This window comes from Azospira sp. APE16, assembly GCF_047901315.1.
GTDB lineage: Bacteria > Pseudomonadota > Gammaproteobacteria > Burkholderiales > Rhodocyclaceae > Azospira > Azospira oryzae.
On record NZ_CP179682.1, the window covers coordinates 716916 to 829147 of the forward strand.

At 62.3% G+C, this 112232-nt stretch carries 107 protein-coding genes, 2 tRNA genes and 1 pseudogene (2 of these 110 cut by a window edge); 84 read left to right on the forward strand and 26 right to left on the reverse strand.

Translation table 11 applies throughout. The annotated features are described in order from the left end of the window. The 10 genes from murD to ACLSSQ_RS03670 all read left to right on the forward strand — a co-directional run. Nucleotides 1-124, forward strand: the 3' end of a protein-coding gene (murD, locus tag ACLSSQ_RS03625) for a UDP-N-acetylmuramoyl-L-alanine--D-glutamate ligase (RefSeq protein WP_416243817.1). It extends 1247 nt beyond the left edge of the window; 124 of the gene's 1371 nt are visible here — the last part of the coding sequence; the start codon falls outside the window, past its left edge; it ends in the stop codon at nt 122-124. Further along, nucleotides 121-1287 (forward strand): putative lipid II flippase FtsW, encoded by a 1167-nt coding sequence (gene ftsW, locus ACLSSQ_RS03630; protein ID WP_130459175.1) that lies wholly within the window; start codon nt 121-123, stop codon nt 1285-1287. The genes murD and ftsW overlap by 4 nt, the downstream gene beginning before the upstream one ends. Continuing rightward, entirely contained in the window at nt 1284-2351 is a 1068-nt protein-coding gene (murG, locus tag ACLSSQ_RS03635) for an undecaprenyldiphospho-muramoylpentapeptide beta-N-acetylglucosaminyltransferase (RefSeq protein WP_416243818.1), read from the forward strand. Before ftsW ends, murG begins: the two co-directional genes overlap by 4 nt. Continuing rightward, nucleotides 2348-3751 (forward strand): UDP-N-acetylmuramate--L-alanine ligase, encoded by a 1404-nt coding sequence (gene murC, locus ACLSSQ_RS03640; RefSeq protein WP_287874918.1) that lies wholly within the window; start codon nt 2348-2350, stop codon nt 3749-3751. Before murG ends, murC begins: the two co-directional genes overlap by 4 nt. A 19-nt stretch (nt 3752-3770) precedes the next feature. Beyond that, on the forward strand, nt 3771-4691 hold the full coding sequence (locus ACLSSQ_RS03645) for a D-alanine--D-alanine ligase (RefSeq protein ID WP_416243819.1): 921 nt from the start codon (nt 3771-3773) through the stop codon (nt 4689-4691). Between the two features lie 15 nt (nt 4692-4706). Then, nucleotides 4707-5441 (forward strand): cell division protein FtsQ/DivIB, encoded by a 735-nt coding sequence (locus ACLSSQ_RS03650; RefSeq protein ID WP_014235356.1) that lies wholly within the window; start codon nt 4707-4709, stop codon nt 5439-5441. Between the two features lie 33 nt (nt 5442-5474). Beyond that, on the forward strand, nt 5475-6707 hold the full coding sequence (gene ftsA, locus ACLSSQ_RS03655) for a cell division protein FtsA (RefSeq protein WP_414635387.1): 1233 nt from the start codon (nt 5475-5477) through the stop codon (nt 6705-6707). A gap of 66 nt (nt 6708-6773) precedes the next feature. Next, on the forward strand, nt 6774-7925 hold the full coding sequence (gene ftsZ / locus ACLSSQ_RS03660; RefSeq protein WP_014235354.1) for a cell division protein FtsZ: 1152 nt from the start codon (nt 6774-6776) through the stop codon (nt 7923-7925). A gap of 224 nt (nt 7926-8149) precedes the next feature. Then, nucleotides 8150-9073, forward strand: a complete 924-nt coding sequence (gene lpxC / locus ACLSSQ_RS03665; RefSeq protein ID WP_014235353.1) for a UDP-3-O-acyl-N-acetylglucosamine deacetylase — start codon at nt 8150-8152, stop codon at nt 9071-9073. 19 nt (nt 9074-9092) lie between these two features. Continuing rightward, nucleotides 9093-9281, forward strand: a complete 189-nt coding sequence (locus ACLSSQ_RS03670; RefSeq protein ID WP_014235352.1) for a hypothetical protein — start codon at nt 9093-9095, stop codon at nt 9279-9281. On the opposite strand, the gene ACLSSQ_RS03675 is transcribed toward ACLSSQ_RS03670, so the two are convergent. Continuing rightward, entirely contained in the window at nt 9268-9708 is a 441-nt protein-coding gene (locus ACLSSQ_RS03675; RefSeq protein ID WP_416243820.1) for a DciA family protein, read from the reverse strand. The genes ACLSSQ_RS03670 and ACLSSQ_RS03675 overlap by 14 nt on opposite strands. A 23-nt stretch (nt 9709-9731) precedes the next feature. Here ACLSSQ_RS03675 and ACLSSQ_RS03680 point away from each other — a divergent pair, with 23 nt between their 5' ends. The 3 genes from ACLSSQ_RS03680 to argJ all read left to right on the forward strand — a co-directional run bounded on the left by ACLSSQ_RS03680 (nt 9732) and on the right by argJ (nt 14835). After that, nucleotides 9732-10676, forward strand: coding sequence for a M23 family metallopeptidase (locus tag ACLSSQ_RS03680; RefSeq protein WP_416243821.1), 945 nt, complete (start codon nt 9732-9734; stop codon nt 10674-10676). Between the two features lie 122 nt (nt 10677-10798). Then, entirely contained in the window at nt 10799-13516 is a 2718-nt protein-coding gene (gene secA / locus ACLSSQ_RS03685) for a preprotein translocase subunit SecA (RefSeq protein ID WP_416243822.1), read from the forward strand. A gap of 77 nt (nt 13517-13593) precedes the next feature. Beyond that, on the forward strand, nt 13594-14835 hold the full coding sequence (gene argJ / locus ACLSSQ_RS03690) for a bifunctional glutamate N-acetyltransferase/amino-acid acetyltransferase ArgJ (RefSeq protein ID WP_416243823.1): 1242 nt from the start codon (nt 13594-13596) through the stop codon (nt 14833-14835). A gap of 142 nt (nt 14836-14977) precedes the next feature. Here argJ and ACLSSQ_RS03695 read toward each other — a convergent pair whose 3' ends face one another. Further along, on the reverse strand, nt 14978-15121 hold the full coding sequence (locus tag ACLSSQ_RS03695) for a hypothetical protein (protein ID WP_165397474.1): 144 nt from the start codon (nt 15119-15121) through the stop codon (nt 14978-14980). A 280-nt stretch (nt 15122-15401) separates the two neighbouring features. Between ACLSSQ_RS03695 and ACLSSQ_RS03700 the strand changes: the two genes are divergently transcribed. Continuing rightward, nucleotides 15402-16307: a LysR substrate-binding domain-containing protein gene (locus ACLSSQ_RS03700; RefSeq protein WP_014235346.1), complete on the forward strand. Its 906-nt coding sequence runs from the start codon at nt 15402-15404 to the stop codon at nt 16305-16307. 9 nt (nt 16308-16316) lie between these two features. Here ACLSSQ_RS03700 and ACLSSQ_RS03705 read toward each other — a convergent pair whose 3' ends face one another. Both ACLSSQ_RS03705 and apaG read right to left on the reverse strand, forming a co-directional pair. Then, nucleotides 16317-16910, reverse strand: a complete 594-nt coding sequence (locus ACLSSQ_RS03705) for a class I SAM-dependent methyltransferase (RefSeq protein WP_416243824.1) — start codon at nt 16908-16910, stop codon at nt 16317-16319. 7 nt (nt 16911-16917) lie between these two features. Continuing rightward, nucleotides 16918-17301 (reverse strand): Co2+/Mg2+ efflux protein ApaG, encoded by a 384-nt coding sequence (gene apaG / locus ACLSSQ_RS03710; RefSeq protein WP_014235344.1) that lies wholly within the window; start codon nt 17299-17301, stop codon nt 16918-16920. A gap of 126 nt (nt 17302-17427) precedes the next feature. On the opposite strand from apaG, the gene rpe reads away from it, so the two are divergent. From rpe to ACLSSQ_RS03745, 7 genes are all read left to right on the forward strand, one after another. Further along, a complete protein-coding gene (gene rpe / locus ACLSSQ_RS03715) occupies nt 17428-18117 on the forward strand; it encodes a ribulose-phosphate 3-epimerase (RefSeq protein ID WP_416243825.1) in 690 nt (229 codons plus the stop codon). A 141-nt stretch (nt 18118-18258) separates the two neighbouring features. Then, nucleotides 18259-18921 carry a phosphoglycolate phosphatase gene (locus ACLSSQ_RS03720; RefSeq protein ID WP_416243826.1) on the forward strand — a complete coding sequence of 221 codons (663 nt, stop codon included), beginning with the start codon at nt 18259-18261 and terminating at the stop codon, nt 18919-18921. Nucleotides 18922-19126: 205 nt separating this feature from the next. Next, nucleotides 19127-20602, forward strand: a complete 1476-nt coding sequence (gene trpE / locus ACLSSQ_RS03725) for an anthranilate synthase component I (RefSeq protein WP_152089807.1) — start codon at nt 19127-19129, stop codon at nt 20600-20602. Nucleotides 20603-20612: 10 nt separating this feature from the next. Continuing rightward, on the forward strand, nt 20613-21185 hold the full coding sequence (locus ACLSSQ_RS03730; protein WP_152089806.1) for an aminodeoxychorismate/anthranilate synthase component II: 573 nt from the start codon (nt 20613-20615) through the stop codon (nt 21183-21185). Further along, complete coding sequence (gene trpD / locus ACLSSQ_RS03735) at nt 21182-22204, forward strand: anthranilate phosphoribosyltransferase (RefSeq protein WP_416243827.1); 1023 nt, start codon at nt 21182-21184, stop codon at nt 22202-22204. The genes ACLSSQ_RS03730 and trpD overlap by 4 nt, the downstream gene beginning before the upstream one ends. After that, on the forward strand, nt 22201-23004 hold the full coding sequence (gene trpC, locus ACLSSQ_RS03740) for an indole-3-glycerol phosphate synthase TrpC (RefSeq protein WP_416243828.1): 804 nt from the start codon (nt 22201-22203) through the stop codon (nt 23002-23004). Before trpD ends, trpC begins: the two co-directional genes overlap by 4 nt. A gap of 222 nt (nt 23005-23226) precedes the next feature. Next, a complete protein-coding gene (locus ACLSSQ_RS03745) occupies nt 23227-24312 on the forward strand; it encodes a porin (RefSeq protein WP_416243829.1) in 1086 nt (361 codons plus the stop codon). A 147-nt stretch (nt 24313-24459) separates the two neighbouring features. On the opposite strand, the gene proB is transcribed toward ACLSSQ_RS03745, so the two are convergent. The 4 genes from proB to rplU form a co-directional block, all read right to left on the reverse strand. Further along, nucleotides 24460-25593: a glutamate 5-kinase gene (gene proB, locus ACLSSQ_RS03750; protein ID WP_014235288.1), complete on the reverse strand. Its 1134-nt coding sequence runs from the start codon at nt 25591-25593 to the stop codon at nt 24460-24462. Further along, nucleotides 25590-26681 carry an Obg family GTPase CgtA gene (gene cgtA / locus ACLSSQ_RS03755; protein WP_130459157.1) on the reverse strand — a complete coding sequence of 364 codons (1092 nt, stop codon included), beginning with the start codon at nt 26679-26681 and terminating at the stop codon, nt 25590-25592. The genes proB and cgtA overlap by 4 nt, the downstream gene beginning before the upstream one ends. A 63-nt stretch (nt 26682-26744) precedes the next feature. Next, nucleotides 26745-27005, reverse strand: coding sequence for a 50S ribosomal protein L27 (rpmA, locus tag ACLSSQ_RS03760; protein WP_014235286.1), 261 nt, complete (start codon nt 27003-27005; stop codon nt 26745-26747). 18 nt (nt 27006-27023) lie between these two features. Then, nucleotides 27024-27335 carry a 50S ribosomal protein L21 gene (gene rplU, locus ACLSSQ_RS03765; RefSeq protein ID WP_014235285.1) on the reverse strand — a complete coding sequence of 104 codons (312 nt, stop codon included), beginning with the start codon at nt 27333-27335 and terminating at the stop codon, nt 27024-27026. Nucleotides 27336-27607: 272 nt separating this feature from the next. On the opposite strand from rplU, the gene ispB reads away from it, so the two are divergent. From ispB to ACLSSQ_RS03785, 4 genes are all read left to right on the forward strand, one after another. Further along, nucleotides 27608-28537 (forward strand): octaprenyl diphosphate synthase, encoded by a 930-nt coding sequence (gene ispB / locus ACLSSQ_RS03770; protein WP_416244278.1) that lies wholly within the window; start codon nt 27608-27610, stop codon nt 28535-28537. A 28-nt stretch (nt 28538-28565) separates the two neighbouring features. After that, nucleotides 28566-28642 (forward strand) — tRNA-Pro (locus ACLSSQ_RS03775). A gap of 579 nt (nt 28643-29221) precedes the next feature. Next, on the forward strand, nt 29222-29620 hold the full coding sequence (locus ACLSSQ_RS03780) for a hypothetical protein (protein ID WP_157870562.1): 399 nt from the start codon (nt 29222-29224) through the stop codon (nt 29618-29620). Beyond that, the gene (locus ACLSSQ_RS03785) at nt 29617-30390 is read left to right on the forward strand and encodes a hypothetical protein (RefSeq protein ID WP_014235283.1); all 774 of its coding nucleotides are present in this window, start codon (nt 29617-29619) and stop codon (nt 30388-30390) included. Before ACLSSQ_RS03780 ends, ACLSSQ_RS03785 begins: the two co-directional genes overlap by 4 nt. A gap of 402 nt (nt 30391-30792) precedes the next feature. Here ACLSSQ_RS03785 and ACLSSQ_RS03790 read toward each other — a convergent pair whose 3' ends face one another. The 5 genes from ACLSSQ_RS03790 to ACLSSQ_RS03810 form a co-directional block, all read right to left on the reverse strand. Then, nucleotides 30793-30984, reverse strand: a complete 192-nt coding sequence (locus tag ACLSSQ_RS03790) for a DUF1223 domain-containing protein (RefSeq protein ID WP_083833894.1) — start codon at nt 30982-30984, stop codon at nt 30793-30795. Nucleotides 30985-31027: 43 nt separating this feature from the next. Next, entirely contained in the window at nt 31028-31177 is a 150-nt protein-coding gene (locus tag ACLSSQ_RS03795) for a hypothetical protein (RefSeq protein WP_416243830.1), read from the reverse strand. 54 nt (nt 31178-31231) lie between these two features. Further along, a complete protein-coding gene (locus ACLSSQ_RS03800; protein WP_014235282.1) occupies nt 31232-31471 on the reverse strand; it encodes a pentapeptide MXKDX repeat protein in 240 nt (79 codons plus the stop codon). Between the two features lie 64 nt (nt 31472-31535). Beyond that, nucleotides 31536-32324, reverse strand: coding sequence for a molybdopterin-dependent oxidoreductase (locus ACLSSQ_RS03805; protein WP_014235281.1), 789 nt, complete (start codon nt 32322-32324; stop codon nt 31536-31538). Between the two features lie 10 nt (nt 32325-32334). After that, nucleotides 32335-32931, reverse strand: coding sequence for a cytochrome b/b6 domain-containing protein (locus ACLSSQ_RS03810; protein ID WP_014235280.1), 597 nt, complete (start codon nt 32929-32931; stop codon nt 32335-32337). 171 nt (nt 32932-33102) lie between these two features. Between ACLSSQ_RS03810 and ACLSSQ_RS03815 the strand changes: the two genes are divergently transcribed. The 4 genes from ACLSSQ_RS03815 to ACLSSQ_RS03830 all read left to right on the forward strand — a co-directional run bounded on the left by ACLSSQ_RS03815 (nt 33103) and on the right by ACLSSQ_RS03830 (nt 36876). After that, nucleotides 33103-33675 (forward strand): sigma-70 family RNA polymerase sigma factor, encoded by a 573-nt coding sequence (locus ACLSSQ_RS03815; RefSeq protein WP_014235279.1) that lies wholly within the window; start codon nt 33103-33105, stop codon nt 33673-33675. Next, nucleotides 33672-34313, forward strand: coding sequence for a DUF1109 domain-containing protein (locus ACLSSQ_RS03820; protein ID WP_014235278.1), 642 nt, complete (start codon nt 33672-33674; stop codon nt 34311-34313). The genes ACLSSQ_RS03815 and ACLSSQ_RS03820 overlap by 4 nt, the downstream gene beginning before the upstream one ends. Nucleotides 34314-34510: 197 nt before the next feature. After that, on the forward strand, nt 34511-34759 hold the full coding sequence (locus ACLSSQ_RS03825; protein ID WP_416244279.1) for a cupin domain-containing protein: 249 nt from the start codon (nt 34511-34513) through the stop codon (nt 34757-34759). Between the two features lie 80 nt (nt 34760-34839). After that, a complete protein-coding gene (locus tag ACLSSQ_RS03830) occupies nt 34840-36876 on the forward strand; it encodes a PAS domain S-box protein (RefSeq protein WP_416243831.1) in 2037 nt (678 codons plus the stop codon). Nucleotides 36877-36985: 109 nt separating this feature from the next. Here the strand turns inward: ACLSSQ_RS03830 and ACLSSQ_RS03835 are convergent, their stop codons facing one another. Continuing rightward, entirely contained in the window at nt 36986-38857 is a 1872-nt protein-coding gene (locus ACLSSQ_RS03835; protein ID WP_416243832.1) for an ATP-binding protein, read from the reverse strand. A 140-nt stretch (nt 38858-38997) separates the two neighbouring features. Between ACLSSQ_RS03835 and ACLSSQ_RS03840 the strand changes: the two genes are divergently transcribed. The 10 genes and pseudogenes from ACLSSQ_RS03840 to moaA all read left to right on the forward strand — a co-directional run bounded on the left by ACLSSQ_RS03840 (nt 38998) and on the right by moaA (nt 50750). Then, the gene (locus tag ACLSSQ_RS03840; RefSeq protein ID WP_416243833.1) at nt 38998-40404 is read left to right on the forward strand and encodes a sigma-54-dependent transcriptional regulator; all 1407 of its coding nucleotides are present in this window, start codon (nt 38998-39000) and stop codon (nt 40402-40404) included. 1029 nt (nt 40405-41433) lie between these two features. Beyond that, on the forward strand, nt 41434-44208 hold the full coding sequence (locus ACLSSQ_RS03845) for a molybdopterin-dependent oxidoreductase (RefSeq protein ID WP_416244280.1): 2775 nt from the start codon (nt 41434-41436) through the stop codon (nt 44206-44208). 35 nt (nt 44209-44243) lie between these two features. Further along, nucleotides 44244-45245 (forward strand): 4Fe-4S dicluster domain-containing protein, encoded by a 1002-nt coding sequence (locus tag ACLSSQ_RS03850; protein WP_014235272.1) that lies wholly within the window; start codon nt 44244-44246, stop codon nt 45243-45245. A gap of 66 nt (nt 45246-45311) precedes the next feature. Next, nucleotides 45312-46022, forward strand: a complete 711-nt coding sequence (locus ACLSSQ_RS03855; protein WP_014235271.1) for a cytochrome c family protein — start codon at nt 45312-45314, stop codon at nt 46020-46022. Between the two features lie 62 nt (nt 46023-46084). Then, the gene (locus tag ACLSSQ_RS03860; RefSeq protein WP_014235270.1) at nt 46085-46759 is read left to right on the forward strand and encodes a molecular chaperone TorD family protein; all 675 of its coding nucleotides are present in this window, start codon (nt 46085-46087) and stop codon (nt 46757-46759) included. Between the two features lie 83 nt (nt 46760-46842). Further along, nucleotides 46843-47691, forward strand: coding sequence for a chlorite dismutase family protein (locus ACLSSQ_RS03865; RefSeq protein ID WP_014235269.1), 849 nt, complete (start codon nt 46843-46845; stop codon nt 47689-47691). 179 nt (nt 47692-47870) lie between these two features. Continuing rightward, entirely contained in the window at nt 47871-48446 is a 576-nt protein-coding gene (locus tag ACLSSQ_RS03870; RefSeq protein WP_014235268.1) for a NapC/NirT family cytochrome c, read from the forward strand. A 54-nt stretch (nt 48447-48500) separates the two neighbouring features. Continuing rightward, the gene (locus ACLSSQ_RS03875; protein WP_014235267.1) at nt 48501-49361 is read left to right on the forward strand and encodes an ethylbenzene dehydrogenase-related protein; all 861 of its coding nucleotides are present in this window, start codon (nt 48501-48503) and stop codon (nt 49359-49361) included. Nucleotides 49362-49421: 60 nt separating this feature from the next. After that, nucleotides 49422-49565, forward strand: a pseudogene (gene tatA / locus ACLSSQ_RS03880) (twin-arginine translocase TatA/TatE family subunit); the annotation flags it as partial. A gap of 213 nt (nt 49566-49778) precedes the next feature. Beyond that, nucleotides 49779-50750 carry a GTP 3',8-cyclase MoaA gene (gene moaA, locus ACLSSQ_RS03885; RefSeq protein ID WP_014235266.1) on the forward strand — a complete coding sequence of 324 codons (972 nt, stop codon included), beginning with the start codon at nt 49779-49781 and terminating at the stop codon, nt 50748-50750. A gap of 571 nt (nt 50751-51321) precedes the next feature. On the opposite strand, the gene ACLSSQ_RS03890 is transcribed toward moaA, so the two are convergent. Then, on the reverse strand, nt 51322-52176 hold the full coding sequence (locus tag ACLSSQ_RS03890) for a hypothetical protein (RefSeq protein ID WP_014235265.1): 855 nt from the start codon (nt 52174-52176) through the stop codon (nt 51322-51324). Nucleotides 52177-52978: 802 nt separating this feature from the next. On the opposite strand from ACLSSQ_RS03890, the gene ACLSSQ_RS03895 reads away from it, so the two are divergent. Beyond that, nucleotides 52979-53311 (forward strand): hypothetical protein, encoded by a 333-nt coding sequence (locus ACLSSQ_RS03895; protein ID WP_014235264.1) that lies wholly within the window; start codon nt 52979-52981, stop codon nt 53309-53311. 471 nt (nt 53312-53782) lie between these two features. On the opposite strand, the gene ACLSSQ_RS03900 is transcribed toward ACLSSQ_RS03895, so the two are convergent. Continuing rightward, nucleotides 53783-54859, reverse strand: coding sequence for an integrase (locus ACLSSQ_RS03900; protein WP_014235263.1), 1077 nt, complete (start codon nt 54857-54859; stop codon nt 53783-53785). Nucleotides 54860-55149: 290 nt separating this feature from the next. Between ACLSSQ_RS03900 and ACLSSQ_RS03905 the strand changes: the two genes are divergently transcribed. The 5 genes from ACLSSQ_RS03905 to ACLSSQ_RS03925 all read left to right on the forward strand — a co-directional run bounded on the left by ACLSSQ_RS03905 (nt 55150) and on the right by ACLSSQ_RS03925 (nt 60465). After that, complete coding sequence (locus ACLSSQ_RS03905) at nt 55150-55374, forward strand: PP0621 family protein (protein WP_130459156.1); 225 nt, start codon at nt 55150-55152, stop codon at nt 55372-55374. 9 nt (nt 55375-55383) lie between these two features. After that, nucleotides 55384-56997, forward strand: coding sequence for a two-component system sensor histidine kinase NtrB (locus tag ACLSSQ_RS03910; protein ID WP_416243834.1), 1614 nt, complete (start codon nt 55384-55386; stop codon nt 56995-56997). Then, entirely contained in the window at nt 56978-58351 is a 1374-nt protein-coding gene (locus tag ACLSSQ_RS03915; protein ID WP_416243835.1) for a sigma-54-dependent transcriptional regulator, read from the forward strand. The genes ACLSSQ_RS03910 and ACLSSQ_RS03915 overlap by 20 nt, the downstream gene beginning before the upstream one ends. Further along, on the forward strand, nt 58351-58923 hold the full coding sequence (gene ampD / locus ACLSSQ_RS03920; RefSeq protein ID WP_014235259.1) for a 1,6-anhydro-N-acetylmuramyl-L-alanine amidase AmpD: 573 nt from the start codon (nt 58351-58353) through the stop codon (nt 58921-58923). The genes ACLSSQ_RS03915 and ampD overlap by 1 nt, the downstream gene beginning before the upstream one ends. Before the next feature lie 471 nt (nt 58924-59394). Further along, on the forward strand, nt 59395-60465 hold the full coding sequence (locus tag ACLSSQ_RS03925; protein WP_416243836.1) for a hypothetical protein: 1071 nt from the start codon (nt 59395-59397) through the stop codon (nt 60463-60465). Nucleotides 60466-60610: 145 nt separating this feature from the next. Here the strand turns inward: ACLSSQ_RS03925 and ACLSSQ_RS03930 are convergent, their stop codons facing one another. Both ACLSSQ_RS03930 and ACLSSQ_RS03935 read right to left on the reverse strand, forming a co-directional pair. After that, nucleotides 60611-61768 carry a pyridoxal phosphate-dependent aminotransferase gene (locus tag ACLSSQ_RS03930; protein WP_416243837.1) on the reverse strand — a complete coding sequence of 386 codons (1158 nt, stop codon included), beginning with the start codon at nt 61766-61768 and terminating at the stop codon, nt 60611-60613. Nucleotides 61769-61869: 101 nt separating this feature from the next. After that, nucleotides 61870-63729 carry a phosphoenolpyruvate carboxykinase (GTP) gene (locus ACLSSQ_RS03935; RefSeq protein WP_014235256.1) on the reverse strand — a complete coding sequence of 620 codons (1860 nt, stop codon included), beginning with the start codon at nt 63727-63729 and terminating at the stop codon, nt 61870-61872. Nucleotides 63730-64174: 445 nt separating this feature from the next. Here ACLSSQ_RS03935 and ACLSSQ_RS03940 point away from each other — a divergent pair, with 445 nt between their 5' ends. From ACLSSQ_RS03940 to pbpG, 3 genes are all read left to right on the forward strand, one after another. After that, on the forward strand, nt 64175-66451 hold the full coding sequence (locus ACLSSQ_RS03940; protein ID WP_014235255.1) for an NADP-dependent malic enzyme: 2277 nt from the start codon (nt 64175-64177) through the stop codon (nt 66449-66451). Nucleotides 66452-66628: 177 nt separating this feature from the next. Beyond that, on the forward strand, nt 66629-67810 hold the full coding sequence (locus ACLSSQ_RS03945; protein WP_416243838.1) for a patatin-like phospholipase family protein: 1182 nt from the start codon (nt 66629-66631) through the stop codon (nt 67808-67810). Between the two features lie 116 nt (nt 67811-67926). Beyond that, complete coding sequence (gene pbpG, locus ACLSSQ_RS03950) at nt 67927-68946, forward strand: D-alanyl-D-alanine endopeptidase (RefSeq protein ID WP_014235253.1); 1020 nt, start codon at nt 67927-67929, stop codon at nt 68944-68946. An 82-nt stretch (nt 68947-69028) separates the two neighbouring features. Here pbpG and ACLSSQ_RS03955 read toward each other — a convergent pair whose 3' ends face one another. After that, nucleotides 69029-69862, reverse strand: a complete 834-nt coding sequence (locus ACLSSQ_RS03955) for an IclR family transcriptional regulator (RefSeq protein ID WP_014235252.1) — start codon at nt 69860-69862, stop codon at nt 69029-69031. Nucleotides 69863-70022: 160 nt separating this feature from the next. Here ACLSSQ_RS03955 and ACLSSQ_RS03960 point away from each other — a divergent pair, with 160 nt between their 5' ends. The 10 genes from ACLSSQ_RS03960 to ACLSSQ_RS04005 all read left to right on the forward strand — a co-directional run bounded on the left by ACLSSQ_RS03960 (nt 70023) and on the right by ACLSSQ_RS04005 (nt 79949). Then, nucleotides 70023-71462, forward strand: coding sequence for a LutB/LldF family L-lactate oxidation iron-sulfur protein (locus ACLSSQ_RS03960; protein ID WP_416243839.1), 1440 nt, complete (start codon nt 70023-70025; stop codon nt 71460-71462). A gap of 108 nt (nt 71463-71570) precedes the next feature. Further along, nucleotides 71571-72308: an aldehyde dehydrogenase family protein gene (locus ACLSSQ_RS03965; protein ID WP_416243840.1), complete on the forward strand. Its 738-nt coding sequence runs from the start codon at nt 71571-71573 to the stop codon at nt 72306-72308. A gap of 4 nt (nt 72309-72312) precedes the next feature. Continuing rightward, nucleotides 72313-73281, forward strand: coding sequence for a D-2-hydroxyacid dehydrogenase (locus ACLSSQ_RS03970; RefSeq protein ID WP_014235249.1), 969 nt, complete (start codon nt 72313-72315; stop codon nt 73279-73281). A gap of 9 nt (nt 73282-73290) precedes the next feature. Beyond that, nucleotides 73291-73947 (forward strand): LutC/YkgG family protein, encoded by a 657-nt coding sequence (locus ACLSSQ_RS03975; RefSeq protein WP_130459148.1) that lies wholly within the window; start codon nt 73291-73293, stop codon nt 73945-73947. Nucleotides 73948-73951: 4 nt separating this feature from the next. Continuing rightward, on the forward strand, nt 73952-74422 hold the full coding sequence (dtd, locus tag ACLSSQ_RS03980; protein WP_152089789.1) for a D-aminoacyl-tRNA deacylase: 471 nt from the start codon (nt 73952-73954) through the stop codon (nt 74420-74422). Between the two features lie 106 nt (nt 74423-74528). Next, nucleotides 74529-75794: a glutamyl-tRNA reductase gene (hemA, locus tag ACLSSQ_RS03985; RefSeq protein WP_043798505.1), complete on the forward strand. Its 1266-nt coding sequence runs from the start codon at nt 74529-74531 to the stop codon at nt 75792-75794. A gap of 61 nt (nt 75795-75855) precedes the next feature. Beyond that, nucleotides 75856-76953, forward strand: a complete 1098-nt coding sequence (prfA, locus tag ACLSSQ_RS03990; RefSeq protein ID WP_130459146.1) for a peptide chain release factor 1 — start codon at nt 75856-75858, stop codon at nt 76951-76953. Between the two features lies 1 nt (nt 76954). Then, nucleotides 76955-77800, forward strand: coding sequence for a peptide chain release factor N(5)-glutamine methyltransferase (gene prmC / locus ACLSSQ_RS03995; protein WP_416243841.1), 846 nt, complete (start codon nt 76955-76957; stop codon nt 77798-77800). A gap of 31 nt (nt 77801-77831) precedes the next feature. Next, nucleotides 77832-78152, forward strand: a complete 321-nt coding sequence (gene grxD / locus ACLSSQ_RS04000) for a Grx4 family monothiol glutaredoxin (RefSeq protein WP_014235243.1) — start codon at nt 77832-77834, stop codon at nt 78150-78152. Between the two features lie 153 nt (nt 78153-78305). Beyond that, nucleotides 78306-79949 (forward strand): methyl-accepting chemotaxis protein, encoded by a 1644-nt coding sequence (locus tag ACLSSQ_RS04005; RefSeq protein ID WP_130459144.1) that lies wholly within the window; start codon nt 78306-78308, stop codon nt 79947-79949. A 42-nt stretch (nt 79950-79991) separates the two neighbouring features. On the opposite strand, the gene ACLSSQ_RS04010 is transcribed toward ACLSSQ_RS04005, so the two are convergent. Beyond that, nucleotides 79992-80351, reverse strand: a complete 360-nt coding sequence (locus ACLSSQ_RS04010; RefSeq protein WP_014235241.1) for a carboxymuconolactone decarboxylase family protein — start codon at nt 80349-80351, stop codon at nt 79992-79994. 116 nt (nt 80352-80467) lie between these two features. Between ACLSSQ_RS04010 and ACLSSQ_RS04015 the strand changes: the two genes are divergently transcribed. The 3 genes from ACLSSQ_RS04015 to ACLSSQ_RS04025 all read left to right on the forward strand — a co-directional run bounded on the left by ACLSSQ_RS04015 (nt 80468) and on the right by ACLSSQ_RS04025 (nt 82882). Next, a complete protein-coding gene (locus ACLSSQ_RS04015) occupies nt 80468-80962 on the forward strand; it encodes a hypothetical protein (RefSeq protein ID WP_205231164.1) in 495 nt (164 codons plus the stop codon). A gap of 203 nt (nt 80963-81165) precedes the next feature. Further along, the gene (locus tag ACLSSQ_RS04020; protein WP_416243842.1) at nt 81166-82605 is read left to right on the forward strand and encodes an ammonium transporter; all 1440 of its coding nucleotides are present in this window, start codon (nt 81166-81168) and stop codon (nt 82603-82605) included. A gap of 13 nt (nt 82606-82618) precedes the next feature. Beyond that, nucleotides 82619-82882 (forward strand): hypothetical protein, encoded by a 264-nt coding sequence (locus ACLSSQ_RS04025; protein ID WP_014235238.1) that lies wholly within the window; start codon nt 82619-82621, stop codon nt 82880-82882. Between the two features lie 21 nt (nt 82883-82903). On the opposite strand, the gene ACLSSQ_RS04030 is transcribed toward ACLSSQ_RS04025, so the two are convergent. Further along, nucleotides 82904-84214, reverse strand: a complete 1311-nt coding sequence (locus tag ACLSSQ_RS04030) for a protein kinase domain-containing protein (RefSeq protein WP_416243843.1) — start codon at nt 84212-84214, stop codon at nt 82904-82906. Nucleotides 84215-84341: 127 nt separating this feature from the next. After that, nucleotides 84342-85727, reverse strand: a complete 1386-nt coding sequence (gene argH / locus ACLSSQ_RS04035) for an argininosuccinate lyase (protein WP_416243844.1) — start codon at nt 85725-85727, stop codon at nt 84342-84344. Nucleotides 85728-85846: 119 nt separating this feature from the next. Between argH and ACLSSQ_RS04040 the strand changes: the two genes are divergently transcribed. From ACLSSQ_RS04040 to ACLSSQ_RS04065, 6 genes are all read left to right on the forward strand, one after another. Continuing rightward, nucleotides 85847-86866 (forward strand): sensor histidine kinase, encoded by a 1020-nt coding sequence (locus ACLSSQ_RS04040; protein WP_416243845.1) that lies wholly within the window; start codon nt 85847-85849, stop codon nt 86864-86866. Next, nucleotides 86863-87648: a LytR/AlgR family response regulator transcription factor gene (locus tag ACLSSQ_RS04045; protein WP_416243847.1), complete on the forward strand. Its 786-nt coding sequence runs from the start codon at nt 86863-86865 to the stop codon at nt 87646-87648. Before ACLSSQ_RS04040 ends, ACLSSQ_RS04045 begins: the two co-directional genes overlap by 4 nt. Before the next feature lie 41 nt (nt 87649-87689). Then, nucleotides 87690-88118, forward strand: a complete 429-nt coding sequence (locus ACLSSQ_RS04050; RefSeq protein ID WP_416243848.1) for a hypothetical protein — start codon at nt 87690-87692, stop codon at nt 88116-88118. Between the two features lie 31 nt (nt 88119-88149). Beyond that, nucleotides 88150-88479, forward strand: a complete 330-nt coding sequence (locus tag ACLSSQ_RS04055) for a hypothetical protein (protein ID WP_416243849.1) — start codon at nt 88150-88152, stop codon at nt 88477-88479. A 424-nt stretch (nt 88480-88903) separates the two neighbouring features. Further along, nucleotides 88904-89680: a ferritin-like domain-containing protein gene (locus tag ACLSSQ_RS04060; protein ID WP_416243850.1), complete on the forward strand. Its 777-nt coding sequence runs from the start codon at nt 88904-88906 to the stop codon at nt 89678-89680. A gap of 252 nt (nt 89681-89932) precedes the next feature. Further along, complete coding sequence (locus tag ACLSSQ_RS04065) at nt 89933-91360, forward strand: aldehyde dehydrogenase family protein (RefSeq protein WP_416243851.1); 1428 nt, start codon at nt 89933-89935, stop codon at nt 91358-91360. 66 nt (nt 91361-91426) lie between these two features. Here the strand turns inward: ACLSSQ_RS04065 and ACLSSQ_RS04070 are convergent, their stop codons facing one another. Further along, nucleotides 91427-91921 (reverse strand): HPP family protein, encoded by a 495-nt coding sequence (locus ACLSSQ_RS04070; RefSeq protein WP_014235229.1) that lies wholly within the window; start codon nt 91919-91921, stop codon nt 91427-91429. 109 nt (nt 91922-92030) lie between these two features. Here ACLSSQ_RS04070 and ACLSSQ_RS04075 point away from each other — a divergent pair, with 109 nt between their 5' ends. Together ACLSSQ_RS04075 and ACLSSQ_RS04080 are read left to right on the forward strand one after the other, a co-directional pair. Next, the gene (locus tag ACLSSQ_RS04075; RefSeq protein ID WP_416243852.1) at nt 92031-92621 is read left to right on the forward strand and encodes a TetR/AcrR family transcriptional regulator; all 591 of its coding nucleotides are present in this window, start codon (nt 92031-92033) and stop codon (nt 92619-92621) included. Nucleotides 92622-92980: 359 nt separating this feature from the next. Continuing rightward, nucleotides 92981-93430 carry a GreA/GreB family elongation factor gene (locus ACLSSQ_RS04080; protein ID WP_130459133.1) on the forward strand — a complete coding sequence of 150 codons (450 nt, stop codon included), beginning with the start codon at nt 92981-92983 and terminating at the stop codon, nt 93428-93430. 45 nt (nt 93431-93475) lie between these two features. On the opposite strand, the gene ACLSSQ_RS04085 is transcribed toward ACLSSQ_RS04080, so the two are convergent. Beyond that, nucleotides 93476-94942: an exonuclease domain-containing protein gene (locus ACLSSQ_RS04085; RefSeq protein ID WP_416243853.1), complete on the reverse strand. Its 1467-nt coding sequence runs from the start codon at nt 94940-94942 to the stop codon at nt 93476-93478. A gap of 166 nt (nt 94943-95108) precedes the next feature. On the opposite strand from ACLSSQ_RS04085, the gene ACLSSQ_RS04090 reads away from it, so the two are divergent. Genes ACLSSQ_RS04090 through ACLSSQ_RS04100 form a run of 3 tightly spaced genes read left to right on the forward strand, consistent with a single transcriptional unit; the run spans nt 95109 to nt 96556 of the window. Beyond that, nucleotides 95109-95702, forward strand: a complete 594-nt coding sequence (locus tag ACLSSQ_RS04090; RefSeq protein ID WP_014235225.1) for a phosphoheptose isomerase — start codon at nt 95109-95111, stop codon at nt 95700-95702. After that, complete coding sequence (locus ACLSSQ_RS04095) at nt 95699-96358, forward strand: BON domain-containing protein (protein WP_152089775.1); 660 nt, start codon at nt 95699-95701, stop codon at nt 96356-96358. Before ACLSSQ_RS04090 ends, ACLSSQ_RS04095 begins: the two co-directional genes overlap by 4 nt. Before the next feature lie 3 nt (nt 96359-96361). Next, nucleotides 96362-96556, forward strand: a complete 195-nt coding sequence (locus ACLSSQ_RS04100; RefSeq protein WP_014235223.1) for a YqaE/Pmp3 family membrane protein — start codon at nt 96362-96364, stop codon at nt 96554-96556. Between the two features lie 89 nt (nt 96557-96645). On the opposite strand, the gene ACLSSQ_RS04105 is transcribed toward ACLSSQ_RS04100, so the two are convergent. Beyond that, nucleotides 96646-97086, reverse strand: coding sequence for a DUF411 domain-containing protein (locus tag ACLSSQ_RS04105; protein ID WP_416243854.1), 441 nt, complete (start codon nt 97084-97086; stop codon nt 96646-96648). A 119-nt stretch (nt 97087-97205) separates the two neighbouring features. Continuing rightward, nucleotides 97206-99023 (reverse strand): methyl-accepting chemotaxis protein, encoded by a 1818-nt coding sequence (locus ACLSSQ_RS04110; protein WP_130459130.1) that lies wholly within the window; start codon nt 99021-99023, stop codon nt 97206-97208. A 267-nt stretch (nt 99024-99290) separates the two neighbouring features. Between ACLSSQ_RS04110 and ACLSSQ_RS04115 the strand changes: the two genes are divergently transcribed. The 12 genes from ACLSSQ_RS04115 to pseC all read left to right on the forward strand — a co-directional run. Continuing rightward, complete coding sequence (locus ACLSSQ_RS04115; protein ID WP_152089773.1) at nt 99291-101156, forward strand: thiamine pyrophosphate-dependent enzyme; 1866 nt, start codon at nt 99291-99293, stop codon at nt 101154-101156. A gap of 9 nt (nt 101157-101165) precedes the next feature. Then, nucleotides 101166-101783 carry an indolepyruvate oxidoreductase subunit beta gene (locus ACLSSQ_RS04120; protein ID WP_014235219.1) on the forward strand — a complete coding sequence of 206 codons (618 nt, stop codon included), beginning with the start codon at nt 101166-101168 and terminating at the stop codon, nt 101781-101783. Nucleotides 101784-101905: 122 nt separating this feature from the next. Next, entirely contained in the window at nt 101906-102760 is an 855-nt protein-coding gene (folD, locus tag ACLSSQ_RS04125) for a bifunctional methylenetetrahydrofolate dehydrogenase/methenyltetrahydrofolate cyclohydrolase FolD (protein ID WP_152089772.1), read from the forward strand. Further along, complete coding sequence (gene purE / locus ACLSSQ_RS04130; RefSeq protein WP_014235217.1) at nt 102757-103257, forward strand: 5-(carboxyamino)imidazole ribonucleotide mutase; 501 nt, start codon at nt 102757-102759, stop codon at nt 103255-103257. The genes folD and purE overlap by 4 nt, the downstream gene beginning before the upstream one ends. Before the next feature lie 23 nt (nt 103258-103280). After that, nucleotides 103281-104435, forward strand: coding sequence for a 5-(carboxyamino)imidazole ribonucleotide synthase (locus ACLSSQ_RS04135; RefSeq protein WP_416243855.1), 1155 nt, complete (start codon nt 103281-103283; stop codon nt 104433-104435). 19 nt (nt 104436-104454) lie between these two features. Continuing rightward, nucleotides 104455-105465: an L-threonylcarbamoyladenylate synthase gene (locus ACLSSQ_RS04140; RefSeq protein WP_416243856.1), complete on the forward strand. Its 1011-nt coding sequence runs from the start codon at nt 104455-104457 to the stop codon at nt 105463-105465. Between the two features lie 132 nt (nt 105466-105597). Then, nucleotides 105598-107232: a methyl-accepting chemotaxis protein gene (locus tag ACLSSQ_RS04145; protein ID WP_416243857.1), complete on the forward strand. Its 1635-nt coding sequence runs from the start codon at nt 105598-105600 to the stop codon at nt 107230-107232. Nucleotides 107233-107287: 55 nt separating this feature from the next. Continuing rightward, nucleotides 107288-107363, forward strand: a tRNA-Ala gene (locus tag ACLSSQ_RS04150). 195 nt (nt 107364-107558) lie between these two features. Further along, nucleotides 107559-108566: an NAD-dependent epimerase gene (locus tag ACLSSQ_RS04155; protein ID WP_416244281.1), complete on the forward strand. Its 1008-nt coding sequence runs from the start codon at nt 107559-107561 to the stop codon at nt 108564-108566. Nucleotides 108567-108581: 15 nt separating this feature from the next. Then, entirely contained in the window at nt 108582-109862 is a 1281-nt protein-coding gene (locus tag ACLSSQ_RS04160; RefSeq protein ID WP_416243858.1) for a nucleotide sugar dehydrogenase, read from the forward strand. Nucleotides 109863-109904: 42 nt separating this feature from the next. Further along, a complete protein-coding gene (locus tag ACLSSQ_RS04165; RefSeq protein WP_416243859.1) occupies nt 109905-111704 on the forward strand; it encodes an ABC transporter ATP-binding protein in 1800 nt (599 codons plus the stop codon). Nucleotides 111705-111787: 83 nt separating this feature from the next. Further along, nucleotides 111788-112232: the start of a UDP-4-amino-4,6-dideoxy-N-acetyl-beta-L-altrosamine transaminase gene (gene pseC / locus ACLSSQ_RS04170; protein WP_416243860.1), read on the forward strand. It continues 719 nt past the right edge of the window; 445 of the gene's 1164 nt are visible here — the first part of the coding sequence; the start codon lies at nt 111788-111790; its stop codon lies off the right edge, out of view.

The window sequence follows — 112232 nt, forward strand, 5'->3', positions numbered from 1 at the left end:
GGCCAAGGCCGGCGACGCGGTGCTGCTGTCCCCGGCCTGCGCTAGCCTGGACATGTACAAGAACTACGCCCACCGTGCCCAGGCCTTCATCGACGCGGTGCAACAGCTGGAGGGCCGGGCATGAGCATGGTCCAGGCCCTCAATCAACCGCGCCAGGAGCCCACGGAAGTGGACATGCTCCTGCTCTGGTCCGTCCTCGGCCTGCTGGCCCTGGGGCTGGTGATGGTCTATTCCTCCTCCATCGCCACCGCCGAGGGCAGCAAGGCCTTCGGCTACCAGCCGGCCTACTTCCTCATCCGCCACGGCGTCTTTCTCTGCGTCGCCATGGTGGCCGCTGCCGTGGCCTTCCAGGTGCCGGTCAAGGTGTGGCAGGAACTGGCGCCCTGGCTGTTCCTGGCCGGTGCCGTGCTGCTGGCCGTGGTGCTGATTCCGGGCATCGGCCGGGACGTGAACGGCGCCCGCCGCTGGCTGCCCCTGGGCTTTGCCAACCTGCAGCCGTCCGAGCTGATGAAGCTGTTCGCCGTGCTCTACGCCGCCGACTACACGGTGCGCAAGATGCCCCACATGCACGACCTGAAGAAGGCCTTCCTGCCCATGGCTGGGGCCATGGTGGTGATCGGCGGCCTGCTGCTGAAGGAGCCGGACTTCGGTGCCTTCGTCGTCATCATCAGCATCGCCATCGGCATCCTCTTCCTCGGCGGCATGCGGGCCCGGCTCTTCGCCGTGCTGTTCGTGGTGCTGCTGGCCGCCTTCGCCATCCTCATCATCGTCTCCCCCTACCGGCGCGACCGTCTCTTCGGTTTCATGGACCCCTGGTCCGACGCCTTCGGCAAGGGCTACCAGCTGTCCCACGCCCTGATTGCCTTCGGCCGCGGCGAGCTGTTCGGCGTCGGTCTCGGCGGCAGCGTGGAAAAGCTGTTCTATTTGCCCGAAGCCCATACCGACTTCCTCCTCGCTGTGATCGCCGAGGAGCTGGGCTTTGTCGGCGTCCTGGTGGTGGTGGGCCTGTTCGCCCTGCTGGTGCAGCGGGCCTTCGCCATCGGCCGCCAGGCGGTGGCCCTGGAGCGCCTCTACCCGGCCCTGGTGGCCATGGGCATCGGCATCTGGATGGGGGTGCAGTCCTTCATCAACATGGGAGTGAACATGGGCCTGCTGCCCACCAAGGGCCTGACCCTGCCCCTGATGAGCTTCGGCGGCTCCGGCGTGGTGGCCAACTGCGTGGCCCTGGCCATCCTGCTGCGGGTGGACTGGGAGAATCGACAACTGATGCGGGGAGGCAAGGTATGAGCCAGAAGACCCTGCTGGTCATGGCTGGCGGCACCGGCGGCCACATCTTCCCCGCCCTGGCGGTGGCCGACTACATGCACGAGGCCGGTTGGAACGTGGTGTGGATGGGCAATCCGGCGGGCATGGAAGCCCGGCTGGTGCCCCGGCGCGGCTTCCCCCTGGTGCCGGTGAAGTTCGGCGCCCTGCGCGGCAAGGGCCTGCTGCGCAAGCTGCTGCTGCCCCTCAATCTGCTGCGGGGCTTCTGGCAGGCCTTCCGCGCCATCCGCGTGGTCAAGCCCGACGTGGTGCTGGGCATGGGCGGATACATCACCTTCCCCGGCGGCATGATGGCCGCCCTGCTGGGCAAGCCCCTGGTGGTGCATGAACAGAATTCCGTCGCCGGCCTGGCCAATAAGGTCCTGGCCGGCGTCGCCGACCGGGTGGTCACCGGCTTCCCCGACGTGATGAAGAACGGGGAGTGGGTGGGCAACCCGGTGCGTCCGGAAATCGCCGCCCTGGGCGATCCCCTGAAGCGCTACGAAGGCCGGGAAGGCAACCTGCACCTGCTGGTGGTGGGCGGCAGCTTGGGCGCCCAGGCCCTCAACGACACGGTACCCAAGGCCCTGGCCCTGTTCGACGAGGCCGAGCGGCCCCAGGTGGTGCACCAGGCCGGCGAGAAGATGATCGACGCCCTCAAGGCCGGCTACGACGCCGCCGGCGTCGCCGCCCACTGCGTGCCTTTCATCGACGACATGGCCGGCGCCTACGAATGGGCCGACCTGGTGATCTGCCGCGCCGGCGCCCTCACCGTGGCCGAGCTGGCCGCCGCCGGCGTGCCGGCCATCCTGGTGCCCTATCCCCATGCGGTGGACGACCACCAGACCGGCAATGCCGAATTCCTGACCCAGGTGGGCGGAGCCATCCTCCTGCCCCAGAACGAACTGACGCCGGAGCGCCTGGCGCTTCTCAAGGAAATGCCCCGCAGCCAGCTGGCCCAGATGGGCGAGAAGGCGCGGGAGCTGGCCAAGCCCAATGCCACGGCCATGGTGGCCAAGGCATGCATGGAAGCTGCGAGCAAAGAATGAAACACAAGATCAAACATCTGCATTTCGTCGGTATCGGCGGCTCGGGCATGAGCGGCATCGCCGAGGTCATGCTCAATCTGGGCTACCAGGTGTCCGGCTCCGACCTGGGCGAGAACGCCGCCACGGCCCGCCTCACCGCCCAGGGCGCCAAGGTCATCAAGGGCCACGATGCGGCCAATATCGCCGGTGCCGACGCCGTGGTGGTCTCCACCGCCGTCAAGGCCGACAACCCGGAAGTGGTGGCGGCCCGGGAGGCCCACATCCCGGTGGTGCCCCGGGCCCAGATGCTGGCCGAGCTGATGCGCCTGAAGCAGGGCATCGCCGTCGCCGGCACCCACGGCAAGACCACCACCACCAGCCTGGTGGCCTCCATCCTGGCGGAAGGCGGTCTGGACCCCACCTTCGTCATCGGCGGTCGTCTCAATGCGGCCGGCGCCAATGCCCGCCTGGGCTCCGGCGATTTCCTGGTGGCCGAGGCTGACGAGTCCGACGCCTCCTTCCTGCTGCTGTCGCCGGTGATTTCCATCGTCACCAACATCGACGCCGACCACATGGAAACCTACGGCCACGACTTCGGCCGGCTCAAGGGCGCCTTCGTCGATTTCCTCAACCGCCTGCCCTTCTACGGCGTGGCGGTGCTGTGCGTGGATGACCCCAATGTGCGGGAGATCCTGCCCCAGGTGCCCAAGCAGGTGATCCGCTACGGCCTGGACCCGGCTACCTGCAACGTCTACGCCGAGAACATCGTCGAGGCCGGCGGCCAGATGAAGTTCGACGCGGTGCGGGTCAATGGCAGCACCACCCGCCTGTCCATCACCCTCAACCTGCCGGGCCGCCACTACGTGCTCAACGCCCTGGCCGCCATTGCCGTGGCCACCGAGGTGGGCGTGGCTGACGAAGCCATCGTCACCGCCCTGGCCGAATTCAAGGGCGTCGGCCGGCGCTTCCAGCGTTACGGTGAAGTGGCCTGCCCGACCGGCGGCAGCTTCACCCTGGTGGACGACTACGGCCACCATCCGGTGGAAATGGCCGCCACCCTGGCCGCCGCTCGCGGCGCCTTCCCCGGGCGCCGCCTGGTGCTGGCCTTCCAGCCCCACCGCTACAGCCGCACCCGGGACTGCTTCGAAGATTTCGTGAAAGTGCTGTCCACCGTGGATACCCTGCTCCTGGCCGACGTCTATGCGGCCGGCGAGCAACCCATCGTCGCCGCCGACGGCCGGGCCCTGGCCCGGGCCCTGCGGGTGGGCGGCAAGGTGGAGCCGGTGTTCGTGGAGGACATCGCCGCCATGCAGCAGACCATTCTGGATTGCGTCCGGGACGGTGATGTGGTGCTGACCATGGGTGCCGGTTCCATCGGCGGCATCCCGGCCAAATTAGCCGCCCAGCCGGCGGCCAAGTAAGTGAGTGTGTGAGAGAGCAATGAACAAGGATTTCGGCAAAGTGGCGGTTCTCTTCGGCGGCAAGTCTGCCGAGCGGGCCGTTTCCCTCAACAGCGGCTCCCGCGTGCTGGCGGCCCTGCAGCACCAGGGCGTGGACGCCCACGCCTTCGATCCGGCGGAACGTTCCCTGGACGAGCTGAAGGGCTTCGACCGGGCCTTCATCGCCCTGCACGGCCGCTTCGGCGAAGACGGCACCATCCAGGGCGCCCTGGAGCTGATGGGCATCCCCTATACCGGCAGCGGCGTTCTGGCCTCCGCCCTGGGCATGGACAAGTGGCGCACCAAGCTGATGTGGCAGGCCGTGGGCCTGCCGGTGCCGGCCTATGCCCTGGTGAACGAACACAGCGATTTCGCCGAGGTGGAAGAGGAGCTGGGCCTGCCCCTGTTCGTCAAGCCGGCCTGCGAGGGCTCCTCCATCGGCATCTCCAAGGTCAAGGCCGAGGGCGGCCTGCAGGCCGCCTACGCCGCCGCCGCCGAGCACGACAAATTGGTGCTGGTGGAGCAGGGCATTACCGGCGGCGAATACACCGTGGCCATCATCGGCCAGGGCGACGACATGCGGGCCCTGCCCATCATCAAGATCGAGCCGGCCAACGAGTTCTACGACTACGAAGCCAAGTACCTGCGGGACGACACCCGCTACCTGTGCCCCTGCGGCCTTCCCGCCGAGAAGGAGGCCGAGATCCAGGCCGGCGCCCTGAAGGCTTTCCGGGCCATCGGCGGCCGCGGCTGGGGCCGGGTGGACTTCCTCATGGACGAGGCCGGCAACCACTACTACCTGGAGGTGAATACCTCCCCCGGCATGACCGACCACTCCCTGGTGCCCATGGCGGCTCGGGTGGCGGGCATGGATTACGAACAGCTGGTGCTGAGGGTCCTGGCCCTCGCCACCCTGGGCTAAGGACAGCGAGGCGACATGTGGCACAAGCCCCAGCTCATGACGGCCGTAGCCGACCTGCTGCTTGCAGCGGGCGCGGCGGCTTTGCTCGTGGCGCTGGGCCTGGGCGCCGCCCGCCTGCCCCTGTTCCCCCTCAAGGAAGTGGTGTTCGCCCAGGAACTGCGCGAAGTGCAGCGGGGCGAAGTGGAGCGGGCCCTGTCCGGTCTGGTGCGGGGCAATTTCTTCAGCGTCAATCTGGATGCCCTGCGTACCGCCCTGGAAAAGCTGCCCTGGGTGCGCAAGGCGGAGGTGCGCAGGGCCTGGCCTTCCCGCCTGGAAGTGCGGGTCGAGGAGCATCGTCCGGCGGCGCGCTGGGGCGAGGGCAGCGGCCAGCTGGTGAATACCTACGGCGAAGTGTTCGCCGCCAGCCTGCCCCAGTCCCGGGGGGAAGGGCTGCCCCAGCTGAACGGCCCCATCGGCACGGCTCCGGACGTGCTGCGCCGTTTCGACGAGTTTTCCCGGCAGTTGCAGCCCACCGGGCGGCAGCCGCTGCAGCTGGTGCTGTCGCCCCGGCTGGCCTGGCAGCTGAAGCTGGACGACGGCATGGTGCTGGAGCTGGGGCGGGAGCAGCCCAAGGCGCCGGTGGGCCAGCGACTGTCACGTTTCATCGAGATTTATCACACGGTGCTGGCGGAGCGCACGCCCCGGCCCCAGGTGGTGGATTTGCGGTACCCCAACGGTTTCGCCCTGCGACTGGCGGCCGCGGGGAAATGAGTGCAATGCAAAAAGTAGCGAAGGCAAAGGAACATCATGAGCAGGGATAGCAAGGAACTGGTCGTCGGCCTGGACATCGGCACCTCGAAGATCGTGGCGCTGGTGGCGGAGATCACCCCGGAGGGGCGTCTCAACGTCATCGGCATGGGCAGCCAGGATTCCAAGGGGCTGAAAAAAGGCGTCGTGGTCAACATCGAGGAGACCGTCAGTGCCATTTCCCGGGTGATCCAGGAGGTGGAGCTGATGGCCGACTGCAAGGTGGCCAACGTCTATACGGGCATCGCCGGCAGCCACATCAAGAGCTTCAACTCCAACGGCATGGTGGCCATCAAGGACAAGGAAGTGAACACCATGGACCTGGACCGGGTGATCGAGACCGCCCGCGCCATGCCCATCCCGGCCGACCAGGAGATCCTGCACATCCTGACCCAGGAATTCATCATCGACGACCAGGACGGCATCCGCGAGCCCATCGGCATGAGCGGCTTCCGCCTCGAAGTGAAGGTGCACATCGTCACCGGCGCCGTCTCCGCCGCCCAGAACATCGTCAAGTGCGTGCGCCGCTGCGGCCTGGAGGTGAACGACCTGGTGCTGCAGCCCCTGGCCTCCAGCTTCGCTGTGCTCTCCGAGGACGAGAAGGATCTGGGCGTGTGCCTGGTGGATATCGGCGGCGGCACCACCGACATCGCCGTGTGGACTCAGGGCGCCATCCGCCACACCTCGGTCATCCCCATCGCCGGCGACCAGGTCACCAACGACATCGCCATGGCCCTGCGCACCCCCACCCGGGAGGCGGAGGACATCAAGCGCAAGTACGGCTGCGCCCTGTCCCAGCTGGCCGACCCGGAAGAGGTGCTGGAGGTGGCCGGGGTGGACGACCGCCCCAGCCGCAAGCTCTCCCGCCGCGCCCTGGCCGACGTGATCCAGCCCCGGGTGGAGGAGCTGTTCGAACTGATTCAGGCCGAGCTGCGCCGTTCCGGCTTCGACGAGGTGCTGTCTTCCGGCATCGTCCTCACCGGCGGCGCTTCGGTGATGCCCGGCATGATCGAGCTGGGCGAAGAGATATTCCACATGCCGGTGCGCCTGGGCGTGCCCAAGTACGCCGGCGCCCTCGCGGATGTGGTGCAGAGCCCGCGCTTCTCCACTGCCTTCGGCCTGCTGATCGAGGCCCAGACCCAGCGCAAGCGGGGTCTGAAGGTGCAGGAGACGCGCAGCGTCAAGCAGGTGTTTTCCAGCATGAAGTCCTGGTTCGAGAAGAATTTCTAAAAAGTTTCTATGCAAGCTGTTTTGTTCAACGCAAGTTTGAATGTGGTTAATTGAAGGAGGCGATCCATGTTTGAAATTATTGATAAAGAAGAATCGAGCGGAACCGTGATCAAGGTGGTTGGCGTCGGCGGTGCCGGCGGCAATGCCGTGGATCACATGATCCGTGAAGGGGTGAACGGCGTGCAGTTCGTCGCCGCCAACACCGATGCCCAGGCCCTGAGCCGCAACATGGCAGCCGACAAGATGCAGCTCGGTGCCTCCGGCCTCGGTGCCGGCGCCAAGCCGGAAGCCGGCCGCGCCGCTGCCCTTGAAGAGCGGGAGCGCATCGCCGAGCAGCTGAAGGGCGCCAACATGGTCTTCATCACCGCCGGCATGGGCGGCGGCACCGGTACCGGCGCCGCTCCCATCGTGGCGGAAGTGGCCAAGGAAATGGGCATCCTCACCGTGGCCGTGGTGACCAAGCCCTTCGGCTTCGAAGGCAAGCGCCTGAAGGCCGCCGAGGCCGGCATCGCCGAGCTGCAGAAGCACGTCGATTCCCTGGTGGTGATCCTCAACGACAAGCTGATGGAAGTCCTGGGCGACGATGTCTCCATGGAAGAGGCTTTCAAGGCTGCCGACAACGTCCTGCGCAATGCCGTGGGCGGTATCGCCGAAATCATCAATCTCCCCGGTCTGGTGAACGTGGACTTTGAAGACGTGCGCACCGTCATGGGCGAAATGGGCATGGCCATGATGGGCTCCGCCTACGCTTCCGGCGTGGATCGGGCCCGCATCGCTGCCGAACAGGCCGTGGCTTCTCCCCTGCTGGAAGGCATCAACCTGTCCGGTGCCCGCGGTGTGCTGGTGAACATTACCGCCTCCCGCAGCCTGAAGATGAAGGAAGTGAACGAGGTGATGAAGACCATCAAGGAATTCGCCGCCGAGGACGCCCACATCATCTTCGGCGCCGTGTTCGACGAAGCCATGGGCGAGCAGTTGCGCGTCACCGTGGTCGCCACCGGCCTGGGCAAGGCGGAAGCCCGCCGCCAGTCCTTCGAGGTGATCAACACCGCCGTGCGTACCGGTACCGACGACGCTCCCATGGCCATCGACTACGGCCAGCTGGACGCCGTGCCTGCCGTCATCCGCAAGGGCCGCAACGCCACCGTCGAAGCCCTGGCCAACAGCGGCGTCGATCGTTACGACATCCCGGCCTTCCTGCGCAAGCAGGCGGACTAAGGGTCGGGGGCGACCGGCCGGGCGTCTTTGCCTGCCCGTCTGACGGGCAAGCGGACGGCGCTGCCTCCCGCCGGGGTGACCGGCGTCTGGCGGTCGCCCAGACCTGCGGTAACGTGTTGTAACAAAACGCCTCCTTAAGGGGGAGTCCGCCTTCGTGCTAGAATGCGGGCTCCCCCCTTATTCCGTCTTCGCTTTGATTTTGAAGCGGAAAAACGATTGCCGACATGTTGAAACAACGTACCCTCAAATCCCTGATCCGCGCCTCCGGCGTCGGTCTGCACAGTGGCGTCAAGGTCACCATGGCCCTGCGTCCTGCCGCGCCCGATACCGGCATCGTCTTCCGTCGCGTGGATCTGCCCCAGCCCGTGGAAATCCATGCCGACGCCCTGCTGGTGGGTGATACGCGCATGTGTTCCTGCCTGGAGGTGGATGGGGTCAAGGTGGGGACGGTGGAACACCTGATGTCGGCCTTCGCCGGCCTGGGCATCGACAATGCCTACGTGGACCTGGATGCGGCCGAAGTGCCGATCCTCGACGGTTCCGCCGCGCCTTTCGTCTTTCTCATCCAGTCGGCCGGCATCGAAGAGCAGCCGGCAGCCAAGAAATTCATCCGCGTCACGCGCCCCATCGAGGTGCGGGATGGCGACAAGTGGGCCCGCTTCGAGCCTTACGACGGCTACAAGCTGACCTTCTCCATCATTTTCAACCATCCGGCCATCGACAAGTCGGCCCAGTCCGTCAGCGTCGACTTCGCCGAGCAGTCCTACACCCGGGAAGTAGCCCGGGCCCGTACCTTCGGCTTCATGCAGGATGTGGAGATGCTGCGGGAAAACGGCCTGGCCCTGGGGGGCGGCCTGGAGAACGCCATCGTTCTCGACGAATACCGGGTGCTCAACAGCGACGGCCTGCGTTATGGCGACGAGTTCGTCAAACACAAGGTGCTGGATGCGGTGGGCGACCTCTACCTGCTGGGCCATCCCCTGCTGGCAGCTTTCACCGCCCACAAGTCGGGTCATGCCCTGAACAACATGCTGGCCCGCCAGCTGCTGCAGGAGCGCGAGTCCTGGGAGTGGGCCACCTTCGAAGACCAGTCCCAGGCTCCGGCAGGCGTCGCCCGCTGGCTGGAGCTGCCGGTCCAGGCGGCCTGAGCCGGCGCGGGAGGCCGCCTTGTTCCTCCTGCGCATCCTGGCCGTCCTCACGGTCATCGCCGTGGCTGCGGGCGTGGTGGCCTATGTGTTCACCCGCCAGGCCAGATACCTGAATTTCTCCTGGCGGGTCTTCCGCTATTCCCTGATGTTGGCCCTGCTGATATTCGCGCTCCTGGTGCTGGAGCGGGTGGCCGTCATTCCGCTTTGATCGCCGCCCGGGCCAGGAGTCCTTCCAGGCCGCGTTTCAGGGGGGAGTCATCCGGCAGCTGGGCTGCCAGCTGTTTGAGCTCATTGCCGGTGCTTGCCGACAGGGGTTTGAGGGTGGAAGAGGGGAGCGCCACGGCGGGGGGGCGTGCTTGCACTTTGATGGTCACGCCGTTACACTCAAAGCCCCTTTTCAAGAATTCGCCGGCCAAACTTTGCGCCATCTGACGCAATTTGGCAGCGACCGCGCCGTTATCGGCGTGGATAACGACATTCCCCAACTTGATATTCGCGACACTGCTCGAGCGCGCCAGCGGGCCCGGAGCAAAGCTGTCGTAGGCGCGCTGGGCGCGCATCAAGAGTCGGGCATGGGCCAGGACCGAGGCCGCTCCGTCCGCTCTGCCAAGATAATTTTCAACTGGTTCGTGCATGGATCACTTCGAGGAGAAGCATCGTGCATATTATTCTGGTGTCTGACCGCCTGGCAACCACCAAGACCGTCAGCCTGACCCCCAAGGTGATCCTTTCCCTCGGGGCTGGCTTCATGGTGCTGGTGTTGCTGGCCGCCATGGCCTTTTCCTGGCTCACCGTACACTTCCGCCTGCCCCTGGTACAGGATCTGGTACTGGCAGCACAGCGCCAGGAAAACCAGAAAACCCAGGAGTTCATGCGGGAAAATCTGAATGTCATGGCCGGCCGCCTGGGCGAGATGCAGGCCCAGCTACTGCACCTGGATTCCATGGGCGAGCGCCTTTCCGTGCTGGCAGGCATGAAACCGGCAGACAAGGGGCAGTTGTTGCCGGTGGCCAAGGGCGGCGGTCAGGGCGGTCCCCTGTTGCCCACTTCCCTTCGCGACACCTCCATCAAGTCCTCGGACGAACTGCTTCAGGAACTGGACCGCATGGCTGCGCTGGTGGATCAGCGCGTCGATTTCATGCGTGTTCTGGAAAACCAGCTGATGGACCAGCGCATCAAGAAGGTGCTGCTGCCGACCACCTTGCCGATCCAGGGCGCCGGCATCGGCTCCGGGTTTGGGGTGCGTTCCGATCCCATCGCCGGGGTCAATGCCATGCACGAAGGCGTGGATTTCTCCGCCGAAGTCGGTACGCCCGTGGTTTCCGCCGCCGGCGGCGTGGTGGTGGAGGGCAGCATGCATCCCCAGTACGGCAACCTGATCGAGATCGACCACGGCAACGGCTTTTCCACCCGCTACGCCCATCTGTCCAAGATCAACGTGCGGGTCGGCCAACTGGTCAAGCGTGGACAGCTGATTGCCGCCACCGGCAATACCGGGCGTTCCACCGGTCCCCATCTGCATTTCGAGGTGCGCTTCCAGGGCGTGGCCCAGAATCCGGCCCGCTTCCTGCAGCAGGGTTCCCAGCTGGCGTCCCGTCACTAGTTGCATCCCCGGCGGGACGAGTCCTTCGTCCCGTTTCCTTTGATTTTCCCCAAATTGGCGGCCTTCCTTAGCGTGGTAGAATCGCCCCTTTCCCGCTAACGGACGCCTAAGCGTCTCTCACGATGATCCCCGGACTCCTCAAGAAAATCTTCGGCAGCCGCAATGATCGGCTGATCAAGCAATATTCCCAGATCGTCCAGAAAATCAACGGGTTCGAGGCCGCCATCAGCGCCTTGTCCGACGATGCCCTGCGCGGCAAGACCGACGAGTTCCGCCAGCGCTACGCCCAGGGGGAAACCCTGGACGACCTGCTGCCGGAAGCTTTCGCCGTGGTGCGGGAGGCCGGCAAGCGTGTCCTGGGCATGCGGCACTTCGACGTGCAGATGATTGGCGGCATGGTGCTGCACTACGGCAAGATCGCCGAAATGCGCACCGGCGAAGGCAAGACCCTGGTGGCCACCCTGCCGTCCTATCTCAATGCCATTTCCGGCAAGGGCGTGCACGTCATTACCGTAAACGACTACCTGGCCCAGCGCGACGCCGAGTGGATGGGCCGGCTGCACCGTTTTCTGGGGCTGTCCGTCGGGGTCAATCTGTCCCAGATGCCCCACGAGCAGAAGCTGGCTGCCTACGCTGCCGACATCACCTACGGCACCAACAATGAATTCGGCTTCGACTACCTGCGCGACAACATGGTCTATGCGGCCGGTGAGCGGGTGCAGCGGGGTCTCAATTTTGCCATCGTGGACGAGGTGGACTCCATCCTCATCGACGAGGCCCGTACTCCCCTGATCATCTCCGGCCAGGCCGAGGACCACACCGAGCTGTACCAGCGCATGAACCAGGTGGTGCCCCTGCTGACCCGGGCCGCCGACGAAAACTCCGAAGGCGACTACTGGGTGGACGAAAAAGGCCACCAGGTGCACATGTCCGAGCAGGGCCACGAACATGCCGAGGAAATCCTCGCCCGCGTCGGCCTGCTGGAAGAGGGGCGCAGCCTCTACGAAGCCGCCAACATCATCCTGGTGCACCACCTCAATGCCGCCCTGCGGGCCCACAACCTGTTCCACAAGGATCAGCAGTACGTGGTGCAGAACGGCGAGATCATCATCGTGGACGAGTTCACCGGCCGCCTGATGCCCGGCCGCCGCTGGTCCGAAGGTCTGCACCAGTCGGTGGAAGCCAAGGAAGGCGTGCGCATCCAGAACGAAAACCAGACCCTGGCGTCGATCACTTTCCAGAACTACTTCCGCATGTACGGCAAGCTGGCCGGCATGACCGGTACGGCCGATACCGAAGCCTACGAGTTCATGGAAATCTACGGTCTGGAAACCGTGGTGATCCCGACCCACCGCCCGGCCCAGCGCAAGGACCACAACGACCAGGTGTTCCGCACCGCCGCCGAGAAGTTCGCGGCCATGAAGGCGGACATCCTGGACTGCCACCAGCGGGGTCAGCCCGTGCTGGTGGGCACCACCTCCATCGAGAATTCCGAGCTGCTGTCCCGCCTGCTGGACCAGGAAAAGCTACCGCACCAGGTGCTCAACGCCAAGCAGCACGGCAAGGAGGCCGAGATCGTGGCCCAGGCCGGCCGTCCCGGCATGATCACCATCGCCACCAACATGGCCGGTCGCGGTACGGACATCGTCCTCGGCGGCAGCATCGAGAAGCAGATTGATGCCGTTCGCCTCGACGAGTCCCTGGATGATGCCGCCAAGGAAGCCAGGATCGCCGCCCTCAAGGCCGAATGGCAGCCGGTGCACGACCAGGTGCTGGCCGCCGGCGGCCTGCACATCATCGGTTCCGAACGCCACGAGTCCCGCCGCATCGACAACCAGCTGCGGGGCCGGGCCGGTCGTCAGGGCGATCCGGGTTCCTCCCGCTTCTACCTGTCCCTGGACGACCCGCTGCTGCGCATCTTCGCCGGTGACCGCCTCAAGGCCATCATGGAGCGCCTGAAGATGCCCGAGGGCGAGGCCATCGAGCATCCTCTGGTGACCCGCTCCCTGGAATCCGCCCAGCGCAAGGTGGAGGCCCGCAACTTCGACATGCGCAAGCAGTTGCTGGAATACGACGACGTAGCCAACGACCAGCGCAAGGTGATTTACGCCCAGCGCAACGACCTGCTGGAAGTGGACGACATTTCCGAAACCATCCAGGCCATGCGCCAGGGGGTGGTGGCCGATCTGTTCCACCTCTATGTGCCGCCGGACAGCGTCGAGGAGCAATGGGACCTGCCAGGGCTGGAAAAGGCTTTGGAAGCCGAGTTCCTGCTCACCCTGCCGGTGGCCGAATGGGTGCAGGCCGACACCACTCTCTCCGTCGAGGACCTGCTGCACCGGGTGATCGCCGCCGCCGACCAGGCCTATGCCGACAAGGTGGCCCTGGTTTCCGATCCTTCCGTCTTCCGCAAGTTCGAGCGGGACGTCATGCTGCAGAGCCTGGACAGCCACTGGCGCGAGCACCTGGCCGCCCTCGACCATCTGCGTCAGGGCATCCACCTGCGCGGCTACGCCCAGAAGAACCCCAAGCAGGAATACAAGCGGGAGGCCTTTGAACTGTTCGAAGGCCTGCTCAACAGTATCCGCAACGAGGTTTCCAAGCTGCTCCTCACCGTCCAGGTCCGTTCGCCCGAGGACGTGAGCGAAGTGGAACAGCCCGGGGTGGAAAACGTGCAATACCACCATGCCGACTACGACGAGGTGCTGGGTACCGCGGACGGCGAGGGCGAGGAAGCCGGCCAGCAGCCGGCCCAGGCCGGTCCCAAGGTGGGGCGCAACGATCCTTGCCCCTGCGGCAGCGGCAAGAAGTACAAGCACTGCCACGGCAAGCTCAACTGAAATAAAAACTGAACTGACGCAGAGGGGGCGACCTGCTACCCTCTGCGTTTTCTTTTATTCCCTGCGGTGAGAGATTCATGCCCGTCAATTACGCCACGCCTGCCCCCGAAGCCCTGTTCCCTGTTGCCGGTGTCCGCCTCGGCACTGCCGAAGCCGGTATCCGCAAGGCCAATCGGCGCGACCTGACCGTGATCGCCCTGGACCCCGGTTCCACCGTGGCCGGCGTGTTCACCCAGAACCGCTTCTGTGCAGCCCCGGTGCAGGTGTGCCGCAAGCATCTGGCCGGCGAGTCGGAAATCCGGGCCCTGGTGATCAACACCGGCATCGCCAATGCGGGTACCGGCGAGACCGGCCTGCAGGCGGCCATGCAGACCTGCGCCACCCTGGCCGGCCTGCTCGGGCTGGATGAGGATCGCCAGATCCTGCCGTTCTCCACCGGCGTCATTCTCGAGCCCCTGCCCGTCGATCGTCTGCAGGCCGGCTTGCCCGCCGCCATCGCCGACCTCAAGGCCGACAACTGGCATGCGGCAGCCCACGGCATCATGACCACGGACACCGTGGCCAAGGCCGCCTCCCGCAAGGTCGAGATCGGCGGCAAGAGCGTCACCATCACCGGCATCTCCAAGGGTGCCGGCATGATCAAGCCCAACATGGCCACCATGCTGGGCTTCCTCGCCACCGATGCGGGCATTCCCCAGCATCTGCTGGAGCAGGTGGCCAAGGAGGCGGCGGACCAGTCCTTCAACTGCATCACCGTGGATGGCGACACTTCCACCAACGATTCCTTCATCGTCATGGCCACCGGCCAGAGCGGCCTGCGCATCAAGGATGGCGCCGATCCCGCCTGGGCGCCCCTGAAGGCGGCCATCGTCGCCGTTTCCATCGAACTGGCCCAGGCCATCGTGCGCGATGGCGAAGGTGCCACCAAGTTCATCACCGTGGCGGTGGAAGGCGGCAAGGACCTGGAAGAGTGCCGCAAGGTGGGCTATGCCATCGGCCATTCGCCCCTGGTGAAAACCGCCTTCTTCGCCTCCGACCCCAACCTGGGCCGCATCCTGGCAGCCATCGGCTATGCCGGCATCGCCGACCTGGACGTGGGCCAGATCCGCGTCTGGCTGGCCAGCGGCAGCGATGCCGTGCTGGTGGCGGAAAAGGGCGGCCGGGCTGCCGCCTACAAGGAAGAGGACGGTTCCCGCATCATGAAGAATGCCGAGATCACCGTGCGGGTGGATCTGGCCCGGGGCACCGCCCAGGGCTGCATCTACTCCTGCGATTTCTCCTACGACTACGTCAAGATCAACGCCGATTACCGCAGCTGAACGCCAGCTGTAGCTGCGTCGAAGAAACCCGCCCTTCACGGCGGGTTTTTTTATGGGCCTGCGGAGGCTTCGGCAGTCAGCGACAGGCAACAAAAAACCCGCCGGGGCGGGTCGTTGGGGCGGGGCCGAGGGCTGGCCTGGGTCAGTGCATTTCCTCCAGCAGCCGTTCGCATTGCAGGGGCTGGGAGAGGCGCTCCATGAGCTGGGTGATGGTCATGCTGCTTTCCCGCTCGCCGCGCAGGATGCTCTCGATCAATTGTTCCAGTCGTTCCAGGTTGTCTGCCATGGCCTTGGTCTGTCGCCGTTGTCCTTATGTTTCTTTAACGGCCGCCGGGGCGCGGACTTGAGTCGTGCTGTCTGTGGTGGGCCGTCGTGCACCGGATGCCGGGCCTCTTTGCGTTAGGTCAACCAAAGCCCAGACGAGCCCGGTCCGGCATCCTTGGCTAGGTATAATGCGGCGACAAATCAATGGGTTATATAGGGTTTGTCTATTGCCGCCATAGCGGTTGCCTATAGTCCGGAACATACCGGGCAAGACCAACGTGCTGAGTTCTGGGAGGACAGCCATGACATTGACCGAATTGCGTTACATCGTCGCCCTGGCGCAGGAGGGCCGCTTTTCCCGGGCGGCGGAACGCTGCTCCGTGAGCCAGCCGACCTTGAGCGTTGCCATCCAGCGCCTGGAGGAAGACCTGGGCGTGATCCTGTTCGAGCGGGGCAAGGGCCAGGTGACCCTGACCGATGTGGGCGAGCAGGTGGTGGCCCAGGCGGCCCGGGCCCTGGAAGAGGCCGACCGGGTGCGCCAGATCGCCCACCGGGGACGCAACCAGCTGGAGGGCGGACTGAAGCTGGGCGTGATCCATACCATCGGCCCCTACCTCCTGCCCGAACTGATCGTCTCCCTGCGCCAGATTGCCCCGGACATGCCCCTGGCCATCGAGGAAAACATGACCGCCACCCTGGCCGACATGCTGCGCCACGGGGAAGTGGATGCGGCCATCCTGGCCCTGCCCTTCGAGCTGCCCGGCGTGGTGACGCGGCCCCTTTACGACGAGCCGTTCAAGGTGGTGGTGCCCCAGGGCCATCCCTGGCAGGACAAGCAGGAAATCGCCTCGGACGAGGTGGATGCGGAGGAGGTGCTGTTGCTCAAGGCCGGCAACTGCTTCCGCGACCAGGTGATGGACGCCTGTCCCCAGATCAGCGGTTCCGACACGGAAGTGCGGCAGGGCCATTCCATCGAGACCATCCGCTGCATGGTGGCCTCCGGCTTCGGCCTCTCCGTACTGCCGGCCGGTGCCCTCTGCAAGCCTTATTCCACGGACCTCATCAGTGTGGTGCCCTTCAAGGCCCCGGCCCCGTCGCGGCGGGTGGCCCTGGCCTGGCGGGTCGGCTTCACCCGGCCCAAGGCGGTGGAAGCCCTGTGTCAGGCCGTCAGCCTGATCGACAATCCCAGCTACCTGCACGTGCGCTAGGAGCGGCCGTCAGCGGCGGCGGAGGCGGATCAGGCGGAACCAGCCGGCCGCCAGGGCCGGCCTGTCGGACTCCAGCTGCAGGGCCGCCTCGCTTTCATGCACGGTCTCGAAAACCACGTCCAGATGGGTCGCCAGCCGGCTGACCAGGGGCGACAGCAGCCGGCGCAGGGGCGCCCGCTGCCCGGGTTGCAGGAACTTGTCGAAAATCAGGGCCGTGCCGCCGGGGCGCAGCACCCGGGCGGTTTCCTGCAGGCAGAGGCGGGGCTCCGGCACCACCGCCAGGATCAGGTGCAGCACCACGGCGTCAAAGGACGCGTCGGCAAAGGGCAGGCGGCGGGCGTCGCCGCGCACCGGCGCGAAGTCCAGACCGCCGCTGCGGCGGCAGGCCCGGGCCAGCATGGCCGGGGTCAGGTCCAGCCCGGTGTAGCGGTGCTGGCGGGGCAGGTGGGGAATATCCAGGCCGGTGCCGATGCCCAGCAGCAGCACGTCCGACGGGGGCTGGGGCAGGGCGCCCAGGCTTTGGCGACGGGCTCCCCGGGTTGCCGCCGCCAGGGCTGCATCGTAGAACGGGGCGATCAGGGCATAGCTGTGTTGCAGGCCCACCGGCGTCTCAGTGCAGTACCCGGGGAACGGCCAGGGCGAACTCGGCAATGTCCGCTTCGAACTGGGTGCCGTCCTCCGCCACCATCTGGTAGCTGCCGCGCATGGTGCCGACGGGCGTGCTGAGGGAGGCGCCGCTGGTGTACTCGAAGCTCTCGCCGGGCTGCAGCAGGGGCTGGTGCCCCACCACGCCGAGGCCCCGCACCTCCTGGACCTCCTCGTTGGCGTCGGTGATGAGCCAGTGGCGGGAGATCAGCTGGGCGGCCACGGTGCCGATGTTGCGGATGGTGATGGTGTAGGCGAACACGTAGCGCTCCGCGTCCGGGTCCGACTGCTCGGCCAGGTACTGGGGCACGGTGGTCACGGCGATTTCGTATTTTTTGCTTTCGGCCATGGTCTCGGGTCTGTGGGGTGGAAAGTCTCATTGCACATCACTGTGTGCACTCTGACAAGCCGGCCTCGGCGTGGGTTCACGATAAAATCACCTTTCTGTCACACCAACCCCCACAAGGCCGCCGCCATGCATCTCATCGCTCCCAGTATCCTTTCCGCCGATTTCGCCAAGCTGGGGGAGGAGGTCCGCTCGGTCATCGCCTCCGGGGCCGACTGGATCCACTTCGACGTCATGGACAACCATTACGTCCCCAACCTGACCATCGGCCCCCTGGTTTGCGAAGCCATCCGCCCCCACACCACGGCGCCCATCGACGTGCATCTGATGGTCAAGCCGGTGGACCGCATCATTCCCGATTTCGCCAAGGCCGGCGCCAACATCATCACCTTCCACCCGGAAGCCTCCGAGCACGTGGACCGCAGCCTGGGCCTGATCCGGGACAGCGGCTGCCAGGCCGGCCTGGTCTTCAACCCGGCCACGCCCCTGCACTACATGGACCACGTCATGGACAAGCTGGACGTGGTGCTGCTGATGAGCGTGAACCCGGGCTTCGGCGGCCAGAAGTTCATTCCCGAGACCCTCAACAAGCTGCGCCAAGCCCGGGCCAGGATCGATGCCTACACAGCCCGTAGCGGCCGCCAGATCCGCCTGGAAATCGACGGCGGCGTGAAGGTGGACAACATCGCCGAGATCGCCCGGGCCGGGGCCGATACCTTCGTCGCCGGCTCCGCCGTCTATGGCGCCGGTCAGGACAGCGATCCCAACCGCTACGACTCGGTCATCGCCGCCCTGCGCCAGCAGCTCGCCAGCGCCTAGGCTGAAAGCCAATAGGGACGCCAGTCTCCGGCATGGCATGCCTGGAGTTGCCGTCCCTGTTGCTTCTCCGGGGAAGTGACTATCAGACAACCTCACCCGCCCCATCCGTCTCCTTGCCGCCGCCTTGACCCGGAATTCGCCATGCCCCTTCGTTCCGCCACCTTCGACCTGGACGGCACCCTGGTCGACTCCATCCCCGACCTGGCGGCCGCCTGCCACGCCATGCTGGCCGAACTGGGCCAGCCGCCCCGCATGGATGACGACATCCATCGTTTCGTCGGCAAGGGCATGGCGGTGCTGGTAGAGCGCTGCCTGACCTGGGAAGCCGCCCCCGAAGCGTCCCTGCTGGAAGCCGGCATCGCGGCTTTCCGCCGGCACTACGCCGACATCAACGGCCGGGCCAGCACCGTCTATCCCGGCGTGGTGGACGGCCTGGAGGCCTTTCGCGCCCTCGGCCTGTCCCTGGGGGTGGTGACCAACAAACCGGCCGCCTTTACCGGGCCGCTGCTGGAGCGCATGGGCCTGGCCGCTTATTTCGAGGTGGTCATCTCCGGCGACACCCTGGCCTTCAAGAAGCCCCGGCCCGAGCCCCTGCTCCATGCCTGCGCTCTGCTGGCTACCGAGCCGGGCCTCAACCTGCACGTGGGCGATTCCCTCAACGACATCGAGTCGGCCCGGGCTGCCGGCTGTCCGGTGATTTGCGTGCCCTACGGCTACAACGAAGGCCGGCCCGTAGACAGCGCCGATTGCGATGCGCTAGTATCGGACCTCGTCGCAGCGGCCCGTTGGGCGGCCGGCGCTTAAATCGATACCGACTCCGAATCGACACTTCACCGTGACCCGCAAGTTCAATGCTTTCCTGATGGGTAACCGCGCCGCCTGGGGCTGGCGTGGCTGGTGGCGCTCGCCGCGCCATTATTGATATTACCCGTCCGGGCCCGGGCGGCGAGTTGAGACCAAACTCCCGGGCAAGCATTGAAATACAACCTGTCGTACTTGCGAGGTCCCCATGACCGAAACTGAATTCAACGCGCTTGCCGCGCAGGGGTACAACCGTATCCCCGTCACCCTCGAGACCTTTGCCGATCTCGATACTCCCCTTTCCATCTACCTGAAGCTGGCCAACGGCCCCTACACCTACCTGCTGGAATCGGTGCAGGGCGGTGAGCGCTTCGGCCGCTATTCCATCATCGGCCTGGCCAGCCCCACCCGCATCGCCGTCTATGGCCACCAGGTCATGGTGCTCACCGGCCAGCGCATTGCCGAGCGGGAAAACGACACCAATCCCCTGGAGTTCATCGAGAGCTACCAGAAACGCTTCCGCGTCGCCCCCTACGCCGGCCTGCCCCGCTTCTGCGGCGGCCTGGTGGGCTGCTTCGGCTACGACACGGTGCGCTATGTGGAAACCCGCCTGACCAAGAGCGCCAAACACGACGAACTGGGTACGCCGGATATCCTGCTGCTGCTCTCGGAAGAGATCGCCGTGGTGGACAACCTCTCCGGCAAGCTGACCCTGGTGGTCTATGCCGAGCCCGGCTTTCCCGGCGCCTTCCAGAAGGCCCGGGCACGCCTCAAGGAGCTGCTGGCCCAGCTGCGTACCCCGGCGCCCATCCCCGAGGAAAAGCCGGCCACTTCCCAGCCGGCGGTCTCCATCTTCGGCGAGGCGCCCTTCAAGCAGGCCGTGGCCAAGGCCAAGGAGTACATCACCGAAGGCGACATCATGCAGGTGGTGCTGTCCCAGCGCATGACCAAGCCCTTCTCCGCCAGCCCCCTGTCCCTGTACCGGGCCCTGCGCACCCTCAATCCTTCGCCCTACATGTATTACTTCGACTTCGAGGATTTCCATGTGGTGGGCGCTTCCCCCGAAATTCTCACCCGTCTGGAAGGCGATACCGTGACGGTGCGGCCCATCGCCGGCACCCGCAAGCGGGGGGCGACGCCGGAGGAGGATGCGGCCCTGGCCGAGGATCTGCTGGCGGACCAGAAGGAGATCGCCGAGCACGTGCAGCTGCTGGACCTGGGCCGCAACGACGTGGGCCGGGTGGCCCAGACCGGCTCGGTGAAGCTGACCGAGCGCATGACCATCGAGCGTTATTCCCACGTGATGCACATCGTCTCCAATGTGGAAGGCAAGCTCCAGGCCGGTCTCTCGGCCCTGGATGTGCTGAAGGCGGCCTTCCCTGCCGGTACCCTCTCCGGCGCGCCCAAGGTGCGGGCCATGGAAATCATCGATGAACTGGAGCCGGTGAAGCGCGGCATCTATGGCGGTGCCATCGGCTACCTGGGCTTCAACGGCGACATGGACCTGGCCATCGCCATCCGTACCGCCGTGATCAAGGACGGCCAGCTGCACGTGCAGGCCGGCGCCGGCATCGTTGCCGATTCGGACCCGACTTCCGAATGGCAGGAAACCCAGAACAAGGCCCGGGCCGTGCTGCGGGCCGCGGAAATGGCCGAGAACGGCCTCGATACCCGTTTCGAGTGAGGGCGCTGCCATGCTGCTGATGATCGACAACTACGACAGCTTCACCTACAACATCGTCCAGTACTTCGGCGAACTGGGCCAGGATGTGCGCGTCTATCGCAACGACGCCATCACCCTGGGTGAGATCGCCCGTCTCGATCCGGACTATCTGGTGATTTCCCCGGGGCCCTGTGCGCCCCAGCAGGCGGGGGTTTCCCTGGCCGCCATCCGCGAATTCGCCGGCAAGATTCCCCTGCTGGGCGTGTGTCTGGGTCACCAGTCCATCGGCGAGGCCTTCGGTGGGCGCATCGTGCATGCCAAGAAGCTGATGCACGGCAAGACTTCGCCCGTGCATCACAATGATCAGGGCGTTTTCAAGGGCTTGCCCAATCCGGTGACCTGCACACGCTACCACTCCCTGGCCATCGAGCGGGAAAGCCTGCCGGACTGCCTGGAGATCACTGCCTGGACCGACGACGGCGAAATCATGGGGGTGCGGCACAAGACCCTGGCGGTGGAAGGGGTCCAGTTCCACCCCGAGTCCATCCTCACCGAGCACGGCCACGACATGTTGCAGAACTTCCTCAAGGAGCACGCCAAATGAGCCCGCAAGAAGCCTTGACCCGCTGCATCGAGCACCGGGAAATCTTCCACGACGAAATGCTGGAGCTGATGCGCCAGATCATGTCCGGCGAAATGAGCCCGGTGATGATCGCCGCCATCACCACGGCCCTGCGGGTGAAAAAGGAAACCATCGGTGAAATCGCTGCCGCCGCCCAGGTGATGCGCGAGTTCGCCACCAAGGTGCCGGTGCGGGACCCGTCCGCCGTGGTGGACATCGTGGGCACCGGCGGTGACGGCGCCCATACCTTCAATGTCTCCACCTCCTCCATGTTCGTCTGTGCCGCCGCCGGGGCCAAGGTGGCCAAGCACGGCGGCCGTTCCGTCTCCTCCAAGAGCGGCTCGGCGGACGTGCTGGAAGCCCTGGGTGTGAACCTCAACCTGCCGCCGGAGCGCATCGCCGAATGTATCGATACGGTGGGTATCGGCTTCATGTTCGCTCCCAACCATCATGGCGCCATGAAGCATGCGGCCCCGGTGCGACGCGAACTGGGGGTGCGCACCATCTTCAACATCCTCGGGCCCCTGACCAACCCTGCCGGCGCCGAGCGCCAGGTGCTGGGGGTGTTCCATGCGGATCTGGTGGGTATCCTCATCCGGGTGCTGCAGCGCCTGGGTTCCCAGCGGGCCTTCACCGTCTTCGGCGTGGATGGTCTGGATGAGATTTCCAATTCCGGCCGCACCCTGATTGGCGAACTGAAGGATGGACGCATCCATGAGTACGAGATTCATCCGGAGGATTTCAACCTGCCGGTGCACGATCCCCGGGTGATCCGGGTGGGCAATGTGGAAGAGTCCAAGGCCATGGTGCTGGCGGCCCTGGAGGGGCGTCACGGTCCGGCCCGGGATATCGTGGCCCTGAACGCCGGAGCCAGCCTGTATGTGGCCGGCCTGGCCGACTCCATGACCCAGGGGGTGGAAAAGGCGCTGGATGCCATTACCTGCGGCGCCGCCCGGGCCAAGCTGGATGAATTCGTGCGCTTTACCGGGGTTGCCCCATGAGCGACATCCTCAACCAGATTCTCGCCACCAAGCGGGAAGAGGTGGCTGCCGCCCTGCCCGCCATGCCCCTGGCCGCCGTTCGCACCGCTGCCGAAGCCCGGGTCAAGGCCGACCCTGCCCGGGATTTCGTCGGGGCCATCCGCCGCAAGATTGCCGGCGGACAATCGGCGGTGATCGCGGAAATCAAGAAGGCCAGTCCTTCCAAGGGCGTCATCCGGGAGAACTTCGATCCGGCCGCCATTGCAGCAGATTACGAAGCACATGGTGCGGCCTGCCTGTCGGTCCTGACGGACCGGCAGTATTTCCAGGGCGCGCCCGAATACCTGCAGGCAGCCCGCGGCGCTTGCGCTTTGCCGGTGCTGCGCAAGGATTTTCTGGTGGCCCCCTATCAGGTCTATGAAGCCCGGGCCATGGGGGCGGATGCCATCCTGTTGATTGTGGCGGCCCTCAGCCTGCCGCAGATGCGGGAGATGGAAGACCTGGCCATGGAGTTGGGCATGGGGGTGCTGGTCGAGTCCCACGACGGCCAGGAGCTGGAGCGGGCCTTGCAACTGAAGACTCCGCTGATGGGTATCAACAATCGTAACCTGCGTTCCTTTGAGGTCAGTCTACAGACCACCCTCGGCCTCCTGCCGGAGATCGGTGACGGGCGGATCGTGGTGACGGAGAGCGGCATCCTGGGTGCAGCGGACGTGGCTCTCATGCGAGCCAACCAGGTCGAAGCCTTCCTGGTCGGCGAAGCCTTCATGCGCTGCCCGTCCCCCGGGGAAGCCCTGCAACAACTCTTCGCCAAGGGTTGAAGGGTTGGTCCTTATGGCTTTGGGCGTAGGTGAAGGCGCTGGTGTTGAGTGTTGTGTTGTAAAAACACAACAACTTTAAGGTGGGAATGTCGGCATCCTGCCGTTGTCGTTGCTCCCCCTGGGTGGGTTTGCCACAATCCGTTTCAACTTCTCGTAAGAGAGGTATTTAAAAGGGGTAGGCGAAGAACGCTACCTTTCCTAATTGCAAGAGGAGAAAACCTGATGCAAAAGAAATTCATCGCTCTGGCCGTTGCCGCTCTGGCTTCCGGCGCCGCTTTCGCTCAATCCAACGTGCAAGTTTACGGTGTTGCTGACTTCGGTCTGGCCGTGAACGGTTCCGCTCTGAACGGCACCACCACCGGCCAAAACACCCGTTTTGATTCCGGTATCGCTTCCGGCTCCCGTCTGGGCTTCAAGGGCACCGAAGATCTGGGCAACGGCCTGAAGGCTCTGTTCAACTTCGAAATGGGTCTGACCCTGGACGACGGCGCTTCCGCTCAAGGTCGCACCTTCGGCCGTCAGTCCTACGTTGGCCTGACCGGTGGTTTCGGTACCGTGATCGGTGGCCGTATCTACACCCCCCACTACTCCCTGATGGCTCAGATCGATCCGTTCGGCGTGGGTACCGCTGGTCGCGCTAACAACCTGTTCGCTTCCTCCCGTATTGCTGCTGGTCTGTACGATCCGATCCGCGTGAACAACACCGTTGCTTACGTGTCCCCCTCCTTCTCCGGCCTGTCCGTGACCGCTGCTTACGGCACCAACTCCCTGGACAACCAGGAGTCTGCTGCTAACACCTCCAACCAGAACCGTCTGTTCGCCATCGCTCCCACCTACACCAATGGTCCTCTGACCGTCGGTCTGAACTACCACCAGGTGAAGCTGGACGGCAACGCCCTGATCGGCGGCGCTGGCTCTGACGGCAAGCTGAGCAGCTACACCCTGGCTGGTAAGTACGACTTCGGCGTGCTGGCCCTGTCCGGTGCTTACGGCTCCAACAAGGTTGAAGCCAACGGCAACGACGCTGACAAGGTTCGCAACTGGCTGATCGGCGTGTCCGCCCCCATCGGTGCCAAGGTTGTCCTGAAGGCTTCCTACAACAACCTGAAGGACAAGCTGAACGACAACGCCGACGCCAAGCAGTTCGCTATCGGTGCTGACTACCTGCTGAGCAAGCGTACCAAGCTGTACACCGCTTTCTCCAAGATCAGCAACGACGACAACGCTGCTTACACCGTGGCTCACGCCTCCGGTGGTTCCGGCAACAACGAATCCCAGTTCAACCTGGGTATCAACCACTCCTTCTAATCGTCTCTCGACGACCTGAAGTAGTTGTTGTTAAAACGGGCACCTTCGGGTGCCCGTTTTGTTTCTGCTCATTCCAGGTGCCGCCGGGAGTGGACAATAAAAAAGGCGCCTTCCAGGGCGCCTTTTTTATTGTTGAGGTCGTGAACGCTATTTCTCGTGCAGGCAGACCATGTTGTCGCGATGGATGAGTTCCGGCTCTTCCATGTAGCCGAGGATATCCTCGATATCGCTGGACGAATGCTTGGCGATGAGGCGAACTTCGCTGCTGCCGTAATTGCAGAGGCCCCTGGCGATCTCCCTGCCGCTTTCGTCCAGGCAGGCTACGGCGGCTCCCCGCTCGAAGTCGCCGTGAACTTCCCGTACCCCTACAGGCAGCAGACTCTTTCCTTGGCGCAGGGCTTGGATGGCTCCCTGGTCGAGCGTCAGCTTTCCTGCCAGCTGCAAATGGTCTGCCAGCCACTGTTTGCGGGCGGTCATCGGCAGGGTGTCGGCGACCAGCAGAGTGCCGACGGATTCTCCGGTAGCAAGGCGGGTGAGAGGGCTTTTTTCCCTGCCACTGGCAATGACAGTGTCGGCGCCGCTGCGGGCGGCCCGCTTGGCGGCGAGGACCTTGGTAATCATGCCGCCGGTGCCGATCTGGGTGCCGGCACCGCCGGCCATTGCCTCCAGGGATGGGTCGCCGGCGCGGGCTGAGGTGATCAAGGTGGCGGAAGGGTCCTTGCGCGGGTCGGCGGTGAAGAGGCCGGGCTGGTCGGTCAAGATGATGAGGCAGTCTGCCTCCACCAGGTTGGCGACCAGGGCGCCCAGGGTGTCGTTGTCGCCGAATTTGATTTCGTCAGTAACGACCGTGTCGTTCTCATTGATGATGGGGACGACACCCAGTTCGAGCAGTGTGGTCAGCGTGGCCCGGGCATTCAGATAGCGCTTGCGGTCGGCCAGATCGTCGTGGGTCAACAGAATCTGGGCAGTGTGCAGGCCGTGGGCGCTAAAGGCTGATTCATAGACCTGGGCCAGGCCCATCTGGCCGACGGCGGCGGCGGCCTGGAGTTCGTGCACGGCCTTGGGGCGCTTCTGCCAGCCCAGTCGCTGCATGCCGCAGGCAATGGCGCCTGAGGAAACCAGGACCACCTGTTTCCCGTTGTGGCGGAGTTCGGCGATCTGGCGCGCCCATTCGTGAATGGCGGCTAGGTCGAGCCCGGCGCCATTGTTGGTGACAAGGGCCGAGCCGACCTTGACGACTAGGCGCCCGGCATTGGCCGTACGACTGGTGGTTGGGCTCATTCGTCTACGCTTGGTGAGGGGGGGAGGGGGCTTTCCCCGGACTCCTCCGTTGCCTCGTCCTGCTTCCTGATTTCCTCCAGGGCGGCCTGGATGGCGTAGACCACGGGGCGGCAGCCTTCGCCGCTGATGGCGGCAATGGGGAATACGGGGCCGTCGAAACCGGATCTTTCCCGGTAGGCGGACAAGAAGGCGTCCACGTGTTCCTGGCGCTCTTCCTCGGGGAGCAGGTCAAGCTTGTTGAGGATCAGCCAGCGCGGCTTGCTGGCGAGTTCGGGGCTGTACTTTTCCAGTTCGCCGACGATGGCGATGGCGTCGGCAACCGGATCGGCGTCTGGATCCATCGGGGCAATATCGACGATGTGCAGCAGCACGCGTGTGCGGGCCAGGTGCTTGAGGAAGCGGATTCCGAGGCCGGCGCCATCGGCTGCGCCTTCGATGAGGCCCGGGACGTCGGCAATGACGAAGCTCTTGTTGTCATCGACCCGCACCACGCCAAGATTGGGGTGCAGGGTGGTGAAGGGATAGTCTGCAACCTTGGGTCGGGCGGCGGATACGGCGCGGATGAAGGTGCTCTTGCCCGCATTGGGCAGGCCCAGCAGGCCTACGTCGGCGAGTACTTTCAGCTCCAGCTTCAGTTCTTTTTCTTCTCCGGGTTCGCCTTTGGTGCACTGACGGGGGGCGCGGTTGGTGGAGGACTTGAAGTGGATGTTGCCCAGGCCGCCCCGGCCGCCTTGGGCCAGCAGGACCTTCTTGCCGTCCTTGTCCAGGTCGGCCAGTACGTCACCGGTGACGGCATCGCTAATAACCGTACCAACCGGCATGTGCATGATGATGTCGTCGCCGCCTTTGCCGTAGCAATCGGCGCCCCGCCCGCTTTCGCCGTTCTGGGCGAGGAATTTTCGGGTGTAGCGGTAGTCGATGAGGGTGTTGATGTTGCGGTCGGCAATGACATAGATGCTGCCGCCGCGACCACCGTCGCCGCCATCCGGACCGCCCATGGGGATGTATTTTTCCCGGCGGAAGGAGGCAACGCCATTGCCGCCCTTGCCGGCGATGACCAGGATCTTGGCTTCGTCGATGAATTTCATAGGGTATAAACAGAAAAGCCCTACCGCGAGGATAGGGCTCTCCTTGGTTCCTTAAAGCGCGGGTTAGGCGGCGGGAACGATGCTCACGGTGCGGCGGCGCTTTTCACCCTTGATGGTGAATTGCACGCGACCTTCAACGAGGGCGAACAGGGTGTGGTCCTTGCCGATGCCGACGTTTTCGCCGGGATGGAATTCGGTGCCACGCTGACGAACCAGAATGTTACCGGCTGCCACCAGTTGGCCGCCGTAGCGCTTTACGCCAAGTCGCTTCGATTCCGAGTCGCGGCCGTTGCGGGAACTACCGCCAGCTTTTTTGTGTGCCATGGTGTATTAACTCCTCGATCAGGCAGAGATGCCGTCGATGCGGATCTCGGTGTAGTTCTGACGATGGCCCTGGTGCTTCTGGTAGTGCTTCCGACGGCGCATCTTGAAAATCTTGACCTTGTCGTGGCGGCCGTGGGAAACCACGGTAGCCTGGACAGAGGCGCCCTGAACCAGCGGGGCGCCAATTTTCACAGCCTCGCCTTCGCCTACCATGAGGATCTGGTCGAGAGTGATTTGTGCGCCGATGTCTGCCGGTATCTGTTCTACTTTAAGTTTTTCGCCAGCGACGACGCGATATTGCTTGCCGCCGGTTTTTATGACCGCGTACATAGGGACTCCGATAACAAAGGGTGTAACAAAGAACCGTGCATTATACGGATTTTAGACGTCGCGTCAAAGACTTCCGTTCTTTGGCTGCCGCGTCTGCCGGCCGGGCGGCTTGACCATCCTCGGGCACGCGCCTACCATGCAGCGGCTTGGCTGGGAGCCTGTGCTGAAGGCCTCTGCCGTTGCTTTTCCGGCTGTTGTGGCCGTCCTTTCCTTTACGCTCTCGAAACGTTCCCGTGGCTCTCGAAAAAATCAATGCTCTGATCGGTCCCGACATGAAGTCGGTGGATGCCGTCATTCGTCAGCGCCTGCATTCCGATGTGGTGCTCGTTCGTCAGGTGGCCGAGTACATCATCAGCAGCGGCGGCAAGCGCCTGCGTCCGGTGCTGGTGCTGCTGGCTGCCGGTGCCATGGGCTACAAGGGTGTCAATCACCATGAATTGGCGGCGGTGGTGGAGTTCATTCACACGGCCACCCTGTTGCACGACGATGTGGTGGACGAGTCGGAACTGCGCCGGGGCCGGGAGACGGCCAATAACCTGTTCGGCAATGCCGCCAGCGTGTTGGTCGGCGATTTTCTTTATTCCCGCGCCTTCCAGATGATGGTGTCCGTAGGCAACATGCGCATCATGCAGGTGCTGGCGGATGCCACCAACATCATCGCCGAGGGCGAGGTGCTGCAGTTGATGAACTGCCACGATGCGGACGTGGATGAAGAGCGCTACCTGCAGGTGATCCGCTACAAGACTGCCAAGCTGTTCCAGGCGGCGGCCCGGCTGGGGGCAATCCTGGGGGGGGCGACGCCGGAGGTCGAGGAAGGTTTGGCGGCTTACGGCATGCATCTGGGGACCGCGTTCCAGCTGGTGGACGATGTTCTGGACTATTCCGCCGACGAGGCCGAGACCGGCAAGCATCTGGGTGACGACCTGGCCGAAGGCAAGCCTACGCTGCCTCTCATTTATGTGATGCAGAACGGTTCCCCGGAGCAGGCTGCCTGTGTGCGTCGCGCCATTGAGGAAGGCGGGCGGGATGACTTCCCTGTCGTGCTGGAAGCCATTCGTGCCACCGGTGCTCTGGAGCACACCCTGAAGCAGGCCAAGCTCGAGTCGGAAGTGGCGGTGCGCGCACTGCAAGCGCTTCCGGCTTCTCAATACAAAGATTCGCTGGTAGAATTGTCAGTCTTCGCTGTGACGAGAAGTTTCTGACTTTTCCCGAAAGTTGCAGTGAGCGAGTCGGGGTGTAGCTCAGCCTGGTAGAGTACTGCGTTCGGGACGCAGGAGTCGGAGGTTCGAATCCTCTCACCCCGACCAGGATTTCCTTTTAAAAACCGCCGTCTAGGCGGTTTTTTTATTTCCGGTTGTTTCAAATATTTACAGCCTATGGGTGAATTTTTCATCCTTCTCTGTGCCATATTTGTGCCGCCCTCAATATCGTATAACCGGTTATACGATATTGATTTTAATGGAAAAATTTTGATTTTTTCAGGCGGTGTGGCATTCTTTTGACATGGGCAAGCACACTCACTCTTCGTTTGCATTAGCTCCAGCTTGGCGGTCGGCTTTCTGCTGGCTGGATTTGCTCTGGAGTTCCGTAGACCGGAGTGAGGACCAGAAAGAATCTTTCCTTGCGCTATTGCTGGTGTTTCTTCCTGTAGCGTGGCGCTACGGCAACACGACCCTCTCGGCACGAGTCCATAGGCCCCTCCTGGCATTGCCTATCCGTCCTCTTATGGGACGACTCCCTCATCCGGCTCTGTCCGATCGCCTTCTCCCTATTCCCCGCAATTCCCTCTAGCAGGGAGAGCCTTACGCCGCGCTAGGCAGGCCTTCTATGGCCATCTCTTCTGCTATCCCAGTTCGTTAAGGGCGGCGATTTCAGGGAATATGGCAATGAGTCAGATTCGGCAGGATCTAATCGAAAAGTACGGGGTCACGTTGACCGTCGTTCAGGTGGCTGAAGTCTTAAAATGTTCGACGTCTAAAATCTACAAGGGTGCGGGCCCCGCCCCGGTAAGGGGGAGAAGGAAGGGGGATACCCTTTTATGGACGGTGGATGTCGTCGTCGGGTGGTTGCTTGGTGATACGACACAAGGCATTCAGGTCGTTGAGAAAAGAGAGGATTCCTTCAATACGACATATCCATCTAGGCGTGGTGCTCCCACAAAAAAGGAACGGCTCGAAGCTAGGAAGTTTGGGATATCGGTAAAAGACCTTCGTGCGAAATCTGCAGAATCGTTGCCAAGAAAATCGCAACGACATGTTGGTCAGGGTGAGAAGGAGGGGGCATGAAGGCGAAATCGCTATTGCCGAGAAATTTTTTTCGGCAGCCTGAGGTGCGGAAGATGGTCCCTGACCTAAAACTCCTGGCTGTTGCATTAAGGGTTGGGTGTGAATCCCATGTTGGATGTTGGGTCCCCGGTGGGTTGGGTGAGGACACCGGTCTAACTCCAGAGGCACTCCAAGGTGGTTTGGCCGATCTGGAGCGGCGTAGCCATGTGCTCTCGGATAAGGAAACCGGGGAAATCTTTGTGGCCTCATTCTTTCGGGAAAACGTATTTCCAACGGAAGCTCGGCGACGGCAAGCTCAAAGCGATTTTTCCCAAGTTCGTAGCCAGAAGCTTCGAGGTGCGGTGATATTAGCGATCAAGAATTCACCGGAATGTGCTTTGCGGCCGGATATGTTTGTAGAGGATAGTAAACCCTCAATAAATCAGTGTCCTATAAGCCAAGAAGAAGGAGAAGAGAAAGTTAGAGGAAAAGGAAAGACAGCAGAGCACTCCGTTCGAAACCTTGTGGATAAGTGTAAGCAACTCGGTGTCGAGGTAAACAACCAGGAGGATGAGGAAAATTTGGCGCAGTTAGTTGTCGACCTAGAGGGGCGGCTTGACTTGATTCGCAATGCGATAGGTGTTGTCCGCGCTAGGCCGTCCCGACGACGCCTATATGTATCGTCGGTGGGGGCTGAGGCTCGCTCCCTACTGGCAACCGAGCGTTATCAGGATCGCCTCACGATGGCTTCCCTTGCTGTCACACGTGTTGCGAAGGCAAGTGGTTATTGAGAAGTAGACGGCCCTATGGCTAGTACTAGTGCCTCGCCCTTCGGGTAAGTGCCTTGAGCGTTGATCAAACTACTCGACGGGTGATCACGCCGACTGAGGGTGATTATTGCCCGCAGTTAGCTGGCTAGGTCCAAGTATTGATGTCGTATATGGAGCCGTCGTTGAATTGGCGGCTCCATGCTGAACCGCCTGTCTAGCCAACGCGAACAATTCGGCCAAGCCTGCCGTTCGACTACCTTCCAAATTCGGTCCGCAATGCTGCGGTCACCTGCCGTCCGGTCAGCGGAGGCGATGATCAGCAGCTTTTCGATCCGACGAAGTCACACTACGTGCCCATTGCTAACTCCGGCATGCCGGCGAACACCTAGGGCGTCTTGATGGTGCCGCTCCCGGCCAGACTGTTCAACTGGCGCTGACGCTCGGTAAATTTCGCATTTGGTAAATGCGGTCCTGCCAGCCGATGTAATCCCAGTAATTAACGTACAGCGCTAGTGCAACTAGTTTATCGGTGTCAAATCTTTGCGGCATATCGCGTAGCCAGGGTTCCGCCGGCCGGCAACTGCTGCAGCCTTCCGACGTATAGAGTTCGATCATGGGCACGGTATGCGCCGGACTTTGCCGGCGACAGGTGGCTACTTTAACTGGCAGCAGCACAGCCAAATCGGCGAATATTAGCAAGGTGCAGGGGATGCTTATTGATCGTCGTAAGCGCCAAGCCGGCCGAAAGCGCGACCACGCAATGCCAGCGCTGCAACTCTTGAAATTGACTGAACATGATGAGACTCATGGCGAAGCGTGAATGGGCCGGTCAGATGCGTTTTTTGACCGGCCAGCCGTCGCCTTACTTCTTCATTTCATCCTTGGTCATGCCATCCTTCTTCATCATCGCGTCTTTCTTCATGGCATCCTTTTTCATGCCATCCTTGGCCATACTGTCCTTCTTCATTTCATCTTTGGCCATGTCATCCTTCTTCATCATCACGTCTTTCTTCATGTCATCCTTCTTCATTTCGTCGGCGAAGGATGCGCCGACGGCGACCATAAGGCAGGAGGTGAGCATTACTGCGGCGAGCTTTTTCATGGTTTTTTCCTCAATGAGAGTGTTGCGTGGCGAAAATGCCGGGTGATCAGGGCAGCCGAAACGATCAACTGCCGCCGAACCAGTTGTACCCCTGGTCTTCCCAGTAGCCCCCGGGGTAGGAATTGGTGACGAAAAGCGCCTGGATGTATTTAGGGTTCTTGTAGCCGAGCTTGGTCGGCATGCGCAGCTTCATCGGGAAACCGTAGCGGGCCGGCAGCGTCTGTCCATCGTAGCTCAGGGTCAGCTGCGTCTGCGGGTGCAGCGCCGTCGCCATGTCGATGCTGGTGTAGTAGTCGTCGGCACATTTGAAACCGACGTATTTAGCATCGAGATCTGCGCCGACCAGGCGTAGGAAGGTCGTGAAGGGTACGCCGCTCCACTTGCCGATGGCGCTCCAGCCTTCGACGCAGATGTGGCGGGTGACCTGATCGACTTGCGGCAAGGCATGCAGTTCGTCGAGCGTCCACGCATGCTTGTCGGAGACCAGGCCGCTGACCTCCAGGCGGAAGCTGGCAGCATCGACCTCGCGTACCTCGTCATCGCCGTAATAGGCATTGAACGGGAACGGGCGGGTGATCATCGATTCCGGATAAATCGGCGCCAGTTGGTTCGGATCGAACAACCAGCCTTGAACGCAGTTATTGAAGCGCGACATCGCCAGCAGGGCGGACTCGACGCTCTCATCGTCGGTGATGGCGCACCCGGTCAGCAGCGATAGTCCACCCAGAGTCATCGAGCGTTGCAGGAAGGCGCGGCGGGCCGGCAGTTCGATGTATTTGCCGACGTCCTTGAAGGCATCCTTGAGCACGCGGTCACCGTTGGCAATCATCGGGCGGTTCTTTTTGGGGAACACGCTTGACTCCTTAATGGCCGCGAATCATCGCGATCAGCGTGCGCGGGACCAACGCGACCATGGCCACATGAACGCCGACAAAGGCGACCAGGGCGCTCATACCAATGAAGTGGACGCGGCGGGCGGCTTCATAGCCGCCGAGCAGCTCGCGCAAGATCGGAAACTGCACGGACTTCCACAGCACCAGGCCGGACAAGACAATCACGATGATGTCGGCGATCGCGAACAGGTAGGCCGCCCGCTGCAAGGCGTTGTAATGGCTGAGGTCGGCGTGCGATAGCTTGCCTTTCAGCGCGTCCAGCAGGTCGGCGACAATGGCCCGCAGCGACAGCGGGAAAAACTTGTGCCACAGGCGGCCGCTGAAGATATTGAAAAACAGGTAAATCAGACCGTTGACCGCCAGCAGCCACATCGCCGCGAAATGCCATTGAAGCGCCCCGCCCAGCCAGCCGCCGAGCGTGATTTCCTTGGGAATGAAGAAAGGAAAGAAGGGCGAGGCATCGTAGATCCGCCAGCCGCTCATCACCAAAATGACGACAGCGACAACATAGAGCCAATGCGTCACTCGCAACCATGGCGGATGAATGGCATAAATCTCTTTGCTCATGGCGTTCCTCTTAGTGTTTGCGTCGGTTGGGCGATAAACTACTTGGGGCTCATTGCTGCAGCGTTCTATACGAGGTAATTCGTCGCGAGTTGGCGAACGGTTACGGGTTCGGGCAAAATATTTTTTGATCTGCTGCCAATATTTGTCCGGCAGTTGTAACGAAAGGCGTCCATGCAACGAATAAACAGAGAAGAAAGCTTTCGCGCAAAGGAAGAGCGCCTGAAGGATTTGTTCGTGCGTGGCCTGTCCGGTAACAACGCGGCGTACCAGACGTTTCTCGGCGAGTTGAGTTCGTATCTGCGGGCTTTCCTGCGCAAACGACTGATCCGCCTGCCAGACGAAGTGGAGGATCTTGTGCAGGAAGCCCTGCTCGCGGTGCATAACCAGCGCCATACCTACGACCCCAGCCAGCCGCTGTCGGCCTGGGTGCAGGCGATTGCCCGCTACAAGCTGGTCGACCTGTTCCGACGGCGGGCTATTTACGAACAGCGCAATGATACGCTGGATGACGGCATGGATTTGTTCTCCTCTGCCGATGCTGAGGCCGCCGAAGCACGGCGCGATCTGAACAAACTTCTAGCCGATTTGCCCGATCATTTCCGCCTGCCGATCATGCACACCAAATTGGAAGGTTTGTCAGTCAGAGAAGCGGCTGATGTGAGCGGGATGTCGGAATCTGCCATCAAGGTTGGCGTCCACCGCGGCTTGAAGGCGCTCGCGGCGAAAATACGAGGTGCCCTATGAAAACTGAAGACTTGATCACCATGTTGGCCGCGGGAGCGGGTGCGGTCGAGGCTCCCTCCGCCGCACAGCGCTACGCGCTAGCCATTGGCTGGGGCGCGGCGGGTGCCACCCTACTGATGCTCGCCCTTTTGCAGGTTCGTCACGATCTCGGGCTTGCGCTCTTGCTGCCGATGTTCTGGGTCAAAGTCGGATTTGTCACCTGTCTTGCCGCAGGGAGCCTGTTTGCTGTGCTCCGCTTGTCGCGGCCTGGTGCGAAAACCAACTGGGTGCCGGCCGCGCTCGGCCTTCCTGTCTTGGGTATGTGGGCCATCGCTGCCTTTACGCTGATCGAGGCAGAACCGATGGAGCGCTCGAATCTTTTCTTTGGCGATACGTGGAAATCCTGCCCGTTACTAATCGCCATGCTCTCGGTACCGGTGTTTGCCGCCGTGTTGCGCTCGATGAAGGACCTCGCGCCGACCCGGCCGCGGTTAGCCGGTTTTGCCGCCGGTCTGCTTGCCGGGGCCGTTGCCGCCGTCGTTTATTGCCTGCACTGTCCCGAACTCGGCGCGCCATTTATTGGTTTCTGGTATCTGTTGGGAATGCTCATCCCTGCAGCGGTAGGAGTTTTGTTGGGGAATTCAATGCTGCGCTGGTAGCCTTTTCGAAGCAAGACTTCCGAATTAAATGTGCCATTTACATTCACGGCAATAAACACGCTCCAAAATTCGCTCTTTTTTAGGAATCTACCGTGCCACTAAAACGAATCTTCCAGTCTTCAGACTTTGTGCAGCCCACGATGGATGAAGAACCTAAGCGATCAGTCATTACCGAATCTGCTGATGCTGTTGTAGTTATGTGGCACCTGCTTCCGGGGCAACGCATTCGACCTCACATTCATCCTAACGGACAGGATACATGGATTGTCATGTCTGGTAGCGGTGACTATTCACCCTGCGCTGGTGAGATGACCACGCCAATATCGTGTGGACAAGTTGTTGTGGCACACGCGGGGCAGGTACACGGTGTCCTCAATAACACGAGTGAGGCGCTTCAAATTCTCTCGGTCGTTTCTCCTGCGAACGCAGGTTACTTTTTAGCCTGAGGTGCGACCACTACGAACTGCAACTTGTGAACTCCCAATACAAACTCCTGCTCGGCTCTGATTGAACACAGAAATAGAATATGAAAATAGATCGGACCGCTCTGCAAATTGCCGGACTGTATGCCTTGATTGGTATCAGTTGGACTATTTTTTCAGATCAAATTCTTCTCGGATTGACTCCAGATCTGTTTGTTTTCTCGTGGATAGGCACTTGGAAAGGTGTTGCTTTTATCTTTGCCTCTGCGTGCATCATTTATCTGATTTCAAAGCCACGAGTGCGAATTGAAAATCGAGCGTCATGGAATGGAATCAGTGAGCCGGGAGCAGGTTCTCTGGTTCTTGTTTTTGCGGTTTTGGCTGGAGTGATTTTGCTCGCTGGTTTTGTGCTGGTGGCTCAAATGACAGCCAAACAACGAGATCGCGAAATTGAACGTTTGCAAGCTATCGCCGATCTCAAGGTCAGTCAGATTTCGGCTTGGCTTGCAGAACGTGACGCAGATGCCAGAATGATTTTTAACGACGATTCTCTGGTCAATTTGTATCTTGAGTGGCGACAGTCGGAGTCAACGCTAGCCCGACGCCGCCTTGTGGAGCGACTGCAAGCCTATAAAAAATCTAAAGACTATATTGAGGTCGTTTTGCTTGGTATAGATGGTGATCAATTCTCGACTAATCCCAGTTCAATAAATTTGACCAAGCTCCCTGCTGTGCAAGGAGCAGTGAAAAAGGCCCACACAACGGGCCAGCTTATTAATACGGATCTCTATCGAGACGAAGAAGGAAAACTGGGGCGAGTGCATCTGGATTTCGTGGTGCCGTTACGCTCGGGGAGCATGAAACACGAAGTGACAGTTGTGATACGTACCGACCCCAATCGGTTTTTATTTCCATTTATCCAGTCCTGGCCTATACCAAGTGCGACTGCTGAAACGCTGTTATTTCGCCGCGAGGGTAGCAACGTTTTGTTTTTGAATGAGTTGCGGCACCGTTCTGATACATCTGTACGCTTGCGTGTTCCGGTGAATGAAAAAAACTTGCTGGCATCTCAAGTTCTTCGTGGAGATGCACTTCCCGATCAAGCAGTTGAGGGTGTGGATTACCGAGACATTGCTGTGTTAGGGGTTGTGAAAGCTATTCCCGGAACCCCATGGTTTCTCGTTGCGAAACTTGATAAAGGCGAACTCTATTCCGGGGCCAAGCGAGATGCCGGCTGGATTGCCTTGGCCGACATCCTAGCTTTGATCGTAGCCGCAGTAGCCACTATTTTTATACGTCAGCGTGACGAACTTCGACACGCAGCAATCCAGCGCCAGGATCAGGTGGAAAAACTTCAAGCACTGCAGTTGTTGGAAGCGATTGCCGAAGGCTCAAATGACGCGATATTTGCAAAAGATTCCAATGGGCGCTATCTCTTACTTAATCGTGAGCTTTGCCGTTTTCTGGGTAAGAGTCGCCAAGAATTATTGGGGCGAGATGATTGCGAAGTATTCCCCGCCGAAGATGCTCAGAGGATCAGAAGCGATGATCAAAAAGCAATGCGAAGCGGCCTCATCGAGTGTGCAGAAGAATCATTGCCGACAACAGGAGGTCGGCGTACTTTTCTTACAACCCGAGGTCCATTGCGCGACCAGGATGGAAAGGTGATCGGTGTTTTTGGCATAGCGCGCGACGTCACAGAACGAAATTTCCAAGAGCGAGAAATTAGAGCAGGAGAGTCTCGTTTTCGGGCGATCTTCGATGGAGTGAACGATGGAATTGTTCTCCACGACATCGCCAATGGAGTGATTCTGGAGGGCAATGTTAGGGTTGCCGAAATGTTCGGCTATGGTCGCCAAGAAATTAGACAACTCACAATTGCCGATTTAAGTTCAGACACGACTCCATTTACGCGAGACGTGCTTTCCAAATGGCTTGAACGTGCAAATCAAGGTGAGTCACCCATTTTCGAATGGATGGCTAGGCACAAGGACGGACATCTCTTTAACGTTCAGATTAGTATGCGAATGGCTGAAGTATCAGGTAGATCATGCGTGATAGTGCTGATACGCAAACTGCGCGATCGGGACGAAATTAACCAAATTGACCTGCTCCCAGAGATTAGTCCGGCGGTGATATAGGTCTGCCTTGATTAACCGCAGACTCCAAGTCCATTCCGGGACTAAATTGCGGAGCAGATCAAAATATAATTGGGTCATTCAATACCCCATTCCGCACAAGATGTTGCATTTAGCTAAGTTCGCCGCTTTGTGGCGAGTCATCCGTCCCTTCTTGGGTTAGCGGGAGAACGACAACAACGGTCGTTCCGTGGCCTCGTTCCGAATCCAGATAGACCCGCCCTCGGTGTTGAGCGACGATACGCTGCACTATTGCCAGTCCCAACCCGGTTCCTCTGGCATTAGTAGTGAAGAAAGGATCAAATACCTTGTCAGCAATTTGGGGGGAAATACCAGGACCATCATCTTCAAAACGAATTTCTACGGACGGTTGTGATTCATGTAGGAGGCAGCGAGTCCGAATTGTTATCAGCCCCCACTCAGGTACGGCATAAATAGCGTTTCCGAGTACATTTTGAAACAACTGTAATAATTTATTTCGGTCAGCCATGATCGTGGGCAGCTTTTCCTCCCCTTCCATGCGGACTTCCACGGATTTTCCAGTTATTTCCGGCAAAAGTGATACCGACGCCGCCCTGAGCGTATCTCCCAGATCTACCCAGTCAAATTCTGCAGTACCTGGGCGCGCATAAGTCAGCATGTCATTCAGAATTGTCTCCATGTAACGAACCTGACGGAGGGCGATCTCGCAATTCTCTATTTGCATATCTCCTTCCTTTCGATGGTGTTCGTCGAGTATCTGAAGATTCATTTTGACCGATGACAGCGCGTTACGTAGATCATGAGCGATCATCGAGGCCATCTGTCCCATTGCGCTTTGCTCGGAGTTTTTTCCGGCTAGGTGCAATTTTTCGGCCATCCGCGTCATTGCCCGACTGAGAGTTCCGATTTCATCATTGTTGTTCGCCGGGATCACAATATTTTGGTCACCTGAGGCAATGCGGTTAGCCGCCTTGATTAAAACATCAATGGGCCTTAGGAGTCGGCTTGTTGACACAGACAGTGTCAACAGCATCAGGAGTCCAATGCTTGCAACTGCAATAGCAAGTTGCCTTTGAAGGGCAGCAGCTTTGATCTCCAATTCAACTAGGGATATCACCCCTCCTACCACCAATACATTCTCAATTTCATTCCCTTCACCAACATTCAAAGTCGCACGACGAATACCCAACATCGTTGCAATTGCGGGAAACTCCATAATTAATTGAGGTTTAGCCCCAGACAAAACTTGATCCCAAGTCTGAGCCAACTGGAAATCGCGGATTGCGTTGGCAGCCTTTTGAGTATGGCTACCTGACGTCTCCGGACGGGACTGGTAAAGGTATTGACCAGCACTATCAGCAATCCAGTAAGCAATGCCATCATGCGCTTTACCTAATGTTCTAAACACTTGATCGATAGCAACAACCACAGCGATTGCACCGATTACATTGCGGTCCTTGCCGCGAACTGGGATGCTGACGAAAAACACCCTTTCTCCACTTGTTTCATCGCTCAGGTTTCTGGTTTGCTCGTTGAAATTTCTGAGGCCCTGCTTTTCTGCCAACAATGACTCAAAATTCCAATTAGCAGTTGGCTGATCCACCATGGTGTGAACTACGTTATCGTTCCGCAAACTAACCAATACGCGATGAGATCCAGTGGCAGAGTCCAATAACATCTTCACCTGTCGATAGGCGTGCCTTTCCCGCATCATGATATCGAGTTGGTCCGCAACTTTTTGAAAGCCATCAACACTAGGCTCGGTGTTCTCCTCCATCATGTATCGCGCCCCTCCATCGGCGAGCATGGATAGATCGCTCTTAACCATGTCGATGGTGCTCTGGAGTATGCTTGCCTCCCGCTCCACGCTATCAATTACGCGCTTACCCTCTAATCCGTGAAGTGCATCAGTTGCTGCGCTCCAGGTTAGAACAATAGTAATAACCACAGAGAGTCCGGTGACTAGTAGCGTGATCAATAGAAGTTTTTTTGCAATACTCATGGCAAGGAAGGCCGTATCAGAAAATTGAGATTGATCAATCTAGCTCACGGAAAGTTAGTTCTACCCATCCAGCGGTTCGAGCAACGGTGCATCCCGAGAGGCGTTCGCTTAGGGATTCCGAGGATGTTCTTGAGCAAAAAATGGCGGGAGATCGTGAATTGATACACATACTTATTGTTGATGATGACATGGCGATATGCCAGACACTGAAATCTCATTTTCAAAAAAGCGCATTTCAAGTATCGCTGGTGAATACTGCGGAAGAAGGGATTAATGTCGCACTATCCAGCAATATTGATGCCATCATTTCTGACATTCGCCTGCCTGCAAAAGGAGGCCTTGATCTTTTGCGAGAGGTCAAAGCAGAAAAGCCCGAACTACCGATCATCATGATTACAGCGTTCCACGACATGGAGATGACCGTGGCGGCGATGCAATGCGGGGCTATGGACTATGTTCCAAAGCCCATCGACCTTCCTGAATTAGACGCAGCGGTTAGTCGAGCGCTCTTTGCTTCGAGTCGTTCGGAACATGTGACTGGTGACCCGCTGATCATTGGAGCGACAGATGTAACCCCAACACAAATTGTGGGTCAATCATTTGCGATGAAGGAGGTCTTCAAGACTATCGCTCTTGTGGCGCAGAGCAGGGTGACGGCTTTAATTCTCGGCGAGTCCGGGACAGGAAAAGAGTTGGTTGCCAGAGCAATACACAATGCAAGTGCCGAAAAAGATATGCCTTTTATTGCAGTAAACTGCGCAGCATTGGTTGACTCCCTCCTTGAGAGTGAACTGTTCGGCCATGAGCGAGGTGCTTTCACTGGCGCCGTCAATGCACATAAGGGAAAAGTTGAGCAAGTAGGAGAGGGGACTTTGTTCCTGGATGAGGTCGCCGAATTGACCCCCCTTATTCAAGGCAAGCTACTGCGTATCTTGGAAGCACGGGAATATAGTCCGGTAGGCAGTGCACAAGTTAAAAAAAGCAAAGCCAGATTCATAGCGGCAACAAACGTAGACTTGCAAGCAAGAGTTGCCTCAGGTGAGTTTCGCGAAGATCTTTTTTACCGCCTCAACGTTGCTTCCATCAATCTCCCACCGTTGCGAGAGCGACAAGGAGACATGCCAAGATTGATCGATTTCCTTCTTCGGAAGATCAATCGTGATCTACGAAAAAACATACGTAGGGTGTCTGGTGAAGCCATGGCTTGCCTCAACGCCTTCGCATGGCCGGGTAATGTTCGGCAACTTGAAAATGTGCTCATGAAAGCAGCGGTAATGGAACGCGGCGACATTCTCACCATTGACCGCCTTCCGCCGGAATTAAGGTGCTCACGAATGCCCATATCAGCATCGGGGATTGATGCTCCCATCCCGAAAAACCTTCTTTCTCTTAGGGAAATGGAAAAAAATCATATCGTTCACGTACTGGAAAAAACCGGTTGGCATAAAGGTCAAGCCTGTGAAATTCTCGACATTTCTCGACCTAAGCTTGAACGACGTATCCATGAATTTAATCTCAGCCCTCCTGATCGTACAAGTGGCAATTGAGTGGGTTGCATCTTCTGAAGATTTTCTGGTGTGTGAAAATCTTTAGGCTCGTCATGGTTCATGCCGAAAGAATCCGGATTTTTGAAATCGATTTCATGACATGCACGTAGATAGGCAACAGGACATCCGTAGATTTTGAGTTTGAGGTGGTCGGTACCAAGCCCCTTTGCCCGTCGCCACCTCTGCGCGATAGAGACGTCGCAGCCCTCTCGCCTGGCCGTCGTGATTGGATGGTCGGCATGGGCGCAAGTGCCTGAGCGGTACGACTGCAAAGGCTTCACGAATTTCGCCAAGCCGATGATTTTGGCGGCCGTTACCAGACCCAGTCATAAGGGTGGGCGACCGTGTCAGCGGAGGAGCATGTTGAACCCGCAGGTGCAGCAACTGCTCATTGAAGGGGTAGAGTGCCAGGAGCGACTGGTTCTGGATTAGCAACTGGTATAGCTCGGTTTGGTCTGGGCGCCTGTGCGTACTGCTATTGGCGGGCACCAGCCACAGATTCCTCCTCGAAGATCTGCTGACCGGTCAGATCGTAGCGATTTGTGCTTCCTAGAACTGCGCTCTCCGAGAATCGCGGATCACCATTGCTGAAGACCTTCATGGCCTGTAAGCGGTCGAGTCTGATGGCGGCTATTGCAAGCATCTCGACGGAATAGACACCAGTTGGATACTAGCTATCTAAATGTGCCGCCCTCAAATGACGAAGAGCACTTTTCCAAACTGTACTTAGCCAATAAAGAATTGAACGAAACGTTAAATCTCATTTCGTTCAATTTAACGAAATGAATGCCGTTGGTTTTTTGAAACTGATGCCCACTCAGAGGTTTTGTTGACTTAGGTCAATAAACCACAATTTAAGTGGGGATTCTGACCTGATTTTCAGGCCGCCAACCATTGGCATGCTCATTGCTGATCCCTTCGAAGTTGCTTACGACCGAATACCGAGTCTCAGGGGCTCTGAACAACGCGCAAGCGAAGTACGGTTCGGTGCTCGGTCAAACAGTAGATAAGGAGATGACAATGGTTCAAATGACTCGTAGAGGCTTCCTGCTAGCCTCTGGTGCTACGCTTTTGGGAAGTTCTCTAAGTTTAAGAACCTTAGCTGCGGCTACAGATCTTAGCGGAGCTTTCGAATATTCGGGATGGGAAAACTTCCATCGCACCCAATGGTCCTGGGATAAAAAGACGCGTGGCGCTCACCTCGTCAACTGCACTGGCGCCTGCCCGCATTTTGTCTATAGCAAGGATGGCGTGGTCATGCGTGAGGAGCAGTCAAAGGATATAGCTCCCATGCCCAACATTCCCGAGTACAACCCGCGTGGATGCAACAAGGGAGAGTGTGGTCACGACTACATGTATGGGCCGCATCGTATCAAGTACCCGTTGATCCGCGTCGGCGAACGCGGCGAAGGAAAGTGGCGGCGCGCTACCTGGGATGAGGCGCTCGACATGATTGCGGATAAGGTTGTCGACACCATCAAGAACCATGCACCGGATTGCATCAGTGTTTATTCGCCGGTGCCCGCAGTCTCGCCTGTGTCGTTCTCGGCAGGGCATAGATTCGCACACTACATCGGCGCTCATGCTCATACCTTTTACGATTGGTATGGCGATCACCCTACCGGCCAGACCCAGACCTGCGGGGTCCAAGGCGATACCTGCGAAACTGCCGACTGGTTCAATTCCAAATACATCATTCTCTGGGGGTCGAATCCTACACAGACGCGAATTCCGGACGCCCACTTCCTTTCTGAGGCGCAGCTAAACGGCGCCAAAATCGTCAGCATTTCACCGGATTACAACTCGTCGACAATTAAGGTCGACAAATGGATTCATCCGCAACCGGGAACTGATGGCGCTCTGGCGATGGCGATGGCGCACGTCATCATCAAGGAAAAACTTTATGACGCGCACAGCCTGAAAGAGCAGACCGATCTTTCCTATCTGGTGCGTAGTGACACCAAACGCTTCCTGCGTGAGGCAGATGTCGTAGCAGGGGGCTCAAAGGATAAGTTCTATTTCTGGAACGCGAAAACTGGCAAGCCGGTTATCCCGAAGGGTTCCTGGGGCGATCAACCGGAAAAGAAAGGTTCACCGGTTAGTTTCTTGGGGCGAAACACCTTTGCCTTTCCCAAAGGCTACATCGATTTAGGTGATCTTGATCCTGCGCTCGAAGGCAAGTTCAATATGCAGTTGCTGGACGGCAAGACTGTTGAAGTCCGGCCTGTTTTCGAGATTCTCAAGTCGCGCCTCATGGCTGACAACACGCCAGAAAAAGCTGCAAAAATCACAGGTGTGACAGCAAAAGCGATCACCGAACTGGCGCGTGAATTTGCCACAGCCAAACCCTCAATGATTATCTGTGGCGGTGGGACGCAACATTGGTATTACAGCGACGTGCTGTTGCGTGCCATGCATCTTCTGACCGCACTGACGGGTACCGAGGGCACGAACGGCGGAGGCATGAATCACTACATCGGCCAGTGGAAACCAGCCTTCGTGGCGGGGCTTGTGGCACTAGCTTTCCCTGAGGGGGTGAACAAGCAACGCTTCTGCCAGACCACCATCTGGACCTACATCCACGCCGAAGTCAACGACGAGATTATTAGCTCCGACATCGACACGGAAAAATACCTGCGCGACTCGATTACTACTGGCCAGATGCCCAATATGCCTGAGCAAGGCCGTGATCCAAAGGTCTTCTTTGTCTATCGAGGCAATTGGCTGAATCAGGCCAAAGGCCAGAAATACGTGCTGGAAAATCTCTGGCCGAAGCTGGAGTTGATTGTCGACATCAACATTCGCATGGATTCAACCGCGCTGTATTCAGACGTCGTGCTTCCGTCGGCCCATTGGTACGAGAAGCTGGACCTAAACGTAACTTCGGAACATTCCTACATCAACATGACCGAACCGGCCATCAAGCCGATGTGGGAATCGAAAACTGATTGGCAGATTTTCCTGGCTTTGGCCAAGCGAGTGGAGATGGCGGCCAAACGCAAGAAATACGAGAAGTTCAATGACGAGAAGTTCAAGTGGGTGCGCGATCTTTCCAATCTTTGGAACCAAATGACTATGGATGGAAAACTGGCCGAGGACGAAGCAGCAGCCCAGTACATCCTGGACAATGCGCCGCAATCTAAGGGCATTACGATACAGATGCTGCGTGAAAAACCACAGCGTTTCAAGTCGAACTGGACGTCACCTCTGAAAGAGGGCGTGCCTTACACGCCGTTTCAGTATTTCGTGGTCGACAAGAAGCCTTGGCCCACCTTGACCGGACGCCAGCAGTTCTACCTAGACCACGACACGTTCTTCGACATGGGCGTCGAGTTGCCAACCTACAAGGCACCGATAGATGCCGACAAGTACCCGTTCCGCTTCAATTCACCGCATAGCCGTCACTCGGTTCACTCGACGTTCAAAGACAATGTCTTGATGCTCCGATTGCAACGTGGCGGCCCCTCAATTGAAATGTCTCCTCTAGATGCAAAGCCGCTCGGTATAAAGGATAACGACTGGGTTGAGGCTTGGAATAATCACGGCAAGGTCATTTGCCGGGTCAAGATTCGCAATGGCGAGCAGCGTGGGCGGGTTTCCATGTGGCATTGCCCTGAACTGTATATGGACCTCCTCACAGGAGGGTCTCAGAGTGTCTGTCCTGTGCGCATTAACCCGACCAACCTCGTCGGCAATTATGGACATCTCTTTTTCCGACCCAACTATTACGGCCCCGCCGGATCTCAGCGGGACGTGCGTGTCAATGTAAAACGCTACATCGGCGCCACGCCCATCAGTTTCTAGTCAGATCCGCTGATCAACAGAACAGGATATTAATCATGGCTAATGTGATGAAAGCGCCCAGGCGCCAACTGACCTACGTAACCGATTTGAACAAATGCATCGGCTGCCAGACCTGCACCGTGGCGTGCAAGAAATTGTGGACGACGGGACCAGGTCAGGACTTCATGTACTGGCGAAATGTCGAAACCGCGCCGGGCTTGGGTTACCCCAGGAACTGGCAGACCAAGGGCGGTGGCTACAAGAACGGTGAGCTGCAAAAAGGAAAAATCCCACCGATGATCGACTACGGTATCCCGTTTGAATTCGACTATGCCGGTCGGTTGTTCGAGGGCAAGCCAGGACGGGTGCGACCCAGCCCTACGCCACGCTCTGCGCCCAATTGGGACGAGGATCAGGGCGCCGGGGAATACCCTAACAACTCGTTTTTCTACCTGCCGCGCATGTGCAACCACTGCACCAAACCGGCGTGCCTGGAGGCCTGCCCGAATGAGGCAATCTATAAACGAGAGCAGGACGGCATCGTCGTAATCCACCAGGACAAATGCAAGGGCGCGCAGGCTTGTGTCCAGTCTTGCCCCTACGCCAAGCCCTATTTCAATCCGCTGACCAATAAGGCCAACAAGTGTATCGGCTGCTTCCCGCGGATTGAACAAGGCGTGGCGCCGGCCTGCGTTGCTCAATGTGTGGGTCGTGCCATGCACGTCGGCTTTGTCGACGATGTCAACAGTTCTGTGTACAAGCTCATCAAGCAATACAAGGTAGCTTTGCCTCTGCATCCTGAGTTTGGCACCGAACCTAACGTCTTCTATGTGCCGCCTGTACTTGGGCCGCGCATTGAGATGGCGAATGGCGAACCGTCTACAGATCCTAAGATTCCATTGGCTCAACTGGAGGGGCTGTTTGGCAAACAGGTGCGTGACGTGTTGGCGATCCTTCAATCCGAGCGCGAGAAAAAAATGAAGGGGCTGGCTTCGGATTTGATGGATGTGCTGATCGGTCGTCGCAGCACCGACATGATGATTTCTCCTTTGACCTAATGTTGCAATGGAGCGGCCGCACGGGCCGCTTTTTCCTACCAGTCGATTCTTTCGAGATTGCCCGCCATGATAAAAACTCTTGCTCTCGCCACCTTGCTTTTTTCGGGTTTTCTTCCCGGAGTGACGGTGGCGCAACAAGCGGAATACCTTGGTTTTCGCGCATGCACTAAATGTCACGACTCCCAGGGTGATACGTGGCGCGCTTCGGCACATGCGAAAGCCTTCGATTCGCTGAAGCCGAACGCAAAATCCGAGGCGAAAACCAAAGCCAAACTTGATCCCAAAAAAGATTACACGCAGGACAAAAACTGCGTCGGCTGCCACGTAACAGGTTACGGCGAACCAGGTGGATTTGTCCTGGGGGCTTCTCCGGAGGATATGAAAACCGTGCTCGGGGTCACTTGCGAATCCTGCCATGGTGCAGGAGGAAAGTTTCGAAATCTACATGGTGAGGCTAGTGACAGATTGAAGAATCGGGGAGAAACCAGCGCGCGGAAGCCACTGGTAGATGCCGGCCAGAACTTCGATATGGAAAAAGCATGTGCGCGTTGCCATCTAAATTACGAAGGCTCATCGAAGTATGAAGCAAAGGCTCCATTTACACCATTCTCCCCGGCCGTCGATAGCAAGTACCAGTTCGATTATCTCAAGTCGGTAACTGCAACTGGGAAAAGCAATCCTGTACATACCCACTTCAAACTGCGTGGCGTATTCAAGGGCGATCCAGTGCCGGCTGTTCGCGCAACGCTTCAGGAAGATGCGCCTGAGCCCGAATAACGCTGAAAGTAACACCAGGGCGTTTTAACAACCTAGATCCTGTTTAGGAAATGAGGAATCAAATGAATAGCCTTGTCGACAAAGCTGTTGTTGCGAGAATCGACCGTTCATTAGAACGTAGCCGTGTATATGGCCTGCTTGCTATTGGATTAGGATTTCCTGATCTCGAAAGCCATGCCGGTTTTTCGGACGGTCGGCTAATTATTGAGATGCAACAGGCGCTAGAGGTCTGTATGCCCGATCTGGCTGATTATTTCAGCGAGCAGATTTCTCCTCGCCTTAAGTTGACGTGCTCTTTCGAGGATTTCGAAGCTTTGTTTCTTACTGCCTTCGAGATAAACACGCCGGTACCCAGCGCAGCCTTGTATGAGGGTGTACATGTTCAGCAGAGTAACCGTCCGGCGTTAATCCTCGAACTAAAAGGCTTTTATCGGAATTTCGGACTAATTATGGATGCCCGAGGAAATGAACTCGAAGACACGCTTACCGCTGAGCTTGAGTTTATGCATTTTCTTACGGCAAAACAGGCACAGGCAGAATTGGAAGGCCTGCCACCAAATGCATACCAACGGGCTCAGCGAGATTTTCTGGAGCGTCACTTGGTGGTTTGGCTACCTCTTGTGCGCGCAGAGGTAAACGCAAAGGTGACAACCCAGTTTTTTGTTGCTTTGACAGATCTGGCTGAAAAATTTGCAGAGGCTGATCTGCAAGAAATTCTGCGGGAAATTGATTCTTAGAGCCGACTCGCGAAGGAGTTTGTGTATGAAAACTCCAACACTTTTTTAGATTTCATTTATTCATTTCACACAAGGAGATATCCATGACAAACATATCAATTCGCAGTTTCAAATTGAGTCTCATTGCCACTACTATCGGAGCGGCCATAGCGATGGCTTCCTCACCTGTTGTAGCTCAGCAGGCAATGCAACCCATGCAACCTATGAAAATTGAGCGAGGAACTATCCTGACCCAGCCGGGGGTCTTCGGCGTTTTCACAATGTTCAAATTACGCCCGGATTGGAACAAGGTGCCAGCAATGGAACGTAAGGGTGCCGCAGAAGAAGTTAAGAAACTAATTGAGAAGCACAAGGATAACGTTCTGGTTGATCTCTACCTGACACGTGGCCTGGAAACCAATTCTGACTTTTTCTTCCGCATCAACGCCTACGACTTGGCAAAAGCCCAGACCTTCATGCGCGAATTCCGCTCGACTACTATCGGCAAGAATGCCGATGTTTTCGAGACCCTTGTCGGTGTTACAAAGCCCTTGAACTACATCAGCAAAGACAAGTCTCCTGGGCTGAATGCGGGGCTTAGTTCGGCTACCTATAGTGGGCCGGCTCCACGATATGTGATCGTAATTCCCGTCAAGAAAAACGCGGAATGGTGGAACATGTCGCCGGAAGAGCGTTTGAAGGAGATGGAAGTTCACACGACACCTACCTTAGCCTATCTCGTGAACGTCAAGCGCAAGTTGTACCACTCAACTGGCTTAGATGACACCGATTTTATTACCTACTTTGAGACTGATGATCTGACCGCATTCAACAATCTGATGCTCTCTCTGGCACAGGTTAAAGAGAATAAATTCCACGTTCGCTGGGGCAGTCCGACTACGCTCGGCACCATTCACTCTCCGGAAGATGTGATCAAGGCGCTAGCCGATTAACCGAATGGCTGTCCCTCTCAAGCTCAAGCGTGCCAGGAACAGCCTTGCCGCGAACCTTGGGCTCTTGCCCAAGGTTCGCTAGCCATACGCTGCAGCATTCGAGCACTTGAGTTACTGAAGCTCACCTTGCTTGTTTCAGATCGCGGAGTAACTGACTCGCAATTAAGTATGCCAATTTAATGAAAAACATTCTCAAATCGCTGCGCCAACCAAGCACTAAATATTCACTATTGGGTTTGCTCTCGGTTGGCTTTATCGCAGGCATTTTTTTTTGGGGGGGCTTTAATACAGTAATGGAAGCCACCAACACGCTTGAATTTTGTATTTCATGTCATGAAATGCGTGACAACGTATATCAGGAATACAAGGAAACCATTCACTTTGCCAATCGAACTGGCGTTCGCGCTGTTTGTTCGGACTGCCATGTACCCAAAGATTGGGGGCACAAAATGATGCGCAAGATCCAAGCGAGTGGCGAAGTCTACGGCAAACTTATGGGAACCATTGATACCAAGGAAAAGTTTGAGGCCAAGCGCCTCGAGTTAGCCGAGCACGAATGGGCGCGAATGAAAGCCAGCGATTCGCGCGAATGCCGCAACTGTCACAGTTTCGAAGGCATGAATACAGAAAAACAAAAACTTCGCGGCGCGAAAATGCACAAAATCGCCCAAGACGAAAAAAAGACCTGTATCGATTGCCACAAAGGTATTGCCCACCGCAAGCCGAAAGGTATGAAAGAGGATGATGACGAGTGATCGTCCTCGCATATCCCTGACACCAATTATCGACAAATCGTCTGGAGTATTTAAATGAAAAAAAGTGCTTTATCAGTAGCTATTTTGGGTACCGTATTTTCCCTTGGGTCTCAAATCGCAAATGCCGCGCCGGACTGGAGCAAAGTTCCGAAAAGAGATATTCAGGTGTTCCATCCTGGTGTAACTCCGATTGAATGGATTGCTAAGAAATCTGATCACAGTGGTCGGACCGGACTGATTAAAGGAGAAAGCTGCGTTGGATGCCACGAAGAAAAAGGCGGACTTAATTTTGATATGAAACGCTTGGCGGGAAAGGATCTGGAGCCGTTCGGTGCTCCAAAAACGATGAATTTCCCTGTCTCTATGCAGGTTGCGTACGACAAGGAGTACGCCTATATCCGCCTGACTTTCAAGGCCCCTGCTGGAGCAGCCAATACCGCCGACAAGGAGAATGAAGTCAAGGTTGCTGTTATGTTTGCCAATGACAAAGTTTCGGCTGCCTCCGGTGACAAAGCGATTCCGGGCGACCAAGTTGGTTGCTGGGCAACCTGTCACGCAGATGCGCGCACTATGCCCGGGGCCGACGACAAAAAGACGAAGTACGTAAAGGATGGTGCCTATGAACTGATGCAGTGGAAGAGTTCTAAGGGGGCGAAGGTTGTTGATGGATCTATTAGCGATAAGCGCAATATGGAAGGCGGCACGACCGGCGCGAAGGCTGAAGGGGTTAAGGCGGGGGATATGTACACCGTCACTTTTACACGCAAGTTTTCGGGTGCCTTAGCTGAGGGCAAAGCCGTGCCGTTTGGCATTGCGGTACATTCCGATCATTCAACCGGTCGCTTCCACCATGTTTCGCTTGGCTACAAACTTGGTTTTGGCGCTGATGGCGATATTAAAGCCATTAAGCAGTAAGTGTTTTACCGCGCCAGCATTCTTTGGGGACGAAATGCAGAGGGCGTTTTAGGACAAATGATGGGGACTCTTAGTCTTTGGCATTGGTTGCTCGTTCTGGCCATCATTCTCCTTATTTTTTGGACCAAAAAGCTGCCCAATATTGGTCGGGATTTAGGTGGCGCAGTTAGGGGTTTCAAGGAGGGCGTATATAAGGTGGACTCCCTCAATCGGGACAAAACCTAAGACGCGCGGTGCTTAAACGGCATTCCATGCGGAGTGACGTATAGCCAACCTATTGCGATTAGGAAGGCCGCCCATTTCAGACCAAAGTCTGTCAGTGTTTCTGTTGATAACACGATGCAACAATGTCTTATTGCATATTTTTAGTCGATGGCGCGCAAGAGTGTGCACCTACTTTGGTGAAGTCATGAGTCGATGTTAATTGATGGTTGTGGTCGTCGGATAGACTATCTCCGATTGTCGGTGACTGATCGTTGCGACTTGCGATGCGCGTATTGCATGCCGCCAGAGTTTGACAATTATGAAATTCCCGATAATTGGTTGACGCTCAGTGAGATTGTGCGGATATGCAAGATATTCATTGATCTTGGGGTTTCCAGGGTGCGTCTTACCGGTGGCGAACCCTTGGTAAGATCCAGAATCGGAAATCTAGTCCGAGATGTCGGGCAACTCCCGGGATTGAATGATCTTTCCCTTAGTACCAATGGCACACGATTGGCGCAATTTGCGTCTAACCTTCTGGCCTCCGGTGTTACGCGCCTGAATGTCAGCCTTGATACGTTGTCGCCAAGTCGATTCCTGACGTTGACTCGGCGCGATGCTTTGCACGATGTCCTCGCAGGACTCGAGGTCGCACGAGAGAGTGGATTTCGCCTGATTAAGATCAACATGGTTTGGTTACCCGAATTCAACGGTGACGAACTGGATGCAATGATCACGTACTGCATGGAACGCAATTTTGTGTTGCGCTTGATCGAGAACATGCCAATGGGAGATAGCGCACGTCAACTTGGTACCTCGTCCCTCCAGCCTCTAATCGGCCAACTTAGAGAGCGCTTCCAGTTGGTCGATCACATCGTTGCTGGTGGAGGCCCTGCTCGTTATCTTGCGACCCGGGATCGCTCATTCTCGGTCGGCTTTATTACGCCGATGTCCCAACACTTTTGCGAGGCATGTAACCGTGTCAGGGTTTCGGTAACTGGCACGTTGCATCTATGTCTTGGTCAGAATGACCGTCTCGACCTATTGCCAATGTTGCGTGGAGGATCGAACGATCAGGAAATCGCCGATCAAATTCGTGCAGTAGTTATGCTAAAGCCATTGAGACATGAATTCGAGACGAATCCCAAGAAGATCATTCGTATCATGGCCTCTACCGGCGGATAATTAGCGCTCTGGCGTCTGTAAATGTGCGGCTTCATGCGTGGGAATGAACATCGGTTTAAGGCTACCGTACTATAGTTTCCAACACGATTATCCGGTGTGGGTACCAAGTCTAAATTGAAGAATTCGATAACCGGCCGCTAGGTTTGATCAAGATTGGATGTTTTTCGCCAATTGGTTGAATGGCGGTAAAGCGAACTACTTCTGCCGCTAAACCAGTAGGTCGTGAATGGCCGTTCTGGCCGAATTACGGACGTTCAGCTGATGCTTTCCAAGCAGCTCAGGGTGCGAACTTATCATGGGATATTTGGGGTTGAGGACTGGGGCAATAGCTCCCAGTTCTCAACCAAGCACCAAGCACCAAGCACCAAGCACCAAGCACCAAGCACCAAGCACCAAGCACCAAGCACCAAGCACCAAGCACCAAGCACCATGCACCATGCACCAATCTCCGGGCCACCGGTTGAATCGCCCCGCCTTCAGTAGTCGATATTTACAGAGTAGAAGGGTAATTCCCTTTTCTGGTTGTTTGATCTTCTGGTCGGGGCGAGCCTAGCGTCTCGCGGCAAAAGCTTTAAAGACTCGGATCGAGTGGGATGTTGCTAAGGAAGTCAGAATTGTGGGAATGCGCTTGCCGAAATTGACCGTTCTCATGGAGGATGAAGCGGACACCTTGGGATATAAAGGAGGGCGTATCGTAGTGGTCTTTGGGAGCCCAATGTCCTCGGTTATTTTTTTCCCACACTGTCAAAGTGCTCCCTGGCGCCATTGCCGCACGGTAGCGGCGTTCTATAGCAGGGGCGTCGGTTACGATCACAAACTCCGCATAGAGCGGTCCCTTTTGGGGATCAAGCCCCTTTCCAACTGCCAGGACGAATTCGTCCAAGCGGCGCTCCCACTTTGCCGTTAGCTCCACCTCGACGGCTGTTCGGCGCCCATCCCAAGCAATCCACACCACATCCGGGCGTTTCTGGCCGGGTTTGTCGCCGTCCGGAGCCACGAAACGTTCCGTCAGGTAGTCGTGGATGTTCCCATTTTCGAGTTCTTGAACAGTGATCTGTTGGGCCAGGAGATTGTGGCGGATCAGCTGTTGGTTCACTCGGTAGGGATCCAATTCAGGATACGGCGCCAGCTTGTCAGCAAATCGCTCAGCCTCCTGGTAGCCAGATTTAGTCAAAGTGAAAATTGCTCTCGGTGTCCCAGATTCTGTTTTTGTGGCAACTAGGAGGCCACGCCTCTCTAGCTTTTTGGCATAGCCGCCAGCTGTCTGGTCTGCCACCTGCCGAATAATTTCAGCGCTCGAATATCCCCAGCGGTAGACCCACGTTAGGACGGCTTGGCGCTTCTGGATGCTCCTCTCGTGGGGAGATTGCCCGCCCATAAAGTCCATAGCGCGGGGTGGTTTTTTTTTGAGCTTTCCTTCGGACATTCCTTTGACCCTTGTATCGTTTTTACAGATACGAACCACCATAGCAGGTCGGATATGGTGATTTCAGCGAAACTCCTCCGTCCCTGCGGGACTCCGCGCCCTGGGTCGTCCCTGCGGGACTCCTTGCCGGGCTTGGGCTCTGGGCCGATGGCCCTTCGCGCCCTAGGTCGGGGCTGCGCCCCTCCTTGCCGGGCTTGACGGGGCCGCCGCGCAAAGCGCGGCTACCCCCCTTCGGGGGCTTCGCTGCGCGGCTGCGCCTCTTGCTCGGTCCCTACGGGACGCATACCCACCCCTTTTTTCGTCGCTTTGCTCTCGAAAAAGGGGACCCCTGGTATGCCCTTCCCTCGCCGTTGGCTCGGCCCGAACGGGGGTAGCCGCGCTTCGCTCGGCGGCCCGGGCTTCGCCCCCATCCGGATGCGGCGGGCCAACTCGGCTGCGCCTCGCAAATGGCCCCCCTTACCCGACGGCTCCCCCACCGGGGCGGCTGCCCCGGCCCCGGGGGAAACTGTGTTTCCCCCCATGTCCCCCCAACTCGGCTGGTTCCCAGCCTCGCAAATGGGGGCACATGGCTCCCCCGTGCCTGTCCGGCGCTCCTGCTGGCGCTGGGCTTGGCCAGGCTGGTGGGCTCGGAAACGCCGTCACATGCTTCTCATGTCTCCGGATGACAGGCGTCCTCGGGTGACGCTGTCGTGACGTGACAACAGATTGATTATATTGAATATTTATTGATTTTTTGGTGTCGTGTTGATAGGCTAAATCCATTGGCTCGGTGAGCCAAATGCCAATCGTCAGGGAGCCCAGAATGGTTACGCGAGTTTTTCAGGTGGTGATCGCGGTTTTAGTTTTCCCGTACTTCTTTGCCAAGAGCCTTTTTAGAGAACAGGAGTGGGATGTTGCTTTGGGGGGCGTGGCAGTGATGGGCATGTTCATTCTTTTGGCTTTATTTCTTCTCCCGTTTTCCGTACCAGCCATCGTCTCCAAGGCGGGAATTGCACTATTTGTCATCTGTGCCCTGATATGCACCGTGGTGTTCGATGATTGGGTCATGCTAAATAGGGAGCAGCGACGTACTAATCAGCTGTTGGAAGAAATAAAGAATCAGAGAGCGACCATTAAGGGAGATGAGAATAAATGAGTCTGTTCTGAGTCTTTTGTCTGCTGCTTTTATCTACTGCGGTACAGGCTGCCGAGGTGACCTATTCTTTGAGTGGAGATTTCTCTCCTTCCTGCCTGACGGGGAAATGGGTTTTTGTGGTCGCCACGGACTCTGTCGTGAAGGATAGGGTGGTGGGAACGTTAGTTAAAGCAGGTGTCAGCCTGGCAGAGCGCCCGGAGGATGGCGTCGTACTGTTGATTGAAGGCGCCCTACCTCTCTCTAAGACCGGGCGGCCAGGGCTGGCAAGCAGGGAGGCAACGTAGAGCGCCCCGCAAATGTGCTAACGATCTCTATGTCGGGCTTGGATTTGCTGGCCGAAAACAGCGATCAAACCCTTAAACGGCGACCAGAACAGATTCCAGCCATTCTGGAATCCTTCCGTGAAGCCGATTTTTATTTCTCTGAAATGACTCATGCCTTGCTCCAGGGTAGGGGCGTTATTGCAGTTCGCTAATCCAATTTAAGGGCTAAGTCTGACGCTTTGGGGTGATAGTAGCGTTTCAGCATTCGGATGTCTTTGTGTCCCGTGACCGCGGACAATTCCAAGATATTGTCCAGTTTCTCAGCAATTCTGCTGGTGGCTTCATGGCGAAGATCATGAAGCCGTAAGTCCAAGAGTCTATCGTCAGGGCGAGTGCCGTTCCTCTCACATTCTGCAACATAGTCAGCACGTGCCCGGTTTCGTGCCCGCTCAAACCCTTTTTTAACCGCATCAGCTGTGATGGGGAACACCAGGCCGCTGGGGTCATGCGGAAGTTGTCGTAGCGTAGCTGCTGCTAAAGATGACAAAGGAACCGTCCTTGCATCCCCGTTCTTTGTTTCCGGGAGATGGGCTGTTCGTTCTTCGAGACTTACGTCCTCCCACCTGAGAGAAAGCAGCTCTCCACGCCTCATTGCAGTATGTATAGCTAGCTGCACAAATGGTTTGATCCATGGGTTGCGGCTACCTTTGCGATATTGCTTGGAACCTTCATGATCGTCAGCATGGTCTTCCAGGGCTTGCATTAGTCGCGTCTCTTCGTCCCAGTTCAATCGACGCTCTCTTGCTTTAGCGGGGCGGGGGCGTTCAATTAGGGCGACGGGATTTTCTGGAAGGTGAATTCCCCAAGCTTTTCTTGCTTTCGTGACGGCAGAGCTAATGATGTCTATCTCTCGTCTTACAGTGGCCGAGGACACCAATTTTTGACGTCGCGCTATGAAGTCAGACAAGGCAGATCCGGACAGCGCACTCATCTTGTAGCTGGAGATACGATCCTTCAATAGCGCATTGATCCGGAACGTCTCGGCGTCTCGGCCTTTATGGGACGGCACAACTTCATCTCGGAAGCGGCAGAGAACCTGGGCCAGGGTATTCTTATCTGCCTCACGGCGATCTTGGAATAACCCCCTGTCCATCTCGCCTTCTATGTCTCTGGCCCACTTTTCCGCTTCCCCCTTCGTGTTGAACGTCCTAGTCTGGTTTGGGTAGCCTTTACGTCGCACTTGGCAGTGCCACTGGAAGTCGCCTTTCTTTCGGATTGTGGCCATGGGGCTTTCCGGGTGTTGTCTGTGCCAATATTGTGCCATTAAGTCTATAAAAATGGCTATAATCCGCAATATTACTTATATTTGGCTAGCGTTCGGGACGCAGGAGTCGGAGGTTCGAATCCTCTCACCCCGACCAATTTTCAGAAAAGCCACTCATCCGAGTGGCTTTTTTGTTTTCCGGGTATCGGTGGCCCTTGGAGTGCAGCTGTTCTTCGCCGGCCCCGGGCCTCGTGGCCGTGGTGGAGCCTCTGCTATGCTGTCGCTCTGATTGCTTGTGCAGCCGGAATGCCATGTCCAAGTTTCTGTTGTTCATTCTTTTTGTCGGCCTCGCCTGGTGGTGGTTCAGGGGGCGCGGCGTATCGCGTGGATTGGGCGGTGGGGCCCCCGTCAACCCGCCGGTGGAGCGGATGGTGGTGTGTCGTGGCTGTGGCGTCTATCTGCCGGAAAGCGATGCTCTGGTGGTTCGGGGGCATCCCTATTGCTGCGCCGAGCATGTTGTTCGTGACGATGGCTGAGGGCGTGCCTTGTCGTTCCTGAACGTTCCGCCTGTCGAGGTTTCCGAAGCGCACTGGAAGTCGCTGCGCTATTTCAATTTCTACCGCCTGGTTGCCGCCTTCCTCCTCTATGGGGCGGCCTATCTGCATCCGTCCAGCTTCGAGCTGGTGCCGGCCACCGATCAGTCCCTGTATACGTGGACGGCCTTCGTCTATTGCCTGGCCACTGCCTGCTCGGTGTTGTTGCTGGCCTTCTGGCGTCGTCATTTCAATCTGCAGTTGTCAGGCCAGGTGCTCCTGGATGTGGTGGCCCTGACGGTCCTGATGCATGCCAGCGGAGGGCTGCGTGGTGGCCTGGGGGCCATGCTCCTGGTCTCGCTGGCCGGGGCGGGGCTGGTCGGGCAGGGGCGGCTGGTGCTTTTCTATGCGGCCCTGGCAACCCTTTCCATGCTGTTCCAGCAGTTGCTGCTGGCCTTGAGCAGCGAATTCGACCCCTCCGCTTTTTTCCAGGTCGGCCTGCTGGGGGCGGGCTTTTTTACCTCGGCGATTTCGGCCCGTCTCCTGGCCCGTCGCGTGGTGGCCAACGAAGAGTTGGCGCGCAAGCGCGGCGAAGCGCTGGCCAACCAGGTCTGTGTCAGTCAGCGGGTGATCGAGGAAATGCAGGATGGCGTCCTGCTGGTCAGCCCTCTGGGCGAGGTGCACCTGCACAATCCCCGGGCTGAGGCGCTCCTGGGATTGACGGCGGGGGAGGCTGGCAACCTGGAGCGCTGTTCGCCGGCCCTGGAAGGGCACTTTCTCCGCTGGCGGCGGCGGGAAGGCAGCAAGGACGAGAGCGGCCTCGTCTTCCACGTTCCGCGCAACGGCAAGCAGCTGTTCGCCCGTTTTCTCGAGACCCCGAGCAGTGCCGGTGACACCCTGATTTTGCTGGAGGACATGGACCGCTTGCGCGAGGAGTCCCGCCAGATGAAGCTGGCGGCTCTGGGGCGGCTGACCGCCAATATCGCCCACGAAATCCGCAATCCCTTGTCCGCCATCAGCCATGCCGGTGAGCTGCTGCGGGAAGATGCGGACCCGAAGGGCGGGGATGCCCGACTGGTGCGCATCATCCTGGACAATACCCAGCGCCTGGAGCGCATCGTGCGCGACGTACTCGAGCTGGGACGGCGGGACCGCTGCCATCCGGAGTCCATCGACCTCAATGCTGCATTGGCAGCCTATCTGGACGAGTTGCAGTCCAAGGCGGAGGCGGCTCCCGGCGTACTGTGCCTGGAAGGGGTGGCCGGAGCCGAGCTGGAGTTTGATCGCACCCATCTGCACCAGGTGCTGTGGAATCTGCTCAGCAATGCCTTGCGGCACAGCCGGCAACAACCCGGTAGCGTGCAACTACGCGTTGCCTACGGCAATGGCGGCATGGTGGAGCTGCATGTGGAGGATGATGGGCCCGGCATTCCCGAAGCCATCCGGGAGCAGGTGTTCGAACCGTTCTTTACCACCCATGGCAAGGGGACCGGCCTGGGACTCCACATTGCGCGGGAACTGTGCGAAGCCAACGGCGCGCAGCTGGAGTTGTTGAGCGAGTCCAGGGCCGGTGGAGCCCATTTCAGAATAACGGGAAGGAGAGGGCATGGCTCAGGCCAAAAGTGAACGCCGCGCCAGGGGGGCGCTGGCCCGGGTGTTGGTGGTGGATGACGAAGCGGATATCCGGGAACTGGTGGACCTCACCCTGTCGCGCATGGGGCTGGCGGCGGATTGCGCCGGCACCGTGGCCGAGGCTCGGGAGTTCCTTGCCCGGGAGTCTTACCAGCTGTGCCTGACCGACATGCGTTTGCCCGATGGGGAAGGGCTGGAACTGGTGCGCCTCATCGGCGAGCAGTACAGCGAGACGCCGGTGGCCGTGATCACCGCCTTCGGCAGTGCCGAGAACGCGGTGGCGGCCCTCAAGGCCGGGGCCTTCGACTATCTGGCCAAGCCGGTGGCCCTGGATCAGCTGCGTACCCTGATCAAGTCGGCCATCGATCTGCCGGTGGCATCCGCGGCCGAGGGGGCGCCCCGCAGCGAGGCCCTGCAGCTGCTCGGCGATTCCCGGGCCATGAGCACGGTGCGGGAGATCATCGCCAAGCTGGCCCGCAGCCAGGCGCCGGTTTACATCTCCGGCGAATCCGGCTGCGGCAAGGAACTGGCGGCCCGCCTCATCCACGAGCAGAGCAACCGCAGCCAGGCGCCTTTCGTTCCGGTGAACTGCGGGGCCATCCCCGAGAACCTCATGGAAAGCGAGTTCTTCGGTTATCGCAAGGGCGCCTTCACCGGTGCCGAGCAGGATCGGGAAGGATTCTTCCAGGCGGCGGGGGGCGGCACCCTGTTTCTCGACGAGGTGGCCGACCTGCCCCTGTCCATGCAGGTCAAGCTGCTGCGGGCCATCCAGGAAAAGCGGGTGCGCAAGGTGGGCGCCACCGTGGAGGAGGCGGTGGATGTGCGCCTCATCTGTGCCACCCACCAGGACCTGAAGGCCTCCGTCGAGGCCGGCACCTTCCGCCAGGATTTGTACTACCGTCTCAACGTCATCGAGTTGCGCATGCCGCCGCTGCGGGAGCGGGCCGAGGACATTCCCCAGCTGGCTCGTGCCTGTCTCGGCCGTCTGGCCCATCAGGCGTCGGCGTTGCCGCTGACGTCCGCGGCCGAAGCGGCGCTGTGTCGCTACACCTTCCCCGGCAACGTCCGCGAACTGGAGAATATTCTGGAGCGGGCCACGGCGCTATGCAGTGGCAGCGAGATCGACGAAGGCGACCTGCAGCTTTCCCCTGCCGATGACGGTCATCCCGATGCCGGTTCCGAAGGGCGCGGCGGCGAGTCTCTCGATACCTATCTGGACCGTCTGGAACGCCAGGCGATTCAGGAGGCGGTGGTTCAGACCCAGGGCAATCGCACGGCGGCGGCACGCCTGCTCGGCATCACCTTCCGCTCCCTGCGCTATCGCATGGCCCGTCTGGGGATCGAGTGATGACGGAACGCTTCGATGCCGAGGGCTGGCTGGCCGGCGCAGTGCGGCGCGAGTCGCCCAATCAGGACGAGCGGCCCGAGGGAGAGCGGCCGAGCCTGGTCGTCATCCACGCCATCAGCCTGCCGCCCGACGACTTCGGCGGCCCCTGGATTTTCGATCTGTTCGACAACACCCTGGACCCGGCGGCCCATCCCTACTTCGCCTCCATTCACCATCTGCGTGTCTCTTCCCACTTCCTGATTCGTCGCGATGGCGAGCTGGTGCAGTTCGTTTCCTGCGACAAGCGTGCATGGCATGCAGGTGTCTCCGAGTGGCTGGGGCGGGAGCGCTGCAACGATTTTTCCATCGGCATCGAGCTCGAAGGATGCGATGCCATGCCCTTCGAGCCGGCCCAGTACGATGCCCTGAAAGCCTTGCTGCAAGCCATTCTCCGGCACTACCCCATCAGTGCGGTGGCCGGGCATTGCCACATCGCCCCTCAGCGCAAGACCGATCCCGGCCCCCATTTCGACTGGCAGCAATTGCGTTGCGAGTTCGCAACCGTGCGCTTTCCAGCCATGCAAAAGAGTTAAAAAACACTTGCATAGGAAATACCCCATTACTAGAATTAGGCCCAAATCACAATGGGCACACTAAATCTAGTGGTCACTTACGCAAGCACGCCAAAACAGCTGCAAAGCAAATCCCGGAACGCCAAGACTGGCGCGGGACTCGGCTTCTTCACCCCTCCGCGACCGTGAATCGCCAAGAGCCGAGAATGACGCCCCGCCTTTTCCATCCCATCGCGTTTGTCCCCGGTTCTTTCCGTTGCCGTCGACCTGCGGCAACGTCCAGCCTCCTCCCCGAATTATTCTGCCGACGCCTGCTGGCGTCGTTGCGTATTGCCGCTCACGCGTCTTCAGCTCGTTCGCGTGTTGCCGCTCCGTATTCAACCGGCGCTTCCTCCGGAAGGTCGATGAATGGTCCGTGCTTTTCCCGGGCGGATCTCGTTTTGTCCGTTGTGTCTTAAAGCCAATTTTCGATCCTGGAGAAGGAGGTTATTTATGGCAACCGCAAAGAAGACGAAGACCGAGGCCGCCAAGGACAAGAAGTCCCCGGCGAAGGCTGCTGCTAAACCCGCTGTGAAGAAGGCTGCTCCGGCCAAGGCTGCTGCCAAGCCCGCCGCGAAGAAGGCTGCTCCGGCCAAGGCTGCTGCCAAGCCCGCCGCGAAGAAGGCTGCTCCGGCCAAGGCTGCTGCCAAGCCCGCCGCAAAGAAGGCTGCTCCCGCTAAGGCTGCTGCCAAGCCCGCCGCGAAGAAGGCTGCTCCCGCTAAGGCCGCTGCCAAGCCCGCTGTGAAGAAGGCTGCTCCCGCTAAGGCTGCTGCCAAGCCCGCCGCGAAGAAGGCTGCTCCGGCCAAGGCTGCTGCCAAGCCCGCCGCGAAGAAGGCTGCTCCGGCCAAGGCTGCTGCCAAGCCCGCCGCGAAGAAGGCTGCTCCCGCTAAGGCCGCTGCCAAGCCCGCCGCGAAGAAGGCTGCTCCGGCTAAGGCTGCTGCCAAGCCCGCTGCGAAGAAGGCTGCTCCGGCTAAGGCTGCTGCCAAGCCCGCCGCGAAGAAGGCTGCTCCGGCTAAGGCTGCTGCCAAGCCCGCCGCGAAGAAGGCTGCTCCCGCTAAGGCTGCTGCCAAGCCCGCCGCGAAGAAGGCTGCTCCCGCTAAGGCTGCCGCCAAGCCCGCTGCGAAGAAGGCTGCTCCCGCTAAGGCTGCCGCCAAGCCCGCTGCGAAGAAGGCTGCTCCCGCTAAGGCTGCTGCCAAGCCCGCTGCGAAGAAGGCTGCTCCCGCTAAGGCCGTTGCCAAACCCGCCGCGAAGAAGGCTGCTCCCGCTAAGGCTGCTGCCAAGCCCGCTGTGAAGAAGGCTGCTCCCGCTAAGGCCGCTGCCAAGCCCGCTGCAAAGAAGGCTGCTCCGGCCAAACCCGCTGCGGCTCCCGCCAAGGTGGAAGAGAAGAAGCCCGAAGTCGCTGCCGCTCCGGCCGCTGCTCCGGCGCCTGCTCCGACCCCCTCCACCGCTGCCACTCCGGGTCTGAAGTCCGCCCTGAACCCGGCTGCCGCCTGGCCTTTTCCGACCGGCTCCCGCCCGAAATAAGCGGCGGAACAGGCACAACGGACAACAACCCCCTACCTAGGGGGTTGTTGTCCGTTTTCTTTTGGGGAATCCGTCGGGCAAGTCAGCAGGCGGATTGGGATGCATGGTGCTGGAGGCTGCGAGTGGGGCCCGGTGCTGGCGGGTGTCAGGCGAGTAGCTGGCGAATCCGTTCCACGCCTTCGGCCAGGCGTGCTTGTGCGTTGGTGTAGGCGAAGCGGACGTGGCTGCTGGCGCCGTGGTTGCCGAAGTCGATGCCGGGAGTGATGGCGACGCCGGCCTCTTCCAATAGGCGGCGGGCAAAGCCGAAGCTGTCGTCGGTCAGGGCGCTGCAGTCGGCGTAGAGATAGAAGGCGCCTTCGGGCTGGGCGGTGATGCGAAAGCCGATGGCTTCCAGGGCCGGTGCCAGATAGTCCCGACGGGCCTTGAATTCGGTGCGGCGCTGTTCCAGCAGGGCGATGGTCTCCGGCTGGAAGGCGGCCAGGGCGGCGTGCTGGGCCGGTGTGGAAGCTGAGATGAAGAGGTTCTGGGCCAGCTTTTCCACGTCCCGCACGAAGGGTTCGGGAATGACCAGCCAGCCCAGGCGCCAGCCTGTCATCTGGAAATACTTGGAGAAACTCTGGACGACGAAGATGTCGTCGCCGGCTGCCAGGGCCGTGGGGGCGTCGCCGTTGTAGGTGAGGCCGTGGTAGATCTCGTCGATGATCAGCTGTCCCTGGCGCTGGCGCACGAAGTCGGCGATGTCGGCCAGTTCGGCGGCGCCGAGCATGGTGCCGGTGGGATTGGCCGGCGAGGCGAAGAGGGCGCCGGCGGTCCGTTCGTTCCAGTGCTGCTCCAGGTCCTGGCGGGTCGGCTGGAAATTGCTGGCGGCGCCGACCGGGATGCTGACCGGGACGCCTTCGAAGGCGCGCACGAAATGGCGGTTGCAGGGATAGCCCGGGTCCGTCAGCAGCCACTCGCTGCCGGGGGCGGCGAGGCAGGCCAGGGCTAGGGTGAGGGCGCCGGAGGCTCCGGCGGTGATGGCGATGCGGCTGGCCGGCACGGCGATGCCGTAGCGCTGCCGATAGAAGCCGGAGATGGCTTCCCGCAACTCGGGCAGGCCCAGGGTCGGGGTGTAGAAGACGCGACCGTCCTGCAGGAATTCCCGGGCGGCGGCGAGGATGGGTTCCGGAGTGGGGAAGTCCGGTTCGCCCACTTCCATATGGATGATGTCCCGCCCCAGGGCTTCCAGCTCCCGGGCCCGGCCCAGTAGTTCCATGACGTGGAAGGGAGCGATGTCGGCGAGGCGGGGGGCGGAGACGGGCATGGCGGTTTTCCGTGGGGCGGTGGCTGTAGAGGGGAGGGGCTGCGGGCAAAAAGAAAGGCCGCCCTGGGGCGGCCTCTCAATCTTAGCGCAGGCGCTGGTGCTTAGGCGACGTCCTTGAACAGGCCCAGTTCGAACAGTTCGCGCTTCAGGGTCAGTTCCTTGGGCAGCTTTTCGCCCAGCTTGTCGAACCATTCCTTGTGCAGTTCCAGTTCCTTCTGCCAGGCATCGGCGTCCACGGTGGTGAGGGCGTCGAAGTCGGCCTTGTCGACGTCGGTGCCGGTCCAGTCGATGTCCTCGAAGCGGGGCATCCAGCCCAGCTTGGTTTCCTTGGCGGCGATGGTGCCCTTGCAGCGTTCCACGATCCACTTCAGCACGCGCATGTTGTCGCCGAAGCCGGGCCACATGAACTTGCCTTCTTCGTCCACGCGGAACCAGTTCACGCAGAAGATCTTCGGGGTGGCTTCCACGGTGTGACCCATCTTCAGCCAGTGGTTGAAGTAGTCACCCATGTGGTAACCGCAGAAGGGCAGCATGGCGAAGGGGTCGCGACGCACCACGCCCTGGGCGCCGAAGGCGGCAGCGGTGGTTTCGGAGCCCAGGGTGGCAGCCATGTACACACCGAAGTTCCAGTTGAATGCCTGGTACACCAGGGGCACGGTGGTGGCGCGGCGGCCGCCGAAGATGAAGGCGGAGATGGGCACGCCGGCGGGATCTTCCCAGGCCGGATCGATGGAGGGGCACTGGGCGGCCGGAGCGGTGAAGCGGGAGTTGGCGTGGGCAGCCTTGCGACCGGCCTTGCCGTCTTCCGGGGTCCAGTCCTTGCCCTGCCAGTCGATCAGGTGAGCCGGGGCTTCCTTGGTCAGGCCTTCCCACCACACGTCGCCGTCATCGGTCAGGGCCACGTTGGTGAAGATGATGTTTTCCTTGAGGGTGGCCAGGGCGTTGAAGTTGGTCTTCTCGCTGGTGCCGGGGGCCACGCCGAAGAAGCCGGCTTCCGGGTTGATGGCGTAGAAGCGGGTGACGCCGTCCTTGTCCACGCGGGGCTTGATCCAGGCGATGTCGTCGCCGATGGTGGTGATCTTCCAGCCGTTGAAGGACTTGGGCGGGATCAGCATGGCGAAGTTGGTCTTGCCGCAGGCGGAGGGGAAGGCGGCTGCCACGTAGGTCTTTTCGCCTTCGGGGGATTCCACACCCAGGATCAGCATGTGCTCGGCCAGCCAGCCCTGGTCGCGGGCCATGGTGGAGGCGATGCGCAGGGCGAAGCACTTCTTGCCGAGCAGGGCGTTGCCACCGTAGCCGGAGCCGTAGGACCAGATTTCACGGGTCTCGGGGTAGTGCACGATGTACTTGACGGTGGGGTTGCAGGGCCACTTGGAATCCTGCTGGCCCGGCTCCAGGGGGGCGCCCACGGAGTGCACGCAAGGCACGAACTCGCCATCGGTGCCCAGCAGTTCGCTGACGGCCTTGCCCATGCGGGTCATGGTGCGCATGTTCACAACCACGTAGGCGGAGTCGGTGATTTCAATGCCGATATGGGCGATGGGGGAACCCAGGGGACCCATGGAGAAGGGGATGACGTACATGGTGCGGCCCTTCATACAGCCCTTGAACAGGCCGTTGAGGGTCTCGCGCATCTTGGCGGGCTCTTCCCAGTTGTTGGTGGGGCCGGCGTCTTCCTTCTTCTCGGAGCAGATGTAGGTGCGGTCTTCGACGCGGGCCACATCGGAAGGATCGGAGAAGGCCAGGTAGGAATTGGGGCGCTTGGCTTCGTTGAGCTTGATCAGGGTGCCGGCGGCGACCATTTCGGCGCACAGGCGGTCGTATTCCTCCTGGGAACCGTCTGCCCAATAAACACGGTCAGGCTGGGTGAGGGCGGCGATTTCCGCCACCCATTTCTTGAGGCCCTCGTGTTTGACGTAATCGGGAGCGTTGATCGGGGCGACGGTGTTGGAAGTACTCATGGTCTCCAGGTCTCCAGGAAGAGGTAAAAAATCCGAAAAATGAAACTAAAGAGAAATCAGGACCGCCAAAACGAAAACGCCCGACCTCGGTGAGGGCGGGCGAGCTTTTCGTGGAGCGCGTTGTCCTGGTTTTCCTGAGTGCGGCTCTTCTTGGGGAGCGACCGTTTGCTCACTGTGGGGCACGCGCACAGACACACGGCGCGGAGGGCGTCGCTGTCGGAGATCGCAGGAGAGGAACTGGCCTGCCTGCGGAGGTTTGCCGTGAAAAGCATGCTCGGCTTGGTTGTGGCGCGGTGAGCCCTTGACTACAGTGAATGAATCGGCGGGATTCAGGAAAGCGCGGGATTATGCCACAGGATCAGTCCAATAGAAACTCGACTATGGGGGATTACCCTGATATATTCTTTCATATCGTGAAACGACTTTTTGCATAGTGGATAGAACCATGGACAACAAGCAGCTGCGCGAAGCCGCCCTCTACTACCATCGCCATCCCAAGCCGGGGAAGATCTCGGTCCAGCCCACCAAACAGCTGACCAACCAGTACGACCTTTCCATGGCCTACTCCCCCGGGGTGGCCGCCGCCTGCGAAGAGATCGTCGCCAATCCGGCCGAAGTCTCCACCGTCACCGCCCGGGCCAACCTGGTGGGCGTCATCACCAACGGCACTGCCGTGCTGGGCCTGGGCAACATCGGCCCCCTGGCCGCCAAGCCGGTGATGGAAGGCAAGGGCGTGCTGTTCAAGAAATTCGCCAACATCGACGTCTTCGACCTGGAAATCGAGCAGCGCGACCCGGACATGCTGATCGAGACCATCGCCTCCCTGGAGCCCACCTTCGGCGGCATCAACCTGGAAGACATCAAGGCCCCCGAGTGCTTCTATATTGAGAAGAAGCTGCGGGAACGGATGAAGATCCCCGTCTTCCACGACGACCAGCACGGCACCGCCATCGTGGTCGGCGCCGCCATCCTCAACGGCCTCACCTATCTGGGCAAGGACCTGAAGCAGATCAAGCTGGTTACCTCCGGTGCCGGCGCTGCCGCCCTGGCCTGTCTCGACCTGCTGGTGATGCTGGGGGTGCCGGTGGAGAACATCTGGGTCACCGACATCAAGGGCGTGGTCTATGAAGGCCGGGTCGAGGAGATGGACGAGATCAAGGCCCGCTATGCCAAGAAGACCGATGCCCGCACCCTGGGCGAGGTCATCGAGGGCGCCGACGTGTTCCTCGGCCTCTCCGCCGGCGGCGTGCTGAAGCAGGACATGGTGGCCAAGATGGCCAAGAATCCCCTGATCCTGGCCCTGGCCAACCCGACCCCGGAAATCCTGCCCGACCTGGTGAAGGAAGTGCGGGACGACGCCATCATCGCCACCGGCCGTTCCGACTATCCCAACCAGGTGAACAACGTCCTCTGCTTCCCCTTCATCTTCCGCGGCGCCCTGGACGTGGGCGCCACCACCATTACGGAAGAGATGAAGCTGGCGGCGGTGAAGGCCATCGCCGAACTGGCCCGGGCCGAGCAGAGCGAGATCGTCGCCGCCGCCTACGGCGAGAAGGTCTCCGGCTTCGGCCCCGAGTACCTGATTCCCAAGCCCTTCGATCCCCGCCTCATCGTCAAGATCGCCCCGGCCGTGGCCCGGGCCGCCATGGATTCGGGCGTTGCCACCCGGCCCATCACCGACTGGCCCGCTTACCTGCAGAGCCTCAACGAGTTCGTGTACCACTCCGGCCTCATCATGAAGCCGGTGTTCGCCCAGGCCAAGGCGGCGCCCAAGCGCATCATCTACGCCGAAGGCGAGGACGAGCGGGTGCTGCGGGCCGTGCAGGTGGTGGTGGAAGAGCGCATCGCCCGGCCCATCCTCATCGGCCGCCCGGCGGTGATCAATGCCAAGGTGGAAGCCGCCGGCCTGCGCATCCGCGAGAGCCTGGACTTCGACATCCTGGACCCGGACAACAACCCCCGCTACGACGAGTTCTGGCAGGAATACCACCGCCTGATGGAGCGCCGCGGCGTTTCCCTCGACTACGCCAAGCGCGAAGTGCGCCGCCGCCACACCCTGTGCGGCTCCCTGGCGGTGCGCCTGGGCATGGCCGACGGCCTCATCTGCGGCACCTTCGGCCGGCACCAGCTGCACCGCTTCTATGTGAAGCACGTCATCGGCACCAACGACCGCTCCAGCAGCTACTACACCCTCAACCTGCTGATGCTGCCGGGCCGCACCGTGTTCATCGGCGACACCTATGTGAACTACGATCCCAGCGCCGAGCAGCTGGCCGAGATGACCCTGCTGGCAGCGGACGAAATCCGCCGCTTCGGCATCACGCCCAAGGTGGCCCTGCTCTCCCATTCCACCTTCGGCACCGAGGACACTCCCACCTCCCTGAAGATGCGCAAGGTGCTGGAGCTGCTGGCCGAGCAGGCGCCGGAACTGGAGGCCGAAGGTGAAATGCACGGCGATGCCGCCCTGGACGAGCAGATCCGCCTGCAGGGTTTCCCCAACTCCCGCCTCAAGGGCCAGGCCAACCTGCTGGTGATGCCCACCCTGGATGCCGCCAATATCTCCTTCAACCTGTTGAAGACGGCTGCCGGCGACAACCTCACCGTGGGTCCCATCCTCATCGGCACCGCCCGGCCGGTGCATATCCTGACCCCCACCGCCACGGTGCGCCGCATTGTTAACATGACGGCCCTGACGGTGGTGGATGCGGGCACCGAGCGCTGATCCGGGCTTTGGCCCCGGCTGCCGGCCCCAAACGCCCCGACGCTCCGGCGCCGGGGCGTTTTTACGTCTGCCCGCCGGCCCAGGCGGGGCGCCATGCCTGGGCCGGCCATGGCGGCGAGGCCCGTCCCTGCTGCATTGCAACGTGATCCTGCCCGGGGCCCGCCTTACACTGGGATGATGGCTGACTCCCCTTCAAACTCCCCGTCCTCCCTGCCTCCCGGCAGTGCCGGTGCCACCGCCCTCGTCTTGTCCGGCGGCGGCGCCCGGGCCGCCTATCAGGCCGGGGTGCTGCGGGCCATCGCCGAACTGCTGCCCGATGCCCGGCGCAATCCCTTCCCCATCATCTGCGGCACTTCCGCCGGCGCCATCAATGCCGCCGGCCTGGCCTGCGGTGCGGAAAACTTCCGCGGCGCCGTGCAGCGCCTGGTGGGGGTGTGGGAGGCCATGGAGGTCAACCGGGTCTATCGCGGCGACGCCCTCGGCGTCGGCATCGCCGGTGCCCGCTGGCTCTCGGCCCTGGCCTTCGGCTGGCTGCTGCGGCGCAATCCCCGCTCCCTGCTCGACAACGGCCCCCTGCGCGAACTGCTGGCCGGGGAGCTGGATTTCCACGGCATCGACCGGGCGGTGGGCAGCGGTGCCCTGCAGGCCCTGTGCATCACCGCCTCCGGCTATAACTCGGGGCAGAGCGTCAGCTTCTACCAGGGCCTGGCCCATATCGACCCCTGGGAGCGGGCCCAGCGGGTCGGCGCCCGGGCCCGCCTGACGGTGGAACACCTGATGGCCTCCTGCGCTATTCCCTTCATCTTCCCGGCAGTGAAGCTCAACCGGGAATGGTTCGGCGACGGCTCCATGCGCCAGCTGGCTCCCATCGCCCCGGCCATCCACCTGGGGGCCGAACGCATTCTGGTAGTGGCCGCCGGCCGCCTGGGCCAGGAGCGCCAGGCCCGGGGCGGCGGCGAAGGCTACCCGTCCCTGGCCCAGGTGGCGGGCCACGCCCTGTCCTCCATTTTCCTCGACGGCCTGGCGGTGGATATCGAACGCCTGACCCGCATCAACCGCACCCTCTCGGTCATCCCGCCGGAAGTGCGGCAGGCCTCCGGTCTGGCCCTGCGGCCGATCCAGACCCTGGTGCTGTCGCCTTCGGAGCGGCTCGACCACCTGGCGGCGCGCCACGCCCGCAGCCTGCCCTGGCCGGTGAAGACCCTGCTTTCCGGCATCGGCGCCCTGCGCCGCAATGGCGGCGCCCTCACCAGCTACCTCCTGTTTCAGGCCGATTACACCCAGGCCCTGATGGATCTGGGCTACCGGGACACCCTGGCCCGGGGCGACGAGGTGCGGGCCTTCTTTGACCTGGGTTGAAACCTGTTGAATTGCTTAAGGAAACTACGCCATCTCATTATTTTTCTTGAAGTATTAAGAACTCTGATTAAACTGACGTAAAATCCCTGTAACCCGACACCTCGCAGGAGAAATAAATGCGGAAGACGTTCATTCCCGCATTGCTGCTGGGTCTGGCAGCTGTTGCCGTGGCCGTTCCGCCGGCCGCCGAAGCCTCCCAGTCCAAGGCACGCAAGACTTCAAAATCCGCCCCCGCCGCCAAGGCCGCCAAGCCGGTCAAGGCCTCGACGAGCAAGCCGGCCACCGCCAGCAAGCCCAAAGTGATTTCCCAGAACGTGCGCAATTCCAATGTGCGCCGTGCTTCCGCCGTTCCCGCCGACTTCGGCGAAGCCCAGCGCCTGGCCGTCCAGTCCAGCGCCGCCCTGGTTCTGGACCAGGGCAACGGCGAAGTGATCTACCAGAAGAACGCCTCCGCCGTGGTGCCCATCGCTTCCATCACCAAGCTGATGACCGCCATGGTGGTGCTGGATTCCCAGCCCAACCTGTCGGCTCCGGTGACCATCGGCGAAGAGGACATCGACACCCTCAAGGGCAGCCGCTCCCGCCTTTCCGTCGGCACCGTGCTGACCCGGGAACACGCCCTGCTGCTGGCCCTCATGTCTTCCGAGAACCGGGCCGCCCACACCCTGGCGCGGCATTATCCCGGCGGCCTGCATGCCTTCGTCGAAGCCATGAACCGCAAGGCCCGCTCCCTGGGCATGATGGACACCCACTTCCAGGATCCCACCGGCCTCACCAGCAACAACGTGTCCACCGCCAACGATCTGGCCAAGATGGTGGCTGCGGCCCATACCTACCCCCTGATCCGGGAGTTCTCCACCACCTCCGGCGCCATGGTGGAAACCAATGGCCGCCTGCTGGAGTACCACAACACCAACGCCCTGGTGAAGAGCACCACCTGGGATATCGGCCTGTCCAAGACCGGCTACATTCAGGAAGCGGGCAAGTGTCTGGTGATGCAGGCCCGGGTGGCCGAGCGCCCGGTGGTCATCGTGCTGCTGGATTCCGCCGGCAAGATGACCCGCATCGGCGACGCCAACCGCATCAAGCGCTGGATGGAAAGCGCCTCCCTCGGTCGCCGCACCAGCCGCGCCTGAGTTTTCGGCACCCAGCAAAAAGGCCGCGCATTGCGCGGCCTTTTTCTTTTGCCGGGGCCGGGCGCTGTCGCCCGCCACCCGCCTATTTGCGCGGCTTGCTGTAGCCCAGGGCCTGGGAGATTTCGTCGGCGGTGCGCCGCACCTGGTCCACCCAGTCCGGATTGTGGCGGTCGGTGGGGGCGGAGACGGAGAGGCAGGCCACCAGGTGGCCCTCGTCGTCGTGGATGGGGGCGGCGACGCACTTCAGGCCGATTTCCGCTTCCTCGTTGTCGAAGGCGATGCCGTGGCGGCGGATCTTGTCCAGTTCCTTTTCCAGGGCGGCCATGGTGGTCAGGGAATGGGGTGTCTTGCCGGGCAGGCCGGTGCGCTTGGCGTATTCCTTCACCTCCTGGGCACCGGCCTCGGCCAGGAACAGCTTGCCGACGGAGGTCAGGTGCAGGGGGGCGCTGCCGCCCACCAGGTACACCACCCGCACCAGGGAGCGGCCGCTGGAGGTGCGTTCGATATAGACGATCTCGTCGTCCCGGCGCACGCCCAGGTTGATGGCCTCGCCGATGGTTTCGTGCAGGGTCTGCATGAAGGGCAGGGCCACTTCCCGCAGATTGATGCGGGACTTGACCAGGTTGCCCAGCTCCAGCAGGCGGATGCCGAGGCGGTAGGTGCCCTGGTCGTGGCGCTCGACGAAGCGGGCGTGGGTCATGGCCGCCAGGATGCGGTGGGCGGTGGAGGGATGGAGCTGGGTGGCCTGGGCCAGCTGCTTCAGGCTGGCCGGGTCCGGCTGGGCGGACAGGGCGTCGAGCAGGGACATCATGCGCTCGATCACCTGGATGGAACTGCGGCTTTCCGGCTTCTCGCCGGCCGTCTTGGCGGCAGCCCGGGGGCTGGCCTTGCCTGCACTGCTTGCACTCTCTGCCATGTTCTCTCGGTCGCTTTCTTTATCGCATCCCTGGGTTTGTTCCCGGGAGCACTATAATTCGGCTTTCGCAGCCGTGACGGGCAATTTTCGCATTATGGAATTGTGCGTCGCAATATATTTTTGACTTTTTTCTTGCCCTTCCCTGCATAAGGCTCTTCTCGTGGAAGTTAAGTCCCTCCAATTTCGCGCCCGGGCGGCTGAGCGCCTGGCCGATCCGGCCCTCCAGTCCAAGCTGGGCGGCGCCAAGCAACTCTTCGTCGGCGGCCGGGCCCGGGTGGTGGCCGAATTCGACAGCGTCGGCCAGGCCGGCGACTTCGAAACCCTGCGCGGCATCGGCGCCGAGATCCGGGATACGGCCCTGACGGACCTGGATGCCTGGCTCGAGGCCTTCGAGGCCAAAGCCACCGCCACCGGCGCCACCGTGCTGTGGGCCCGGGACGGCCGGGAGGCGCAGCAGCTGATCGTGGACATCGCCAAGCGCCACGGGGTGAAGAAGGTCATCAAGTCCAAGTCCATGCTGTCCGAGGAGGCCGGCCTCAACGAGGGCCTGGAGGCCGCCGGGGTGCAGTCGGTGGAAACGGACCTGGGCGAGTACATCCTGCAGCTGGCCAAGGAGCCGCCCTCCCACATCCTGGCGCCGGCCATCCACAAGAACAAGGAAGAGGTGGACGAACTGTTCGCCCGCTGCCACGGTCGCCCGGTGACGCCGGAAGGCCAGATCGACATCCCGGCCCTGACCCGGGAAGCCCGGGTGGCCCTGCGGGAACACTTCCTTTCCGCCGACATGGGTATCACCGGCGGCAATTTCCTGGTGGCCGAAACCGGTTCCGTGGCCTTGGTCACCAACGAGGGCAACGGCCGCATGGTGACGACCCTGCCCCGGGTCCATGTGGCGGTGGTGGGCATCGAAAAGGTCATTCCCACCCTGGAAGACCTCTCCGCCCTGCTGCGCCTGCTGACCCGCTCCGCCACCGGCCAGACCATCTCCAATTACGTTTCCCTGCTCACCGGCCCCCGGGCCGAGGGCGCGGTGGAAGGCCCCGAGCACATGTACTTCGTGCTCATGGACAACGGCCGCGCCGGCCTGGTGGGCGGCGATTTCCAGGAGATGCTGCGCTGCATCCGCTGCGGCGCCTGCATGAACCACTGTCCGGTGTACCAGAGCATCGGTGGCCACGCCTACGGCTGGGTCTATCCGGGCCCCATGGGCTCGGTCCTGACGCCCCTCTACACCGGCCTGGAACAGGCGCCGGACCTGCCCCAGGCGGCCACCCTGTGCGGCCAGTGCAGCATCGTCTGCCCGGTGAAGATTCCCCTGCCCGAACTGCTGCGCAAGCTGCGGGAAAAGCAGATGGAAACGGAACTGCGCCCCTGGCAGGAACGCTGGGCCCTGCGCACCTGGGGCTTCTTCGCCGCCCGGCCGCGCCTGTACGCCCTGGTCGCCGGCCTCGGCGCCCGGGCCCTGAAGCTGCTGGCCGGCGGCAAGGCCTCCATCCGCACCCTGCCCGGCGTGCCTGAATGGAGCCGGGGACGGGATTTCCCGGCGCCCCAGGGCAAGACCTTCCGCGAGCTGTACGCCGCCCGCCGCCCGCAGGATTGAGCCGAACACCCGGCGCCGGCCAGGATTGAAGCGGATCAAGGTATTGACCGCTGATCCCGCCTACGCTCCGGGGCCAGACGAATTTTCAAATTATTGAGGACAGCCACCATGATGCTCACCCCCAACGAAGCCCCGGCCCTGCCCCTGTGGATCGGCGGCCGCGCCTACCTGACCATGGCTCCCGTGTTCCGCGACATCCAGAACGCCGCCGGCGAAGTGCTGCGCAAGGTGCCCCTGTGCGGCGCCGACGAGGTGGCGACGGCGGTGGACAACGCCCGCCTGGCCCTGCCCACCTGGTCCGCCGCCGACGTGGAAACCCGCCGCGGCTGCCTCAAGAGCGTGGCCGACAGCCTGGACCGCTACGCCGGCCATTTCGCCAAGCTGCTGGTGGAAGAGACCGGCTGCGACCAGGGCGTGGCCCAGGCCGAAGTGGCCGCCACCATCGCCTGCCTGCGCCAGATGCCGGCGCCCCACGGCCAGCCCCGCCTGGTGGCCGGCCTCAGCGACAACGTGGCGCCCCTGCTGGCCCCCGCCGCCCTGGCCGCCTCGGCTCTGGCCGCCGGCGCCGTGGTGGTGCTCAAGCCCAGCCCCCTGGCCCCGTCCTGTGCCCTGGCCCTGGCCGAGCTGTTCACCCGGGCCGGCGTGCCCGATGGCGCCTGCAACCTGGTCCAGGGAGACGAAGCGGTGCTCAAGGCCCTGGCCGAGCATCCGGGCGTGGATCTGTTGGCCTTTGCCGGCGCCGCCGAACTGGCGGAAAAAATCCAGTCCCTGATCGGCACCCGCGCCCTGGTGGCCCTGGCTCCGGCCGCCGTCACCGGCACCCTGCAGGCCGCCCTGCAGGACTGAACCCATGCATCGCATCGTCTATCTGGAGCGGGAATCCATCCGCGCCGAGGTGCGGCGCCCCGCCTTCGCCCACGAGTGGACCGAGTACGCCCGCACCACGGCGGCGCAGCTGGAAGAGCGCCTGGCCGGGGCCAGCATCGCCATCGTCAACAAGCTGCCCATCAGCGGCGCCCTGATGGCCCGGCTGCCCCAGCTGAAAATGGTGGCGGTGGCCGCCACCGGCACCAACAACGTGGATCTGGAGGCGGCCCGGCGCCAGGGCATCGTCGTCAGCAACATCCAGGGCTATGCGGTGCACACCGTGCCCGAGCACGTCTTTTCCCTGCTCCTGGCCCTCTCCCGCAACCTCCTGGCCTACCGCCAGAGCGTGGCCGAGGGGCGCTGGCAGCGTGCCGAACAGTTCTGCTTTTTCGACCATCCCATCCGGGACCTGCACGGTGCCACCCTGGGGGTGGTCGGCGGTGGCAGCCTGGGCCAGGGCGTGGTGCGTCTGGCCCAGGCCTTCGGCATGAAGGTGCTGCAGGCCGAACGCAAGGGGGCTGCCGTGGTGCGTCCTGGTTACACCGCGTTCGCGACCGTGCTGGCCGAAGCCGACGCCCTCAGCCTGCACTGCCCGCTGACGGCCGAGACCCGCCACCTGATCGGGGCGGCGGAACTCCAGGCGATGAAGCCTTCGGCCCTGCTCATCAACACCGCCCGCGGCGGCCTGGTGGACGAGGCCGCCCTGGCCCGGGCCCTGCGGGAGGGCTGGATCGCCGGCGCCGGTTTCGACGTGCTCACCGCGGAACCGCCGACGGACGACCATCCCCTGCTGTCCCCGGACCTGCTGGCTGCCCCCAATTTCCTGCTGACGCCCCACGTGGCCTGGGCCAGTGCCCCGGCCATGCAGGCCCTGGCCGACCAGCTGATCGACAACCTTGAAGCCTTCGCCCGGGGAGCCATGACTCCCGGTGCGGCGAACCGCGTCGCCTAAGGAGTTTCCATGTCCGCCCGCAACGACATTCTCAACCGCGTGCGCCTGCGCCTCGGCGCCGACGAGGCCGCAGCCCGCAAGCAGCGGGTCGCCGCCGTCCTGGCCGCCCGCCCCGGCCAGCGCCAGGGCCCCCGGCCGACGGAGCGCGCCGATCTGCTGGGCGAGTTCCGCCGCCGCGCCGAAGCCCTGGCCAGCACGGTGGACGTGGTCTCCGGCTGGGCCGACGCCCCGGCTGCCCTGGCCCGCTACCTGGCGGCCCAGAATCTGCCGCGCCAGGGCGTGGCCTGGCCCGCCCTGGCCCATCTGGACTGGGCCGCAGCCGGCCTGGAGATCAGGATCGGCGCGGCCCGCGGCGACGACCGCCTGGGCCTCACCACCTGCTACTGCGCCATCGCCGAAACCGGCACCCTGATGCTGCTGGGCGAAGTGGACAACCATGGCGTCACCAGCCTGCTGCCGGAAACCCACGTCGCCCTGGTGCCTGCCTCCAGCCTGGTGTGGGGCATGGAGGAGGGCTGGGCCCGCCTGCGCGCCGAGCGGGGAGCGCCGCCCCGGGCCGTCAATTTCGTTTCCGGCCCATCCCGCACCGGCGACATCGAACAGACCCTGGTGCTGGGCGCCCACGGCCCCTACCGGGTGCACCTGATCCTGCTGCAGGACGCCTGAGCCCATGCGGGTGGTGCTGCAACGGGTGAGCCGGGCCGCGGTGCGGGTGGAGGGGCAGGTGGTGGGCCAGATAGGTTCCGGCCTGCTGCTGCTGGTGGGTATCGAGACGGCCGACGCGGCCGAGCCGGAGGCCACCGCCGCCGGCATGGAGTGGCTGGTGGGCAAGCTGTTGCGCCTGCGCATCTTTGCCGACGCCGAGGGCGTCATGAACCGCAGCCTGGAGGAGGTGGGCGGCGAGGTGCTGGCGGTGAGCCAGTTCACCCTGTTCGCCTCGACGCGCAAGGGCAACCGGCCCTCCTGGAGCCGGGCGGCGGCTCCCCAGGCGGCCGAGCCCCTCTTCGCCCGTTTCGTCGCCCTGCTGCAGGAGCGCCTGGGGCGGCCGGTGGCCACGGGCGTCTTCGGCGCCGACATGGCGGTGAGCCTGGATAACGACGGTCCTGTGACCCTGGTGCTGGACAGCCGCCAGCCGGAGTGAGCATGACAGGCGGGAATCGGCTCCGCTCTTGATGTTCATCAGAAAAGCCCCCTCCGGGGCCGGTGTTATAATCCGCTCCAGATTTTCTTCAGCCCCCTCCATGTCCCTGGCCCTTTTCACTCTCGGTATCAACCATCACTCGGCGCCCGTCTCCGTGCGCGAGCAGGTGGCGTTTCACGCCGAAACCCTGAGCGAGGCCCTGGCCGGGCTGGTGCGGGCCAAGCCGGTGAAGGAGGCGGCGATCCTCTCCACCTGCAACCGTACCGAGCTGTACTGCGCCACGGAGACGCCGGAAGCCGCCGCCGACTGGCTGGCCGAATACCATCGCCTGCCCCGCAGCACCATCCAGCCCTACCTGTACACCCTGCCCCAGCCCGAGGCCGTGCGCCATGCCTTCCGCGTCGCCTCCGGCCTGGACTCCATGGTCATCGGCGAACCCCAGATCCTGGGCCAGATGAAGGATGCGGTGCGGGTGGCGGAAGAGGCGGGCACCCTGGGCACCATGCTCAACAAGCTGTTCCAGCGCTCCTTCGCCGTGGCCAAGGAGGTGCGCAGCACCACCGCCATCGGCGCCAACATCGTCTCCATGGCCGCCGCCGGCGTGCATCTGGCCGAGCGCATCTTCGAATCCGTGGCCGACCAGCGCATTCTCTTCATCGGCGCCGGCGAAATGATCGAGCTGTGCGCCACCCACTTCGCGGCCCAGAAGCCCAAGCAGGTGACCATCGCCAACCGCACTGTGGAGCGGGGCCAGGCCCTGGCCGACCGGCTGGCGGCGGACGGCATCCCCACCACCGCCATCCGCCTCGACGCCCTGGCCGAGCATCTGCCCCAGTACGACATCGTCGTCTCTTGCACCGCCAGCCCCCTGCCCATCATCGGCCTGGGCATGATGGAGCGCACCGTCAAGGCGCGCCGCCACAAGCCCGTGTTCATGGTGGACCTGGCCGTGCCCCGGGACATCGAATCCGAGGTGGGGGAACTGGACGACGTCTTCCTGTACACCGTGGACGATCTGGCCCAGGTGGTGGAAGCGGGCCTGGAGTCCCGCCAGGCCGCCGTGGTGGAGGCCGAATCCATCATCACCACCCAGGTGGGCCAGTTCCTGCACTGGCTGGACACCCGGGACAGCGTGCCGGTGATCCGCGCCCTGCGCGACTCCGCCGAGCGCATGCGGCGCCACGAGATGGAACATGCCCTGAAGCTCCTGGCCAAGGGCGAGAATCCGGAAAAGGTGCTGGAAGCCCTGTCCCAGCGCCTCACCAACAAGTTCCTGCACGCCCCCACCCAGGTCCTCGGCCAGGCCGGGGAGGAGCGGGGCGAACTGCAGCACCTCATCACCCGTCTCTTCCACCTGCATCACGGCGAGTAGGGCCCGCGGGCGCCCGGCGCCCGTCCCCATGCCGTGGGTGGCTGTCGCCTACTGATTGCCCATGAAACCCAGCATCCGCGAAAAGCTCGACCAACTGACCCGCCGCCTCGAAGAGGTGGATGCCCTGCTCTCCAGCGAGGAAGCGGCCAAGGACATGGACCAGTTCCGCAAGCTGTCCAAGGAGCGGGCCGAGCTGGAGCCGGTGGTGAGCCTCTATGGTGCCTTCCGCCAGGCCGAGGCCGATCTGGCCGCGGCCCAGGAAATGCTGGCCGATCCGGACATGAAGGAACTGGCGGAAGAGGAAGTGGAAGCCGCCAAGGCCCGCCTGCCGGAACTGGAGCTGGACCTGCAGAAGCTGCTGCTGCCGCGGGACCCCAACGACGAGCGCAACATCTTCCTGGAAATCCGCGCCGGCACCGGCGGCGACGAATCGGCCCTGTTCGCCGCCGACCTCTTCCGCATGTACAGCCGCTACGCCGAGCGCCAGCGCTGGCAGGTGGAAGTGGTTTCCGCCAACGAGTCGGACCTGGGGGGCTACAAGGAAGTGATCGTGCGCATTGCCGGCAATAGCGCCGGCCTCGGCGCCTATTCCAAGCTCAAGTTCGAATCCGGCGGCCACCGGGTGCAGCGGGTGCCGGCCACCGAAACCCAGGGCCGCATCCATACCTCCGCCTGCACCGTGGCGGTGATGCCCGAGGTGGACGAGGTGGCCGACGTGGAGCTGAATCCGGCGGACCTGCGCATCGACACCTACCGGGCCTCCGGTGCCGGCGGCCAGCACATCAACAAGACCGACTCCGCCGTGCGCGTCACCCACCTGCCCACCGGCATCGTTGCCGAGTGCCAGGACGGCCGCTCCCAGCACGCCAACAAAGCCTCGGCCCTGAAGGTGCTGGCGGCCCGCATCAAGGACGTGCAGGTGCGCGAGCAGCAGGCCAAGGAGGCCGCCACGCGCAAGAGCCTGGTGGGCTCCGGTGACCGTTCCGAGCGCATCCGCACCTACAACTTCCCCCAGGGGCGCATCACCGACCACCGCATCAACCTGACCCTGTACAAGATCGACCAGATCATGGACGGGGACCTGGAAGAACTGACCGGCGCCCTCCTGGCCGAACATCAGGCCGAACAGCTGGCCGCCCTGGCCGAAGAACAGGGCTGAGATGGCGGCCGCGAGCGGCAGCGCCGGCCTCACCCGGCGCCAGGCGGTGGATCAGGTGCGGCGCCGCATCGCCCCCCTGGATGCGCGGTTGCTGCTGCAGCATTGCCTGGGCATCAGCCACGTGGAATTCCTCACCCGCCCCGACGAGCCCCTGGCTGCCGCCGATTCCGAGGCCTTCATGGCCCTGGTCATGCGCCGGGAGCGGGGCGAACCCCTGGCCTACCTCACCGGCGAGCGGGAGTTTTTCAGCCGCAGCTTCAAGGTGACGCCCGACGTGCTGATCCCACGGCCCGACACCGAACTGCTGGTGCTGCAGGCCTTGGAACGCCTCAAGCCCCTGGCCTGGCCCCGGGTGGCGGACCTGGGCACGGGCAGCGGTGCCATCGCCGTCAGCATTGCCTGCGAGTGGCCCGAGGCCAAGGTGACGGCGGTGGATGTGTCCCCCGCCGCCCTGGCAGTGGCCCGGGAGAATGCCGAGTGTCTCGGTGCCCGGGTCGAGTTCCGCCACAGCGACTGGTTCGCCGGCCTGGCGGGGGAACAGTTCGAACTGATCGTCTCCAACCCGCCCTATGTGGCGGCCCAGGACCCGCACCTCTCCCAGAACGGCCTGCCCTTCGAGCCCAACGGGGCCCTCACCGACGGCGGCGACGGACTTTCCTGTCTGCGCGCCATCATCGAGGGGGCGCCCGCCCACCTGGTGCCCGGTGGCTGGCTGCTGCTGGAACACGGCTACGACCAGGCGGAAAAAGTCCGCGAACTTCTCGGCGCCGGCGGGTTCAAAGAGGTCACTTCCTGGCGCGACCTGGCCGGCATCGAGCGGGTCAGCGGCGGCAGGCTGCCAGATTAACCAACCGATTCAACGACTGGAGTTTAGAAGCGTGGATGCACAACAAGTGATCAAGGAACAGGTGACCGGCAATCCGGTGGTGCTGTACATGAAGGGCACCCCCCAGTTCCCCCAGTGCGGCTTTTCCGCCACCGCCGTGCAGATTCTCAAGGCCTGCGGCGTGAACCAGTTCTACAGCGTGAACGTGCTGGAGAACCCGGAAATCCGCCAGGGCATCAAGGATTACGCCAACTGGCCGACCATCCCCCAGCTCTACATCAAGGGCGAATTCGTCGGCGGCTGCGACATCATGCGCGAGATGTTCCAGGCCGGCGAACTGCAGCAGATGCTGGAAGGCGTGGCCCAGGCCTGAGCCTGTTCCGCTCCGTTCCCCGCAACGCCGCGCTCCGCAAGGAGGGCGGCGTTTTCATTGGGGCCGCCTTTAGTGCCCGGAATTGATCTGGGTTATGTTTTTGTATTATTCCAAAGTGCTAAATGGGCCCTTCCAAAAATAGGAGGGGACAACATGGCACGCAAGCTGACGGTGGGTGGGCGGCTGGCTCTGGGCTTCGGGATCTTTTCCCTGATCCTGACGGCCGCGGTCCTGGTGGCGCTGCAGGCCCTGGCCCGGGTGAACGAGCAGGTGGAGAAGATGGCCGCCAAGGACTGGCAGAAGGTGGAGATGGCCAAGGACATTGCCTACGCTGCCAACGATGTGGCCCGCACCATGTTCTCCCTGTTCCACGACACCTCCCGCCTGGCCGAGCAGAAACAGAAAATCGTCGGCTACCGGGACATGGTGAACCAGCGCCTGGATATCCTGGAAAAGCTGCTCTACCGCCCCAAGGGCAAGCAGCTGGTGGCCGACCTGAAGACCAAGCGCCTGGCCTTTGCCGGCACCTATCCGAAGGTCCTGGAACTGCTGGAAGCCGGGCGGCGGGAAGAAGCCAGCCGCCTCTTCGCCAGCGAGGGCATGCCCCAGCTGGAAGCCTACGTGCAGGCCGTGGATGCCTTCGTCGCCTTCCAGGGCGAGCTGTTCGAGGAATCCGCCGTCACGGCCCGGGAGGTCTATGCCCAGGCCCGCAACCTGATGCTGGTCTTCCTGGCGGCCGCCATCGTCCTGGCTACGGCCCTGGCGTTGTGGATCATCCGCAGCGTCACCCGACCCCTGGGGGGCGAGCCGGAGGAGGCCAAGGCCCTGGTGCAGCGCCTGGCCGAGGGTGACCTCAGCGCCGACCTGCGCTTGCATCCCCAGGACCGGGGCGACAGCCTGATGGCCGCCCTGGCCACCATGCGCAACAGCCTGCGGGCCATGGTGGGCGAGATCCAGGGCAATGCGGGGGAGGTGTCCGAGGCGGCGCGGGACCTGTCGGTGAATTCGGTGCAGCTGGCCCAGAGCTCGGCGACCCAGAGCGAAGCCACGGCTGCTATGGCGGCGGCGGTGGAACAGGTGACGGTGAGCATCGCCCAGGTCAGCGACAGCGCCAGCCATACCCATGCCATTTCCGACAGCACCGGCCAGCTTTCCGGCGACGGCCACGACGTCATTCTGCGCACCGTGGCGGAGATGCAGGCCGTGGCGGTGGCGGTGGGCGGCGCGGCCCGCTCCATCGAGGCCATGGGCAGCCGCTCCGAGCAGATTTCTAGCGTGGTCCAGGTGATCCGCATGGTGGCCGAGCAGACCAATCTGCTGGCCCTCAATGCGGCCATCGAGGCAGCCCGGGCCGGGGAGGCAGGGCGGGGCTTCGCCGTGGTGGCGGACGAGGTGCGCAAGCTGGCGGAACGGACCGCCCTGGCCACCACGGAAATCAGCGACATGATCGCCGGTGTCCAGGATGCTGCCCGGGAGGCGGTGGACGCCATGGGCGGGGCCACGGCCCGGGTCGAGCAGGGCGTCGCCATGGCCGAGCAGGCCAGCGACTCCATGCAGGCCATCCGCAGCAGTTCCCAGGAAGTGGTGGCGGCGGTCAATACCATCGCCGACGCCCTGCGGGAGCAGAAGCATGCCGGCGGCGACATTTCCGCCAATGTGGAAAAGGTAGCCCAGATGGTGGAGGAAAACAGCGCCGCCACCCACGAAGCGGCCGATACGGCGCGGCGCCTGGAAGCCCTGGCCCAGGCCCTGCACCAGACCTTGCGGCGCTTCCGCCTGGAAGCGCACTCCGCCTAGGCCTGAGTGCCGCCCGAGGCGGCCGGAAGCGCCCCCGGAGGCTCAGGCGGCAGGTTGCAGCTTGGCCGTCAGTTCCTCGTAGGCCCGTACCGCCTCGGCGGCATACATCAGGGTGGGGCCGCCGCCCATGTAGGCACAGATGCCCAGGGTTTCCATCAGCTGTTCCTTGGTCACGCCGAGGCGGATCAGGGCCTTCACGTGGAAGCCGATACAGGCGTCGCAGCGGCTGGCGACGCCGATGGCCAGGGCGATCAGCTCCTTGTGCAGCTCGTCGATGGCCCCGCCCTGGAGGGCGCCCTTGGCCATGGCGTTGAAGCCCTGCATGGTGTCCGGGATTTCCTTGCGCAGGGTGGCGAGAGCCTTGGAAACGTCGCCGGTGATGGTGGTGAAGGACTTGCTCATGGCTGCTCCTGATATATGAGGTTTTTCTGATATTCCAAGTATGGGGAGGGCCGGGCGCCCTGTATGTGACCTGGGTCACCTTGCCCTGCCGGGCCGACTGGTTCATGCTTCGATTCATGCGTCCAATCCTCCTCATTCTTCTGCTGCCCCTGTTCCTGGCTGCCTGCGGCGGCCAGCCCCTGCGCCCCGGCGAGACCTCCCGCGATCAGGTGGTGGCCGCCTGGGGGGCGCCCACCGTGCGCTTCCCCGAGGCCGACGGCGGCGAGCGCCTGCTCTACGCCACCGCCCCCCTGGGTTTCGTCACCCGGGTGCTGGTCTTCGCTCCGGACGGCAAACTGCGCTCCCTGCACAATGCCCTGGTGGAGGAAGAGTTCGCCAAGGTGCGGGCCGGGGAGGACGGCAAGGAGGAAATCCTGCGCCGCTTCGGACCGCCGACCTGGGTGCAGTTCTTCGAGTGGCGCAATGAGCTGGTGTGGGAATGGCGCTACTGCGACGTGTGGGCCATGCCGGCCCGCTTCAACGTGCTGTTCGACGGCACGACCGGCATCGTGCGCAGTACCCTGACCGTGCGCGAGGACACCTGGCGCCTGCCCAGCTATTGCAGCCGCTGACGGCAGCCGGGGCGGCTATCCCGGTGCGCCCGCCTGCGGCGCCGCACCAGCCTTGGGCAGCCCCTGTCCCCGGGGTGATTCGAAGGTGGCCGGGTAAGTGTCTGATGCGACGCAATAAATTGTTTTGGCATGGCCGGGCGATTGAATTGGCATAAGGTTTGCAGGAGTGCATCCATTCGAAAAATTAAATGAATGGAGAGCACATGCGACCGCCCGCGTTTTCCCCCCTGTTGACCGTCCTGAGCAAGCTGCCGCCCCTGTTGCTGTTGCGCTGGCTCGTTTCCCTGTCCCTCTTCCTTTCCGTCGGCACGCCGGCCCTGGCCCAGTATTCGGATACCGTGGGCCTGGCGCCCGGGGCCATGATTGCCCAGGCCAGCGAAGTGGCGCCCGCCGAGCCGGCCCCCCCGGCACTGGCCGTGGTGGCGGAGAAGGTGCCCCTGCCGGTCCATGCCGACGGGGCCAACACGGCCTGGATGCTGACCTCCTCGACCCTGGTGCTGCTCATGACCCTGCCCGGGGTGGCCCTGTTCTATGCCGGCATGGTGCGCAAGAAGAACGTGCTGTCCACCATGACCCAGGTCTTTGCCGTGGCCGCCGTGGTCACCCTGACCTGGATGGCCCTCGGCTACACCCTGGCCCTGCGCCCCGGCAGCGCTTTCGTCGGCGGCATGGACCGGCTGCTGCTGCACGGCCTCAGCCTGGACGGCCTGGCCGGCGTCAGCGAGGCGCCCATCCCGGAAACCGTCTATTTCATGTTCCAGCTGACCTTCGCCATCATCACCACGGCCCTGGTGGTGGGGGCTTTTGCCGAGCGCATGCGCTTTTCCGCCCTGCTGCTGTTCGCCGCTCTGTGGTCCCTTGCCGTCTATGCCCCGGTGGCCCACTGGGTGTGGGAGCCGGATGGCTGGCTGGCCCGGATGGGGGTGCTGGATTACGCCGGCGGCACGGTGGTGCACGTCAATGCGGGGGTTGCCGGCCTGGTGGCAGCCATCCTCATCGGCAAGCGCCTGGGCTACGGCAGCGAACCCATGATGCCCCACAGCCTGGCCTTCTCCGTGGTAGGGGCGGCCCTGCTGTGGGTCGGCTGGTTCGGTTTCAACGCCGGTTCGGCCCTGGCGGCTGATTCCCGGGCCGGCATGGCCATGCTGGTGACCCAGGTGGCCTCGGCTGCCGCCGCCATGTCCTGGATGGTGGTGGAGTGGGTGGTGCGGGGCCGGCCCAGCGCCCTGGGCATCATTTCCGGCGCCGTCGGCGGCCTGGTGGCGGTGACCCCGGCTTCCGGTTTCGTCGAGCCCAGCGGCGCCTTCTTCATCGGCATTGCCGGCGGCCTCACCTGTTATGTGGGGGCCACGGCCCTGAAGCGGGTCTTCGGCTACGATGACTCCCTCGACGTGTTCGGCATCCACGCCGTGGGCGGCATCGTCGGCGCCCTGATGACCGGCGTCTTCGCCAGTCCGGCCATCGGCGGTGCCCACGGTTCGGTGCTGAAGCAGCTGCTGGGTGTCAGCGCCACCGCCCTCTTCAGCGCCGTGGCCACGGCCGCCGTGCTGGTGGTGGTGAGCCTGCTGGTGGGCCTGCGGGTGGAGGAAGACGAGGAGCGGGACGGCCTCGACATTTCCCAGCACGGCGAGCATCTGGAATGAGGACGCAACGGCCATGAGCAGCGACAGTGAAATATTCGCCCTGATCGGGCGCATCCACGTACTGATGCGGCGCAGCCTCAACCGCATCACCGATGTGGATTACATGAAGGAAAACAAGGAATACGCCCGGGCCATCGTGGCCCTGGCCGAAGGCTCGGGCCAGGAGGAACTGGCCCAACTGGCGGGCAAATTGCGCCAGGCCATGGCGCTGGACCCGGCCGAGCCTGTGGCTGCGGCCCCGGAGCCCAAGGCCAAGTACCTGTTCACCCTGCGCTAGGGCGGGGCGACCGGAAGGCGCCTAGAAGGCGGCGAGGCGGGCGTTGGCCAGGGCCAGGCGGCTGGCCAGCACTTCCAGGAAGGACTGGTAGAAGTGCATGCGGCAGGTTTCCGACGCCTTGTGCAGGGCTTCGCCCTTGACCGTGACGATCTTGGCCTGGGTCAGGGCCACCACGTCGGCGCCCCGGGTCTTGTGGCCGCCGGCGATGACCGCCATCTCGCCGAAGCAGTCGCCGGCGGTGAGCAGGTTGAGGATCTTGCCGCCCTTGGTCACCTTCAGTTCTCCTTCGGCCAGGAAGCAGAAGAAGTCGCCCTTTTCGCCATCGCGCATGATGACGTCTCCCGGCGTCACCTTGTCCCAGCGGGAGAAGCGCAGCACTTCCCAGATCTCCACGTCGGAGAAGCCGGCGAAGAAGGGCAGGGCGCGCAGGGTGTCGAATTTCTCCGTGTCGGCGAACTCGTCCTGCCGGGCCTGCAGCTGCTTGTTGCGCACCGCCTGGGCCAGGTCGTGGGCGAATTCCTCCCAGGTGGCGTAGCGGTCATCCAGGTCCTTGGCCATGGCCTTCTGCACGATGGCCTCCAGGGCCGGCGGCAGGTCGTGGCGCAACTGGCTGGGCGGCGTCGGCGCCAGATGGATGATCTGGTACACCATGTTGTAGTTGGTGCTGGCCTGGAAGGGCAGCTGGCCGGTGAGCATCTGGTACATCACCACGCCCAGGGAATAGATGTCGGTGCGGTGGTCCAGGGGCTGTTCCTTGACCTGCTGGGGCGACATGTAGGCCGGGGAGCCGATGCCCGAGACCTGGGTACGGTCGGTGCCGGCGGTGAGGGCGGCGCCGAAGTCGGAAATCTTGATGTCGCCGGAGAAGCCCCGGGCATCCGATTCGGCCAGGAGGATGTTGGCCGGCTTGATGTCCCGGTGGGTGATGCCGAGGCGGAAGGCGAAATCCAGGGCCCGGGTGCATTTGAAGATGATCTCCACCACCCGCTCCACCGGCAGCAGCTTGGCGGGGTCGCAGAAGTCCTCCAGGGTGCCGCCGGGCACGTACTCCATGACGATGTAGGCCAGGTTCTCCTCCACCACCGCGTCGTAGATCTGCACGATGTGGGGATGGTTGAGCTTGCCGGCGAGGGAGGCTTCGTTGAGGAAGAGGTGGGAGTAGAGCTTGCCCCGTTCCGGGTCCTTGAGGACTTCGGGAAAGGCCAGCTTGACCGCCACGTCGCGGTCAGCGAAGGAATCGTGGGCGAGGAACACGGTGCTGGTGGCACCGCGGCCCAGTTCCCGGATGACGTCGTACTTGCCGATCTTTTCCATGGGACGGTCAGGCTCCATGTTTGTTATTGCAGGCGGCGACAGCTGAAGCGGGATGAGGCAAGTGAGGCGGAATGCGGGCGGGGACTGCTTGCCCCGCTGCTCCGCCGGGGCGGCGGAGCAGCGCTGTGTTGCTATTGTCGCTAGCTTACACCCGGGCCTTGGCCCGGGCGATGGCGGCCTTGACCTGTTCGGGGGCGGTGCCGCCGATGTGGTTGCGGGCGGCCAGGGAGCCTTCGATGGTCAGACAGGTGGCCACGTCGCTCTGCACCAGGGGGGAGAAGGCCTGCAGCTCGGCCAGGGTGAGGTCGGCCAGGTCCTTGCCCTGGGTCTCGGCGGCCTTGACGGCGGCGCCGACGACTTCGTGGGCTTCGCGGAAGGGCAGACCCTTCTTCACCAGGTAGTCGGCCAGGTCGGTGGCGGTGGCGAAACCTTCGGCCAGGGCACCGCGCATGCGCTCGGGCCGGGCCTCGATGCCGCCCATCATGTCGGCGAAGATGCGCAGGGTGTCGATGACCGTATCGGCGGCGTCGAACAGGGGTTCCTTGTCTTCCTGGTTGTCCTTGTTGTAGGCCAGGGGCTGGCCCTTCATCAGGGTCAGCATGGAGATGAGGCTGCCGTTCACCCGGCCGGTCTTGCCCCGGGCCAGTTCCGGCACGTCCGGGTTCTTCTTCTGGGGCATGATGGAAGAGCCTGTGCAGAAGCGGTCGGCGATCTTGACGTAGCCGAAGCGGGGGTTCATCCACAGCACCAGTTCTTCCGAGAGGCGGGAGAAGTGGGTCATCAGCAGGGAGGCGGCGGCGCAGAATTCAATGCCGAAGTCCCGGTCGGAAACGGCATCCAGGGAGTTTTCGCAGACACCGTCGAAGCTCAGCTGGGCGGCGACGAATTCCCGGTCGATGGGGTAGGTGGTGCCGGCCAGGGCGGCGGCGCCCAGGGGCAAGCGGTTCACCCGCTTGCGGCAGTCGAGGAAGCGCTCCTTGTCCCGCTGGGTCATTTCGAAATAGGCCAGCAGGTGGTGGCCGAAGGTGACGGGCTGGGCCACCTGCAGGTGGGTGGAGCCGGGCATGGGGGTGGCGGCCTCCTTCTCGGCCAGGACCAGCAGCGCGGTCTGGAAAGCCTTGATCAGTTCAACGATGGAATCGATGGTGTCGCGCAGCCAGAGGCGGATGTCGGTGGCCACCTGGTCATTGCGGGAGCGGCCGGTGTGCAGGCGCTTGCCGGCGTCGCCCACCAGGGTGGTGAGGCGCTTTTCGATATTGAGGTGCACGTCCTCCAGGTCCAGGGACCATTCGAACTTGCCGGATTCGATCTCCTCCACGATCTGGGCCATGCCCTTCTCAATGTCGGCCAGGTCGGCGGCGGCGATGATGCCCTGCTTGGCCAGCATGCGGGCGTGGGCCAGGGAGCCGTTGATGTCCTGGCGCCACAGGCGCTGGTCGAAATCAACGGAGGCGGTGTAGCGCTTGACCAGGTCGGACATGGGCTCGGAGAAACGGCCGGCCCAGGTGTAGGAGGAGTTCTGTTGGGTCATGATATGTGGGAAACTTGGGACGAATTTGAGGCAAACCGGAGCAAAGTGGCGCAAAGCTGGAATTTCGCCGCCATTTGCCAGGAAAAGCCGCTGAAAACTGCACGGAAAGCGCAAATAAGTTGGCAAGTATAAAGCAAAACCCCGCTGCCCATCCCCTGCCGGACTGCCGCAATCTGGGCGTCATGCTGCGCATCCTGCTGGGGGCCAACCTGCTGGTGGCCGCCGCTGCCCTGCTGCTGGCGCCCCGTCTGGAGGACTGGCCCCAGCGCCTGGTGGAGCTGGCCACCTGGTGCGAGCCCCTGCTGCTGTCCACCCTGGGCCTGCTGGCCCTGGGCCGGGACTGGCTGTGGCGCCTCAAGCCCCGGGCCGGCCAGGCCCTGGTGCTGTTGCTGGTGATGGCCCAGGCCCTGCTGTTCTTCGATTTCTGGCGTTTCATGGGCCTTATCGAGGGCGGCTGGGGTGCTGCCCTGCGGGCGGCCCTGCTGGCGGCGGCGGCGACCCTGCTCCTGCTTCTCTATTTCAGCCTGCGGGCCCGGGCCTTCTCCCCCGCCGTGGCCGAGGCCCGCCTGCAGGCCCTGACCGCCCGCATCCGTCCCCACTTCCTCTTCAACAGCCTCAACGCCGTGCTCTCCCTCATCCGCCAGGACCCGCGGCGGGCCGAGACGGCCCTGGAGGAACTGGCCGACCTGTTCCGCGCCCTGATGCGGGATGCCCGCAATCTCTCGCCCCTGTCCGACGAAATCGCCCTCTGCCGCCAATACCTGGGGCTGGAAAAGCTGCGCCTGGGCGAGCGGCTCAAGGTGGAGTGGGACATCGTGGACGTGCCCGACGATGCCCTGGTGCCGCCCCTGATGCTGCAGCCCCTGCTGGAGAACGCCGTCTACCACGGCATCGAGCCCGGGGAGGGCAGCGGCACCATCCATATCGGCTTTTCCCGTCAGGGCGACGCCATGGTGGCGGAACTGACCAATCCCTGTCCCCCGGGCCAGGGTCACCATGCCGGCAACCGTATGGCCCTGGCCAACATTCGGGAGCGCCTGGACCTCTACTACGACCTGGAGGCGCGCCTGGAAAGCAGCGAACAGAACGGCACCTACCGGGTGCGCATCACCCTTCCCCTGCGGAGACCGTTGCCATGACCGAGCCCATGCCCGCCCCTCTCAGCATCGTCCTGGTGGACGACGAAGCGCCGGCCCGCCGGCGCATGGGCACCCTGCTGGAGGACCTGGCCCTGGAGCTGCCGACCCGGGTGGTGGGGGAGGCAGGCGACGGCGAAGCGGCCCTGGAACTGATCCAGCAGGTGCAGCCCGACGTGGTGCTGGTGGACATCCGCATGCCCAAGATGGACGGCCTGGAGCTGGCCCGCCACCTGGCCGGCCTGCCGCGGCCGCCGGCGGTGATCTTCGCCACCGCCTACGACACCCATGCCGTCCAGGCCTTCGACCTCAATGCGGTGGATTACCTGCTCAAGCCGGTGCGTCTGGCCCGCCTCCAGGCCGCCCTGGAAAAGGCCCGGCTGGTGGGTCCCCTTACCGCCGAACGTCTGGCCAAGGTGCGCCAGGAGTCCGGCCAGGGCGCCCGCCGCCACTTCTCCTGCCACGAACGGGGCCGCATCCTGCTGGTGCCGGTGCAGGACGTGCTCTATCTCAAGGCCGATCTCAAATACGTCACCGCCCGCACCCGGGAGCGGGAATACCTGCTGGACGAGGCCCTCACCCATCTGGAACAGGAGTTCGCCGAGCGCTTCATCCGCCTGCACCGCAGCGTGCTGGTGGCCAAGGACGCCCTGGCCGGCTTCGAGCGGGGCCAGGGGGACGGGGAGGAGGGCGGCGAACAGTGGCTGGCCCTGCTCAAGGAAGTGCCGGAAAAACTGCCGGTGAGCCGCCGCCAGTGGGCGACGGTGAAGCAGTACGCCAAGTAGGCGGTGTTTGGCGTGAGTCCTCGCTATACAGAGAGAGTGGGATGAAGAAATTTGTGCTGCTGCTTGCTGCCGTATTCCCTGCCTTGTCGGTCCAGGCCGCGTCCCCGTCGTCCGAGGTGGGGCTGAAGTTCGGTCCCATCGTTGGGACCTGGTCTTTCCGTTTGCCCAATGGCTGCACGGAGCGACACACCTACCGTGCGAACGGCTTTCTCTCCGGCACCAGCGGCGAGGAGTATGTGGAGGAACGCTACGAGCTGTCGGCGGTGCCGGACGTCAATGGGTTTTACACCCTGACCGGGCACAACCTGAAGGACAGCGGCGGCCCCGACTGTTCAGGCTCCAGCGAGGATTTTTCCGGCAGGGACTGGACCGTCTTCGTGCGCTTCTCGGCGGATTACGCCAAGTACGTTGCCTGCGTCGAACCCCGGCCGGATCGGTGCTGGGGCTCCTATCTCAAGGAAGCACCGTGACCGGCCCGGCGATCGCCGGTCCCGTCTGGCCATGAAGGCGGCCACTTCCGGCAGCGCCCGGCGGCGCACCGGGCTGGTGTTCGTCGCCCTGGTCGGCCTCTACGGCCTGTTGCTGTTGCCGGGGCTGTTCTTCCCCGCCTACCTGGATTCGCCCCTGGGGCTGCTGGCGGCGATTCCCTATCTTTCCATCTACCTGTTCCACGCCCTGGGCCTCCCCGGGCTGCTGCAGCACGACGGCGCCTGCGGCTGGGGCTGGTGTGCGCCGAGCCTGGCGGGCTGGGTCTTCCTGCTGCTGCTGTGGGGCGGCCTGGTCTGGCTGGCCGCCCGGGGGGTTTGCTCCTTGCTGCCGCCTAGAGACTGAGGGCCACGGCGCCGGCGCAGAAGACCACTACGGCCAGCAGCAGGACCTGGGTCAGTTTGTGGTGGATTTCCAGTTCCCGCAGGGTCATTTCGATTTCGGTTCCGTTCATGATTTTTCTCCGTAAAGGTCGATGGTGACGGACGCTCCCACTTTGCTTTCAGCAAAGGCCGTGCCCGATGCGCGGTCAGGCTCCAAGGCTTGCTGTCTGGCCTCCGGGATCGAGGCAGGACGCGGGTTTCCGGGCGGCGGGATGGTTGGCCGGCGCGTTCCCCCGGGGGCGCTTGCCATGCACCACGGTGGCGCCTTGTTTGCTAGCCATGCACTGCCGCCGGGCGTCAGTCCCGGCGTTCCCGTCGTCTGTCCCGCGCTGCAGCGGTCCCCCATTTTTGGCACACTGCCGTTTCCTTTTGATGAACGTCCGCCCATGCTCCGCCAGCAAGCCCTCGCCGCCCTGATGCTCGATACCGTGCCCGCCAAGGTGGCGGCGGTGTTGGCCCTCGATTCGGCAGGGCCGGTGGCGCCGGGCCAGCGGCTTGTGCCAACCGCGCCCCTGCCGGGGCGGCCACCGCGGCCCGCGCTGGTGCCGCCGGCCGAAGTGCCGCGCCGTTCCCTGCACACGGCGGAGGGACGGGCCGCCCTGCTGCATGCCATCGCCCATATCGAGTTCAACGCCATCGACCTGGCTCTGGACATCGTCTGGCGCTTCCCCGACCTGCCCGAGGATTTTTACCGGGACTGGCTGCGCATCGCCCGGGAGGAGGCCCAGCACTTCACCCTGGTGGACGACCACCTGCGCACCCTGGGCTACGCCTACGGCGACTTTGCGGCCCACCGGGGCCTGTGGGACATGGCGGAGAAGACGGCGGACGACGTGCTGGCCCGCCTGGCCCTGGTGCCCCGGGCCATGGAAGCCCGGGGGCTGGATGTGAACCGGGGCATCCGCGACAAGCTGGTGCAGGCCGGGGAGGTCGCCGCCGGCCCGATCCTGGATGTCATCCTGCGGGACGAGATCGGCCATGTGGCGGCGGGCAACCGCTGGTATCGCCACGTCTGCCGCGAGCGGGGCCTGGAGCCCCTGGCGGCGGAGGCGGAGCTGGCGGCCCGTTACGGCGCTCCCAAGGTGCGGGGGCCCTTCAACCTGGAGGCGCGGCGGGCGGCGGGCTTCGATGCGGCGGAACTGGCGGCCCTGGTCGCGCGCTGATCTGGCCTTGCTGAAGGCCGGGCCGGCCTGCCGCAGGCGATGGCCTGGAAGCCAGAAACGGCGGCCATCTCCGCCATGCCATGCCGGGGATGGCCGTCCTTCCTGCCTCCTGGCGGCATGCCTCGCCGCTGCCCTTGCCACTTCCTGCACCGGCTCCGCCCTGCCTTAGAATCCGGGAGTGGGTCCGGCGCGCGTCTGCCCCGATCGGCCCCGCCGGGTCCACGCCAGAAAACCAGAAGAGGAGACTTCCCCATGCAGCAGCATTCCCGTTTCTACATCGGCGGCCAGTGGGTCGCCCCCGACGGCAACGCCTTCATCGACGTGGAGAATCCGGCCACCGAGACGGTCATCGCCCGGGTGCCGGAAGGCACGGCCACCGACGCCGACCGGGCAGCCCGGGCCGCGGCGGCCGCCTTTCCCGCCTGGGCCGCCCTCTCCGGGGCGGAGCGGGGCGCCTTCCTGCAGAAGATCGCCGATGGCCTCAAGGCCCGCCAGGATGAGCTGGGCCGCCTCATCGCCAGCGAGGTGGGCATGCCGGTGAAACTGGCCACCCGGGTCCAGGCCGGCAATCCCATCTTCACCTTCGCCGCCTGCGCCCGCATCGCCGCCGAGGGTTTCGCCGAGGAGCGCATCGGTCAGTCCCTGGTGCTGAAGGTTCCCACCGGTCCGGTGGCCTGCATCACGCCCTGGAACTTCCCCCTGCACCAGATCGCCGCCAAGGTCGGCGCCGCCCTGGCCGCCGGCTGCACGGTGGTCTTGAAGCCCTCGGAAGTGGCGCCCCTCAACGCCTTTCTCCTGGCCGAGGTGATCGAGGCGGCGGGGCTGCCTGCCGGCGTCTTCAACCTGGTCACCGGCTACGGCCCGGTGGTGGGCGAGGCCCTGGCCGCCCATCCGGCCCTGGCGGCCGTCTCCTTCACCGGCAGCACCGCCGCCGGCAAACGGGTGGCGGCGGTGGCGGCGGCCACGGTGAAGCGGGTGTCCCTGGAGCTGGGCGGCAAGTCCGCCTCCGTGGTGCTGCCGGATGCGGATCTGGCGGCGGCGGTGAAAGGCACGGTGGCCGGCTGCTTCCTCAATTCCGGCCAGGCCTGCTCAGCCCTGACCCGGCTGCTGGTGCCGCAAGAGCGCTATGCCGAGGCTGCCGCCCTGGCGGTGCAGGCCGCGGCGGCCTACACCCTGGGCGATCCCCTGGCGGAGGGTAGCCGTCTCGGTCCCCTGGTTTCCGGCCAGCAGCGGCAGCGGGTGCGGGCCATGATCGACCAGGCCGTGGCCGAAGGCGCCGAGCTGCTGTGCGGCGGCAGCGCCGCGCCGGAAGGCCTGCCCACCGGCTACTACGTGCGGCCCACGGTGTTCGGCCGGGTGCGGCCCGATGCCGCCCTGGCCCGGGAGGAGGTGTTCGGCCCGGTGCTGGCCATCCTCACCTATCAGGACGAGGCGGAGGCCGAGGCCATCGCCAACGGCACCGACTACGGCCTGGCGGCTGCCGTGTGGTCCGCTGACGAGGCCTGGGCCCTGGCCTTCGCCCGCCGCCTGCGGGCCGGCCAGGTGGATATCAACGGCGCCTTCTTCAACCTGCTGGCGCCCTTCGGCGGCTTCAAGCAGTCCGGCTACGGCCGGGAGCTGGGGCGCCACGGGGTGGAGGACTTCCTGGAAACCCAGTCCATCCAGCTGCCCCAGCGGTAATAGGGCCTCTGTCGACGCGGCCGGCCAGGCGCGGGGCAGGTGCCCCGGCCCTGGCCGCCTCCGGCCTCAATACCAGTACTTGGGATAGCTGCCCCGCTGCCGGGCGTTGTTGACTGCCAGGGCGCAGGCGACGATGACCAGGGCACCCAGCAGTACCGGGCTGAAGAGAAAGCCCAGGGCCGGCTTGGTCGCCAGGACCAGCAGCGGATTGGCGCCAGCGGGGGCGTGCACCGTGCGCGTCCATTGCATCAGGCCCAGGGCCAGTCCCACTGCCAGGGCCGAGGCCAGCCAGCCGTCCCCCAGGGTATGCAGCACCGCCAGGCCGACGGCGGTGGCCAGAAGATGGCCGCCGACGATGTTGCGCGGCTGGGCCAGGGGGCTGTCGGGCAGGCCGAAGGCCAGCACGCAGGTGGCGCCGAAGGGCGCCATGAGCCAGGGAGTGCCGCTCCACAGGCTGAGTCCGGCGATGCTGCCGATGGCCACGGCGGCACCGAGCATGGAAATGGCGATATAGGCCAGGGGTGGCGCGGGCGGCGCCTTGGCGGCGGACAACGGGAGCATGGGCATTCCTCGGGAATTGATGTAGACAGGTCTGTATATTGCGCAAGACAGATCCGTCTGTCAATGTGGCGTCATTCCGTTTTTCAGCCGCCGCCTTCTGGAACCTCCCATGACCGACACACTGCTGGCCCCGCCCGACGATCCCAACCCGGAAGGGGCCCGGGCCCGCATCCTGGAAACCGCTTCCCGGCTCTTCTACCAGCACGGCCTGCGGGGCGTCGGCATCGACCGCATCATTGCCGAGTCCGGCGTGGCGAAGATGAGCTTCTACCGTCACTTCCCGGCCAAGGACGACCTCATCCGGGCTTACCTGGAAGGGCGCCACCGGCGCTGGCTGGCCGGCTTCCAGGCCCGTCTGGCGGCCCGGCCGCCGGAACTGGCCGCCGTTGTCGACATCCTGCTGGCCTGGGCGGCGGAGCCGGACTACCGGGGCTGCGCCTTCATCAACGCGGTGGCGGAAGTGGGGGAGGGCATCGCCGGCGTCGCCGCCATTGCCCGGGCCCACAAGGATGACCTGCAGCGCCTCCTGGCCGAGTGGCTGGCCCCCCGCCTGGGCGAGCGGGCCACCATGGCGGCCCGCTGCGCCATGGTGGTGGTGGAAGGGCTGATCGTGCGCAGCCAGATGGGCGAAGGCGAACTGCTGGTCGAAGACGGGCGCTGGCTGTTGCAGCGTGTTGAAGCGGAGTTTGGCGCCGAATAGTCCGTATATCGACGTAAGTGTTTGGCCGACTACCCCCGGCCGGGGGTTGGGCTAGACTGGCGCCATCATCTTTGTGCCCCATGTTGGTGCAGCTATCATGCCGTCAGCTTTTTTTGCCGCCATTTTCTTCCGGGGCGCCCGCCGTGGCGAGGCCCGGATGGCGGCTGCGCGGCAGCTGGCGGCGCAGTCCGGGTGGGGCGGCCGGCGTTTCCCGGCCTGTCTCCCGCCGGCCCGGTAGCGCTGCCGAGACGGTCGCTGCCGGGCGTGTTGCCGGTTTCACCCTGTACCCCATTCCCCAATTTTTACTGTTTGTTGCCGCGCCGACCCTCGAGTCGGACGGCCTGTCGTGAGGAGCTGCCATGCCCCAATCCCAAACCGCCCAGATTTTCCCCGCCCCGGGAGCCCTGATCATTTCCGCCCTGGACCAGGAGCGCCTGGTGGGGCTGATCGAACGCCTCTACCTGCGGGACCAGAGCATCCACGTTTCTGCCGGCACTGTGCTGCGCCGTCTGCGGGCCGCCAACCCGGTGCCGCCGGAAGCCATCCCGCCCAACCTGGTGACCATGAATTCCACCGTGGTGCTGAGCGATGCCGACAGCGGCCGCCGCCGGGAAGTGACCCTGGTCTATCCGGAAGACCACGATCCGGACGAAGGCTGCTGGTCGGTGCTGTGCCCCCTCGGTTCGGCCATTTTCGGCCTGCGCGTCGGCGATCCGGTGCGCCTGGAGATGGAAGGCTGGAGCGAAGGCCGCTGGATCATTGCCGACCTGCCCTTCCAGCCGGAAGCCCGGGGCTGGCTGACCATGTGAGGCCTGCGGCCCAGTCGTAGAAAAGGCGCCCGCGGGCGCCTTTTTTCATGCCGCCTGCACGGGCGGCGTCAGTTCCCGGACCTCCACCGCCCCCTGGGCGATGGCCTTGTTGATCAGGCGGTAGGTCTCCTGGTCGAAGGCGGCGGGGCGGCTGCCCTGCTGCTGCAGGATTTCCCACACCTGCTCTTCCCGCTGGGCGGTGCCCAGGTAGGCCCAATGGTCCACCACGTGCAGGTCGGTGGTGGAACTGAAGTCGTCCTTTTCCACCAGGCCGATGGGGCCGGCGTAGGGCCACTCCTTAATCTTGAGCTTGGCCAGGGCCGCCATCAGGCGGGCGCTGTGCTGGCTGAGGCTCTCCTTGCCGCAGCAGGCGCCCTTGCAGTTGTGCATCTGGTGGCCGAAACAGGGCTTGCCCGGGCGCTGCTTCTCCAGGCCCAGGAGGACGTGGCACAGGTGGTGGGCGTCGCCGATCTTCTTCAGGCTGTTGCGGGCTTCCTTGGCCGAGTTGAAGAGGCCGTAGAGGTCCGGGCTGCGGCCGAAGTCCAGTTCGTCGGCCAGCACCAGACGGGGACGGAAGTCGCCGGGCGCCTCCTGCACCAGCTGCCAGGCGCACAGCTCGCCGCCCTTCTTCTGGTGCCGGTTGAGGCTGGGGCGGTGGGCCTGCAGCAGCTTGGCCTCCAGCAGCATGGCGCCCAGTTCGCCGGCGGTCTCCCGCCATTCCACCCGGTATACCTGGGCGGCCATGGCCGTATCCCGGGCGTCCTTCTGGTCGCCGGAGAAGTGGGAGAAGACCCGCTGCCGCAGGTTGCTGCTCTTGCCGATGTAGAGGGGCTCGCCGTCCGCCTCCTGGCCGTACAGCAGATAGACGCCGGGCAGTTCCGGCAGGTCGTCCAGGGCTTCCGGCGGCAGGTGGGGTGGCAGCTTGGGGCGCTGGGTCAGGGTCTCCACGGCGGCCCAGATGGGTTCGGGGGCGTACTTGCCGTGCAGGCGGTCCCAGAACTGGTGGATCAGGCGGGCGTCGGAGAGGGCCCGGTGCCGGTGCTCGTCGTAGAGGCCGTGGCGTTCCACCAGGGCGTCCAGGCTGTGGCGGTGGTGCTGGGGCTCCAGCTTGCGCGACAGTTTGACGGTGCACAGCACGGTGGCGTGGAACTTGAGGCCCAGGCGGCGGAACTCGTTTTTGAGGAAGCCGTAGTCGAAGCGGGCGTTGTGGGCCACGAAAAGGCGTCCCTTGAGGCGCCCCAGCACCTCTTCGGCCAGGTCGGCGAAGGGCGGCGCGTCGGCCACCATCTCGTCGCTGATGTTGGTCAGGCCCTGGATGAAGGGCGGGATGGGGATACCCGGATTGACCAGGCTGCTCCACTGGGTCACGCCCGTGGCCGAGACCTCGACGATGCCGATTTCGGTGATGCGATCCCGTACCGGGTTGGCGCCGGTGGTCTCCAGGTCCACGAACACCAAAGGTTCGCGGAAAGGGGCTGGGGCGGGGGGAGAGACGAAGGGCTGGTCGGCCATGCAGGGCACCGGGGCTGAGCGGGGGGTGAAGTCTAGCCCTCTCGCCCGGGGGCGACAATACGTGCCGCCGCTGCGCCACCACCCGTTACAAGCCGTTACCCCGGGGCGGCGAAGGCCCCATGTTAGAATGGCCCTCACTTTTCCAACGCAACTGCCTCAAACCACTATGGATTTGATTTCCCGCATCAGCCAGCAATTCCAGGACAGCGCCCAGACCAAGCTGGACGCCGTCGAACTGCTGGCCGCCCCCATCGCCGAAGCGGTGGAAACCATGGTCAATTGCCTGGTGAACGACGGCAAGATCCTGGCCTGCGGCAACGGCGGTTCCGCCGCCGACGCCCAGCACTTCGCGGCCGAGCTGGTGGGGCGTTTCGAGGCCGAGCGCCAGGAACTGGCGGCCATCGCCCTGACCACGGACAGCTCCATTCTTACCGCCATCGCCAACGATTACGCCTACAACGTCATCTTCGCCAAGCAGGTGCGGGCCCTGGGCCGCTCCGGCGACGTGCTGCTGGCCATCTCCACCTCCGGCAATTCGGGCAACGTCATGGAAGCCATCCAGGCTGCCCACGATGCCGACATGCGGGTGGTGGCCCTGACCGGCAAGGGCGGCGGCAAGATCGGCGAAATGCTGCGGGAGGGCGATGTGCACCTGTGCGTGCCGGCCGACCGTACCGCCCGCATTCAGGAAGTCCATCTCCTGTCCATCCACTGCATCTGCGACGGCATCGACTGTCTCTTGCTGGGAGTTGAAGAATGATGAAGTCCCTGAAATCCCGTATCGCCCTGCCCCTGCTGCTGGCGGCCCTGGTGCCGACCCTGCAGGGTTGTTTCCCCGTGGTTGCCGGCGGCGTCACCGCCGGCGTGCTGATGGCCACCGACCGCCGTTCTTCCGGTACCTATGTGGAAGACGAGGGCATCGAGGTGAAGGCTGCCAGCCGTCTCTCCGACCAGCTGAAGGACAAGCTCCACGTCAATGTCACCAGCTACAATCGCAAGGTGCTGCTGACGGGCGAAGCGGTCAGCGAGGAGGCCAAGGCCCAGGCCGAGCAGATCGTCGCCGCCGTGCCCAATGTGGCCGGCGTCACCAACGACCTGCAGGTGGCGGGCATCAGTTCCCTGTCCGCCCGCAGCAACGATGCCTACATCACTTCCAAGGTGAAGGCCCGCTTCATCGACGCCCAGCGCTTCTCCGCCAACCACGTCAAGGTGGTGACGGAAGCCAGCGTGGTGTACCTGCTGGGCATGGTCACCGAGCGCGAGGCCAAGGCCGCCATCGAGGTGGCGCGCACCACTGCCGGCGTGCGCAAGGTGGTGAATGTGCTGGAGATCATCAGCGATGCCCAGGCCAAGGATCTGGACCTGCGCCAGCAGCAGGATCCCAAGCAGAGCACCTCACCCCGCGCCGGCGGCTGAGCCATGTCCTACATCCTGGCCCTGTTCCTGCCCTTCCTGGCGGTCATGCTGAAGGGCCGCGTCATGGTGGGCATCGTTCTCCTGGTGTTGCAGGTGACCCTGATCGGCTGGCTGCCGGCCACCATCGTCGCCTTCTTCATCATCCACCAGGAGAACACGAAGCAGGCCATCCGCGATGCCATGGGGCGGCCGGACTAGCGCCTGGCGGAGCATCGCCATTGAAAAAAGGGGCCATCGGCCCCTTTTTTGTTTGCTGCCTTTTGCCGCTATTTCCCGGCGGGCTCGTCTCAGTGCCGGGCGAAGACCCGGGTCTGGCCGTCGTTGCTCACCAGCAGGGTGTCGTAGGGTTGGGGACGGGCCGTTTCCATGCCCGGGGCTCCCTGGGGCATGCCCGGCACCGCCAGGCCCACGGCCTTGGGCTTTTCCTTGAGCAGGCGCTGGACGTCGGCGGCGGGCACATGGCCCTCGATGACGTAGTTGCCGATGCGGGCGGTGTGGCAGGAACCCAGGCTGTCCGGCATGCCCAGCTGCTTGCGGGCGGCGGGTACGTCGTCCACGTTGTGGCTGCGCACGGAGAACCCGGCGGCCTGCATGTGTTCCACCCACTGGCCGCAACAGCCGCAGTAGGGGCTCTTGTAAACATCCACCGCGGGCAGGGGCTGGGCGGCGTGGGCCAGTTGGGCGCCCAGGGCCAGCAGGGCGGCGGCGAGGAGGGGAGTCTTGGTCATGGCTTTCCTTCGGCAGGTCGGTGGCACATTGTCGCCGGACTAAGTTCGCCCGGCTTTGTCCTGGATCAGGATTGGGGAATTGGGCACCCCGGGCGCGAACCCGGGGCGGCTCCGGCTTCTCACATGGCAAGCAGGGCGTCGGCCGGCACCCCGACCCGCACGTTGCCCCAGTGGCGGCCGCCGACGTAGATGGGCATGGCGATGTCGCACAGCACTTCGCCGGTATCCCGCTGGTAGGTCTGCAGCAGCATGGGTTCCGTGTTGGCGGCGGAGCGCAGTTCCGAGGGGCGCTCGAACTTGCGGCAGACCCGGTTGCCCACCAGGTCGGTCTCGTAATCGCCGGTGAGGGGCTTGGAGTACTTCAGGTTATGGGCCGAGAGGTAACTGTCGCTGGTCATGCCCACGGCGAAGGCGCAGCCCGGGATGTCCTTGAGACAGCTTTCCAGCAGGCCCTGGCAGGTCTGGGCATAGGTGTCGCCCCAGCTGACCTTGTATTTCTGCGGGTTGGTGTCGGGAATGGGCTGGTAGCTGCGGTCGAAGATGTTGATGCCCCGCTTGGCCATGGCTTCCAGTTCGGCCTGCAGGTCGTCGCGGAAGCGGCGGGTGCGGTCCACCGCCTGGTCGAAGGCGCCGGCGCCGATCTTGAAGCGGGACACCAGCTCCTGCACTGCTTCTGTGGCCTGGGCCAGCTCCAGGGTGCGTTGTTCCGATTCCTCCATGTGCTGGGCGACGCTGCCGGAGAGGCGGTGGATGCCGTCCACATTCTCATGCACCTGCTCGTTGGTGGCGGACAGTTCCTCCATGGCGGCGGCGATCTGCAGCAGCTTTTCGCTGGTGCCTTCGAAATCCCCCACCATGCGCTGGAACTGCTCGGCGGAGCGGCTCACCACCTCCCGGGTCTGCAGCACGTCGGCGTTGATCTCGTCGTTTTCGCTACGGGTGTTTTCCACCAGGGTGATGACACCGTTGATGTTGCCGGCGATTTCGGCGGTGGCCTTGTTCACCCGCTCCGCCAGCTTGCGCACCTCGTCGGCCACCACGGCGAAGCCGCGGCCCGCCTCGCCGGCCCGGGCCGCCTCGATGGCGGCGTTCAAGGCCAGCAGATTGGTCTGGTCGGCCACGTCCCGGATCAGGGCGGCGATCTGCTTGACGCTCTCGGAGCGGTGGGAAAGGTCGTCCACCGTCTGGTTGAAACGGGTCACCTTGTCGCTGACGGCGTTGATCTTGCCGGCGATGTCCTGCATCTCGCCCAGGGATTGCCGGGCGATGTCCAGGTTGCCGTGGGTCGAGTCGGAAATGGCGTGGGTGCTGCCGGAAACGTCCTGGATGGCCCGGGTGCTTTCGCTGCTGGCGGTGAACACGGTCTCCGTCAGGCGTACCTGTTCCCGGGCGCTCTTTACCGTGTCCTCGACCCGGGCCTTCACCAGCACCGCCTCCCGGGCGATGCTGACGGACATCTTGCGCACTTCGCCGATGATCTGCCGCATCTTTTCGGCAAAGCGGTTGTAACCGGCGGAAAGCTCCCGCAATTCGTCCTGGGTGATGAGGGGCAGGTCCCGGGAGAAATCCCCTTCGCCCCGGGCGATCTCGTTGAAGATGCCGGTGATGACCTTCACCGGCCGCACGATGAGGTGGCGCAGGTAGAGGATCTGGCCGATGTTCATGGCCAGGGCCAGCAGGGTCAGCCCGCCCATGATGTAGAGGCCGCTATCCAGGCTGGCGCCGATGCGGGCGAGCAGTTCGGGGCTGGCATTGCCGCTATGCAGCAATTGCTGGATGGTGTTTTGCTGGTAGAAATAGACGCCCAGATAACCCAGGTCTACGCAGAAAAGCAGCAGAAAACTGGACAGTTTCTTCGAAAGTGAATTGAAGAAGGTTTTTTCTATATTTTCGTACAACTGCCAGAACGCACTCTTTTGCTGCGGTGCATTATTCATTCCGGGTCTCCTGTGCCAACTATTTCACGTTTTTCGCGGTGGGACCAATGGTAATACGCAAATCCGGTTGCCGAAACTAGGGGGGTTACCGGGTAATGCGATGCATTTTCAAAGCGACTGCAATGCATGCCTTTTTCATGGCCAGAAGTCATTGTTTTCAGGCATCTATCCCCTCCGTGTCGTTGACTTGTGTCAAGACGCCACCGTATGGAGCCTGTTAACATCCCCCGCTTTATCAACACCTGAAACAAAGCAGGGGGAGACAACATGGCCGCTATTGCGCCCGTGCCGGCCCAGAGCCGGTTGCTCATGTCCGGCAACGAAGCCGTTGCCCGCGCCGTCTGGGAGGCCGGCGTCAAGGTTGCCGCGGCCTATCCGGGCACGCCGGCGACGGAAATGCTGGAAGTCATTTCGACCTATCCGGACCTCTACGCAGAGTGGTCGGTGAATGAAAAAGTTTCCCTGGAAGTGGCGGTGGGCGCGGCCTACGCCGGTTCCCGCTCCTTCTGCTGCATGAAGCACGTGGGCATGAACGTGGCCTCCGACGCCCTCATGACCCTGACCCTGACCGGCGTCGCCGGCGGCCTGGTGATCGCCGTGGCCGACGACGTGGGCCTCTCCTCCTCCCAGAACGAGCAGGATTCCCGCTACTGGGGCCGCTTCGCCCACCTGCCGGTGCTGGAGCCCGCCGATTCCCAGGAAGCCTACGAGATGACCAAGCTCGGCTACGAGCTGTCCGAGCGCTTCCAGGTGCCGGTGATCCTGCGCCTCACCACCCGCATCTGCCACGTCAAGGCCCTGGTCACCGTGGGCGAACGTCAGGAGCATGTGGGTGCCGGTTTCAAGAAGGAGCCGGCCCGCTGGGTGATGACCCCCTCCGGCGCCGCCCGCCGCCTGCCCCTGATGTTCGAGCGGGAAGCCGCTCTCAAGGCCGAGGCCGAGGTTTCTCCCTTGAACGTGATCGAGGCCGGCAGCGACCGCCGCCTCGGCTTCATCACCTCTGGCCCCGCCTACATGCACGTCAAGGAAGCCTTCCCCGAGGCACCGGTGCTCAAGCTCGGCTTCTCCTGCCCGGCACCCATCGACAAGTGCCGCGAACTGGCGGCCCTGTGCGACGAAGTGGTGGTGGTGGAAGAGGTGGAGCCCCTGCTGGAAACCGAGCTGAAGGCCCAGGGCATCGCCCTGCACGGCAAGGACATCCTGCCCCGCATCGGCGAGCTGGCGCCGCCTGTGCTCAAGGCCGCCATCGCCAAGCTGCGCGGCGAACCGGTGCCGGCCGTCACCGCGGTGGCGCCGATGCAGGTGTTCCCGCGGCCGCCCACCATGTGCGTGGCCTGCCCCCACCTGGGCGTCTATTACACCCTGTCCCAGGTGCGCAACATCACCATCGCCGGCGACATCGGCTGCTATACCCTGGGGGCCGGCCACCCCTGGAACGCCCTGGATACGTGCATTTCCATGGGGGCATCCATGGGAGTGGCGCTGGGCCTGGACAAGGGCCGGGGCGAGTCGGACAAGGACAAGCGGATTCTGGCAGTGATCGGCGATTCCACCTTCCTGCACATGGGTATGCAGGGCCTGCTGGATATCGTCTACAACCAGGGCAACGTCACCGTGCTGCTGCTGGACAACCGGGCCGTGGGCATGACCGGCGGCCAGAACAACCCGGGCAACGGCCTGGACATTCACGGCAACGAAGCGCCGCGGGTGGATTTCGTCAAGCTGGTGCAGGCCCTGGGCGTGAAGCCGGAGCGGGTGCACAAGGTGAACCCCTACGAGCTGCCGGTGCTGTTCAAGGCCATCCGCGAGGAGGTCAAGGTAGCCGAGCCTTCCGTCATCATCACCGACCAGCCCTGCGTGCTGACCGAGGCCTACCACAAGCTCAAGCCCTTCACGGTGATGGACGACAAGTGCACCGGCTGCGGCAACTGCGTCGAAGTGGGCTGCCCGGCGATCCACGTCACCCGGCGGGAAAAGGCCATCAAGCCCAACGGCCGGGAAGTGGACCTCAACTTCGTGCGCATCGAGACTGCTGCCTGTACCGGCTGCGGCCTCTGCGTCCAGCCCTGCGCCCCCGATGCCATCGTCCATGCGGAGACGGTGGTGCCCATCAACATCCTCAAGAAGCACTGAGAGCGCGCCATGAGCATTGCAACGACCAATATTCTTGTTGTCGGCATCGGCGGCCAGGGGGTCATGACGGCCACGGAAATCCTGGCCGAGGCAGCCATCGCCCTGGGCCACGACGTGAAGAAGACCGAAGTGGCCGGCATGGCCCAGCGCGGCGGCGTGGTCTCTTCCCATCTGCGTTTCGGCCCCAAGGTACTGTCGCCCCAGATCACCCCGGGCACCGCCCATGTGCTGCTGGGTTTCGAGGCGGCCGAGGCCATGCGCTGGCGCCACATGCTGGTACCCGAGGGTATCGCCCTGATGAACACCGCCCAGCTGACCCCGCCGGTGGTGGACCTGGGGCTCTACGACTACCCCGCGGATCCTGTCGGTTCCATGAAGGATTCCGGCTGCCGCGTGGTGGCCTTCGACGCCATGGCCATCGCCAAGGATCTGGGGGACATCCGCCTTGGCAACACGGTGATGCTGGGGGCGGTGGCCGACCATCTGCCCTTCTCCGCCGACATCCTGCTTAACTGCATCCTGCAGCGCTTCGCCCGCAAGGGCGAGAAGGTGGTGGAGCAGAACCGCAAGGCCTTTGCCGCCGGTCGGGCCGCGGTGGCCGCCACCGCCGAAGCGGCTCTGGCCTGAGCCTCGGGCAGGCCGCGATCCGGGGGAGGGTCCATTCTCCCCGGGGTTCTGATAAAATTGCGGCAATTCAAAGGGAAAGGCATTCGCCTTTCCCCTTTTCTTTTTTGTTGGCAGAGAAATCCATGACGGCACAAATTCTCGACGGCAACGCGCTGGCCCAGGAGCTGCGCGAAAGCTTCCAGTCCCGCGTCGCAGCCCTGACGGCCAAGGGCCACCGCCCCGGCCTGGTGGTCATTCTGGTGGGCGAAGACCCCGCTTCCCAGGTGTACGTGCGCAACAAGGTCAATGCCTGCGAGAAGGTGGGCCTGTATTCCGAGAAGATCACCTACGACAAGGATGTGAATCCCCAGGTGGTGCTGGACAAGATTGCCGAACTGAACGCCGATCCCAAGGTGCACGGCATCCTGGTGCAACTGCCCCTGCCCAAGCACTTCGACGAAGAAGCCGTGCTCGAGGCCATTTCCGCCGAGAAGGATGTGGACGGCTTCCACGCCGAGAACGTGGGCGCCCTGGCCCAGGGCAATCCCCGCTTCATTCCCTGCACTCCCTACGGCGTCATGAAGATGTTCGAAAAGGGCGGCGTGGACCTGACCGGCAAGGAAGCCGTGGTGGTGGGCCGCTCCAACATCGTCGGCAAGCCCATGGGCCTGCTGCTGACCAATGCGGGCGCCACCGTCACCATCTGCCATTCCAAGACCAAGGATTTGCTGTTCCACACCTCCCGCGCCGACATCGTGGTGGCCGCCGTGGGCCGTCCGCGCATGATCACCGGCGACATGATCAAGCCCGGCGCCGTGGTCATCGACGTGGGCATCAACCGTCTGCCTGACGGCAAGCTGTGCGGCGACGTGGATTTCGATTCCTGTAAGGAAGTGGCTTCCCTCATCACTCCGGTGCCCGGCGGCGTCGGCCCCATGACCATCACCATGCTCCTGGCCAACACCATCGAGGCCGCCGAGCGAAAGGCAGCGCAATGAACCAGCCCAAGCACCCCGTGATCGGCATCGTCATGGGTTCCGATTCCGACTGGCCCGTGATGCAGGCGGCCGCCGTCATGCTCAAGGAATTCGGCGTGCCCTTCGAGGCCCGCGTCGTTTCCGCCCACCGCACGCCGGACCTGCTCTTCGACTACGCCGCCGTGGCTGCCGAGCGGGGCCTCAAGGCCATCATCGCCGGTGCCGGCGGTGCCGCCCACCTGCCGGGCATGCTGGCCTCCAAGACCATCGTGCCGGTGCTGGGCGTGCCCGTGCCCTCCAAGCACCTTTCCGGCCAGGATTCCCTCTATTCCATCGTGCAGATGCCCAAGGGCATTCCCGTCGCCACCTTCGCCATCGGCGAAGCCGGTGCCGCCAACGCCGCCCTCTTCGCCGTGGCCCAGCTGGCCACCCATGATGCGGAGCTGGCCGAGAAGCTGGCCAATTTCCGTCAGGCCCAGAGCGAGAAGGTTCTGGCCATGAAGCTGCCGGAAGTGTGAGCGGAGACCGGGAAACCATGGCCATGATCCTGCCTCCCGCCACCCTGGGCATGCTCGGCGGCGGCCAACTCGGCCGCTTCTTCGTTTCTGCCGCCCACGAAATGGGCTACAAGGTCTGGGTCCTGGACCCGGACCCCCACAGTCCCGCCGGCCAGATCGCCGAGCGCCATCTGGCGGCCGCCTACGACGACTATGCCGCCCTGGACGAATTGGCCCAGGGCTGTGCCGCCATCACCACCGAATTCGAGAACGTTCCTGCCGACACCCTGGACTACCTGGCCAAGTTCCTGCCGGTGCGTCCCGCTGCGGCGGCTGTTTCCGTCTGCCAGAACCGCATCGTCGAGAAGACCTTCCTCCAGGATAACGGCCTGCCCCACGGCCCCTTCGCCGCCATCCGCAGCGAGGCCGACCTGGAGGCGGCCAGTGCCGGCCTGTTCCCGGGCATCCTCAAGGTGGCCCGCTTCGGCTACGACGGCAAGGGTCAGGCCGTGGTGAACAGCCGGGAGGAGGCCCTGGCCGCCTTCCGCGGCTTCAAGGGCGAGGCTTGCGTGCTGGAGCAGAAGCTGCCCCTGGATTACGAAGTCTCCGTGGTCCTGGCCCGGGATGAAAACGGCAAGGTGGCCTGCTTCCCCGTGGGCGAGAACCAGCACCGCAAGGGCATCCTGGATGTCTCCATCGTCCCTGCCCGGGCCTCCGCCTGCACCGCCGACAGCGCCCAGGAAATCGCCGAGCGCATCGCCGAGAAGCTGGGCTACATCGGCACTCTGGGGGTGGAGTTCTTCATCTCCCGCGGCCGGCTGGTGGTCAATGAAATGGCGCCCCGGCCCCACAACAGCGGCCACTACACCCTGGATGCCTGCGTCACCGACCAGTTCGAACAGCAGGTGCGGGCTCTCTGCGGCCTGCCCCTGGGTGAAGCCCGGGCCCACAGCGCCGCCGTCATGGTGAATATCCTGGGCGACATCTGGTACGGAGAGAAGGATGGGGTCGAGCATTACCGGGAGCCGGACTGGTCCAAGCTTTATGCGGTACCCAATCTGAAGCTGCACCTCTACGGCAAGCACCACGCCCGCCCGGGCCGCAAGATGGGCCACTTCACCGTCATCGGCGAAGACCCGGTGCAGGTGCAGCAGGCCGCGATGGCGGCCCGCGCCGCCATCGGCATCCGGGACGAGTAAAAGGGGCGCCGGAATCCTGATGCAAGCCGCCGCCATTTCCGCCTGCCCGCCCAGCCCGGCCGACATCGATCGGGCGGTGCAACTGCTCCAGGCCGGCGAGCTGGTGGGCATTCCCACCGAGACGGTGTACGGTCTGGGGGCGGATGCCTCCAATGCGGAGGCGGTGGCCAAGATCTTCGCCGCCAAGGGGCGTCCGGCGGATCATCCCCTCATCGTCCATCTGCCCGGACACGACTGGATCGAACGCTGGGCCGCAGATATTCCCGATGCCGTCTGGGAACTGGCCGAGTCCTTCTGGCCCGGTCCTCTGACCCTGATTCTCAAGAAGCAGCCCTGGGTGCCCGATGCCGTGACCGGCGGCCAGGACACGGTGGGGCTGCGGGTGCCCGGCCATCCGGTGGCCCTGGCGCTGCTGCGGGCCTTTGCCCAGGCCGGCGGCAGCGGTGGTGTGGCTGCCCCTTCGGCCAACCGTTTCGGCCGTATCAGCCCCACCGCCGCCCAGCATGTGGCTGACGAGCTGGGCGAGCGGGTGCCCTTTATCCTGGACGGCGGAGCCTGCCCGGTGGGGATCGAATCCACCATCATCGATTTTTCTTCCGGTGTCCCCCGGCTGCTGCGGCCCGGCCACATCACCCCGGAGCAGATCGAGACCGTCATCGGTGTCCGGCCGGAAAAGCCCCTGGGCACCGTGCCCCGGGCTTCCGGCACCCTGGAGGCCCATTACGCCCCCCGCACCCGGCTCAAAGTGGTGGCCCGGGAGCGTCTTCTCGATTTTCTCAACGTGGTGCGCCACCGCGGCGGCTTCTGCGGCGTCATCTGCCACAGTCAGCCGCCCCATGCGGGCATGCCCCATGTGTGGAAGATGCTGCCGGCCGATCCGGCGGGCTACGCCCACGGCTTCTATGGGGCCCTGCGGGAGCTGGATGGCGCCGGTGCCGACACCATCGTGGTCGAGGCGTTGCCGGAAGGCCCAGCCTGGGCGGCGGTTGCCGACCGTCTGCGGCGGGCCGCCTTCGGTTCGGGCGAGTGATTCCTGGGGGCCGGCACTTGTTGGCCCCTTTTGCTTTTTCTGCCACCATGAAAAAAAGGCGCCGGAGCGCCGATGGTGGTTCAACGGTTCGTGTTGCGGCCCCCGCAGAGGGGCTTCTAGTCAGGGGGTCGAATGTTTAATTTCGAACGGATCAAGGTGCGTACGCGCCTGATGATTTTCTTCGCCGGAGTGGTGCTTGGCCTGCTCGCGGTCGGGATATTTTCCCTTTACGTCCTGCGGGACAACCTGATGGAAGACCGCCGCCTCAAGACCCGCAATGTGGTGGAGTCGGCGCTGGGGGTGGTGGACTATTTCCACAAGCAGCAGCAGGCCGGCAAGCTGAGCGAGGAAGAGGCCAAGCGCCAGGCCATGGATTCCCTGCGCAACGTCCGCTACGACGGCAAGGAATACTTCTGGGTACAGGACCGCAACCTGGTCATGCTCATGCATCCCATCAAGCCGGATATGGAAGGCAAGTCCCAGGCCGCCCTGAAGGACCCTAACGGCAAGCTGTTCTTCCAGGAAATGGAAAACGTGGTCAAGGCCAGCGGCAAGGGCTTTGTGGACTATCTGTGGCCAAAACCGGGGTTCGACCAGCCGGCGCCGAAAATATCCTACGTGGCCGAATTTCCGGCCTGGGGCTGGGTGGTTGGGTCGGGCATCTACGTCGATGACGTCAATGCCGTATTCCGCCAGCAGGCCCTGCTGTTCAGCATCATGGTGGTCATTACCCTGGCCATCCTTTCCGTCATCTCCTGGCTGATCAACAGCAGCATCCTGCGCCAGCTGGGAGGTGAGCCGGCCTACGCGGTGGAAGTGGTCCGCCACATCGCCGAAGGCGATCTGGTACGGCCGGTGGAGTACAGTTCCCCCGACAGTCTTCTGGCTGCCATGCAGACCATGCAACAGAAGCTGGCCAACATTTTCGGCGACATCAACGGCATGGCTTCCCGCCTCTCTTCCGGCGCCGAGCATGTGTCGGTGGCGGCCCGGGAAACCAGCGTCGCGGCCCATAACCAGGCTCAGTCCACCTCGGCCTCGGCCGCCTCCATCGAGCAGATGACGGTGAGCATCAGCGAAGTTTCCGAAATCGCCACCCAGACCGAAGCAAACTCCTCCCAGACTGCCGCCCTGGCGGAGGAGGGGGCCGGTCTGGTGAAGAACGCGGCCCAGGAAATCGAGCTCATTTCCCGCACCGTGGCCACTTCGTCGGAGCAGATCCAGTTGCTGCAGCAGCGCTCCCAGGAGATCGGCGGCATCGCCAATGTGATCAAGGAAATTGCCGACCAGACCAACCTGCTGGCGCTGAACGCCGCCATCGAGGCAGCCCGGGCCGGCGAACAGGGCCGGGGTTTCGCCGTCGTCGCCGATGAGGTGCGCAAGCTGGCAGAGCGGACCGCCAAGGCCACCACGGAAATTGCCCAGATGATCGACTCCATCCAGGAGGAGACCCAGACCGCCGTGCAGGCCATGGCGACGGCCGCTCCCCAGGTGGACAAGGGGCTGGAACTGGCGACCCAGGCCACCGCCATGCTCGACGAAATCCATCGTCAGGCCCTGGATTCCCTCGGCAAGGTGCGGGATGTGGCCCTGGCCACCACCGAGCAGGCCACTACCGCCACCGACATTGCCAAACACGTGGAGCACATTGCCTCCATGGCCGAGGAAACCAACGCCACCATGCAGAACAATGCCGCCGAGGCCGAGCAACTCGAAGGTTTGGCCGACCAGTTGCGCCAGACCGTCAGCTATTTCCGGGTGTCGTGAAGACGTTGTCTTTTTGACAGCTAATACCTTGTTGCTATAATTCTTTCCTCTTCGTGGGGGGGTAGCTCAGTTGGGAGAGCGTCGCGTTCGCAATGCGAAGGTCGGGAGTTCGATCCTCCTCCTCTCCACCACCATTTCTCCAGCCGTCTTTCACTCCATCTGCTAGGGTGATTGTCTCGGCCTGCGCAACTCCGGGTTGGGCTTGAGAGTGCGTAGGTGCCACTTTTGTTTGTCACATTTTTGTTTGTCACATTTCCTGTGCATGCGGAATGCGTCGTCCGGAAGGCGGGGATGCTGGGAAAACTACTGAATATAAAAGGCGTGAAATGAGGGTGTTGGTTACTGGTGCAGCAGGCTTTATTGGTTCCTCGCTAGTCATGCGTTTGCTGGAGCGCGGGGACGAAGTGGTCGGTCTGGATAACCACAACGATTACTACGATCCCTCACTCAAGGAGGCTCGCCTTGCTCGGTTCCTTGACCACCCGCGCTATACCCATCTGCGTTTGGATTTGGCGGATCGGGATGGGATCAACCGATGTTTTGCCGATTACCGACCCCAGCGGGTGGTAAATCTGGCGGCGCAAGCAGGCGTACGCTACTCCATCGACAATCCGCTAGCCTATATCGATAGCAACATTGTCGGGTTTGCCAATATTCTGGAAGGGTGCCGCCACTCCAAGGTGGAGCACCTGGTCTATGCCAGTAGCTCAAGCGTGTACGGTGCCAACACTGCTCTGCCATTTTCTGTGCACCAATCGGTGGATCATCCGCTAAGTCTCTACGCTGCCAGCAAGAAGGCTAATGAGTTGATGGCCCACTCGTACAGCCATCTCTATGGACTGCCAACGACGGGCTTGCGCTTCTTTACCGTCTATGGACCCTGGGGTCGTCCAGATATGGCCCTTTTCAAGTTCACCCGGGCCATTCTTGCCGGGGAACCTGTGCAGCTATTCAACTATGGAAAGCATCGCCGGGACTTCACCTATATTGACGATATCGTCGAAGGGGTGATCCGGGTGCTCGACCAGCCGGCAGCGCCCAATCCTGAGTGGTCCGGCGCCCAGCCAGACCCCGGCTCCAGCACTGCCCCGTGGCGGGTTTACAACATTGGTAACAACTGCCCGGTTGAGCTTTGTGATTACATCGCTGCTCTGGAAAAATTCCTGGGTAAAAAAGCCGAAATCCAGTTGCTTCCGATGCAGGCCGGTGATGTTCCGGATACCTGTGCCTGCGTCGATGAACTGGTCAAAAATTTTCAGTACAAGCCACAGACCACTGTGGAACAGGGGATCGAGCGCTTTGTTGACTGGTACCTCGATTACTATAAAAACTGAGCCGGAGATTACGGGATGACCCGGGATTTGACTGTTGCAGTTGTCGGTCTTGGCTATGTGGGTTTGCCCCTGGCCGTCGAGTTTGGCAAGAAGTTCCGCACAATCGGCTACGACTTGTCCGAGAGCAAGATTGCTGCCTATCGGCAATGCGTCGATCCGACTGGCGAGGTGTCCCGGGAGAGTCTGCAGTCCGCCTCCTATCTTGAATTGACCACCGATCCCGCTCTCTTGAGGGAAGCTGATGTGGTCATCGTGGCTGTTCCCACGCCGGTGGATCAGGCTCATATCCCGGATTTCAGTCCCTTGATTGGCGCTTCCCGTTGTGTTGGTGACAATCTTAAGCGAGGGGCTGTGGTCGTCTATGAATCCACGGTCTATCCGGGGGCGACGGAGGAAGTCTGTATTCCGATCCTCGAGGAGCGTTCCGGCCTGAAATGGAAGGAAGGATTCCATGTGGGCTACTCACCCGAACGGGTGAATCCGGGAGACAAGGAGCGGACGATCACCCGCATCGTCAAGGTGGTGTCCGGAGATGATGCTCCCACCCTGCAATTGCTAGGTGACCTTTACGAATCCATCATCACGGCTGGCGTTTATCGAGTGGCCTCCATCAAAGTGGCCGAAGCCGCCAAAGTCATTGAGAACACCCAGCGAGACCTCAACATTGCGCTCATGAATGAGCTCGCGATTATCTTTGATCGTGTGGGTATCGATACTACCGACGTTCTGGAGGCTGCTGGTACCAAGTGGAACTTTCTCAAGTTCCGGCCCGGGCTGGTCGGCGGACATTGTATCGGCGTGGACCCCTATTACCTGACCTACAAGGCCCAGATGCTGGGCTATCACCCTGAAGTGATTTTGGCTGGACGCCGCATCAATGATGGGATGGGTAAGTTCGTTGCCGAGAAGACTGTCAAACTGATGATCCAGCGGAACGTCAACATTCGGGATGCCCGGGTGCTGGTTCTTGGTCTGACCTTCAAGGAAGACTGTCCTGATTTGCGCAACAGCAAGGTGATAGACGTCATCCGGGAACTTCAGGACTACGGCTGCCAAGTCATGGTTCATGATCCCATCGCAGACCCTGAAGAGGCGGTGCACGAATATGGTGTCACGCTGCTGGAAGATACTGCCCTGCCAGAAACCGTGGATGCCGTGGTGGTCGCCGTCGCCCATCGTCAGTACCGGGACGGTGCCGACCGTATCCGTGCTTTGATCGGCCCGGGTGGGGTGCTGGTGGATGTGAAGGGCTGCCTGGATATCGCTACCGACGATTTGGCCTACTGGCGCCTGTAAAGCGGCTGGTAAGCGTAGATTTTCGACTCATAGGCCCAGATCTTGGACATTATCCGGAAGATTCTTGACCTTCTCTCGCCTCGGGAGCGGCGCAATGCCGCCCTGTTGCTGCTCATGATTCTGGTCATGGCTCTGCTGGATGTAGTCGGGGTGGCTTCGATCATGCCCTTCATCGCCGTTCTGGCGAATCCTGAGGTGATTCAGTCCAATCCGAAGATCGCCTTGGTCTATCAGTGGTTGGGGTTTTCCAGTCCCGATTACTTTTTGTTCTTTCTCGGTGTTGCTGTTTTCCTGCTGCTCCTGTTTTCCATCGCTTTCAAGGCGCTGACGACCTGGGCCATGCTGCGCTTTACACACATGCGAGAGTATTCCCTGGGGATGCGTCTGGTTTCCGGCTATCTTCGGCAGCCATATGAGTGGTTTCTCGGGCGGCATAGTGCTGATTTGGGCAAGGCAGTGCTCAGTGAGGTGCAGGAGGTGGTGAATGGCGCCCTTATTCCCATGATGCAGATGCTGGCCCAGGGGGCTGTGGTGCTGGCCCTGTTGCTGTTGCTGATTGTGGCGGACCCTGTGCTCGCCTTGGGGATTGGTGGAGTTCTGGGTCTCGGCTATGGGGCCCTTTATGCCTTGCTGCGCCGTCGCATCATGCGTATGGGGGTCGAAAGGGAAGTCGCTAATAATGACCGTTTCAAAACCCTGGCTGAAGCATTCGGCGGGGTCAAGGAGGTCAAAGTCGGGGGGTTGGAAGACATCCTTATCCGTCGCTATAACGGGCCGGCTAAGCGGGTCGCCAGAAGCATTACTGCTGCCCAGTTGGCCAAGCAAATGCCTCGTTTTGTACTGGAGGCGCTGGCTTTCGGCGGAATGCTGCTGGTCGTCCTTTACCTGATGCGTACGCACGGACGCCTTGATCAGGCCATGCCGATAATTGCCCTCTATGCTCTGGGAAGTTACAAGCTGCTGCCTGCCTTGCAGCAGGTTTACGTGCATCTCTCCACCCTGCGTTTTGCCCAGCCGGCCCTGGAAAAACTGCATGTCGATCTGACCTGCATGTCTTCCCAGGAGACGCCTCCTTTGTTGGCTACGGAGGCAATGACGGTGACGCGCGAGATTCGCCTTAAGGCAGTGAGCTACCGCTATCCGGGGAATGAACGTCTGGCCTTGGATGGCCTTGACCTGATTATTCCTGCCCACGCCACGGTGGGCCTGGTAGGCCCGACCGGATCGGGCAAGACGACCACGGTGGATATCCTGCTTGGTTTGCTGGCGCCGGTCGTCGGTACCCTGGAGGTGGATGGAAAGCCGATTCAGGGGGGCAATTGCCCTCACTGGCAGCAAGTCTTGGGCTACGTGCCCCAGCAGATATTTCTGATCGATGACAGTATCGCGGCCAATATTGCTTTTGGGGTGGCTCCCGAGGCTGTCGATCATGCCGCAGTGGAACAGGCGGCTCGAGTGGCCAATCTGCATGATTTCATCATCCACGAATTACCCGCGGGTTATGCCACTCAGGTTGGGGAGAGAGGGGTGCGTCTGTCGGGAGGGCAGCGCCAGCGTATCGGTATCGCCCGAGCCCTTTATCATGGTCCACGGGTTCTGGTGCTGGATGAGGCCACCAGCGCGCTGGATAATCTGACCGAGCAGGCAGTGATGGAGGCTGTGCACAATCTTGGTCACGAGATTACCATCATCATGATTGCCCATCGCCTTTCCACTGTGCGCGAGTGCGATTGCATCTATGTGCTGGACCGGGGGAAAGTCTCTGCCCGGGGTAGTTACGATGAACTGCTGGCGTCCAGCGCTCATTTTCGGCGCCTGGCAGAGGCCGGTGCGGGGGGCTGATCGGAGTATTCCGCCGCAATAGATACAGCTCCAGCAAAGGAGCATCTACCATCGTCCCAGGACGATACAGAAGGTGTTTAACGATGATTCCGTACGGCAGGCAGAGTATTTCTCAGGAAGATATTGACCAAGTGGTCCAGGTGCTCCAATCCGACTACCTGACCCAGGGTCCAGCAGTTCCTCGCTTTGAGGAGGCGGTTGCTGCCTATTGCGGTGCAGCCCATGCCTTGGCTACCAATAGTGCAACGGCAGCATTGCATGTCGCTTGCCTGGCCTTGGGGGTTGGACCGGGTGACCGGGTCTGGACCAGTCCGACCACTTTTGTGGCCAGCGCCAATTGCGCCATCTATTGTGGTGCGGAAGTCGATTTTGTTGACATCGACCCCCATACCTACAACATGAGTGTGGCCTGCCTTGCTGAAAAGCTTTGCCATGCCCGTCAGAACGGCACCCTGCCGAAAGTCGTGATTCCTGTTCATCTCTGCGGTCAGAGTTGCGACATGGAAGCAATCCACGCCTTGTCTCGGG

Coding starts and splice junctions, on each gene's coding strand:
- ACLSSQ_RS04140 (WP_416243856.1), top strand. CDS start 104,455: ATGCAAGCCGCCGCCATTTCCGCCTGCCCGCCCAGCCCGGCCGACATC.
- ACLSSQ_RS03800 (WP_014235282.1), bottom strand. CDS start 31,471: ATGAAAAAGCTCGCCGCAGTAATGCTCACCTCCTGCCTTATGGTCGCC.
- ACLSSQ_RS03895 (WP_014235264.1), top strand. CDS start 52,979: ATGGTTACGCGAGTTTTTCAGGTGGTGATCGCGGTTTTAGTTTTCCCG.
- purE (WP_014235217.1), top strand. CDS start 102,757: ATGAACCAGCCCAAGCACCCCGTGATCGGCATCGTCATGGGTTCCGAT.
- ACLSSQ_RS04060 (WP_416243850.1), top strand. CDS start 88,904: ATGCTCCGCCAGCAAGCCCTCGCCGCCCTGATGCTCGATACCGTGCCC.
- ACLSSQ_RS03935 (WP_014235256.1), bottom strand. CDS start 63,729: ATGAGTACTTCCAACACCGTCGCCCCGATCAACGCTCCCGATTACGTC.
- ACLSSQ_RS04095 (WP_152089775.1), top strand. CDS start 95,699: ATGATGAAGTCCCTGAAATCCCGTATCGCCCTGCCCCTGCTGCTGGCG.
- rpmA (WP_014235286.1), bottom strand. CDS start 27,005: ATGGCACACAAAAAAGCTGGCGGTAGTTCCCGCAACGGCCGCGACTCG.
- ACLSSQ_RS03645 (WP_416243819.1), top strand. CDS start 3,771: ATGAACAAGGATTTCGGCAAAGTGGCGGTTCTCTTCGGCGGCAAGTCT.
- ACLSSQ_RS03785 (WP_014235283.1), top strand. CDS start 29,617: ATGAAGGCGAAATCGCTATTGCCGAGAAATTTTTTTCGGCAGCCTGAG.
- ACLSSQ_RS04090 (WP_014235225.1), top strand. CDS start 95,109: ATGGATTTGATTTCCCGCATCAGCCAGCAATTCCAGGACAGCGCCCAG.
- ACLSSQ_RS03815 (WP_014235279.1), top strand. CDS start 33,103: ATGCAACGAATAAACAGAGAAGAAAGCTTTCGCGCAAAGGAAGAGCGC.
- prmC (WP_416243841.1), top strand. CDS start 76,955: ATGGCGGCCGCGAGCGGCAGCGCCGGCCTCACCCGGCGCCAGGCGGTG.
- ACLSSQ_RS03930 (WP_416243837.1), bottom strand. CDS start 61,768: ATGCCCGTCTCCGCCCCCCGCCTCGCCGACATCGCTCCCTTCCACGTC.
- ACLSSQ_RS03900 (WP_014235263.1), bottom strand. CDS start 54,859: ATGGCCACAATCCGAAAGAAAGGCGACTTCCAGTGGCACTGCCAAGTG.
- ACLSSQ_RS04120 (WP_014235219.1), top strand. CDS start 101,166: ATGAGCATTGCAACGACCAATATTCTTGTTGTCGGCATCGGCGGCCAG.
- ACLSSQ_RS03835 (WP_416243832.1), bottom strand. CDS start 38,857: ATGAGTATTGCAAAAAAACTTCTATTGATCACGCTACTAGTCACCGGA.
- ACLSSQ_RS04030 (WP_416243843.1), bottom strand. CDS start 84,214: ATGGAGCCTGACCGTCCCATGGAAAAGATCGGCAAGTACGACGTCATC.
- murG (WP_416243818.1), top strand. CDS start 1,284: ATGAGCCAGAAGACCCTGCTGGTCATGGCTGGCGGCACCGGCGGCCAC.
- ispB (WP_416244278.1), top strand. CDS start 27,608: ATGAAGTCGGTGGATGCCGTCATTCGTCAGCGCCTGCATTCCGATGTG.
- secA (WP_416243822.1), top strand. CDS start 10,799: ATGATCCCCGGACTCCTCAAGAAAATCTTCGGCAGCCGCAATGATCGG.
- lpxC (WP_014235353.1), top strand. CDS start 8,150: ATGTTGAAACAACGTACCCTCAAATCCCTGATCCGCGCCTCCGGCGTC.
- ACLSSQ_RS03945 (WP_416243838.1), top strand. CDS start 66,629: ATGGCTGACTCCCCTTCAAACTCCCCGTCCTCCCTGCCTCCCGGCAGT.
- ACLSSQ_RS04100 (WP_014235223.1), top strand. CDS start 96,362: ATGTCCTACATCCTGGCCCTGTTCCTGCCCTTCCTGGCGGTCATGCTG.
- ACLSSQ_RS03820 (WP_014235278.1), top strand. CDS start 33,672: ATGAAAACTGAAGACTTGATCACCATGTTGGCCGCGGGAGCGGGTGCG.
- ACLSSQ_RS04110 (WP_130459130.1), bottom strand. CDS start 99,023: ATGAATAATGCACCGCAGCAAAAGAGTGCGTTCTGGCAGTTGTACGAA.
- ACLSSQ_RS04005 (WP_130459144.1), top strand. CDS start 78,306: ATGGCACGCAAGCTGACGGTGGGTGGGCGGCTGGCTCTGGGCTTCGGG.
- ACLSSQ_RS03780 (WP_157870562.1), top strand. CDS start 29,222: ATGAGTCAGATTCGGCAGGATCTAATCGAAAAGTACGGGGTCACGTTG.
- ACLSSQ_RS03695 (WP_165397474.1), bottom strand. CDS start 15,121: ATGGCAGACAACCTGGAACGACTGGAACAATTGATCGAGAGCATCCTG.
- prfA (WP_130459146.1), top strand. CDS start 75,856: ATGAAACCCAGCATCCGCGAAAAGCTCGACCAACTGACCCGCCGCCTC.
- ACLSSQ_RS03970 (WP_014235249.1), top strand. CDS start 72,313: ATGCATCGCATCGTCTATCTGGAGCGGGAATCCATCCGCGCCGAGGTG.
- ACLSSQ_RS03790 (WP_083833894.1), bottom strand. CDS start 30,984: ATGATCGAACTCTATACGTCGGAAGGCTGCAGCAGTTGCCGGCCGGCG.
- argH (WP_416243844.1), bottom strand. CDS start 85,727: ATGACCCAACAGAACTCCTCCTACACCTGGGCCGGCCGTTTCTCCGAG.
- ACLSSQ_RS03875 (WP_014235267.1), top strand. CDS start 48,501: ATGAAAAAAAGTGCTTTATCAGTAGCTATTTTGGGTACCGTATTTTCC.
- dtd (WP_152089789.1), top strand. CDS start 73,952: ATGCGGGTGGTGCTGCAACGGGTGAGCCGGGCCGCGGTGCGGGTGGAG.
- ACLSSQ_RS04085 (WP_416243853.1), bottom strand. CDS start 94,942: ATGGCCGACCAGCCCTTCGTCTCTCCCCCCGCCCCAGCCCCTTTCCGC.
- murC (WP_287874918.1), top strand. CDS start 2,348: ATGAAACACAAGATCAAACATCTGCATTTCGTCGGTATCGGCGGCTCG.
- pbpG (WP_014235253.1), top strand. CDS start 67,927: ATGCGGAAGACGTTCATTCCCGCATTGCTGCTGGGTCTGGCAGCTGTT.
- ACLSSQ_RS03870 (WP_014235268.1), top strand. CDS start 47,871: ATGAAAAACATTCTCAAATCGCTGCGCCAACCAAGCACTAAATATTCA.
- ACLSSQ_RS03825 (WP_416244279.1), top strand. CDS start 34,511: ATGTGGCACCTGCTTCCGGGGCAACGCATTCGACCTCACATTCATCCT.
- ampD (WP_014235259.1), top strand. CDS start 58,351: ATGACGGAACGCTTCGATGCCGAGGGCTGGCTGGCCGGCGCAGTGCGG.
- ACLSSQ_RS04105 (WP_416243854.1), bottom strand. CDS start 97,086: ATGACCAAGACTCCCCTCCTCGCCGCCGCCCTGCTGGCCCTGGGCGCC.
- ACLSSQ_RS04065 (WP_416243851.1), top strand. CDS start 89,933: ATGCAGCAGCATTCCCGTTTCTACATCGGCGGCCAGTGGGTCGCCCCC.
- ACLSSQ_RS03965 (WP_416243840.1), top strand. CDS start 71,571: ATGATGCTCACCCCCAACGAAGCCCCGGCCCTGCCCCTGTGGATCGGC.
- ACLSSQ_RS03890 (WP_014235265.1), bottom strand. CDS start 52,176: ATGTCCGAAGGAAAGCTCAAAAAAAAACCACCCCGCGCTATGGACTTT.
- ACLSSQ_RS03830 (WP_416243831.1), top strand. CDS start 34,840: ATGAAAATAGATCGGACCGCTCTGCAAATTGCCGGACTGTATGCCTTG.
- ACLSSQ_RS03855 (WP_014235271.1), top strand. CDS start 45,312: ATGATAAAAACTCTTGCTCTCGCCACCTTGCTTTTTTCGGGTTTTCTT.
- ACLSSQ_RS04055 (WP_416243849.1), top strand. CDS start 88,150: ATGAAGGCGGCCACTTCCGGCAGCGCCCGGCGGCGCACCGGGCTGGTG.
- ACLSSQ_RS04010 (WP_014235241.1), bottom strand. CDS start 80,351: ATGAGCAAGTCCTTCACCACCATCACCGGCGACGTTTCCAAGGCTCTC.
- argJ (WP_416243823.1), top strand. CDS start 13,594: ATGCCCGTCAATTACGCCACGCCTGCCCCCGAAGCCCTGTTCCCTGTT.
- ACLSSQ_RS04115 (WP_152089773.1), top strand. CDS start 99,291: ATGGCCGCTATTGCGCCCGTGCCGGCCCAGAGCCGGTTGCTCATGTCC.
- rplU (WP_014235285.1), bottom strand. CDS start 27,335: ATGTACGCGGTCATAAAAACCGGCGGCAAGCAATATCGCGTCGTCGCT.
- ACLSSQ_RS03795 (WP_416243830.1), bottom strand. CDS start 31,177: ATGAGTCTCATCATGTTCAGTCAATTTCAAGAGTTGCAGCGCTGGCAT.
- ACLSSQ_RS03955 (WP_014235252.1), bottom strand. CDS start 69,862: ATGGCAGAGAGTGCAAGCAGTGCAGGCAAGGCCAGCCCCCGGGCTGCC.
- ACLSSQ_RS03865 (WP_014235269.1), top strand. CDS start 46,843: ATGACAAACATATCAATTCGCAGTTTCAAATTGAGTCTCATTGCCACT.
- apaG (WP_014235344.1), bottom strand. CDS start 17,301: ATGGCCGAAAGCAAAAAATACGAAATCGCCGTGACCACCGTGCCCCAG.
- ACLSSQ_RS03925 (WP_416243836.1), top strand. CDS start 59,395: ATGGCAACCGCAAAGAAGACGAAGACCGAGGCCGCCAAGGACAAGAAG.
- ACLSSQ_RS03975 (WP_130459148.1), top strand. CDS start 73,291: ATGTCCGCCCGCAACGACATTCTCAACCGCGTGCGCCTGCGCCTCGGC.
- ACLSSQ_RS03850 (WP_014235272.1), top strand. CDS start 44,244: ATGGCTAATGTGATGAAAGCGCCCAGGCGCCAACTGACCTACGTAACC.
- ACLSSQ_RS04070 (WP_014235229.1), bottom strand. CDS start 91,921: ATGCTCCCGTTGTCCGCCGCCAAGGCGCCGCCCGCGCCACCCCTGGCC.
- ACLSSQ_RS04135 (WP_416243855.1), top strand. CDS start 103,281: ATGATCCTGCCTCCCGCCACCCTGGGCATGCTCGGCGGCGGCCAACTC.
- folD (WP_152089772.1), top strand. CDS start 101,906: ATGACGGCACAAATTCTCGACGGCAACGCGCTGGCCCAGGAGCTGCGC.
- ACLSSQ_RS03915 (WP_416243835.1), top strand. CDS start 56,978: ATGGCTCAGGCCAAAAGTGAACGCCGCGCCAGGGGGGCGCTGGCCCGG.
- ACLSSQ_RS04160 (WP_416243858.1), top strand. CDS start 108,582: ATGACCCGGGATTTGACTGTTGCAGTTGTCGGTCTTGGCTATGTGGGT.
- ACLSSQ_RS03720 (WP_416243826.1), top strand. CDS start 18,259: ATGCCCCTTCGTTCCGCCACCTTCGACCTGGACGGCACCCTGGTCGAC.
- ACLSSQ_RS03940 (WP_014235255.1), top strand. CDS start 64,175: ATGGACAACAAGCAGCTGCGCGAAGCCGCCCTCTACTACCATCGCCAT.
- ACLSSQ_RS04045 (WP_416243847.1), top strand. CDS start 86,863: ATGACCGAGCCCATGCCCGCCCCTCTCAGCATCGTCCTGGTGGACGAC.
- ACLSSQ_RS03730 (WP_152089806.1), top strand. CDS start 20,613: ATGCTGCTGATGATCGACAACTACGACAGCTTCACCTACAACATCGTC.
- ACLSSQ_RS04145 (WP_416243857.1), top strand. CDS start 105,598: ATGTTTAATTTCGAACGGATCAAGGTGCGTACGCGCCTGATGATTTTC.
- ACLSSQ_RS03810 (WP_014235280.1), bottom strand. CDS start 32,931: ATGAGCAAAGAGATTTATGCCATTCATCCGCCATGGTTGCGAGTGACG.
- cgtA (WP_130459157.1), bottom strand. CDS start 26,681: ATGAAATTCATCGACGAAGCCAAGATCCTGGTCATCGCCGGCAAGGGC.
- ACLSSQ_RS04075 (WP_416243852.1), top strand. CDS start 92,031: ATGACCGACACACTGCTGGCCCCGCCCGACGATCCCAACCCGGAAGGG.
- ACLSSQ_RS03700 (WP_014235346.1), top strand. CDS start 15,402: ATGACATTGACCGAATTGCGTTACATCGTCGCCCTGGCGCAGGAGGGC.
- proB (WP_014235288.1), bottom strand. CDS start 25,593: ATGAGCCCAACCACCAGTCGTACGGCCAATGCCGGGCGCCTAGTCGTC.
- ACLSSQ_RS03675 (WP_416243820.1), bottom strand. CDS start 9,708: ATGCACGAACCAGTTGAAAATTATCTTGGCAGAGCGGACGGAGCGGCC.
- ACLSSQ_RS04050 (WP_416243848.1), top strand. CDS start 87,690: ATGAAGAAATTTGTGCTGCTGCTTGCTGCCGTATTCCCTGCCTTGTCG.
- ACLSSQ_RS03905 (WP_130459156.1), top strand. CDS start 55,150: ATGTCCAAGTTTCTGTTGTTCATTCTTTTTGTCGGCCTCGCCTGGTGG.
- rpe (WP_416243825.1), top strand. CDS start 17,428: ATGCATCTCATCGCTCCCAGTATCCTTTCCGCCGATTTCGCCAAGCTG.
- ACLSSQ_RS03845 (WP_416244280.1), top strand. CDS start 41,434: ATGACTCGTAGAGGCTTCCTGCTAGCCTCTGGTGCTACGCTTTTGGGA.
- ACLSSQ_RS03650 (WP_014235356.1), top strand. CDS start 4,707: ATGTGGCACAAGCCCCAGCTCATGACGGCCGTAGCCGACCTGCTGCTT.
- ACLSSQ_RS04020 (WP_416243842.1), top strand. CDS start 81,166: ATGCGACCGCCCGCGTTTTCCCCCCTGTTGACCGTCCTGAGCAAGCTG.
- ftsW (WP_130459175.1), top strand. CDS start 121: ATGAGCATGGTCCAGGCCCTCAATCAACCGCGCCAGGAGCCCACGGAA.
- moaA (WP_014235266.1), top strand. CDS start 49,779: ATGTTAATTGATGGTTGTGGTCGTCGGATAGACTATCTCCGATTGTCG.
- trpD (WP_416243827.1), top strand. CDS start 21,182: ATGAGCCCGCAAGAAGCCTTGACCCGCTGCATCGAGCACCGGGAAATC.
- trpE (WP_152089807.1), top strand. CDS start 19,127: ATGACCGAAACTGAATTCAACGCGCTTGCCGCGCAGGGGTACAACCGT.
- ACLSSQ_RS04025 (WP_014235238.1), top strand. CDS start 82,619: ATGAGCAGCGACAGTGAAATATTCGCCCTGATCGGGCGCATCCACGTA.
- ACLSSQ_RS04080 (WP_130459133.1), top strand. CDS start 92,981: ATGCCCCAATCCCAAACCGCCCAGATTTTCCCCGCCCCGGGAGCCCTG.
- trpC (WP_416243828.1), top strand. CDS start 22,201: ATGAGCGACATCCTCAACCAGATTCTCGCCACCAAGCGGGAAGAGGTG.
- ACLSSQ_RS04155 (WP_416244281.1), top strand. CDS start 107,559: ATGAGGGTGTTGGTTACTGGTGCAGCAGGCTTTATTGGTTCCTCGCTA.
- ACLSSQ_RS03860 (WP_014235270.1), top strand. CDS start 46,085: ATGAATAGCCTTGTCGACAAAGCTGTTGTTGCGAGAATCGACCGTTCA.
- ACLSSQ_RS03840 (WP_416243833.1), top strand. CDS start 38,998: ATGGCGGGAGATCGTGAATTGATACACATACTTATTGTTGATGATGAC.
- ACLSSQ_RS03745 (WP_416243829.1), top strand. CDS start 23,227: ATGCAAAAGAAATTCATCGCTCTGGCCGTTGCCGCTCTGGCTTCCGGC.
- ACLSSQ_RS04015 (WP_205231164.1), top strand. CDS start 80,468: ATGCGTCCAATCCTCCTCATTCTTCTGCTGCCCCTGTTCCTGGCTGCC.
- ftsZ (WP_014235354.1), top strand. CDS start 6,774: ATGTTTGAAATTATTGATAAAGAAGAATCGAGCGGAACCGTGATCAAG.